We start from the raw sequence: 96,500 nt of genomic DNA, 5'->3' as shown, positions 1-96,500 counted from the left end.
TCCGGAACCACCTGACTCCATCCCGAACTCAGAAGTGAAACGGTCCAGCGCCGATGGTAGTGTGGGGTCTCCCCATGTGAGAGTAGGTCATCGCCAAGCGCCTTATCCTGAGAAACCCCCGGCACACTGTGCCGGGGGTTTTTCGTTTTCAACGCGTAAGATTTTAAGTGTCTGGTTTTTATATCTATTTTGGCTTGCCGAAAAAAGAGGTGGCACTTTATTATTCTTTTGCTTAATTAGCACTGTCATCTTTCTCTGCTAGAGTTATCCGAACCCGATACCTGATGCCTTGCTACCGGGTTCAGTGAACATGGAGGTCCACTTTGAATGCTGTAATGTCGCCGAAGGCTCGGCCCGTTTCCCCTGTCCTGCAAAAAAGCACTCCCGAAAACCCCAATACAGAGATTGCCCTCACGCTCTTGGCATTGGCCATCACTTTGACGGCGTGTATCGGTGCCACTTTCGAGATCGCTCCACTGCTGATGGCGGAATTAGCCCGTGGGCAGTGGTTGTCGCTGGCCCGCGACGGCAGCTTTGCCGTCATAGTCGGTGCGCTGGTGTACGGTGGGCTGGTCTATCAGCTTGCCCGCCTCTCCTACTTAAAGCGGGCCAAACGTCACCGCCGCGCCAGCCGAGCGAATCTCGAGGCAGTTTTTGACCAGCCTGATGCGCCCCCGCTGGCGATCCTTGTGCCCAGTTACAAAGAGGAACCGCGGGTGGTGCTTGCCACGTTGTTGTCAGCCGTCTTGCAGGAGTACCCCAACCGGCGGGTGACCTTGCTGATCGATGATCCGCCCACCGCGCACACGTCGCACGACGCTGCGCTGCTCGAGGAAGCCCGCAGTTTGCCCATGCGCATCTGTCAGATGCTGGCAGAGCCGGCCGCGCAATTCAGCGCGGCGCTTGACGGGTTTGAGCAACGCCGGGCAGCCGGTGACGTGGACGTCTGCGAAGAGCGGCAACGGCTGGTCGGCCTTTATCGACGGGCGAGCCTGTGGTTTGGGGCTACCCGTGAGCAATGGCACTGTGAAGACCATGCCGACCAGCTGTTCTGCTCGCAGGTGCTGGCGCGTCAGGCCTTGGCTTTAGCAAGCCGAGCCGCAGAGCTCTCACGTGAAGCGCCGAGTGATGCCCGGTTCGACGTCAATCAAGTCGCCCGGGAGTATCGTCGGCTCGCCTCGCTTTTTAACGTCAAAATCGACAGCTTTGAACGCAAGCACTTTGCGAACCTCTCTCATGAGCCTAACAAGGCGATGAACCTGAACAGTTATATCGGCATCATGGGCAGCCATCTGCGCTACGTCGAGAGCCCCCAGGGTACCTTGCTGGAGGCGTGCCCGGCTGAAGAGGCGGATCTCAGCGTCGCTGACGCTGAGTTTCTGATTACCCTGGATGCCGACAGTATCATCGTGCCCGACTACGGGCTGCGCCTTATTCACGAAATGCAAAAGCCAGCCAATACGCGCTTGGCCGTGGTTCAGACGCCCTACAGCGCGGTTCCCGGTGCGCCCGGCGTTCTGGAGCGGGTGGCCGGCGCCACCACCGACATTCAGTACATTATCCACCAGGGTTTCACGGGCTGGGGCTCAACGTTCTGGGTTGGCGCTAACGCACTGCTACGCAAAGAGGCGCTGGAAGCGATTGCCGAGGAGTATGACGAGCGAGGCTTTACCGTGCGCCGTTATATTCAGGACCGGACTGTCATCGAGGACACCGAGTCCAGCATCGACCTGATCGATCGCGGCTGGCAACTGCACAACTATCCCGAGCGCCTCGCCTTCAGCGCCACGCCGCCGGACTTCGGCTCGCTGCTTATTCAACGGCGTCGCTGGGCCAACGGTGGCCTGATCATCCTGCCCAAGTTACTGGCCTTTCTTGGCCGCGGCCCGGGCCGGCTGCGAAAGCTGCCCCAGGCCTTCATGCGTATCCATTACCTGGCCTCAATCGCGCTGGTCAATACAGGGCTGTTGATCGTCCTCGCGCTGCCGCTGACGGATAATATCCAGAGCCTGTGGCTGCCGCTGACGGCGCTGCCTTACTTCGCCCTGTACAGCCGGGACCTGATCCAACTGGGGTATCGTGCCAGCGATATGGTGCGTGTCTACGCCCTTAACCTGGTGCTGATCCCCGTTAACTTGGGCGGGGTACTGAAATCTGTGCAGCAGTTCTGGACCAAGGAGAAGATTCCCTTTGGTCGAACGCCAAAAGTCCAGGGCAGAACGGCCGCGGCTCCACTTTATGTCGTGGCCCTCTACCTGATTCTGTTCCAGTGGATCATATCGGCCGGCCTAGACGTAACGGCCGAACGCTGGCTCCATGCAGGGTTTGCCGGATTCAACGCGGCGCTGCTTCTTTATGGCATCCTGGCCTTCGTCGGGTTGCGGGAAAGCTTTGAAGACCTTAGGCAGAATGGCGATGAACTGCCCTCGGTTCAGTCCACGCCCTCCGCCGCAGGCGGCTAGAAGGGCGTTCATCAAGCGCGCGACAGTCGCCGTCATACCTTGTCCGGGCGTCTCACCCGGCGTGGTTCCGGACGCGATGAGCCTGTGGATAGGTTCGCGCCCGCTTTAGATTAGGCAGGGGGTGGTCGTCGCTCCTCGTCCTTGGGGGCTGGGCTTGGCGTTGATTCAGTCAGCGTTGCTCGGGCTGGCGGCTGATGGATAATCACCGGTTTTAGCTCTTTCTCCTTGCGCTCGCGTTTTTGGGTCTGGGGTTGGCGGCACGGTAGGTGCTCGCCAACGTCCGGCCAAGAACGTCTGCCCCATCCGTTCATGCCGCATGCGATCTGGTGTTGGTCAGTTGTAGCCACTGGCTGCTCCGGCTGGGGCAGGGAATCCAGGTTCGTTGGGCGTCACCTATAATCTGGCGTACACCAGGGATAGGCCTAGCGTCGACCAAGGCGCGGGTATATATAAACAAGGAGTAGCTAATGCCGGCTCGATTATTTAAAGCTCTCACATTTTTCACCCTGTTGCTTTCAGTAGTCAGCGCGCGGGCCGACTTTGAACAGGCGGTGGAAAACTACAACGCGGGCGATTTCAGTGCGGCGTTCAGTGAGTTTAAAAAATTGTCTCAAGATGGCGACCCTCGAAGCATTTACAACCTGGCCAATATGTATCGTAAGGGCGAAGGTGTTGAGGCCGATGCCGAGCAGGCCGTGCGGCTGTATCGGGCGGCGGCAGAACGGGGACACGCGCTGGCCCAGAACGCGCTGGGTGTGATGTACGCTATGGGGAAAGGCGTTGAGCCCAATGATATTGAGGCATACGCCTGGTTCACCGTATCGGCGCTACAAGGCAATCCGGAAGCGAAGGAGAACGCTGACCGGGCGCGGGAACTGCTCTCGAATCAACGCCGTGCTTCGGCGGAGCTGATCGCCAGGCAATATTTTGAAAACTACGTAGGCCGGCTAGAGGCGCCGGAGTAGCGGGCGAGCTTCCGTGCGAACAACATCAAATCGAGGACAGCCTCTCCCTTATTTTTGCCTTAATAAATTAAGTAAAAAATAAGTTTGATTTAATCCCTATTTAATATCCTGTCGGTTCATTTAGCTCGAGGCCGAGTTAGTCTCTATCGATATCCCGATTATAATTACCGTTGTTTTTCCGGGTTGAGATAGCGCCTATGGCTTCGCTGAATGCCGCTCAAGCTTACGCCCCATCACCCCGATTGGGCGAAATTCTGGTTGATGAAGGCGCACTCGCCGAGCCCGACCTCGAGCGCGCCCTGCGGGTCCAGGTTCAGCAATCCGGCGCCGAGCGCCTGGGCGGGATTCTCGTCAAGCTCGGCCTCGTGTCCGAGCGTCAGGTGGTGGGCTGTCTCGCCGGTCAGTTGCACGTCCCGTTGGCCTCTTCTGAGCAGTTTCCCGACCAGTTATTTTTGGAAGACCAGGTCTCTTCCAAGTTTCTCAAAGACAGCCGGGCCCTGATCGTTGGCGTCGACGAGCGGACGCTGAATGTCGTGATGGAGAACCCAGGGGACCGGTTTGTTATTGAGTCTCTGCGGATGATCTCGGGGAAGGAGGTGCAGGTTAGTATCGGCCTGCCGTCTGAAATCGAGCGGATCCAGAAGGCGCTGTTTGAGGCGGCCGAGGAGGAGGCCAAAGGGGGCGCAGAGGCCCAGTTCAGCCACGATATCGAACACCTCAAAGAGCTGGCCAGCGAAGCGCCGGTGATCAAACAGCTCAACCAGATCCTGCAGCGCGCCGCGGAGCAGGGGGCATCCGATATCCATATCGAGCCATTTACCAATCAGCTGCGGGTTCGCTACCGCATCGACGGTGTGCTCAGAGAGAGTGATACCCTCACCGCCGAGTATGGCCCGGCGGTCATCTCCCGGGTCAAGATCATGGCCAACCTGGATATCGCCGAGCGCCGACTGCCACAGGACGGGCGCTTTCACATTCGTCAAAACGGCAGGGACCTGGACCTGCGGGTCTCCACCGTGCCCTCCATGGTGGGCGAGAGCCTGGTGATGCGGATCCTCGACCGGGCGCACGTGCGGCTGGAGTTTGGGGTGCTGGGCTTCAGCGAGGATACGCAAGCGCGGTTGCTGGCCCTGCTTCGCCGGCCGCACGGTATTTTGCTGGTGACCGGGCCGACCGGTAGCGGGAAAACCACCAGCCTCTATACGGCGTTGCAGTATCTCAACACCCCCGAGCGCAAGATACTGAGCGTTGAGGACCCGGTGGAGTACCAGCTAGAAGGGATCAACCAGATACAGGTCAACAGCAGCATCGGACTGACCTTCGCCAACACCCTCCGGTCGTTGCTGCGCCAGGACCCGGATATTCTGATGATTGGTGAAATGCGTGACCAGGAAACCGCACAGATTGCCGTCCAGTCCGCCCTGACCGGCCACCTGGTGCTCTCGACCCTGCATACCAATGATGCGGTGAGCAGCATCACCCGGATGCTGGACATGCGGGTTGAAGATTACCTGATCACCTCCTCGGTCATCGGCATACTGGCGCAGCGGCTGGTACGCAACCTCTGCCAGCAGTGTCGTGAGCCCTATGCCGCGCCCGCGGAGCTGGTTCGTAAATGGTCACTCGAGCAAATCGCCGGCCCCGGCGAGATAACCCTGTATCGCGCCCGGGGCTGCGGCCACTGCCACCATACCGGTTACGTGGGGCGCAGCTGTATTGCCGAGCTGCTGGAGATGACCGACGAGTTGAAGCAGTCGATTCTGGCGTCGAAAAACAGCGTCGAGCTGGTGCAGCAGGCCAAGCGGCAAGGCATGTCGACCCTGTTTGAGAGCGGCCTGGCCAAAGTGGTGGCGGGAATAACCTCCATTGAAGAGGTCCTTCGCGTCACCATGGAAAAATGAGTATGCCGAGCTTCCATTACCGGGCCACCAGCTATAAAGGAGAGGTTGTGCAGGGAACCCTGACCGGGGTTTCCGTCGACGATGTGGCAGAACAGTTGCAGGCTCAGAAGCTGATCCCCTTGCAGATCGGTGACGGCAGCAAGCGTGCGGGGCTGGCCCTGGGATGGCGTTCGCAAAAGGCGAGTCTCAGCGAGATCAACACCTTTACCCAGGAATTCGCCACCATGCTGCAGGCCGGGCTGCCCCTGGAGAAAACCCTGCGCCTGCTGGCAACCGTCAACGAGAGCGGCCAGGTGCGCGCGGCCCTGGAGGATACGGTCGAGCGTATCCGTTCAGGCAGCACCCTGGGGGATGCGTTCGCCGCACAAAAGGGGATTTTCAGCCCCTTCTACATCAGCCTGATCCGCTCGGGGGAGGCCAGTGGCGCGCTCAACACGGTGCTGACCCATCTTGCCGCCTATCTGGAGCGCAGCAAGTGGCTGCGGGACACCCTGATCTCCGCGCTCATCTATCCTGTGATTCTGGCCAGCGTCGCGCTGGCCTCGGTATTGCTTCTGCTTACCTTCGTGGTTCCCCAGTTCGAGCAGTTGTTCGAGGGCATGGAGCAGCTGTTGCCCCTGTCCACCCGCATCACCATTGCCGCCGGTGACTGGGTCAGGGATTACGGCTGGATTGCGGCCCTCGCCGCCGCCGCCGGGGTAGTGCTCGGGTGGCATGCGTTGAAGGTTTCGGCTTCGTTTCGTTATCACTGTCATCGCCTGGTCGCCAGGCTGCCGATGATCGGCCCGCTGACGGTAAAGGTGGAGACGGCGCGTTTTTGTCGCATGTTGAGCATCTTGCTGAGCAATGGGGTGGCGCTGCTCAAAGCCCTGCAGATCGCCAGGGATACCCAGCGCTCGGAGGTGATGAGAGCGGGGCTGGCCCAGGTCAGCACCGACGTTTCCCAGGGCAGGCGGCTGGCGGAGGCGATTTCGGATCAGGCGCTGTTTCCGCCCCTGGCCGAGCAGATGATCGCGGTGGGAGAAGAGTCGGGGGAACTGGAAAACATGCTGGAGAAGGTGGCGAACTGGTACGACAGCGACATCCAGTCGCACCTCAAGCGGGCGCTTTCAATGCTCGAGCCTCTCCTGATTCTGGTGCTGGGGGCGGTCATTGCCTGGGTGGTCATTTCCATCCTCCTGGCGATGCTCAGCGTGAACGAGCTGGCATTCTGAACGGACAGGCTGCCGGGCGCGGCCATGATGGAAAAGGGAAGATCCAATGATGAAACCGACGAAACGTTTTTGTGACAGAAACGGCTTTACCCTGATCGAACTGCTGGTGGTGCTGGTTATTCTCGGCCTGTTGGCCGGCATTACCGGGCCGCAGGTGCTCAAGTACCTTAAGAAGGCGAAGACCGACACCGCTCAGTTGCAGATCGAGGAGCTGGCCGGCGGTGTCGATCTGTTCAACCTGGAGGTCGGCCGCTATCCCACCACCGAAGAAGGGTTGCAGGCCCTGGTGGTTGAACCCGACGGCCTGAGCAGCTGGAACGGCCCTTACCTGAAGAAAAAGCAGGTGCCCAAAGACCCCTGGGGCCGCGACTACCACTACAAGTCGCCCGGCAGCAATGGCGATTACGACATCTACACCCTGGGGTACGACAATGCTGTCGGCGGCGATAAAGAGAATCAGGACGTGGGCAACTGGTAGCCGGTCATGGCGCGCGTGATGCCCGGCGGCGGGCTTGCAGCGGGTTTTACCCTGATCGAACTGCTGGTGGTGCTGACGATCGCCTCGCTGTTGATCGTGCTGGTGCCCATGTCATTTTCCAAGGGGATGCACCAACTGCAGGGGCAAGCCGAGGTGAGGGACCTGGTGACCACCCTGGCCAGGGCTCGCAGCCAGGCGATCAACCGCCAGCAGGTCGCCAAAGTGGCGATAGAACCCACGGCCTACTGGCAGGTAGAAACGGACAAACACCACCTGGCCACGGGCTGGCAGATAGAGACGCCCGACAGACCGGCTGATCCCGCCGATCCGACTCAGACCCGCTGGCTCCGTTTTTATCCAGACGGCACCGCCGAGGGCATCGTCCTGGCGCTGACCGACGGGCGTAAGCGTTACCCCATGAAGGTTGAGTGGCTAACCGGTAGGGTTCAGGTCGATGAGCCGACGGTCGTTGCGCCTTAACCGGGCCGCGCGGGGTTTTACCCTGATCGAGCTGCTGGTGGCCTTCGTGATCCTGACCCTCTCCATGTCAGTCGTCTACGCCATCTTCTCCAACGGCCTGCGCAGTCTCGCCCTCTCCCAGGATTTCAGCCGGGCAGCGTTGCTGGGGGAATCCCACCTGGCCACCGTCGGAGTGGTGGAGCCCATCGAAGAGGCCGAACGGGAAGGGCGCTTTGACGACAAATACGGCTGGCAACTGCAGGTCCTGCCGGTGTCGAAACCCTCCTCTCCGGTCACCCGGATTGGTGAAGCGCCGCCGCTGGTTCTGTACCGGCTGGCGCTGACCGTCAGCTGGCAGCGTGCCGGAAAGCCCAGGGCGTTGCAGCTCGATACCCTGCGGGTGGCCCAGGCTGACGGCGAATGGGTCCGACGATGAAAACGCAGCCCCGGTCCGGCTTTACCCTGGTGGAGCTGCTGGTGGCCGTCAGCCTGATGTCGCTGGTGGTGCTGCTGGGTTACTCCGGGTTGCACCTCGGGATGAAGCAGTGGCGGGCGGGCCAGACGGTGGTGCAGGCGCTGGCGGAGGAGCGCGCCCTGCGGGATTTTTTGCGCCGTCAGGTGGGCCTGGTCAGCAGCCGTAAGACCGCGTTCCAGGACAGCCTTCGGGATACCTTTGAAGGCGATGTCGATGGCCTTCGATTCATCGCCCCACTGGCGGCATGGGCCAGCGAAGGGGGCTTTTACGAGGTCTGGATCGAACTCGAGGGTCAGCCCTTTGCCGAGGACGGGCGCCAGCTGGTGATGCGCTTCCAGCCCCTGGACCCGGACCGGGAGCCATTCCAGGCCCGTGACCCCGAGCGCATCGTGCTGGTGGAGGGGGTTAAATCGCTGCAACTGGCCTATTACGGCACGCTGCCGCCGGGGAAGCAGGCCCAATGGCGGCGGCTGTGGCGGCACGAGCGGCAGCTGCCGCGCCTGATACGGGTGGGGCTCGAGTTCACGGGGGAGGCGGCCTGGCCCGAATTTTACCTGCCGATCCATATGCAAGCGCCACCGGAGCCCACATGAGCCGCCCGCGGCGACGGCAAACCGGTTTGCTCCCGACCCGCACCCAGCAGGGGGTTGCGCTTTTGACCGTGCTCTGGCTGGTTGGCCTGGTCACCCTGCTGGCGGGCAGTTTCAGTTACATGGTGCGAACCGAAACCCAGTTGGCCAAACACCAGTTGCAGGCCGTCCGTTCCCGGCTGTTGGCCGAGGCCGGAACCGCCCGGGCGATCTTTGAGGTGGCCCAGCCCGCGGAGGCGCGGGACTGGCGGCTGGATGGCGCAGAAAACCGGCTGCAGATGGAGGCAGGGCACGCCGCGGTGCGGATACAGAACGCCAGTGGTTTTATCGACTTGAACCGGGCGGGGCGGCCGCTGCTGTCGCGCCTGTTCCAGCACCTGGCGTTGCCGCTGGAGCAGCGCGATGCCCTGATCGATACCTTACAGGACTGGCGGGACAGCAACGACCTGGTGCGCCTGAACGGGGCTGAAGACCGGGCCTACCTGATGGCGGGGCGCGACTACGGCGCCAAGGACGCCGATTTTGAACGCGAGGACGAGCTGCTGAAACTGCTGGGCGTCACGCCCGCCCTTTACCGCAGAATCCGTCCCTACGTTACCGTGCATTCGGGCATGGCGGCGGTCAACCCGGCTGCGGCCGATAGCCAGATGTTGTTGTTGCTGGCAGAGGGGAATGCTAGGGTCGTTAAAGACCTGCTGGCCGCGCGCGAGCAGGCGGATCCGGGCTACGGCGCCTTCCTGGCCGAAACCCGGGGCCTGACCCAGACCGCTGACAGCCCCGCCTTCGTGGTGCGGGCCGAAGCGGTGGCCACGGGAGGCGGGCGGGTTTATCGGGAGATCGCCGTCAACTACGACGGACGGACGGGGCATTATCGCATCCTGTCCTGGGAGGAAGGGTCAAGGATCATGACCGGAGATCAGGGATAAGATGGTTGGACTTCGGGAGGTCGGCGGGCGCCTGCGCCGGTTCGGTGTCTGGTGGCGCAACGAGCTGATCGGCCTGATGCCCGACTGGATGCGCCTCGGCGCGCCTTTCGGCCAGTCCAGCGCCTGGCTGGTGCTGGACGAGCGGGATATCCGGCTCGTTCAGCTGGGGACCAAGCCCTGCCCGCAGGCGCCTTCGCTCACCCATCCCGACGGGGACAAGGCCCGCCAGCAGGTCACCCCCCTCAAGCGGGTTTTGCTGCTGCCGCCGGAGCGGGTCTTGCGCCGGCGTGTGGCGCTGCCCCTCGCGGTGGAGAACAACCTGCCGGACGTGATCCGCTACGAACTCGACCGCCTCACCCCCTACCGAGAAGATCAGGTCTATTACGCCTACCGGGTCATGGAGCGGGATGTCGTCGGCCAACAGATTCATCTTGAGCTGTTGCTCTGTCCCCGCGCCGACCTTGATCCCTGGCTGGAAGAACTCAACAGCCACGGCCTCGGGCCGGCCCAGATCACCCTGCGTGAGGCGGACGGCGATGCCATCCTGGACGTTAACCTGTTGCCCAAGGCGCAGCGCCCCCGCGCCTGGCGGATTCCCCAGCTGATCAACTCCGCCTTGCTGGTGGTGGCCCTGGTGCTGCTGGGGCTCTGGCTGCTGCTGCCTCTCTACCAGCTCAACGCGCAGGTCAAGGCGCTGGAGCCCCAGCTGGAGGCCGCCCATGCAGAGGCGAAAGAGGCGCAGGCCCTGCGCAAGAAGCTGGAACAGCTGGGGGATGACATCTCCTACCTGGCGCAAAAGCATCGCGGCGAGGTGAAAAAGCTCGATATTCTTCACGAGCTGACCCTGATCCTGCCGGACGATACCTGGATCCAGCAGCTGCAGATCCAGGGTAAGGAGGTGCTCCTGCAGGGCGAGTCCAGCGCCGCGGCGACAGTGGTGCAGCTGCTCGAAGGTTCGCCCCTGTTGCACCGGGTCCGCTTCCGCTCGCCCGTGGTCCGTGTTGCCGGCACCGATGCCGATACCGATACCGAGCGCTTTCACCTGTCGGCGGAATTAAGGCAGGAGTCCGAGGGATGAGAAACGCCCCGTCTATGCCGTCGCACTCTCGCCTGATCGCCGTCGGCCTGCTGGTCGCTCTGCTGGTGCTGCTCGTGGCCGCCGTGGCGCTGCCGCTGTCCGCTGCCAAGGGGGCGGCCCAGGAGCAACTTGACGACATGGTGCACCGGCTCGACAAGTACCGCGGCATTGCCGCCGGCAAGCCCGGGCTGGAGCAGCAGTATACGCAGCTGCAGGCACAGTACTCCGTGGATGATGCCTACCTCAACCAGGAGACCACGGCTCTGGCCATCGCGGCCCTGCAGGGTATCGCCAAACGCAGAATCGCGGCGGCGGGCGGCGTGGTGAGCAGCATGCAGGCCAACCCGGTGCGGGAGGAGGACGGTTTTATCCGGGTCAGCATCAGCGTCAAGATGCGCGCCCCCCAGCAGAGCCTGGTGAAGTGCCTCCATGCCCTGGAAAACGGGCGTCCGTCCCTGTTCCTGGGCGGGCTGATGCTGCGTCGGCTCACCAGCGGGGCGGCGTTTCGCAGCAACCCCAACCTGCAGATGGACGTGCGCTTTGACCTGGCCGGTTACATGAAGGCGGAGGGGGTATGAGAACGCCCCTGACCGATCGCCTGACCTGGGTCCTGCTGGCGGTCTGCGCGTTGCTGGCGCTGGCACTGGTGAATTCGCTCAGAGAGCCGGGGCCCGCGCTGGAAGCCCGGGAGTACGCGCACAAGCCGGTGGCGCTGGAGGGGGTGGTGAAAATCGAGCCGCCGCCGCCCTTGAGCGCCTACCAGGAAATCACCGCGCGCCCCCTGTTTGTGGAAGGGCGCAGGCCGCCGGTCACCGAGGCGCAGGCCGTGGCCGGCGCCAGCTTACCCTTTCTTCTGGAAGGGATCGTGATCACCTCCGGCGAAAAGGCGATCCTGGTGAGAAAAAACAGCGGGGACAAGCTGCAGCAGTTGCGCGAAGGGGAGGGGTTGTCAGGCTGGACGCTGGAGGAGATTACCGCCAACGAGGCGAGTTTCAGCAGCGGCAGCCGGGAGCAGCGGCTGGTGCTGAAAACGGCGCCTGCGGCGAAACCATGAACGGCAACTCGGGCGTCGCTGGCCGAAAAAATGCGCGGATATGCCGCCATTTTTCGAAATATTTCCCTTCTGATTTGACCATTTGGGTCTTGGTGTTAGGTTTACCTTTAAGTCTACAGGGAGACGTGATGTGCTGATGATGGCGTGCCGGGATCGAATTTTCGTTGCTGCCCTGACACTCTTATTAGGCGCCTGTGAGTCTTTGCACGAACGTTCCTGGAGCACAGAGCCCGACGCCATTTATGACACCTACGGCTCCCAGGCGTCCTCCGCGTTACCCTCCCGACCGGCGTCGCAGTCCCCCCCGGAAGCGCCGCGCTGCGAGATCTGCAACGCCTATGACGGCTCGGAACCGTCCATCTCGGCTGCCCCGCTCAAAGGGGGCGTCATTCAAAAAGGCACCGATCACTTCGTTGGTGCAGCCGGGCGCGCCAAGGCCGAACCCGAGAGCGGCGAAAAGGTGACCTTGAACTTTGAAAAGGCCGATCTTCACGACGTCGCCGGGTTTATCCTGGGTGAGCTGCTGAAGCAGAACTACGTCATCGATCCGCGGGTCCAGGGCAAGGTCACCCTCAACACCAGTGAACCGGTCGCCACCGACAAACTGCTGGCGGTGCTTGAAACCCTGTTGCAGGTTAACTCCGCGGTCCTGGTTAACGCCGATGGCCTCTACAAGGTGGTGCCCGCCGGCAGCGCCATGCTTTCCGGGGCCGCCACGAAACTCGGCCAGCAGCCCCGGGCCGAAGCCGGATACAGCATCCAGGTGGTCCCGCTGCACTACATGACGGCGGCGGAAATGGTGGCCGTGCTCAAGCCGGTGACTCCCCCGGGGGTGATCATCGAGGGCAGCAACAGCCGCAACCTGCTGATCATCTCCGCACCCCGGCAGAACATGGTCCAGTTGCTGGAGATGGTCCGCATGTTCGACGTGGACTGGATTCGCGGCCTCTCGGTGGGGCTCTATCCCTTGAAGCACGCCGCCGCCTCCTCGGTTATCAATGAGCTGGAAAAAATCTTTTATCGCACCCCGGGCCGGGGCGACGGGATGGTGAATTTCGAGCCCATCGAGCGGCTTAACGCCGTGTTGGTACTCAGTAAACAATACCGCTACCTGGAGCGCGCCCAGGCTCTGATCGAGCAGCTGGACCAGGGAAGTTATGCCCAGGGCCGGCACCTTCGTATCTACCCGGTGCGAAACGGCAAGGCGGAGTATTTTGCCGGCCTGCTCCAGCAGCTGTTTCCCGATGTCGAGGAGCCGGGTACGGCGTCGGTGGCGGCAGGGTTGCTGCCCGAGGAGGCGCCGCGGCTGGAGGCCGGGGCAGAGCCTGCTTTGATGAACGGCGCAGCGCCGATGTCGGCCTTCGATGGCGGAGCGCTGGCGCTGCCGGCCGTGGCGGCCGCGTCCCAGATCGGGGAGAACCGTGACACCGTCACCATTATTCCCGACCAAGCCAACAACAACCTGCTGGTGATGGCGACCGGGGCGGACCACCGCACCATCGAGGCCGCCCTGGAAAAGATGGAGATTCGTCCCCGCCAGGTGCTGATCGAGGCGACCATCGCCGAGGTCTCCCTGACCGACAGCCTGGCCTACGGCCTGCAGTGGTTTATCAAGCACAACCTCGGCAGCTACGACGGTCGCTCCTCCTTTGGCGACTTCAGCAGCCTGGGGGGCGGTTTCACCACCGTGTTCAGCAAGGGCGGGGACATCCGCCTGCTGTTCGACGCCCTGGCCAGCAGCTCCAAGCTGAAGATTCTCTCCTCGCCGCAGATCCTGGTGATCGACAACCAGGCCGGCAATATCCGGGTGGGGGACTCCATCCCCATCGTCAGCCGCCAATCCCAGGGGGTGCAGGATATCAACGCGCCCATCACCCAGGAGATCGAATACCGCGACACCGGGGTGCTGCTGCAGGTGGTTCCCCATATCCATGCCTCCGGGCTGGTGCGGCTCGAGGTCAGCCTGGAGATCAGCCAGCCGGGGCCGGACACCTTTGCCGGCGGTAATGTCTCCTTCATTCAGCGCACCATCGACAGCGCCGTGGTGGTGCAGAGCGGCGAAACCATTGTGCTGGGCGGCCTGATCCTGGAAAACGGCACCTACGGCAACTCCGGCGTCCCCTGGCTGCGGCGGGTGCCCCTTGTCGGCCCCCTCTTCAGCCGTACCGCAGACGAGGGCCGTCGCACGGAGCTGATGATTACCCTGACGCCCCAGGTGGTGGAGACCCAGGCGGATGCAGAAGCGGTCACCGAAGAGCTGCGCCACCGCCTCAAAGGGTTATATGAAATAAACGTTCCTTATCAAACCGCCACTGGCGACGACCGCTCATAATCCCCGTCACGGCGGGCTTTTTGCCCGCTCCCCCGCTTCCTTCCCCGCGCTCATTTCTTGCAAATGTTCCCCTGCAGGCGACAGCCGGCGCCGGGTAGGCTTCCTTGTTAGATGGCGATCGCTGTGATATATATCACTTGTATTAAATGCTCTCAGGAAAAAAGACCTTTCTCAAAAATGGGATAAAATTTCCCGGGATTGGTAAAATAAGCGCAGGGCTTTGTGCGCCACGTTGGTCCCACGTTGGTCTAAGTGGCGAACAAAAAACGGGCTTTTTTTTTTCCAGGTTGCGCCGGCGGCAAAGGGGTCGGCTGGTGCATAAATTGCAGTTCCTTAAGATCAGGAACGGTGACCCGATTGACCCGCAGTTTAACCACTAAACTTGCTTCGGATAGGGTGACCTTGCGCTTAAGGAAGTAGTGGCGCCCCAGGGGCGGCCTAAGGATGTAGCCAAGAAGAAGTAAGAGAGCGCAGGGACAACGAAGCAAGGAAGCAGGCCCATGAATGTATTACTGGTCGTGAAAGACTCCGCTCTCGAATCGATGCTGGGCCGCTTTGCCAAGGCGCACCACTGGTCGCTGAAGACGGCGCCAAACGGGGAGGCGGCCCAGATCCTTTGCCGCAACTTCAGACCCCACGTCATTCTCCAGGACAGCGACAGCCTGTATACCGCCAGCGGTCATCTGGTGCGCCAGATCAGCGACGAAAACGACATTCCCTCCCTCCTGCTGGTGCCGCCGGACAAGGTCAGGCAGTTTACCGGCTACGTGCTGAACGATTTCGACGAGTTCCTGATCAAGCCCTTTGATGTCGACGAGATGAACGCCCGCATTCGGCTCGCCATGGTGAAGCACCGCGAGCCGGCGATGCAGCCGATCCCGGTTGCCTCCGAGCCGGCGAGCGAAGAGCAGGAGCTGGAGTTCGGCCCCTTCTGCTTCGATCCCGATCAGAAGCGCATCTTTGCCTTTGACACGCCCCTCAAACTGACCCCCAAGCAATACCTGCTGCTCTACACCCTGCTGGAAAGCCACGGGCGTCTGCTCTCCTGTAAGGAGATCATCGAACACCTCTGGCCCGATTCGCAGCGGGCCGCCGCCAACGATGTACAGCAGTACATCCACCAGCTGCGCCGTAAGCTCGGCGCCGCTGGCCTGTCTGACCAGTGTATCCGCAACGAGAAAGGCTTTGGCTACGGGCTTGCCTGCCCCAGTTGTGACAAAACCAACTGCTCGAAAGGTGAGCAGGCCTGAGCCGCCGCTTCTCTCCGCCGCGATCAGTTCTCATCCGCGAGCGGGTCTCGGACCAAGGGCCCGCCACGTGCGCTTCCTAACGATTTGTTTTTAGACCATTGGTTCCGACCCTTGGCCACTTTAATGTTTTTTTAATCCAATCTTAAGCACCGGCCTCGGGCACTTCTCATAAGCTTTCAATACACGAAACCGCGGAGGTCCATCTGCCGTTTTCGTACGTTGGTGGCGTCTGGAAGCCAAGAAGGATTCGGGCACCGAAGCAAAGGAAGTTCACAAGCAAAGGTGAACGCACATGAGAAAAGGAAACAAACATTCTCCGCCACGAAACTTCTTGTTAACCGGCTTGGCGCTGCTGGGTTCGGCCTTTGGTCTGGGCCAGAGCGGCGTCGCGCAAGCGGCCGAGTGTACCGCCGCGAACACGGTGACAGCGAATGTGGTGGCTTTCGATACCCTCATGATCCACAACCGCCTGGGGGCGCAGAATCCGAACTGGATGATGTATGCGCTGCGTCGGGACGTGGTCGAGGGTGTAGGCAATCAAAACCCAGTCTTAGGAGGAGCGCCCAGTCCAACCGCCGGTTTGCCGGAGGCGGCGGGCGGCGTCTTGTCGCCGGGCAACGTCTCACTGCGGCCTGACAAGCGGCCCCGCCCCATCGCCCTGCGCGTCGCGGTCGGCCAGTGTCTTAAAGTCAACTTTCAGAACCTGCTCGCCCAGAATGCGAACCCGTTCAACGCCTTCCAGGATGCCCTGCTGATCAACGATCAGGTCAAGACCCGCTTTGTCGGGGTGCACGTTGCCGGTATGTCCCTGGCAGACAACATCGCCAGCGATGCCAGCTTTGTAGGCCAGAACGCCAACAGCGCGGTCGCCCCGGGCGGCACCGCCACCTACACCTATTACGCTGAAAAAGAAGGCTCATTTGTGCTCTCCAACCCCAGCGCCGCCATCGGTGGCGAGGCCACGGGGGGCAACAACTCCATCGGCCTGTTCGGTGTCGTGACCGTGCAGCCGCCTGAAGCGAGCTTCTACCGCAGCCAGGTCTACGAGGAGGAGATGCGCTTAGCGGCGGATGCCGACCTGGACGGTCTGGTCGATGCGACCACCGCCCAGGGGCACCCGGTCATTGACTACGAGGCGCTCTATCCCAACCAGGAGCCCTGGATCAGCGAGGGTAAGGCCAACCTGCCCATTCTCAACATGCAGTGCAACCAGGCGGCCGCGGCCACCGGGGCCTGTGTGCTGAATGAGCTGGTGCATTCGGAGATCAACGCCATCATTGTCGGCCCCAACGCCGACGGCAGCTTCCCCGATTCCACCTACCCGCTGGAAAGCGTCGGGTTGCGCAACCCCACGGTGCCGAACCGGCTGGAACCCTTCCGCGAGTTCGCTTCCATCTGGCACGATGAAGGGGCCGCGGCCCAGGCGTTCGAAGGCTTCTTCAAGCACCCGGTGGTGGGTCACACCCTGCACGGCGTGCGTGACTCCTTCATGATCAACTACGGCTCCGGCGGTATCGGCGCTGAGATCATTGCCAATCGCCTGGGTGTCGGCCCGATGTACGACTGCCTCGGTTGCGCCTACGAGGAGTTCTTCCTCTCCGCGTTCACCGTTGGTGACGTGGCGGTGCTGGTAGACACCCCGGCCAACGTGGGTCTGGAGCAGGTCACCCCCGAGCAGGTGGCGGCACAGGATCCGGCGCTTCTGCCCTTTATCGGGCCCAAGGCGACCACGGCCCTGTACCAGGACGACCCGGCCAACGTGCACAACAGTTACACCGGGGACTTTATCAAGTTCCGTAACGTGCACGCCGGTCCCAAGGAGCAGCACGTCTTCCACCTGCACAACCACCAGTGGCTGTTCAACGCCAACGACGACCGTTCCAACTACCTGGACGCCCAGGGCATCGGCCCCGGCTCCACGTATACCTACGAGATCGCGTTCGGCGGATCGGGCAACCGCAACAAGACCGCAGGGGATGCCATCTTCCACTGCCACTTCTACCCGCACTTTGCCCAGGGGATGTGGTACATGTGGCGGATCCACGACGTGACCGAGACCGGAACCGTTCTGGCGGCTTCCGTCGCCGGTGGCGCCCGGTATCACACCGCGCCCTTCGCGCTCGGCTCAAGCCAGCCCGCGCTGCAGGCGGACGTCAACGCGGCCGGTTTGCAAAACGTCAGCCTGACCGGACTGGACCCGCTCTCCACCCGCACCCGTGCCCATCCCGACGGGGAGATCCTGGCCGGTGTTCCGATCACCGCCACCGTTCCGATGCCCGGCAAGCCCATGGCACCCATGCCCGAGGCGGATGTCGTGGTCATCACCAAGAACGTGGACCCGGGTAAGGACAACGACCCGCTCACCCTGGGCATTCAGGACCTGCCGGACTCCAGCCAGAGCCACGTGCTCCGTCCCACCGACGGCAGCCCCGTGGGCAACCCGGGTTACCCGTTCTGGGTGGCCGGTGTTGAGTGTAACGGCGATCCCGTCAACTGCGACGCCGGTGTTGTCGGACAGCGGGCGCCCACGCCGCCCCTGGACATGCTCACCCAGGCCGAGGCGAACGACCTGCTGACGAACGATCCGTTCTACCAGGGCCTGGCGGCAGCCGACCCCTTGTTCAGCACCGCGTTTGTCAACGCAGCCGGTGGCTATAACGGCGGTCTGCCGCGGCACTCCATCGACGGCTGTAAGGCGGCCGCCTCGGCGGATCCCGCTGCCGCGGTGTTCAGCTGCACCGCCGCCCCGGCCCTGCACGATGTGGGCAATCTGTTCGTCTCGGCCGAGACCCGGATTGACTTCCACAAGGAGGTGCTCAAGGCCAAGGGCGTGATCTACCCGGAAGAGGGTACCGACCTCGAGAAAGCCGCCATGGGCTTCCACGCCCAGCGCAACCATGCGACCACCGCGCTAAATCTCGACGGGACCCAGGCAGCCGGCACCTTCGTGCTCAACGGTCTGCCCCCGGTACCGGGCGCGCCCTTCCAGGACCCCTGTGTCTCGGACTCCGGGCAAGCCCTGGTGGGTGGCCAGCCGGCCGACTTCTACGATGCCCAGGGTTTCTTCCCGGGACCCATTCCCGCGGGCCGGGCATGGGATGAGCCGTTCGTCTACGCGGCGGCCAACATCCAGATCGACGCCGTGTTCAACAAGGCCGGTTATCACTACCCGCAGCAGCGGATCATCGCTCTCTGGGGTGACGTGATGCCCACCATCAACAAAGAGAAGGCTCCCGAGCCTTTCGTCATGCGTCTGAACTCCTTCAACTGCGCCAAGTTCCAGCATTCCAACCTGGTGCCCAAGGAGTTTGAAGTGGACGATTACCAGGTGCGTACGCCGACCGATATCATCGGCCAGCACATTCACCTGCCCAAGTGGGACCTCACCACCGCCGATGGCGCTGGTAACGGCTGGAACTACGAGGACGGCACCCTCTCCCCGGGGATGGTGCGCGAGCGTATCGAGGCCATCAACCACTTCAATGACGAAGCCGCACCGGGTACGCCCCACCTTGTCGCTGGCCCGCACCCCGCGCTGGGCGCCGGTGTCGGTGGCGAGTGGAACGGTGGCCGGGTGACCCTGCAGCGCTGGTTCGCCGACCCCATCGTCGACCGCGACGCCAACGACCGTGGCCTGGGTATCGTATTCACCCACGACCACTACGGTCCCTCGACCCACCAGCAGGTGGGCCTCTACGCCACCCTGTTGGCAGAGCCCGCCGACTCCACCTGGTTGCATAACGAAACCGGGGAAGTACTGGGTGCACGGCAGGCCAATTGCGGCGAGCCGAGCCTGGCGTGTGACGGTGGTCCGACCTCCTGGCAGGCGGTGATTATTCCGGACGGCTTCTCGGCCGCCCAGGGTGAAGTCGCACACCGCGAGTTCTACATGGAGTTCAGTGACTTCCAGCATGCCTATGAAGCGGGCGTCTATGTGGGCGCAGGCCCTGACGGCCGACCCTTCACCGGTGGCGCTGGTGCACCCAGTCACGATGCCCTTGGCGTCAACGTCGCCTTCCCGGTGACCGCGGACTCCTTCCGCAACGCCATCAACCCGTCCTTCCGTCAGGCCACCGGGTCCATCTTCCCGGATCTGGTCCGCTACCCGCCGGTCTGTCCGGGCGGTGCACCGCGGCCCTGTCCGGAAGCGATCTCGGCTGACGACGTCGGTATGCTGGTCACCAACTACCGTAACGAACCGGTCGCGCTGCGGGTCTACGACCCCGACAAGATCGGCCCGGACGGTAATTCGGGCGCCCAAGCCGATGGTCTGGGCGGGGATCTGGCGTTCGCGCTGCAAAGCCGCGAAGACCGGGCTTGCGCGCAGATGAACCGCCAGCCCCAGGCCGGCGAGGTGGCGCAACCCTGTACCGCGATCTTCCCGACCGGTACGCTGCTCGACACCACCTTCCCGCCGCCCATCAACGATCCGGCGGCGCTGAAACCGGGCGACCCCTTCACCCCGATGATGCGCGCCTTTGACGGTGACGTCGTGAAGGTGAAGATCCAGACCGGTGGTCACGAGCACGAGCACAGCGCCACCATCCACGGCGTGAAGTGGGTCCAGGGCAACTCGGGCTTTGGTCCGGACCGCCTCGCCTCCGGCTGGCGTAATGCCCAGACAGCGGGGATTTCGGAGCAGTACACCTTCTTCGCACCGCTGTCCGCCGAAACCACCCAGCGTCGTAACATCGCCGACTACGCCTACAGCGTTGACGCGAGTCAGGATGGCTGGTGGAGCGGCATGTGGGGCGTGATGCGCAGCTACCGGGTGCGCGGTGCCAACCAGCAGGTTCCGGGTGATGAGCAGGCAACCGTTCTGACGGCTTTGCCCAACAATGACCCCAACGAGAACCCGCTGATCGCCAACCGCGGTACCTTTACCGGTGTCTGTCCCAACGACGCACCCGTACGGGTCTACGACATCACCGCCGTACTGGCCAACGATGTGCTGGGCAACGCCCTGGGCGCCACCATTACCGGCGGCCTGCCCGACGGCGCGGACCAGTTCCACGTCGGCGGCCCGCTGGATGCCGATGGCGGTACCCTGGTCTACAACCCGCGCAACACGGTGATTCCGGCCGGTCAGAGCGCAGGTGGGGTGATCCTGCCCCAGCGGGAAGGGCCGCTGCATGATCCGACCGCGATCATGTACGTCCATACCGATGACCTGGTGCCCCTGAGAGGTCCCGACAGGCCCACCCGTCGGCGCGAGACCAATATTCCGGTCCGGCTGCGTGACGGTGCGCCGGTCGAGCCGGTGGTCATCCGCGCCAACGCCGGTGACTGTCTGGAAGTCACCCTGCGCAACCGCCTGCGGGAGGTCATGCCGGATCTGGCCGGTTACAACACCCTGCTGCAGATGGTGGTGCGTGACCGGGCCCGGCTTGACCAGGGCGTGCTGAACCAGGTGACCTTCAATAACAACCTGGTACGTCCCTCCGGCTATGCTGGCCTGCACGCGCAGATGGTCGAGTACGATGTGCTTATCGCTGACGGCCAGCCGGTCGGTGCGAACGAGCACAATCAGGCCGCGCAGTTGGCGGCGCCTGGCGAGTCCATCACCTACCAGTGGTACGCCGGTGACATTCAGGATGTTCCTCTGGATGGCAATAACGCCCGTCGGGTTAACCGTGTGTTCACCCCCGTGGAGTTCGGCGCCAGCAACCTGATCCCGGCCGACAAGGTCAAGCAGGGCCAGAAAGGGATGATCGGTGCGCTGATCGTCGAGCCCCAGGGCGCGGTCTGGGATGACAGCCTGTCCTCCCTGCAGCAGGTGCCCAACCGCCAGTCCGGCGGCGTGGCCACCAACACCGAGCTGGCCAACCGCGGTACCCGTGCCGACCTGACCGTCAACGGACCCGAGGGGACCTTCGAGGACCTGGTGACCATGGTGCACAAGGGCATCAACCATCGCTTCAAGAGCGGTGAAGCCGTGCCCAACATCGCCGGTGAAGGTGTCGGTATCCCCGAGGACTCTCACGACTCCGCCCAGAAAGGGATCAACTACGGCAGCGAGCCTGCCTGGTTCCGCTTCGGCATCCATCCCACCCAAGGGTTTGGCAATGCGGGGGCGCCCAATACCCTGGGTAGCGTCGATGCGGAGCTGATGTTCAGCAACGCCCTGACCGCGGGTGCCGATCCCTGGACACCGGTGTTCGACGTGGCGGCCGGAACCGAAGCGCGGGTACGCCTGCTCGATCCTACCGGGGTGGGCCGCGGTACCGTCTATGACCTGCACGGTCATGTCTGGGCCCGCGATCCCTACCTGCCCGAAGGCGGTGCGGGCTGTCTGCTCAGCGCCGGTGGCCTGGGCGACGGTCGTACTCCGCTGGCAGGCGGTGGCACCGGTTGCGGTCTATCCTCGGTCAAGATCGGGGCGAACCCGCTGTCCATCTTCCTCGGTGGTCAGGAGAGCGTGGTCCCTTCCGGGCACTACGACATCGTGCTGCCCTCGGCCGGTGGCGTGAACGCGGTCTCCGGTGACTATCTGTACCGGGATCACGGCTCCTTCGGTGTCACCGATGGTATCTGGGGTATCCTCAGAGTGGATCCACAACCGCAGTGATTGCTAAACGTGCAATTTGAAAACCGCAACGCAGTAAAGGGGGGAAGGCTTCGGCCTTCCCCTGATCAACGGGTGAGCGCGGGCAAGGAGGTGCCTGCCGCTTACCCTCGCTTTTTTTCGGCCCTTGCCATGGCAGCGCCCTCTGTAACCGGCGCTTTCATGGCAAGGGCCGCTGCGTGCTGATGCCGCCCATCCCCAGTGGCCGCTGCGCGCTCTTTGCCGATGTCGAAAGGGGTTCATGGAGGAATATCTGTGGCTAATCAATCTAAATCCCAACTGCGCCGCCTGACGTATATGCTGGCGCCCCTGGCCTTGTTGCTGATGGGCGGCGGCGGCAGCGCGCTGGCTGCCAACGAAATGCCGATCGAGCCGGCCCGGATCCAGAACGAGGCGGTGCGCAGCGCGGCCACGTCTGGCGGGGAGACCGAATCGGACGCTGGGCAGGCCGGCAGGAACGTGACCCAGCAAATGACCCGCGAAGGGCTCAATATCCAGTTTGACGTGGTGCCGGTGGCCAGTCAGCTGGCCACCGGTCAGCTCACCGAGGCCGATACCGCGGAGGTGCGCTTTACCATCACCGACGCCCAGAGCGGCGAGCCGGTGTCGGGGCTTTACCCGACGGCCTGGATGGACGTCGCCGAATCCTTTGACCAGCTGCACGGCAAGGGCGGCCAGACCATGAGCTGCCGCGACCGGGTCGGCATCTACCTGCAGGGGATCGTGGGGGTACGGCCCCTGATCGACCTCAACAGTTACTTCGTGATGGTGCTCAACCAGGATCCCTCCATCACCGTGATTGATCCCATTCTCGGGGTCCAGGGCCGCACCAACATGTACGCCCAGGTGGTCCTCAAGCGCGCCGGCGCCGACTGGGCCAAGGAAGACGACGAAAAGCGCATGTTCGTGAGCATGCCGGCGGCCGACATGGTCGCGGTGGTCGACCTGGGCAAGTTCGTGGTGAGCCACAATATCGAGGCGGGCGATAACCCCCAGCGGGTGGTCCTGCAGCACGACGAGCAGTACCTCTGGGTCGGCAACGACTCCAAGAAAGAGGGCCGAAGCGGTGTCACCGTAATCGACGCCAAGAGCCTGGAGCCGGTGAAATTCATTCCCACCGGCGAGGGGCACCACGAGATCAGCCTCTCCAGCGACGACAGCCACGCCTTTATCAGCAACCGCGACAGCGGCACGGTCACCGTGGTGGATGTCGCCACCCTGGAGAAGGTGAAGGAGATTGAGGTCGGCACCCCCATCGCCCTGGGTTACAACGCACTGAGCGAGGCGCTTTATATCGCCGACAGCGACAGCGGCGAAATCCGGGTGGTGGACGGCAAGAGCCTGGAGACCCGCACCCGCATCGAGACCGCCCCGGGCCTGGGGCCGATGCGCTTCTCCACCGACGGGCGCTGGGTGTTTGCGGTCAACCCCCATACCGACCAGGTGTTCGTCATCGATTCGTCCACCAACACCGTCGAGTACAGCGTGCCCGTCGAGGGCCGCCCCTTCAGCCTCACCGTCAGCGACGCCTTCGTCTACGTTCGCTCGCTGGAGGACGAGTACGTGCGGATGATCAACGTCAAGGAGCTCGGCCGGCGCGATACCCCGCTGGTGACCAAGTTCGCCGCCGGCAAGGCCGCCCCGGGCAGGGCCCGCGATCTGCCCATTGCCGACCTGATGATGCCGGCGCCGGGCGAGGCCTCGATGCTGGTGGCCAGCCCCGCCGACCTGACGGTGTACTACTACATGGAGGGCATGAACTCCCCCATGGGTAACTTCCGCAACTACGGGCACCTGCCCCGGGCGGTGAACGTGGTGGACCGCACCCTGAGAGAGCGTAACCCCGGCGAGTACTCCGCCAAGGTGAAAATTCCTGCGGCGGGCAACTACGACGTGGTGTTCCTGCTGGATTCCCCCCGCATGCTGCACTGCTTCGAGGCCACCGCCGCGGTCAACCCCAGCCTGAAGAAGTACTATCCGCCGCTGGCGATCGAGTACCTGACCGAGGAGCGCAAGGTGGCCCAGGGGAGCGCCAACAAAGTGCGCTTCAAGCTGATCGAACCCAAGACCCAGCAGCCGCCCGCCGACCTCGAGGATGTGAATGTGCTGTACTACAACACCTCGGGCCGCCAGCGCGACACGGTGCTGGCCAAGTCCATGGGGGATGGCATCTACGAGGCGGAGGTCACCCCCCGTTATCCCGGCGCCTATTACCTGTGGGTATCGGCCCCGTCGATGGGGGTGGGCGCCAAGCAGCTGGATTACTTCTCGCTGATGAGCGTGCCGGACCGCGACGCTTCGCCGACCCCCGTTGGGGATGAAAAGGAGAGCGATGGCTGAGGCCACCGCATTCGTTGGAGAAGGTGGCCGGCGTCAAGCGCACCGGCCACCGGTGATTTAAACAGGGAGGTAAGGCCATGGGAATGAATCCAAGAGGTGTGTTGCTGGGTTTTTCCGCACTCCTGGCCGTATCGCTGGCCGGCACCAGCCAGGCCCACCAGGCCCATGAGGGCCCCGGTGACAGCGGCAATGCCCGAAGCGAGCAGAGCATGTCAGCCCCTGAAGCGGGCGATGGTGACCATGCCCGGCACGGCAAGGCGGGGGCAGATCACTCCGCGCATCAGGGTGTCTTCGACAAGCCCGCGGTGCAGGCCCGGCCGATCACGGTCGATCTGGTGGACATCGATCTGGTGGACCAGGAGGGTCGGGCCCTGAGCTTTGCCCGTGAGGCGGTCGGCGACAAGCTGATCGCGCTGAATATCTTCTATTCCACCTGCACCACCGTTTGTCCTGTCACCTCGGCGATTTTTGCCGAGCTGCAGGATCGGCTGGGGGCGCGGCTGGGAGAGGAGGTTCACCTGATCTCCGTCACCGTGGACCCCACCACGGACACGCCCGCGCGGCTCAAGGCCTATGCCGGCAAGCACGGGGCGAAACCAGGCTGGCTCTGGCTGACCGGCCAAAAACGTGCCGTCGAGCAGGTGCTGGAAGGGCTGGGGCTGTACACCGACGTGTACACCGACCACCCGTCGGCGGTGTTGGTGGGGGATCCGCTCACCGACGAGTGGCACCGCTTCTGGGGCTTTCCCGGCCCCGAACAGATCGACGCGCAGCTGCATCGCCTCGAGGCGGCTCGCGCCAACCCGCAAGGCCATCACCATGGCCAGGATTTTGCTGCAGGGGATAAACCATGATGGACCGTGACGTTATTGCCAAGGAACGCATTGCCGAGGGTTTTGCCCGGCGCCTGATGATGGCGGCGGGCATGCTGTTTGCGATCACCGCCACCCCCTCCTGGGGGCACGATGGCAAGGATCACAGCGCGCCTGTTGACCAGGCCGCCCAGGCTGAGGTTGAGAACGCCGACATTCGGGTGCGGGCATTGCCGTCCGAAGACGGTATCTCCGAGGAGGAGCGGGCCCGCAACTATTTTACCGACCTGCCGCTGGTCACCCAGAACGGGGAGACCGTGCGCTTTTACAGCGACGTGCTCCGGGACCGGGTGGTGCTGATCAACTTTATCTACACCAACTGCGACCAGTCCTGCCCCGTGGTGACCCAGCAGCTGATCCAGGTCCGCAATATGCTGGGCGAACGCTTCGGCAAGGAGATCTTCTTCGTCTCGATCAGCAACGACCCGGAGCGGGATACGCCCGAGGACATGCGCGAGTTCGCCCAGGGGCAGGGTGCCGACGAGGAGGGGTGGTACTTCCTGACCGGTAAGACGGACTACGTGAATCAGATCATTACCAAGTTCGGCCAGTACAGCCCGGTACCGGAGGAGCACTCCAGCCTGCTGCTGGCCGGCAACGTCCAGACCCGGCACTGGCTGAAGCTGCGTCCCAACGAGCCGATGAAATCCCTGCTCTATAAGCTCAACAGCCTGGCCGATGAAAGCACCGCCACGGCCCAGGTGCAATAACCGCTTGGAGTGGAGGATGGTTACCGAGACCGCTGACCGGCGCTGGTTGCTCAAGGCCCTGTCCGCATTGCTGTTGGTGCTGTTACCGGGGCTGGCCTGGTCTGAGCTGACGGAGCAGCAGGCGCGGGGGCAGAAGCTCTACCTGAGCGGCATTTCGGCCCGGGGCAACCCGGTTGAAGCCTACGTGGGGGGGCAGTCCGTGCGGCTGCCGGGCAGCGTGGTGCCCTGCGCCAGCTGCCACGGAGAGGATGGCAGGGGGCGGCCGGAAGGGGGCGTGATTCCCTCTGACATCACCTGGCCGCGGCTGACCAAAGCCTACGGGGTGACCTCCACCTCCAACCGTCGGCACCCGCCTTACGACGAGACGGCGCTGTCGGTGGCGATTGTCGAGGGGGGCGACCCGGCCGGCAACCGCCTGGACTCGGCGATGCCCCGCTACGCCATGGCGACCGAGGACATGGCCGATCTGGTGGCCTACCTGAAGGTGGTGGGGCAGACGATCGACCCGGGCATGTCGGCGGACAGCATCCAACTGGGCTTGTTGATCCCGGCTCCGGCGGCCCCGGATAGCCTGGGCGGCGTCATCAAGGCGGTGTACGAAGCCTATTTCGCCGATATCAACGGGGCCGGTGGAATCTACAACCGCAAGCTGCAGCTGGTCACCGAATCGGCCGCCGCCGAAGGCGAGGTGGTCGCAGCGGCTGAAAGGCTGGCCCGACGGCCGGTGTTCGCCCTGCTGGGCGCGGTGACCGGGGGACAGGGGGCGGCGGTCGGCGCCTTGATGGAGAGCCTCAAGGTGCCCTCCATCGGCCCGCTGGGAGATTACGCAGGGGAGGCCGACAGCCTCGACCGCTACAGCTTTTACCTGCTGGCGGGCACGGGGGTGCAGCAGCGCTCCCTGGTCGATTACGCCGCCGCGACGGCCAAGCGCGCCGATGCGGCGGCCGCGATTCTGCACCCGCGGACCGCGGCCGGTGAGAAGCTGGCCGCGCTGATGGCGTCCCAGGCGGCGTTGCACCACTGGACGGCTATCGAGCGGATCGGCTATGACCCCCGGGACAGCGATCCCCGCATGCTGGTCAAGGCGCTGCGGGATAAAAACGTCGAGACCCTGTTCTTTATCGAGCCTGCCGAGCGCGCCCCGGAACTGGCCTGGACCGGGCTGGCGGCGGCGGCCCGCGAGCAGGGATGGGCGCCGGCGATGTTCCTCTCCGGCCCCCTCGCCGGGCATGGCATTCCCGACCGGCCCAGCGGGTTCGGAGGCGAGCTGTTCTTCGCCTACCCCACCTTGCCCCGCGACCTGAGCCCCGAGGGGCTGCGGGAGTTTCAGCAGTTCCATCGCCGCCACGGGCTCAGTGGTCGTCATCTGCAGCTGCAGATCAGTGCCTATGCGACGGCCAAGTTACTGGCCCGGGCGCTCAAGACGTCCGGTCGCAACCTCAGCCGGGAAAAACTGGTGGCCGTGCTGGAGGATGTCTACCAGTATCAGAACGGTTTGACGCCGCCCCTGACGTTTGGCCCCAACCGGCGCCTGGGGGCTGACGGCGCCTACGTGGTGGGCGTCGATACCGACTCGGGACGGTTTAGTTCGGCCAATTGGGTCGCGCCGCTACGCTAGCGCCGCCTCGCGCCGGGGGGAAAACGGTTCGACGAAAACGCATCAATTCTGAAAGGCTCTATCTCGGAAGGTTCTATCTTGGAAAGGATGACAACATGAAACGCTCCAATACACTCACGACGCTCTGCTATTCCCTTGCCGTATCCGGACTATTACTGGCCGGCGGCAGCCAGGCCGAAACCCAGGCTGAAACCCAGGGTGAGACCATCATTGCCGGGGGCATCGGCAACGCCGGCGGCAAGAAGACGGTGATGGTGAACCGCGTCAATCTCTCCACCGCCATTGCCCGGGTCAACGGCGTCGATATTCACAACAGGCAGGTGGACAGGGCGGTGAAGGCCTATCTGCAGCAGCGCCAGATCGATCCTGGGCAGGCCGTGCAGGGCTCCCCCTTTTACAAGGGCGTCCGCCAGAGCGTCTTGAACGAGCTGATCGGTCAGGAGCTGCTCTGGCAGGAGGCCCAACGAACCAACCGGGTCACCAGCGAGGAGGAGGTGGCGCGGGTGCTGGCCTCCTACACGGAACGCTTTCCCGATCACGAAGCCTTCGTGGCCAGCCTGGAGGCCAACGGGTTTTCCGAGCCCGGCTTTACCGAAAACCTCAGACAGCGGCTCTCGGTTGAGACCCTGATCGAGGAGGCCATCGCCAGCAAGGTGGTGGTGGGCGAGGATGAGGCGAAGGCCTTTTATGCCGAAAACCAGGCCCGCTTTGAGCGCCCGGAGCAGTTTCACGTGCGCCACATCCTGATTCAGCCCGACCCCGATGCTGAAGACGAGGACAGCGCCAAAGCCGAGGCACTGTCGAGCCTTGAGGCCATTCAGGCCGAGCTTGAGGGGGGCGCGGATTTTGCCAAGCTGGCCGAGGAGCACTCCCAGGGGCCTTCAAAATCCAGCGGCGGCGACCTGGGATTCGTTGCCCGGGGGCAACTGGTGCCCGCCTTTGAAGAGGCCGCCCTTGCCCTCGCGCCCGGCGAGGTGTCGGATCCCGTTGAGACCCGGTTTGGCTACCACCTGATCAAGCTGGAAGAGCACCTGCCCGCCGGCCAGCTCGAAGAGGAGCAGGCGCTGGACATGATCAAGCAGCAACTCTTTTCCTCCAAGGTGAGCGAAGCGGTGCAGAAGCGCATGCTGGAGCTCTGGACCGTGGGGACCGTGGAGTTGATGGGGCCGGTATAACCGGCCTCGCTTAAGCGGCCTGGAGCGGGCCTTCCGTTAAGAGCGGGAGGCCCTCTCTTCTCTCAAAAGCGGGCGAGCGGCGGTGTGCCGCCCAACGCCGATCAAAGGCAACCCTACTCACGATTCACCTTTCCGAGACGTACCTGCCCAAGACACCCCTGCCAGCCCTGGCCCTGGCGGCTCATTCCGGGACCCTGGACCTGGGGGAAAGTCTATTTGTCACACAAATAGATAAATACGCTTTGTGGTATAGTGCAGCGGCTTTTGCACACCGCTATTCTTCTCTCAAAGCTCACGAGGATCGCCGTTTTATGGCCATCGACTACCAACCGTTGCAGGCCCAGAGCCTGGCCAAGCAGATTGCCGACCAGTTGCGCGAGGCGATTCTCGACGGGCGCCTGAAGGTGGACGAGCGGCTGCCAACGGAGGAGGAGCTGGCCAGCCGCTTCGACGTGTCCCGGCCCACCATCCGCGAGGCCCTCAAGCGGCTGGCGGCGCAGAACCTGGTGCGGTCCCGCCGGGGACCGGCCGGGGGAACCTTTATCAAGCACCCCTCGGCCGATGAGCTGAAGGCGGCCCTCAGCAATGCCGCCACCCTGATGGTGACCCTGGGGGAGTTTGACCTGGCGGCGGTGACCGAAGCGCGCCGGGCCATGGAGAAGCTCTGCCTGGGGCTGGCGGTTAAAAGGCGCACCGAGGAGGATATCGCCCGTATGCAGGCGCAGCTTGAGCGGCAGCAGGAACCGATCACCGACGAGGCCTTCTGCGCCTCGGACGTGGCCTTTCACCGGGCCCTGGTGGACGCCTCCGCTAACCCGGTGCTGCAGTTCAACATGGTGACGGTGATCGAGGCGCTGCAGCCGCTGATGAACATGATCGCCAACCGCACCCGGGAGCGGCAGGTGATCGTCGATCACCATCGTGAACTGCTGCAGGCGCTCGAGGCGCGGGACCTGGCCCGGGGCGAAGCGGCGCTGGATGCCCTGCTGGACTATCTAGGCGGGCAATTCAGGACGGCCCAGGAGCGTAACGGGGAGGCGCACCGCTAGTGGCACGCCCGTTTCGCCCTTGGTTTACAATGGATGCCGATCCAAGGTATTCGTCAGGGATGTGCGCATGAGTCAGACCGTAACCCTTGCCCGCCGTTATCCGCTGCCCAACCCCTTGAAGCTGGGGCGCTTTCTGAAGGCGCCGGAGCTGGGACCGCGGCCCCTGTTCTTCAGTGGCGGCAGCGCCCTCAACGCCACCAGCCGGGTGCTGAAGCGCTACACCCATAACTCCATTCACTTTGTCACCCCCTACGACTCCGGCGGCAGCTCGGCGGTCCTGCGGCGGGCTTTTGACATGCCCGCCATCGGCGATCTGCGCAGCCGCCTGATGGCCCTGGCGGACGAGGCCCTGGGGGGGCATCCCGAGGTGTTCCGCCTCTTTACCCACCGCTTTCCCAAGGGCGGGCAGCCCGGGCGTCTGGACCAGGAGCTGGCGGCGATGATCGCCGGCGATCACCCCTTGCTGCTCTCCATCCAGGACCCGATGCGACGGCTCATTCGTCACCAGCTGGAGTTCTTCTACCAGGCCCGTCCGGAGGGCTTTGACCTGCGCGGCGCCAGCATCGGCAACCTGATCCTGGCGGGGGGCTACCTGAACAACCATGAGCAGCTCGACCCCATCGTGTTCCTGTTCTCCAAGCTGGTGAACGTGCGCGGTGAGGTGCACACCATCGTCAATGACAACTACCACCTGGCGTGCCGCCTCGCCGACGGTCGCCAGGTGATCGGCCAGCACCTGATGACCGGTAAGGAGGTGGCGCCGCTGACCTCCCCCATCGTGGAGCTGGAACTGAGCGCCCGGGCCGATGAATGGGTGCCGGTCAACTCGGTGCTGCATGCCCGCAAGCGCCAGCTGATTGAGTCGGCGGACCTGATCTGCTTCCCCCCGGGAAGCTTTCATTCCAGCCTTCTGGCCAACCTCCTGCCCCAGGGCGTGGGCCGTGCGGTGGCCGCGGCCGGGGTGCCCAAGGTCTATATTCCAAACCTGGGGCGGGACCCGGAGCAGGTGGGGTTGGGGCTGGTCGCCCGGGTGGAGCGGCTGCTGGCCATGCTCAGGCGCGATGCCGGCGCCCAGACCCCGGTCAGCGACCTGCTGAACCTGGTGATCGTGGACACCGAGCACGGTGATTACGGCGAGACGGTCGACGTGGCGGCGCTCGAGGCGCTGGGGGTGCAGGTGGCGCAGGTGCCGCTGGTTACCCCCGCTTCGGCCCCCCTGATCGACCCCAAACGGCTGGTGGAGGCCGTGCTTTCACTGACCTGAGGCCGGGCGCTCTTGGGCGCTGCACGGAGTTGGTGGCGGCTGCCAAGACAAAGCTGCCGCTGATGGTCCATCAGCCGGGGATCTAACTCACCAATCTAAGTTCCCGTATGCGGACGCTGGCCCGTGAGGAAAGTTAGCCAGTGGCGTGCCCGAAGCCGTCACTTCGCAGTCGTGTCAAGATATCTAAAATGGGCACAGCGTAGATATATGAATATCGGTTAAGGCCAGGAGCAGCCCTAGCGATCACCGGATTTGTTAGATTGTTCGTAAATTGCGAAAGGTCTTCGCGATAAAGCGAAACATCCGCCCTCCCCAATAACTTAGTATCGAGCTAGGTTATTGACGGAGGAAGCACAATGTTTGCCATCCATGATCGACAGGGTCTTAAGCACCGCGGAACGTTGGAACAACTCAGACAGAAGAAACAACCGGTACCCCGACAGCCCCGCACGCGCCGCAGTTTCTGGGATGAGCCCGACGCCTCGTCACCCTTGCTGGCGTTCACCCAAACAGATGACGGTGCCACCCGTTTCAGCCAGGCTGAGACGCTGTATCGGCGGATGTTGAACCTGCGTATCAATGAACCGATCGTCCACGTGCACCAAGTGATGTCCGAGTATGTCTACACCCTGTCGCTTGGCGAGACGTTGGCCGATGCGCGGCGACGGATGTGTGAGTACCGGGTCGAGCAGATGCCGGTAGTTTGTCCTGAATACGGCGTGGTCTCGCTGATCACGCGGCGAGATATCGAAGCGCTGCTGATTGACGAAAGGCTGACTCTGGAAGCGTTAACGCGCCGAAGCGTCGATACACGGATGCCGGAAGAGGTGATCACAACCGAGCCGGTGGCGTCGATTCGACGGGTGGCCCAAGTGATGTCCGACTACCAGCAATCGGCGATGCCTGTGGTCGATGACCGTAACAAACTGGTCGGTATTATCACACGTGGCGATATTTTGCGGGTATTGGCCAAACAACCCAAGTTGAGCCTCTGGACCTGAGCCAAAAGGACTCGCTAGCTTTCCAGCCAGTGACGAGCGCTTTGTGTTATCACACTCACAGCAGGGTGTTTTATTCGTTTTTCGGCTGAAATGACATAAAAACGCTCGACCAGGTCATCGGTGCGACCGATGACTTCGACCCCATACTTGTCCAGTACGTCCTTTTCAACCGCTGTGGGGGAGCTGAACACACCTGCGCCGCGCTCACCAAAGGCTTTCATCAACGCACGGTCGTCGAACTCGGCTGCGATGACCGGCTTTAGACTGCGTTTTTCCAACCAGCTGTCAAGATCACGCCTGAGATTACTGCCGTTACTCGGCATCAGCATCGGGGTCCCGTCCAGTGAGGCGGGAAAGTCCGCTTTAAGCTCTTGCGTGAGCTTTGGGGTAGCAAAGAAGCTGATGGTCGACTCCCCCAGTAAGTGATTGTATGCCTTGACGTTGAAGGTCGGGTTGAGTTGGCTGTCGGCGATCACGATATCCAGTTTGTGGACCGCAAGCTCCGCCAGCAGATCAACCAGCGGCGCTTCATGGCAAAGCAGTTGTACCGGTGGCTTCAGCTGCAGCACCGGTTCCAGTACCCGGTACGCGAGTAGTTTTGGCACCACCATTGCTATCCCAACCCGAAGGCTCTGGGTGGTGCCACTGCTGCCGGCCAGCAGGTCCTGTAGCTCCAGTCCGATGGCGAACATTTCGTCGGCGTAACTGAATACGGTCTGACCAATATCGGTCAGCGCCAGGTTGCGGCCGTCCTTGCGAAACAGCTTGCTGCCGATCTGCAGTTCCAGCTCCCGCACCTGGCCGCTGATCGTTTGCGGGGTAAGGCACAGGGTTTCTGATGCCCGGGTAATGGAACCGGCACTGGCTACTGTCCAGAAATACCGCAGATGTTTCAGGTTGATGCGTAGGTTGTTCATCCGTCCCTGCCCCGACGGTTTGCGCTCCGTGGCGTGTCGATGCGCGTTGACGTCGATGCGCTTTAGCATAGCTGCTTTGATCCTTTGCTTTCGGGCTTAGTGGGGCGTGACCGGTGACACGAAGCCGCTGGGTTTGACTGCCAGTACCGAACAGCCGCTGCGTTGTAGTACTTCCTCGGCGGTGTTGCCGATTATGAAACCGGGAATGCCGGTACGGCCGACGGTTCCCATGACTACGAGGTCTGCGCCAATTTTCTCTTTGATCCGGCTAATTACCTCGGTGGGGTTGCCCTTGGCGATGTGGATATCTGCCTCGGGGGGGGCTAGCGAATGCCGCTGCAATAACTGGGCGACAGCCTGACTGTGCTCGATCCGCGTCTCCTCCAATAGCTCCTCCAGTTCGACATTGCCCATGTTGAATCCGCCGTCACGCAGCATCGATTCGCCGTAGAGCTCCCAGGCGTGCACTACAGCCAGGCGTGCGCTATGACCGCGGGCGATTCTGGCCGCCATGTCGATTACTTTGTCAGCGCAATCGTCATTGCCACTGATGGGGTCGACTGCTGCTAGCACCGTGCGGTAGGGGACCGCGTCGCTGCTACGGTCGATCCAGACCGGACAGGGACACTTGCGCAGCACGTGCATGTCGTTGCTGCTAAGGGGCCGGTGACAGCCATGGCGAGCGGGCTTGATCAGCAGGTCATGCTGCTGCTCGACGACTGCGCGTATTGCTTCGATGAACCCCCAGCCTATTCTGACGTCGATGCGAACCGGGTAGGTCAGCGGCGGCAGATCGGTGAGCAGCGCTTGCAGCTCCTGTTCCTGATACCGCTTGACGATTTCGTTCATCCCGAGGCCCAGGCGAATCCTGATCGCGGCGGGCGAGGGCTGATTACTGATTACATCCATCACCGTCAGTCGCCCCTCGCTGCTGCGGGCCAGGCTGATCGCGCGCTCCAGCGCCGGGTTCATGGTCAGGTCGCCGTCAGCGAAGTAGAGAATGTTGCGGATTGGTTTCATGGCGTCCTCCTAGAAGGTCAGGGTATATCGAGCAGCAGGGTTGCCAGCAGCAGAAGCACTGCCAGCGGAAGAACCGCAGTGACGCTGCGATCGCCACTTAATAACGGCCAGCCAAATTGCAGCGCCCGCAGCCGGTTTAGTCCGCGAGTGCCGACATCCGGAAACCGCTGCCACCGGGTGAATACCGCGCGGTGGCGCACGGATGGCAACAGCTCGATCAGATCACCCGGGGGAACCCTGCCAACCAGGCGGGTTAGCGGCGGCAGCGGATAGGTTATCAGCAGCAACGCGCTGACGACGCCGGCTAGCCACCAGCCTGCCGAACCGGCGGACAGTTCATCGAAAAACAGCAACGGCACCAGGGTTGCGACAGGCAGCAGAACTAGCCAGGGCGCGATGCCGGCATCGATGGCACCGGTGCCGCGATGGGTATTGGCACAGTGCAGAAAGCGCAGCATCAGCCACGGCGTGGTGAAGGCCATCAGGGTCAGCAGCAACAGCAAGGTGTCGGCTGCGCGGCTGTCGGTGAACAGCAGTTCGGTCAGCGCGGTTTTTGCAGCGGCGCCGGCGCCGTAGGGGGCACCACTGATGACCGCAGCCGGCAGCGCCAACAGCAACAGCAGCCAGTGTTCGGCGTAGCGTTTGGTGATGCCGACACCTATAAACAGCGCGCCCTTGTTGAACCCGTGGAATACGGCGTAGGCCGCTACCACCATGATCAGTTCAGGGGCGGAACCGGGCTCAATCAGCGCGACACCAAGCACCGCGCTCAGCAGGCTCATCTTGCTGATGCTCGAATAGGCCAGCACCACCTTAGGATCGGTCTGGGTCAGACCAATAACGGTGGCAACCAGTGCACCGGCTGCGCCAACGCCGATAAAGAGCCAGCCCCATAGGGGCAGGGCCTCTGTACCCATTGGTAAAAAGGTGATCCAGCCGAGAAGGGCGGTCTTGATCATTGCACCGCTCAACATCGCGCTGGCGCCCTCTGGGGCGGCTGGGTGGGCCAGTGGCAGCCAGACATGGAAGCCTAGTAATCCGGCCTTGGTGGCGAAGGCGGCAAACAGTAGCCCGATCTCCAGCGCCGACCCGCCTCTCAGCTGTTCCGGCGAGGGAGCCAGAGTACCAGTGCGCTGATGGAGCAGCAGAAGCGCCACCAAGAGGATAAATTCAGCCATCAAGGTCATCACCAGATAAACCCTGCCGGCCCGCCGGGCCGAGCTGCTGCCGCTGTGAACCACCAGTCCATAGCTTGCCAGCCCCATGGTGGAGAACCCCAGATAGAAGCTGATCATGTCGGCACTGACTATCAGGCCGATGTTGCCTGCCATGGCGAGTGCCATAAACAGGCGCAAGCGTGCTGAGTGCGGGTGCTCGTGGTCGTTCATCACCGTGTGCAGGCTGGCGATAGACCACAGCGCGGCGGCAGCGATCAGAAACAGCTGGCGGGCCGCATCTAGCTTCATCTCCGTACCCAGCAGTAGCCAAGGGAGGCTCAGCACGCTGTCCAGCGGTAGCGTCAACCCTGCCAGCAGCGCCGGCAGCGGCGCCAAAACCAGCAGCCAGCGACCGCTCCGGGGCAGCAGCACAAGCGGCGCCAGCAGCAGCGGTATCGACCAGGCAAAAAGCAGCAGAAGCGTCACTATCGGTACTCCCTGGTCGCGATCAATTCAACCCACTCCAGCGGGCTGAATGGCGCGGCGGCAAAGGTACCGACCAGCACCGCCAGCGCGGCGGTCACCATCGGCGGCCATTGCAGTGAGGGGCGGGTTTCGCCGCGGTGATGGGTGTGGTTCTCCAGCGGCCAGGGACCGGCGGGAAGAAACCAGGCGCGGTAGAGAATGGGTAGGAAGTAGGCTGCATTCAGAGCGCTGCTTGCCAGCAACACCGGAATTACCCAGGCACCGGCCCCGGCTTCCAGTGCACCCAGACCCAGGTACCACTTGCTGAAAAAACCGGCTACCGGCGGCAGACCGATCATGCCTAGAGCGGCCACGGTAAAGGCGGCAGTGGTCACAGGCATACGTCGGCCTACTCCGTTCATCTCGCTGACACGGTGGACGCCGAGGGTCTCGGCATAGTTGCCTGCGGCGAAAAACAGGGTGATTTTCATGACACCTTGGTGCACTAGGTGCACCAGCCCGCCGATGGTTGCCAGCGGCCCGAGAATGGTGGCCCCCAGCGCGATGTAGGAAACCTGGCTGACGGTGGAGTAGGCCAGACGTTTCTTTAGGTGATCCTGGGACAGCGCGCGGACCGAACCGTAGATGATGGTAAAGGCGGCCAGCGCCCCGAGGGGCATCAGCACGCCCAGTTCGCCAGAGAATTCGACACCGTACACGTCATAAACCACCCTTACGATGCCAAACGCGCCGGCCTTCACCACCGCGACGGCATGCAGCAGCGCACTGACCGGTGCCGGTGCCACCATCGCCCTAGGTAGCCATCCGTGCAGAGGAAACAGCGCGGCTTTGACCCCCAGCCCGGCTACCAGCAGCAGGAATATCCATCGCAGCGCATCCGGGTCCAGACCCGGGATATCACCCAGAATTCCGCCCTGGGCAAAGTCCAGCGGGCCGGCCAGGGTGCGCAGCCAGACGGCGCCAGTCAGTAGCAGGACACCGCCTGCCAGGGTGTAGCCCAAGTAGATCCGCGCCCCGCGGATCGCTTCCGGCGTGCCTTTATGGGCTACCAGGGGATAGGTCGCCAGCGTCAGCGCTTCGTAGAAGATCACGAAGGTAAACAGGTTGCCCGCCATCGCCAGCCCTACCGTGGCGGTGACGCACAGACTGAAGAACCCGAAAAAGCGACTGCGGTCCGGGGAGTGCTCCAGATAGCCGATGGCGTAGATGGTTGTTACCAGCCAGAGCAGGGTGGACAGGCTGACGAACAGCACCGACAGGGCATCAGCGTGCAGCACGAAGTCCAGGCCCGGCGCCAGTGTCCAGCGGAACTCGAACAGCAGCTCCCTGTAAACCCCCCAGATCAGACCGGCCACCAGTAGCAGCTTGGTGATCGCGCCGATCAGATTCAGCGCGGTGCGAAGTCGCTGGCGGCTTTCGTCCAGGCTGAAGATGATCAGCCCCGGTACCAGGGAGCTCCAGAGGATCAACAGCGGCAACCAAGCATTGGTGCTCATCGCTGCACCTCCGGGGGGGATAAGGACAGCGTGTCCCATACCGGCGAGGCCGCAAAACCCAGTCCAAAGGTGGCCAGTACGGCGAGTAACAGCGCCGGTTGTTGCAACGCCAGCCTGCATGTCGGCAGGGCTGGTTCGGCCGCTGCAGTGGGCGCAAAGGCGGCGCCCAACACCCGCACCAGATAGGCAGCGGCCAGCAGGGTGCCGACCAGTGTCACCAGCATCCACCACCATTGACCGCTGACCAGGCTGCTACTGATCAGCGCCCATTTGGCCAGAAAGGCACCGCTCGGAGGCAAGCCAACCAATGCCACACCAGCCAGGCTGATGGCGAACAGTGTGACCGGCAGTTTGCGGGCACTGCCGCCCAGGCGGTCAATCTCGTCATGTCCCAAATGTTGTTGCAGCGACCCGATGCCCATGAAGAGGGCCGCTTTGGCGATGCCGTGGCTGACAGCGAGCAGCAGCAGTGCGCCGTAGGCAAACTGGCGGGTATCACCCTCGGGCAGCGCCATCACGATCGGTACGAACATGAACAGGTAACCCATCTGTGACAGGGTGGAGTAGGCGGCCAGCAGCTTCAGTCGGGTGGCGCGAAACGCCTGCCAGGAACCCCAGATCACCGCAATAGCGCCCAGCAGACCAATCAGCGTGGCAAAAGCGCTGGTGACGACGGGCGTGAACAGTTCGAACCATAATCTCAGCAGCAGGTAGAAGGCGACTTTTACCACCAGTGCTGACAGTACCGCGCTGACCGGTGCCGGTGCGCTGCTGTGGGCGGCGGGCAACCAGAAGTGCAGCGGCACCAGGGCACACTTAATCATCAAACCGCTGCTCAGCAGAACCAGCGACGCGAGGCTGGCCGGGCTGCTCGAAATCAGTGTGCGAAGCGCAGACACGTCCAGCGTGCCATATTCGGCGTAGACAAGGGCCACCCCGGCCAGGTACAGCAGAGAACCTATCAGACCCAGCAGCAGGTAGCGCAGCGCCGCTTCCAGTGCCTCGGCTTTGGCGGCGCCAACGGTGCACAGTGCGGCAGCCGACAGTCCCAGCAGCTCCAGCGTGACGTACAGGTTGAACAGGTCACCCGAAAGCAGCAGTGCATAGAGGGCGCTAGCGAGCAGCCACCAGAGCGGCCAGAGTCGGTAGCGGGCCTGTGAGTCACAGAAGTAGAACCGGGCGTACAGGGTGGTGGCAAACTGCACCAGGGCGCAGAGCAGTACCAGCCAGCCGGCGAGCGGATCGGCCCCCAACGCTATCCCCAGCCCCGGAGCCCAGCCGCCCAGCGCGTGGCTGAGCGAACTGCGGGAGGGCAGTTCTGTAACCAGGAGTACGCTGGCAACCAGTTGAATCATGCTGGCGACCAGGGACAGCTGATCACCGCCGCGTGGGTGCAGCAGACAGGCGAGGGCCGTCATCAGCGGCAGGGTGGCGATCAGTACCAGCAGCGAGCTCATGAAGAATCCCCTTCGCGCCGATGGCTGCTATTTCGCAACTCGTCGAGTTTGCGGCCGATGGCGATGGCGAGGCCCGAGGCCGCTACCGCGACCACGATGCCGGTCAATACCAGCGCATGGGGAATCGGGTCCGCCGCCTGACACAGTCCGCGATAGGCCAAGGCAACCAAGAGCAGAAATAGCCCGACACCGCTGATATTGATGGCGATGATTCGTCCCAGCAAACTGTCGTCGCGCAATCCGGCGACCAGACCGAACACGAATATCAGTGCGCCTGTGGCGGCAAACATCAGCTGTGCCTGTTCCATCTAGATCTCCCTGTCCCGGGAGTCACCGGCAACCGGCCAATCCCTGAGGGGATGGCCGCCGAGATAGACCAGTGACAGCATGGTGGCGATCGACAGCGTGGCTCCGGTCTCGATCAGCAGGATCAGCGAACCGGCCCAGGCCAAAGGGTACTGCAACAGGGCTTGTCCAAACGCCAGCTGCACCAGCCCCACCGACAGAAACAGCAGCAGGCCCAGCGCCAGCAAGCCGCGTAGCTGCGCAAGGCTGAAGGGGGGCAGGCGCACCCCGCCACCAAGATGCAGCACCACCGTTGCGGCTGCCAAAACGGCACCGGCCTGAAACGCCCCGCCCGGCGCAAAGGCGCCGTTCCAGAGCAGATAACCCGCGGTCAGGATCAGTAGCGGCAGCAGTATGCGGATCAAAGTGTCGGCCAGCGCTCCCGCATGGCGGGGCGCTTTTCGAGCGGGCGCAAGGTTGAGCACGCCGATCGTGGCGCATAGCAGCACGGCAAGCTCCAGCAGGGTGTCCCAGGCACGGAAATTGAGTAGCACGGCCGTGACCGGGTGGCTGACGCCGGCATCGCTCAATCGAGCGGTCACCGCCAGACTCGGGTCTCCATCGACGACCGGCAGCAGCGTCGTCAGTACTGCGATCAGCACGACAGCCAGCAGCGCAGCCAGCAGCAGTGACACCCACTCGATGAGGCGGTCGGCATCGCGCTTATGTTCGGTCGGCTGTGCGGTCGGCAGGGCGGCCAGCAGCAGCGCACCGGTTAACCCCGCGCCGATGGCGGCTTCTGCCAGAGCCAGATCGGGCGCCTGCAGGCGTGCCCACACAATGGCGGTCAACAAACCGAAAGCGATAAAGAAGATTACTCGGCGACGCAGAGTGGCGGCAAACAGGGAGCCTGCTGCCAACGCTATCATCAGAGCACAGAGGGTCAGATCGACCACCCACCAGAGCATCATCGACGTGACTCCCAAACGCAGTGGTGGGCTATCAGGTAGCCGTTGGTGGTGCTGGAGCACAGAATCAGCGTCCAGATCGCCAACAGTTTCAAGCCGTCGATCCAGGTCGGCTGGATTAGCGCCAGCCCAGCGGCGAGCAGGCCAAACCCTAGGTTGTCGATTTTGGTCAGCGCATGGAGGCGACAGAGCGGATCTGGCAGGCGCAGCAGCGCCAGGGTGCCTGCGGCAAAAACCACTATCGCGCTTAGCAGCAGCAGTGCCGTGATCAGCTCGCCTGGACTAAACATCGCCACGCTCCCGCCGGGTAACGGACAGCACCGTGACCGCCGCCAGCAGTGCCAGCAGCAGTGCCACATCGATCAGCGCAGGCTGTTCAACCAGCGTAGCCAGCAGCAGCAGCGTGCCGGTACCGCCCGTTCCCAGTAACTGAATGCAGAGGATGCTGTCGACTTGGCTGCGACACAGCGCGAGCCGCAACAGCGCAATGGCGATGATGCCGATCAACAAAAGCAGCAGTCCCGGCAGTAACCACGCCATCAGCGGGCTCATGAGGCTGCCCCCGCGTTTCTATCCATCCAGAGCTGTTCGATCAGATGGCCAAGCCGGTCGAGTTGCGGCTTATGATCTCTTCCCAGGTCAACCACATGCATAGAAAATTGGTTGCCGTGAGCGGAGACCGCCAGTGTGCCAGGCAACAAATTGACGCAGCTGATAAACAAGGTTCTGGCAGAGCGGTGGGGGAACTGGCGGCTATAGTCGATGAAACCGGGCGTTACGCGAACGTGGGGGCCGCAGGTGCGGCTCGCAATGTCCCAGGCGCCGCGGAGGGTTTGCTCGGTGAAATAGCCGGCAAGGCGAAGCAGCCCGATGACCGACAAGCGCCACTGCCCGGGGCGGCTGAGATAACCGACAAGCCATGATGCGGCGCCGATACAGGGCAACCCTATCAGTAAGCTGGACAGATCAAAGTCGGCCAGCAATAACCAGATTAAGGTTAGCGCCAGCATCGTGACCGCCTGGCTACGCCGGCTGTAGCGCTGTGTCGATGAACGGCTGCGGTTTACCATTGTTGACCTGCCTGCAACTGATAATCAGATACACGACAGTTATACGGACAATTAAGGATCGTAAAAAACGATTTTTAACTGCTTATAATTCGTTTTTTTCGATCTTTTGCAGTGGTGGGGGAGAAGGCATGGAGGCGATTGTTCTCCTGCTTCACCTGACTCGTCTCTGGTAATGGGAGCCTCAAGTGAAACTTTGTCGCAAGTTCTCCACCCTGATCAGAGAAACTATCGTTCGCTTCCATGTCGTTGGTTAATAGGGGCTATTGAATTTCCCGCAGGGCCTAAGGGGCCATTTTGGGGAGCGGGTCATGGAAGCTGTCGCGGGTCATCGCCACATTGAGACGGCACTCCAAACTCAAGAAGGGCGGAAAGGCGCTGCTTGCGTTCTAGCTTTCAGGCTCACCGCGGGGTGTCGCCGGGACCATTTGATGAGGGCAGAGCGGCTCACGGGGCCAAAAAAAACCGGGCCACTGGCCCGGTTTTTTAATGCGGTTTCTCGGCTTAGATATCCTCGGGCACCATCTCGATCGACCCGCAGGGGCACTCGGCGACGCAGATGCCGCAGCCCTTGCAGTAGTCGTACTTGAACGCGAACCCTTCGCCGGGCCCCAGCTTGGTGATGGCGTTGTCGGGGCAGACACCGTAGCAGTTGTCGCACTCGAAGCAGTTGCCGCAGCTCATGCAGCGGCGGGCCTCGTACTGGGCGGTCTCCTCGTCCAGGTTACCGACCACCTCGGCAAAACCGGACTGGCGACGGGCCACGTCCAGTACCGGGCGCACGGAGCGCGGGGCGTCGGAGTAGTACCAGGTGTTCAGCTCGCCGAAACCGGCGTCGTCGTGCTTGGCCGGGGCGACGAAGATCTCGCCGCGCAGGAAGGCGTCGATATTCTTTGCCGCTTTCTTGCCGTGGCCGATGGCGACGGTGACGGTGCGCTCGGAGGGGATCATGTCGCCGCCGGCGAAGACGCCCTTGGCGCCGGTCTGCATGTCCTTGCCCACGAGCACCACGCCGCCCTTCACCTCGACGCCGTCGAGGCCGTTCAGCGGGCCCAGGTCGACGGACTGACCGACCGCCTGCACCAGCACGGTGGCCGGTACGGTCTCGGTCTGGCCGGTGCCGACGGGGCGGTTGTCCTCGCCGGTGACCATGACTTCAAGCTCCAGCTCGCCGTTCTTGACCGCCTTGATGGTGCGCAGGCAGGCCAGTTGCACGCCTTCTTCCAGCGCCTCGTGAATCTCCAGCTCGTGGGCGGGCATCATGTTGCGGTCGCGACGGTAGACCACGGTCACGGAGAGGGCACCCATGCGGGTCGCGGAGCGGGCCACGTCCATGGCGGTGTTGCCGCCGCCGTAGACCACCACGTGGCCGTTGAGATCGGGCAGCTGCTCGTTCTCCAGGTCCTTGAGCACGGTGGCCGCGTCAAACATCGGTACGCTGCCGTCGGTGGGCAACTCCACCTTGCCGCCCACCTGGGCGCCGACGCTCAGGAAGCAGGCGTCAAAACCGCCTTCCTTCATGGTGTCGGCAACGCTGGTCACCGGGCTTGCGGTCTTGATCTCAACCCCCAGCTTCTCGATGCGGCTGATCTCGCCGGCCAGCTTTTCCCGGGGCAGACGGTACTTGGGAATGCCGTAGCGCAGCATGCCGCCGGCCTTGGGGGCGGCCTCGAAGACGGTCACGCTGTGGCCCAGGCGGCGCAGGTGGTAAGCCGCGGACAGCCCGCCGGGGCCGGCGCCGATCACCATCACTTTCTTGCCGGTGTCGGGGGCGCACTCCACGGTCCAGCCGTGGCGCAGGGCCTCGTCGCCGATGAAGCGCTCGACCGCGTTGATGCCGACGGCCTCGTCGACGTCCTTGCGGTTACAGGCGCTTTCGCAGGTGTGGTAGCAGACCCGTCCCATGATGGTGGGGAAGGGGTTGTCCTGCATGATGGTCTTGAACGCCTGCTCGTAGTTGCCTTCCTCGGCGTGGAACAGCCACTGCTGAATGTTCTCGCCGGCCGGGCAGGTCTTGTTGCACGGCGGAATACGGTCTACGTAGCGGGGGCGTTCGGTGCGCCAGCTGCCGGTGTGGTTGACCAGGCTGGTGCCGACGTCGAGGGTAATTGCAAACGGCTTGTTCATTCTTCGTCTCCCTTCTCTTCCAGCAGGTCGAATTTGACGATGTTCTTGTCGGCCAGGGCCTGCATGCCTTCCAATTGGGCTTCGTTACCGGGCTTGAACATGTGGGCGAAGCGGCGCTGCAGCTTCAGGTAGCCGTCCACCTTGGCCGGCTTGCGCAGCTTGGTGGAGTCGGTGATCTCGCCGTGCTCGGCCTCGAACAGCGGCCAGAGTCCGCACTCGGCGGCCATGCGGGCCAGCTTGATGGAGTCGCAGGGCTTGGAGCCCCAGCCCAGGGGACAGGGGACGAAGATCTGGATGTAACGGGCGCCGCGCATGCTCATCGCTTTGGTTACCTTGCGCTCCAGGTCGTGCAAATCGTGCACGGAAGCGGTGGCGACGTAGGGGATGCCGTGGGCCATGGCCACCAGGGGCACATTCTTGCCCTGGCCGAACTCGTTACCCGGGTTGGGGCCGACCGGCATGGTGGTGGCGGTGCGGGCCGCCGGCGGGGTGGCGGAGGAACGCTGCACGCCGGTGTTCATGTAGGCCTGGTTGTCGTAACAGATGTAGAGCACATCGTCGTTACGGTCGAACATGCCGGACAGGCAGCCGAAGCCGATGTCGGTGGTGCCGCCGTCGCCGCCCTGGGCGATCACGCGGACCTCTTTCTTGCCCTTGACCCGCTGGGCGGCGGCGACGCCGGTGGCCACGGCCGCGGCGTTGCCGAACAGCGAGTGGATCCAGGGCATCTGCCAGGCGGTCTCGGGGTAGGGGGTGGTGAACACCTCGAGGCAGCCGGTGGCGTTACAGGCGATCAGCTGGTTGTCGGTGGCGCGCATGGCGGCATCGATGGCGAAACGGGCGCCCAGGGCCTCACCGCAGCCCTGGCAGGCGCGGTGACCCGAATCCAGGGCGTTGGAACGGTCCAGGCTGGCCTGGACGGTGCGCTGCTCCTGGTCCAGCAGGCGGTTGCCGACGGTGTAGGTGCCGGTCTGGTAGTACTTAACCTGTTGAGTCATTGATCTTTCCTCCTTACACCTTGCTGGCGGCAACGGCGCCGATATCACGCAGGATGTTCTCGGCGACGGAGCCGGAACACTCGTCGAGGCGCTGGCGCTCAAGCTCGCGCTCCACCACTTCCTGGTTCAGGTCGAGGAAGTGCAGGCCTTCCAGCTTGTCGGCCGCGGCCTCGTTGAACAGGTTGTGCAGGGACGTCTGGGTGATGGGGCGACCACCGAGGCCGGCGATCACGTTGTAGACCGGGACCGGCTGAGTGGAGAGCGCCATGCGCACGTTGGAGGCGACCATGCCGCCCATGCCGACGGCGAAGCACTTCTCCAGCACCACGATGCGCTTGGCATTGGCGCAGGCCTTGCGGATCTCGGCGATGGGGAAGGGGCGGAAAGAACGGATGGCTACACAGCCGATCTTCTCACCCTCTTCGCGGCGCTGGTCGATGACGTCCTTGATGGTGCCGATCACGGAGCCCAGGGAGATGACCAGGGTCTCGGCGTCTTCGGCCTTGTAGGTGCTGATCAGGCCGCCGGAGTCACGACCGACGATTTCGGCGTACTCCTGGGCCACCTGGGGAATCAGCTCCAGGGCGTCCATCTGGCGGCGGTGGGCCAGGTAGCGCACCTCGGTGAAGGCCTCGGGGCCGACCATGGCGCCCATGGAGACCGGGTTGGCCGGGTCCAGCACCTGACGGGGATTAAAGGGGGGCAGGAACTGGTCGATCTGCGCCTGCTCGGGCATGTCGATGCGCTCGTAGGCGTGGGTCAGGATGAAACCGTCCATACAGACCATGACGGGCACGGAGAGCTTTTCGGCGATCTTGAACGCCTGAATGTGGACGTCCACCGCTTCCTGGTTGGTCTCGCAGAAGAGCTGGATCCAACCGGCGTCGCGCATCGACATGGAGTCGGTCTGGTCGTTCCAGATATTGATCGGCGCGCCGATGGCGCGGTTGCCCACGGTCATGACGATGGGCAGGCCCATGCCGGAGGCGTTATAAACCGCTTCGGCCATAAACAGGATGCCCTGGCTGGCGGTGGCGGTGTAGGTGCGGGCGCCGGCGGCGGAGGAGCCGATGCCCACGGAGAGGGCGGCGAACTCGGACTCGACGTTGATGTACTCGCAGTTCTCCAGCTGGCCGGATTTCACCATCTCGCCCAGTCCTTCCACGATGTGGGTCTGGGGGGTGATGGGGTAGGCGCAGATCACTTCGGGGCGGGCCAGGGCAACAGCCTCGGCGACTGCCATGGAACCTTCCATTTGCTTCAACATGGTCGCTCCTCCTTCTTACTTGAACGCTTTGGCGTTATCAAAGGCTGCCTGGGCGGCAACCACGTTGGCTTCACCGACCTTGCCGGGGAACTTCTTGCGGATCGCGGCGGTGACCGAGTCCAGCTCGATGGTGCCGCAGGCCCGGGCCAGGGCGGCGATCATGCAGGCGTTGGGTGAGGGCCGGCCCACGTGCTGGATGGCCAGCTCGGTGGCGGCGATGGTCCAGACATGCCCCTCGGGAAGCTGGCGGGCGGCGTCTTCGATGCCCAGCTCCGCAAGGCTCTTGGCGGTGTTGATGATCAGGTAACCGTCGGCCTTGAGGCCGGCGAACACGTCAACCGAGTTAAACAGAGAAGGGTCCTGGACCAGCAGGGCGTCGGGCTCGAGCACCGGTTCGCGCAGGCGGATCTCCTTGTTGTCTATGCGGCAGAAGGCGACCACGGGGGCCCCCATGCGCTCGGAGCCGAAGCTGGGAAAAGCCTGAGCGTGTTTATCTTCCAGAAAAGCGGCGACCGAGAGCATTTCAGCTCCGGAAACGGCTCCCTGTCCACCTCGCCCATGGATGCGTACCTGGAACATCGGGACTGTCCTCCTAAGTGTATGTACGTTGTCCGGGGGCTGGCGCTTGAGCCTGCTCGGTGGCGGCCATGTTGATTCATCGGCGCTAGCGACCACCCGGTGCGCCAGTGTCACTGGCATGCGTGTTCTGCGTTGACGGCAGCAAGGGAGGGCGGGCCTCCACGACGAACCTTCCTGTTCGTGACCGCGCTTGCTGCACCAGGCCCTTCGATAAAGAAGGGGGAAGGAGTTACTTAATCCGCAGACTAAGTAGGGGTAGGAGTGTACTTAAAAAAAATAGGTGTTTGTAGTTTTGCTACATTAAAGTTATTTATGGTTTGGATAAGGTGCGACTTTTGGCGAGTAAGTCCGTTGGTTCTGGTGCTTTTTTGAACGTGTTTTGAAAAAAAACTACATGGTTTTCCGCGCTATCCCGTATGCGTTGAAAGGCTAGAGGCCAGCGGGCGGCTCGTTTATCCTGTGCGTTTCGAAAACGCGGGGGCAGAATGTTAGTTATTTCCAACCAGGTGAGCCTGGCGGAGCGGGAGATCGAGATCGAGGCGATCCGCGCCCAGGGGGCCGGCGGGCAAAACGTCAACAAGGTGGCCAGCGCCATTCACCTGCGCTTCGATATCCACGCCTCCTCGCTGCCTGACTTTTACAAGGAGCGGTTGCTGGCCCTCAGGGACCAGCGCATCAGTAAGGAGGGGGTGCTGGTGATCAAGGCCCAGCGCTTTCGAACCCAGGAGAAAAACCGCGAGGACGCCCTGGAGCGTCTGCGCGAGCTTATTTGCAGCGTTGCCCGGGTGCAAAAGAAGCGAGTTGCCACCCGGCCCACCCGGGGATCGCAGACCCGGCGCATGGACAAGAAGAGCCAGCGGGGCCAGGTGAAGGCGCTGCGCGGGCGGGTCCGGGACTGATTTCGGCACGGCCAATACCGAGGAACACCCAAATGAAAAGCCTGAAAGATCAACTCAAAGCGACGGGACTGGTCTACTCCACCGAACACGGTCGCATGTGCCCTGGCTGCGGCGAACCGAAAGACGCCTGCATCTGCGGGCAGGAAGAGCGCCTTCCCGAGGGGGACGGCATCGTGCGGGTCAGCCGAGAGACCAAGGGGCGCAAGGGCAAGGGCGTGACGCTGGTGCGCGGGGTGCCGCTGACGGCCAGCGACCTCAAGCAGCTGGCCCGGGAGTTGAAGCAACGTTGCGGGACCGGCGGCTCGGTAAAGGACGGGGTGATCGAAATCCAGGGGGATCAGCGCGACTTGCTGGTGTCGGAGCTGGAGGGGCGCGGCTTCAAGGTGAAGCGGGCCGGTGGCTAGCGCTCTTCGGGCGCGGCTCCGGGGACCAGCTGCAGCAGGCGCTGGCGGCACTGGCGGGCATGGGCGCCCAGTGCCGCCAGGTCCTGCTTGAGCGGCTCCGGCCAGTCGTTGGCGGCCTCGACCGCATCAATTTCGTGCAGCCACTCGGCATCGGCCGTCAGCAGTCGATGCACCACCGATTCGGCACCGGCAAGGCTCTTGTACCAGCGGTCCACCAGGGTTTCCAGCCATTCCCGCTCCGGGTTGCCGGCCTTGGGCAGGCCCCCTTCTTGCAGCACGGTTTCGCGGAAGTGCTCCATCAGGTTTTCCCGCTCGCGGGCGACCTCCCCCAGCGCGTGTTGCAGTGAATCCGGAAGGTGGTCCAGTGCCGCTCCGTCATGGTAGCGCTCGGCGAGTTCAAAGCCGCGACTGCTGATGCCGTACAGGCGCACATTGTGTTCGTGATCGATCATGGGGCTCCTCGTCTTGGAGTAAGGGTAGCCGATGAGCGCGGGCAGAGGACCCTGAGCGCCCCCGGCTCCACGTAGCAGAGGTGGGGAACGTGGGGCAGAGCCTCGCCGTCGGCGCTGACGGCCAGGTGTCTTCTCTGGGTCTTGATCTCCACCTGTTCCACCTGTTCCACCCGCAGCAATTTGGGGCTGGTCGACAGCCCCAGCCGGGCCGGAAACACCGCCAGTGCCAGCTGCCGCAGGGGGCGCTCGCGCAGGGCCACCAGGGTCAGTTTGCCGTTGCGCAGGTCCGCCTGCTCGATACGGTGGCCGCCGCCGAAACAGGGGCCGTTGGCGATGGCGATCTCCAGCCAGCGGCCATAGAGGCTGCTGCCGTCGAAGCGGAGCTTGCCCTTGAAACCGCGCCGCTTCACCAGTCGTCGCAGCAGTTCGCGCAGGTAGCTCCAGGGCCCCCAGCGGCGCTTTTCCTGCCCCGTCAGGTAGAGCGAGACCTCGGCGCCGAGGCCGATATGGGTCACATTGAGAAACAGCAGCCCGTCCAGGCGGCCGACATCCACCCGGCTCTCCTCGCCTTCTGCCAGCAGGGCGACGGCGCTGGCGGCGACGATCCCCAGGCTGCGGGCAAAGTCGTTGGCGGTGCCGGCGGGTAGAATCGCCAGCAGGGCGCCGCTGCTGACGCAATGACGGGCAACGGCGCTGACCGTGCCATCGCCGCCCAGGGCGAGCAGGCAGTCCGCAGGCTCCAGCTGTGCTTGCCACTCGCACTGATCCAGGTGGTAGGGCCCTTCGAAGTGAATGCCGGCGGCCCGCAGTTGCTCGAGCCAGGGGGCCAGGCGCGCGAGGTCGTTGCACAGACCGGGGTTGGTGATCAGGTAGCGCGTCATTGCGAGGGTTTCTCCAGCCCCGAAGCGATGGGATCAGGCCTTCACTTTAGTGTATCCGCAAAGCTGGAGGCCACCGGGGCCGGGCGTCGTTATCACTGGCTATTGCCGCACGGGGCGCCATTGCGCGTAACCGGCCGCGTTAGCGGATGAACTATGCTGAAATTTGGCGTGGGGCCGTTGGCGTCCCCCCGGTCAGACGTGTGAAATCATGCCCAAGACGATCGACCTCAGTACCCCGGCGTTATACATCGACAAGGAGTTGAGCTGGCTCGCGTTCAACGAGCGGGTCCTGCAGGAGGCTCAGGATAAGCGTGTGCCGGTAATCGAGCGGATGCGCTTTCTGGGGATCTATTCCAATAACCTGGACGAGTTTTTCCGGGTGCGGGTGGCCGACGTCAAGCGTCGCAGCCTGCTGCACAAGGCCCACGGCGGGGATGCCGGCGCCGAGCGGTTGCTGGCGGATATCGAGGCCAAGGTGCTGCACCTGAACGACCAGTTCGACCGGATTCACAAGGAGATTCTCGGTGCGCTGCGCAAGCGCAGTATTTACCTGATCGACGAGAACGGCATCGCCGACCACCAACGCGACTGGGTCGAGACCTATTTTCGCAACAAGGTGATGGCGCATATCGCGCCGATCATCATGACCCCCAAGGTGGACCTGGTAGCCTGCCTGGGGGATTACTTCACCTACATGGTGGTGGATATCGAGAAGGGGGATGAGCACCAATATGCCCTGATCGAGGTACCCACCGAGGACTGCCCCCGCTTTGTGCAGTTGCCGGAGCGGAGCAAAAAGCGCAAAACCCTGATTTTGCTGGACGACATCATCCGCCACTGCCTGCCGCTGCTGTTTGGGGGCTTTTTTGAGTTCGACCGTCTGGCCGCCTACTCCATCAAGCAGACCCGGGATGCCGAGTATGACCTGAACGACGAGATCGATCAGAGCCTGATCGACAAGATGTCCGAGGTGATGAAAAACCGCACCAAGGCCGATCCGGTGCGGATCGTGTTCGACAAGGAGATGCCGGCCAAAATGCAGAAGTTTTTGAAAAAGAAGCTCCAGCTCTCCAGCTATGAAAGCCTGCTAGCCGGCAACCGCTACCGCAACTTCAAGGACTTTATCGGCTTTCCCAACGTGGGGCGGGATTATCTTGAGAACAGGGAGCTGCCGGCCCTGGTGAGCAAGGCGCTGGCCACGCGCAAGAACGCCTTTGAGGCGATCCGCGAGCAGGACATTCTTCTCTACTACCCCTACCACCGCTTCAACAACTTTACCGAAGTATTGCGCCAGGCGGCCTTCGACCCCCAGGTGGAGCAGATCAAGCTCAATATGTACCGGGTGGCGAAAAAATCGCGGATCATCGGTTACCTGGTGGACGCGGTGCGTAACGGTAAGAAAGTGACCGTGGTGGTGGAGCTGCGGGCCCGTTTCGACGAGGCGGCGAACATGGACTGGGCACAGCGCATGACCGAGGCGGGGATCCGGGTGGTGGTGGGTATCCCCAGCCTGAAAATCCACTCCAAGCTCTGTCTCATCGGGCGCCGTGAAGCGGGGGCGCTCAAGCGCTATGCGCACCTGGGGACCGGTAACTTTCACGAGGGCACGGCGCGGATCTACACCGACTTTTCGCTGCTCACCTGCCACGATGAAATCACCGAGGAGGTGGAGAACGTCTTTGCGTTTATCGAGTTCAGCTACCGCCGCTTTCATTTCAAGCACCTGATGGTGGCGCCCATCAATACCCGCCGCCAGCTGTTCAAACTGATCAACCAGGAGCTGAGGAACGCCCGCGAGGGGCGCAAGGGGGAGATCACCGTCAAGGTCAACAACCTGGAGGATCCGGACTTGGTGCGCATGCTCTACCGGGCCAGCCAGGCGGGAGTGCGCATACGGATGATCATACGGGGCATGTGCAGTCTGGTGCCGGGGATCAAGGGGGTGAGCGAGAACATCGAGATCATCAGCATCGTGGACCGCTTTCTCGAACATGCCCGGGCCGCGGTATTTCACAATAATGGCGATCCGCTGGTGTATATCGGCTCGGGCGACTGGATGCAGCGCAACATCGACCGGCGCATCGAAGTCTCGGTGCCGGTCTACGACCCGGTGCTGAAACAGCGGATCATCGATATTCTCGAGCTGCAATTTCGTGATACGGTCAAGGCGCGCCTCGTCGACGCCCGCCAGAGCAACCGGTATGTGCCGCGGGGCAACCGTAAGAAGATCCGTTCCCAGGTCGCCATCTACGACTACCTCAAGGCCGTGGAAGGCTGAGCCGGGAGCCGGGTTGACCGCCGCGGGCATTGTTTTTAGTCTGGGACTGGCGCAACAGGGGGGCCTCATGGCGTGGGTGGAGCTGGTTCCGCTGGGAGCGATTCTGCTACTGGCGGCCTGGATTTTTCTGCGGCCCTTTCCCGGGCGGCAAAGCGGCGCAGACCCCGGTGGAGCGTCTGAATCGGCCGATGGTTCTGCGGCAGAGAAAGGCGATCAGCATCAGGAAGAGGATAAGTAAGTGGCGTTGACCAGCCATTTTTTCGCCTACATCAACAAGATCCGCTGGGTTGCCCGCTGGGGGCTGAAGCGTAACACCATTCCCGAGAACGTGATGGAGCACAGCTGGGATGTGGCAACCATCTGTCACGCCCTGGCCCTGATCCGCAACCGTTTCTACGGCGGCGATATCGATCCCTACTACCTCGCCACCGCGGCTCTCTATCATGATGTCAGTGAAGTCATCACCGGCGATATGCCGACGCCGATCAAATACCACTCACCGGCGATCCGTGACGCCTACAAATCCATCGAGCGGGCTGCGGGTGAGGAGCTGGTCAGCCTGCTGCCCGAGGGGCTGCAGGAGGACTTTGCCCGGGTGATGATCGAGGAGCGCCTGGCGCCGGAGTACCGGGAGCTGATCAAGGCTGCCGACAGCCTGGCGGCGCTGCTCAAGTGCCGTGCCGAGCTCAAGGCCGGCAACGGGGAGTTTGCCCAGGCCTCCCAGTACGTGGAGGGCCGGCTTAAGGAGAGCAAACTGCCGGAGGTGCACTACTTCATGGAGGTCTTTGCCCCAAGCTACCAGCTGACCCTGGATGAACTGATGCACCACGGTGATAAGGGCAAGGGTGGGAGCTTTGTCGCCGGCTGAACCGGTGCTGCAGGCGAAAAAAAAACCGGGGATGAGCCCCGGTTTTTTTTGGCTAGGTCTGTTTAGCGTTTTTTGCCGCGGTTGATGACGGTGATGTTGTCCACCCCGAAGAGGCCGCTGTTGCAAGCCGATACCGGCTGGTCCTTGAGGGTTGCGCTCAGCTCCACGGGGATCACCTCGCCGTCGAGCAGGGGGCGTCCGAGCTGGGCTTCCAGAGCGGCGACCACTGCTTCGGTTTTGAACTTCAGGGTCATGTCCTCAACCCCGTCGCCGCCGTTGACGGCACATTCAAAGTTGCCGACCTGGCCTTGCATCGGAGCGCTCACGTCCTCGAAGTCGTAGCGTAGCGCCGGTACGCCGGCCAAAGTGATCGAGGCCGGGTCGATCTGCTTCAGGTCAAAGCCTTCATGGCCCAGAATGGCCACCGGCAGCACGCCTTTCTGGCCGGCATTCAACGGGTTCGGGCAGGCGCCGGGCTTGACGTCGATCGGCAGGGCCGCGCCGCCGGCAGCGACACCCGCGCCGACCTCGGTTTCGACCGCTACATCGTAGAAGCCGTGACCGAAGTTGCGTGAGCCGAATACAAAGGTGTATTTGGAGCCGCGTTTTTCCTTCTCTTCATAGTGCTTGGCAAAAGAATCGGCGAAGAGGAAGCCCTTGGCGTCCACCACTTCGCCCTCGTCAACCACCACCTGGTGGTTGGCGTTGTAGCGCCAGGTGGCGTCGCGCAGTACCTGGTAGGCGGTGATGTTGAAGCTTCCGCTTCCTTCCAGCGCCCCTTCCACTTTCAGAGTCAGGGGGTCGGTCTCTGCGACGCAGCTGTCCGTTTCCAGACTGGCGCAGACGTTGTTGTAACATTCTTTGATGGTTTCAGCGTTCAGGGTGGTGCTGAGTCCCAGGGTTGCGAGCGCCAGAACGAGCCCGTTGCGTGAAAGTCGTTGCATAATACTATCCCCCTCTCGGTCCCCTGCTGGAGACCGCAAGTCAGCTGGAAAATTGCAAAGCGACAGGTCGACGTGTCATTGGCCGCATCATATCTAAACACCCGTTTTAAAACCCTGACTTAAGTCAGGGTCGAGGTGATTGTCGGATCATTGGTGCCGATCGGGCAGGGCGTCGGCAACGGCTTGCAGGTGGGGATCCTGGATGCCGAGGGCCTGCAGGTGACGCAGGGTGTTGAAGAGGTAGTCCCGGCTGCTGCCGCTCAGCCCCTCAGCCCCGGCGACATGGTTGGCCGCCTGCGCCGGGCTGATGCGGCCCGCGTATTGTGGGTGGCCGTGGTCGACGATAAAAGTGAGCGCACGAATCCGGCGCCCATCGGCCAGGCGCATCGGGTGCAGCCGGGCCCGGTAGACGGGGGTCGGCATTTCCCGGGCGTAGAGGTAATCGGCCGCCGCCTGGCGATCCTTGGAGGCCACCCGGTAGGCCCGGCCGCGACAGGAGCCGCCCCGGTCCAGCCCCAGGACCATTCCCGGGGCTTCGGCCGTGCCCCGGTGCACGTGGGACCAGACGCAGAGTGCCCGGTGATAACCGAAGAGATGGGCCTCCTGGTGCTCCAGGTAATCAAAGCCCGGGTTCCAGAGCAGGGAGCCGTAGGCAAAAACCCAGAGGTCGCCCTCCGGCAGAGGGGGGCGGACAGCGTCGCGGTGGACGCTGAGCCGGGGGTGAATCGAAGTCATAACGCAAACCGTTTGGCCCGAGAGGCCACAGAATAACAGCCTCCGACGGGATTGAAACAGGCCGGGCCGGCACCGGGTGGGGGTGGGGACAGGCGGCAATGGCCTCTGGTAGACTGAAAAACCCACTGAAAGCCTCAATTAATGGAGTCACCCATGCGCTTTGAAGGGACCGACAGTTACGTCGCCACCGAGGATCTGAGTACGGCCGTGAACGCCGCCATCACCCTGCAGCGGCCGCTGCTGGTCAAGGGGGAGCCGGGCACCGGAAAAACCATGTTGGCCGAGGAGATCGCCCGCGCGCTGAATACCCCCCTGCTGCGCTGGCACATCAAATCCACCACCAAGGCGCAGCAGGGGCTTTACGAATACGATGCCGTCTCCCGGCTGAGGGACTCCCAGCTGGGGGATGACCGGGTTCACGACATCGCCAACTACATCCGCAAGGGGATGCTCTGGCAGGCCTTTACCAGCGACACCCCGGTGGTACTGTTGATCGATGAAATCGACAAGGCCGATATCGAGTTTCCCAACGACCTGCTGGTGGAGCTCGACAAGATGGAGTTCCACGTTTACGAGACCGGCGAGCAGGTGGTGGCGCGCCAGCGCCCCATCGTGGTGATCACCTCCAACAACGAGAAGGAGCTGCCCGATGCCTTTCTGCGGCGCTGCTTCTTCCATTACATCCAGTTCCCGGACAAGGCCACCATGGAGGCGATCATTCGGGTCCACTTTCCCGATATCCAGGCCAAGCTGGTGAACCAGGCGCTGGAGGTGTTCTTCCAGGTGCGGGAGGTCAGCGGGCTGAAAAAGCGCCCCTCCACCTCGGAGCTGATCGACTGGCTCAAGCTGTTGATGGCGGACCAGGTGTCAGCCGAGGTGCTGCATAGCCGTGATCCCGCCAAGGCGATCCCGCCCCTGTGCGGGGCCCTGCTGAAGAACGAACAGGACGTCCACATGCTGGAGCGGCTGGCGTTTATGGCCCGTCGTGAGAGCCGGGCCTGAGCTGTGCTGATCGATTTTTTCGGCGCCCTGCGCCGGGCCGGGGTGCCGGTCTCCATCAAGGAGCTGCTGACCCTGATCGAGGGGCTGCAGCGGGGGCTGGTGTTTGCCGACAGCGGGCAGTTCTACCTGCTGGCCCGCACCTGCCTGGTCAAGGACGAGAAGTACTATGACCGCTTCGACCGGGCCTTCGGTGCCTATTTCAAGGGGCTGGAAGCGCTGGACGGCTTTATGGAGGCGCTGATCCCGGAAGACTGGCTGCGCCAGGAGTACCAGCGGCTGTTCAGCGACGCGGAAAAAGCCGAGATCGAAGCCCTGGGCGGGCTGGAGAAACTGCTGGAGACCCTGCGCGAGCGTCTGGCCGAGCAGGAGGGGCGCCATGCCGGCGGTAACAAGTGGATCGGCACCGGCGGCACGTCGCCTTTCGGCCACGGGGGCTACAACCCCGAAGGGGTGCGGATCGGCGGCGAGAGCCGCCATCGCCGCGCGGTCAAGGTGTGGGAAAAGCGCCAGTTCCGTGATCTGGACGACGAGGTGGAACTGGGCACCCGCAACATCAAGGTGGCCCTGCGTAAACTGCGTCGGTTTGCCCGCACCGGCGCCGCCGAAGAGCTGGACCTGGACGATACCATTCGCTCCACCGCCGCCAATGCCGGTTACCTCGATCTGAAGATGGTGCCCGAGCGTCACAACGCCATGAAGGTGCTGCTTTTTTTTGATGTCGGCGGCTCCATGGACCCCTACGTGCGCCAGTGCGAGCAGCTTTTTTCCGCCGCCCGCAGCGAGTTCAAGCACCTGGAGTATTTTTACTTCCACAACTGTCTCTACGAACGGGTCTGGCGTGATAATCGGCGCCGCTTCGAGGAGACCACCTCCACCCTGGACGTGCTCCACACCTACGGACCCGACTACCGTGTGATCGTGGTAGGGGATGCCGCCATGTCGCCCTACGAGTTGCTCTATCCCCAGGGGAGCGTCGAGCATTACAACGAGGAGCCGGGGCAGCGCTGGCTGCAGCGGCTGATCGACACCTGGGAGCGGCTGGTGTGGCTCAACCCGACGCCGCCAGCCTACTGGGGCTATACCCAGACGACCCAGATGATCCGCCAGCAGGTGGGTGGGCGTATGTTCCCCCTGACCCTTGAAGGGCTCGAGCAGGCGATTCGCACCCTGTCCCGCTAGGGCGCAGCGATTCGGGTTCTGCTTAAGAAGGCTTGTGGGTCTTTGCGGCTAAAAAATGACCTATGTCAAATGAGAGTCATTTGCATTTGGGTGAAGGCTTCGATATACTGCGGCGGTTTTTCGACTTGGCGGGAGGGACCATGAAGAGAGCAGGCATGAAGCGCGGAACCCTGATGCGGACAGCGCTGATTTTGTTGCTGGCGCCCGTCACCGCGGCCCTGGCCGTGGCCACCGCGGAGTCTCGGGTGGTGGAGGTGGACGCCGCTCCCAGGGCGCAACCGCAGGTACAGCTCGCCCACCCGCCGGTGCTGCCTTTCTGTGATCAGCTCTGCAGCTCGCAAGGAGCCGCCCGATGAGCCGGGGCTGGTTGGCGCTGGCTCTCATCGCGGCCCTCTTTTCGGGGCCTGCCTCCAGCCTGCCCGCGCAGACTGCCGATGCCTCCGGCAGCGCCCAGCGCTGCTACGACTATCGTTACGGAGGTGACGGCCTGCTTACCGACTACCGGCAGAGCCTGAAACACTGCCGACAGGCCGCCGAACAGGGGAGCGCCAATGCCCAGACCCTGCTCGCCGAACTTTATTTTCTGGGCCTGGGCAGCGCCCAGGATCTGGCCGGGGCACTGCACTGGTACACCCAGGCCGCGCTCCAGGGCCACGCCCACGCTCAGCTGATGCTTCACGAGATGTACCGCCTCGGACTGGGCACTGTCCGTAATCCCCAAGCCGCCCGTTACTGGCTGCACAAGGCTGCAGTAAACGGTCACCCCCAGGCGCTGGCGTTCACCGCGACGGCCCCCTGAGCCCCTTCATTACAAGACGATCGTCGCTTCGGCTTGATCCACGACCGCGTTTGATGCGATGCTCGCGGCGTTAAGCGCCCACGTGCTAAATGTCACCCGCCAGTATTCAGAATCATGCCGCTTTTTGAACGTAAGAACAGTGTTGAAAAACGCTTGCTGATCGAGGACCGCGGCGCCAGCCGCATCAACCGATTGACCCAGGCGGCGATCAGCAAGTCCACCACCCAGCAGGTGGTGGAGTTGGCCTGGACTGCGGGTCCTGTGACCCTGATCGCCTCTGTCGGCGGCTATTACCTCGGTCACGGCAAGCAGTTGCCCACCGAGACCCTGGTCTTCTTTATCGCCTATACCGTGATCGCCGGTGTGATCGGTCTGATCTCCAACGTGCTGGGCCGACTGGGCCGCGGGCGCAAGAGGGAGGAGGCAGCGGAACAGATCACCCGGGTGATGGGCAAGCTGCCGGACCTGGTGCTGGATCTGCGGGATCTGCAGCTTGAAAGCCTGGAGCCGCACCAGCGCAAGCTGGAGGCGGCCCGGATCCTGCTTCAGGAGGTGGACCTGGGGCCCCGTTGGCTGGGTAGCGCCATCCGCAGTATCGGTGGCTCCGCTGAGCTGGCCGAAGCGGTGGAGGAGATCGACATGTTCCGTCGCGCCGGGATGAACTGCCGGGCCCGGGATATCTACCAGGAGCACCTGGAGGCGCTGCAGGCCCTCGCCGCCGAGGTGCGTCAGCAGCTACCGCCCCTGGCTGACAGCCTGGAAGCCCGTTTTGCCGGTGACGGTTACGACCCCAGCGCCGGCGTGCCGCGCGGGCGTTATTTCATCGAGCGGATCTTCGCCGCCATTGATGATGAAGACGATACCCTGATGACCCTGGAAGACGTGGAGGAGATTTACACGCTGCTCTACGAACTGCTTTGTGGGCGCCGAATCCCCATGCTCTCCTTCAGCTTCGCCGGCGCTTCACGCTTGGCCAAGGCGACGGAAGGGCTGGAGGAGCGGCGTTTCCGGTTTCGTATCGTCCGGGCCCGGGCCTACAGCCGCTTGCTGGCGCTGGCCACCTACCTCAGCGACCACCTGGATGACGCCGCCCTGGCCAGTCGCGCGGAGCTGACCGGCAAGGAACTGCTGGAGTTTTGCCAGACCCACATCGAAACCCTGGTGGAGCGGATCAGCCGCGGTCGCAACTGGGAGCGCCAGCGCCTGCGGCCGATTCTGGAGCAGGCATTGGAGCTCTACCACCGGGCCTATATCGCCAATCGCAAAACCGAGCGTGAGTACCGTGATTTCCAGGCCGCGGTCGAGCGCTGGAAGGTGCTGATGGACGATGAGCAGGACCAGGACGTGGTGTTCACGCAGAAAAGCGGCGGGGGGCACGGGCTGCAGATTGTCGAGGACAGCATTGCCCTGGATGACGAGGATAAGGTCCAGGTCGTGCAGTCGGTTTTCCGTTATTTCCTCTACCATCGCCGGGTCCATGGCGACTATGCCCGTCGCGCCCGGGCGGCCAAGCAGCTGGCGGTGCGTATCGCCCTGGCTCTCGACGAGGTGATCGAGGTGCGTCGGCCCGAGGTGCAGCGCGCCATCTACTCCGCCAATACGCTGAACATGGGGTTGTTCGAGCGGGACATGAGCACCAAGGCAAAAGTGGGGCTGGGCGAGGCCCTGGCCCGGGAGATCGGCAAGGATATGAGCCGGGCTGCCCGCGGCCTGGTGGCGGCGATCTACCGCTTCTATGGCCTTAAGCTGGATCCGGCGGCCAGCCAGCAACTGGCGGAGCGCTACGGTTCGACGGTGGAAGAGCTTGAGCAGGTCTACGGGGAGACGGAAGGGGGCTTTGGCGGTCACGGCCAGTTGCCGGTGCGGCCCTTTACTGTGCCGCGCGCACCCTTGGAGTGGCGCCTCGCGTTGACCCGGCCCGGCGTTTCGGCGAAGGTTCCGCCGCCTAAGGCTGGCTCCATTTAGGTCGAATTGGTTAAAATCCGGCTCCGGCCCAAAAGGCTGCTGTGGGTCAACGCGGCGGCCGGCCCTTTTCCGTAGGCTTTGCATTTTCGCTGATTCGAGGTTGTATCCATGGCGCGTTTAATTCCCTTCCTGATGTTGCTGTTCCTCTGGGGATGCCAGGAGGGCGATCACCCTGCTCAGGGGCGCTGGCATGGGACGCTGATCAAGGATGGCCTGCAGGTGGACCTGGGCATCGTGCAGATCGGCGCGGACCGGATCGATATGCCCCAGGTGGACGAAAGTTACCGTAACCTTGCGTTTACTCCTGAAGGAAAAGAGGTGCGTTTCTTCCGCAAGACCGGTGGCAGCTTCCAGGGTGAAGTCGACGCAGGGGGTAACCATACCCGGGGTGTCATTCGGATGGACGGCTCCGGACGGGCCGAGATGACCATCAATCGGATAAGTGGGCTGGTCAAGCTAAACCGTTAACCGGGCAACCTGAGCCGAGGCGTCCGCTGTTTGACGGGGCGCCGGAGGGCCAAGGTGGGCCGCCCACCTGAAGCCGGAGGCGGTGCTTACCCTATTCACGCTTTCCGCTTACCTCTTATCTTTTGCCATTCAGTGCCTTTGGGGGCGTTGTCGCGGACTGACCTAATAGTCGCTTTTGACCGGGCCGTCACGACCGACGCAGTGAACCTGGTCGTTGTCCGCTTTGTTCAGGCGCACGCAGTGGTAGAGGCGCCCGGCGTCGGTCAATGCCCAGACCCCTTCTTCACCGTCGGCGCTGATGGTGACGATGCGTTCCAGGCTGCCGTTGAGCACCGCCTGGGCGCGGCTGGCGGCGGAAGCCGGGGCGTCCTGCGCCTGCAGCGGGGCTAGCGGAAAGGCGAGCAGGGAGAGCAAGGTCAGGGACAGGGGAAAAATGCGCATGGAGTTACCTCGGCGGGGAATTTCGCTGCAAGCATAGCTCATCTCAGGCTGGGCTATGCTTGCCTTTACGCTGAAGGGAGATGGGGATGAGAAGACGATTCTGGATACTTTGGGCCTGTCTGCTGGTACTGCACGGTTGTGCCGGGATAACGCCGATGATGGATCCCCCCCAGGTTTCCGTTATCGGGCTGCGGGCCCTGCCCGGCGAAGGGCTGGCGCCGCGCTTTGAGATCGCCCTGCGGATCAGCAACCCCAACAGTCAGGCCCTGGAACTCGAGGGACTGGCCTACAGCATTACCTTGGCGGAGCGAAAGCTGCTCAGCGGGGTCAGCAACGAGTTGCCGCGGATCGAGGGCTACACCACCGCCGAGGTGAAGCTGGAGGCCAGCGTGGACCTGCTGCAGGGGGTGCGACTGCTGAGCGATCTGATGGCCGAACCACGGGACCGGTTTGACTACCTGCTGGAGCTGCGGTTGGATCCCGGTGCGCTGAGCCCCGATATACGGGTGACTGACCGGGGCTCGTTGTCGCTGCGGCCGAAATAGAACAGGCTTGTCCGGCTGGGGGTGTTGGGAGGTGGCCGGGGACATATTGCGGAGTGCGTGTCGTTGCCGGGAAAAGGCACCCGGTGAAAAAAAGCCCGGCGTGTGCCGGGCTTTTTGTTGAACCGCTGCCGACGGGAAGGTCGGTTTAGCGATAGGCGTCGGGGGACGGGCAGCTACAGATCAGGTTGCGGTCGCCGTAGACGTTGTCAATCCGGTTCACCGTAGGCCAGAACTTGGCGTCCTTGAGGGCGGCCACCGGGAACACGGCCTGCTCGCGGGAGTAGGGGTGTTGCCAGTTTTCAGCAATGATATCGGCCTGGGTGTGGGGGGCGTTTTTCAGCGGGTTGTCCTCGGCATCCAGCTCGCCGCGCTCCACCTGGGCGATCTCTTCGCGAATCTTCACCATGGCCTCGATAAAGCGGTCCAGTTCGGCCTTGGATTCGGATTCGGTGGGCTCGATCATCAGGGTTCCCGGCACCGGGAAGCTCATGGTGGGGGCGTGGAAACCGTAATCCATCAGGCGCTTGGCGATATCCTCTTCACTGATACCGCTGCTCTCCTTGAGGGGGCGGATGTCCACGATGCACTCGTGGGCCACCCGGTTGTTGCGGCCCCGGTAGAGGATCGGGTAGTGGGGCGCGAGCTTCTCCGCCAGGTAGTTGGCGCTGAGGATCGCCACCTGGGTGGCGCGCTTGAGCCCGTCCCGTCCCAGCAGGGCGCAGTAGGCCCAGGAGATCGGCAGGATGGAAGCGCTGCCGAAGGGCGTGGCTGACACGGCGCCCATCTCGGCCTTGGGTCCTTCGATGGGGCTGACCGGGTGGTTGGGCAGGAAGGGGGCCAGGTGTGCCTTGACCCCGATGGGGCCCATGCCGGGGCCGCCGCCGCCGTGGGGGATGGCGAAGGTCTTGTGCAGGTTGAGGTGGGAAACATCCGCGCCGATCTGGCCGGGTTTTGAGAGCCCCACCTGAGCGTTCATGTTGGCCCCGTCCATGTATACCTGGCCGCCGTGCTGGTGGATCAGTTCACAGATCTCCCGGATCCCTTCTTCGAACACCCCGTGGGTCGAGGGATAGGTGATCATCAGGCAGGAGAGGCTGTCGCTGTGGGCCTCGGCCTTGGCCTTGAGGTCGGCGATATCCACGTTGCCATCGCGGTCGCAGTCCACCACCACCACCTTCATCGCCGCCATGGCGGCCGAGGCAGGGTTGGTACCGTGGGCGGAGCTGGGGATCAGGCAGATGTCGCGATGGCCTTCGCCGATGCTCTCCTGGTATTTGCGGATTGCCAGCAGGCCGGCGTATTCGCCCTGGGCGCCGGAGTTGGGCTGCAAGGAGATCCGATCGTAGCCGGTGATGGTGACCAGCATCTGCTCCAGCTCTTCGAACAGCGCCAGATAGCCGCCCACCTGGTCCCGGGGGGCGAAGGGGTGGATATTGGCGAACTCCGGCCAGGTCACCGGAATCATCTCGGCGCTGGCGTTGAGCTTCATGGTGCACGAGCCCAGCGGGATCATGCCATGGGCGAGACTGAAGTCCTTGTTTTCCAGGCGCTTGAGGTAGCGCAGCATCTCGGTTTCGCAGTGGTAGCTGTTGAATACCGGATGGGTGAGGAAGTCGGAGGTGCGGCGCAGCGACTCGGGAATGCGGGCATCGGCCGCCAGCGCGCCATCGATTGCCTCCACGCTGAGGCCGTGGTCGCGGTTATCAGTGAAGATCTGCCACAGCTGCTCGAGGTCGGCGCGGGTGGTGGTTTCGTCCAGGCTCAGGGCGATGCGGTCGGACTCCACGGTGCGCAGGTTGACGCCCATGCTCAGGGCCCGCGCCACGATGCTCGCCTGCTGGTCGCCTACCTCGACGCAGAGGGTGTCGAAGAAGTCGGGATGACGCAAGCTGAAACCGCTCTGCTCCAGGCCTGCGGCCAGGATGGCGGCGTAGCGCTGGACCCGGCCGGCGATTTTCTTGAGCCCTTTGGGACCGTGATAGACCGCGTAGAAGCTGGCCATGTTGGCGAGCAGCGCCTGCGCGGTACAGATATTGGAGGTGGCCTTTTCCCGGCGAATGTGCTGTTCCCGGGTCTGCATGGCCATGCGCAGGGCCGGTCCGCCGCGGGTGTCGACGGAGACTCCGATGATGCGTCCCGGTGCCTGGCGCTTGTGCTTGTCCTGGGTGGCGAAGAAGGCGGCGTGGGGGCCGCCGAAGCCCATGGGGACCCCGAAGCGCTGGGCACTGCCGAGGACCACGTCGGCGCCCATCTCCCCCGGTGACTTCAGGCACACGAGGCTGAGCAGGTCGGTGGCCACCGCTACCAGGGCTTTCTGGTCGTGCGCGCGGGCGATCAGGGGCTCGATATCGCGGACCTGGCCGTCGCGACCGGGGTACTGGAGCAGCACGCCGAACAGGTCGTACTGGTCGAGTTCCGTGGCGGGGTCGCCCACCACTACTTCGAAGCCGAAGTATTCGGCGCGGGTCTGGATCACGTTCAAGGTCTGGGGCAGAACGTCGTCGGCGACGAAAAAGCAGTTGCTCTTTTTACGGTTGGCCCGCTTACACAGGGTCATCGCCTCGGCCGCGGCGGTGGCTTCGTCAAGCAGCGAGGCGTTGGCCAGCCCCATGCCGGTCAGGTCGGTCACCATCTGCTGGAAGTTGAGCAGCGCCTCCAGGCGGCCCTGGGCGATTTCCGGCTGGTAGGGGGTATAGGCGGTATACCAGCCGGGGTTTTCCAGCACGTTGCGCAGAATGACGTTGGGCACCAGGGTGTCGTAGTAGCCCAGTCCCAGGTAAGACTTGTGCACGCGGTTACCGGCGGCGAGGGTTTTGAGCCGCTGCAGAATCTCGTGCTCGCTGTGGGCCGGGGGCAGGTCCAGGGGCGCGTTTTCCAGGATCGATCCGGGGAGGGTGGAGTGGATGAGCGCATCTAGGCTTTCCAGGCCCAGCGTATTCAGCATGGCCTGAATCTGGCTTTGGTCGGGACCGATGTGTCGTTCGATAAAGTCGTCGTGTTGCTCAAGTGCGTAGAGCGAAGCCGTGGTGCTCATCTCCAACCCCATAGTCGTTTTAATAGTCGGTTTAACTGGCAGGTGGTTCGGCGGAACCGAAGTTTAAAGGAGGGTATTTTAGCCTGTTTGAAGGGTGGGCTGTAGTCGGGAATTTCTGAAAAGCTACAAAAGTTTCATAAAGTGGCTTTTTGGTCGCTTTGCGCCGGCAAGGTTCCGGCTGAGTGGTGCCGGTTTGGCTGCTGATTGGCGGAGGCCCGGTCGGAAGGCGTCGTTCGGGATAACAGGTTAACAGGTGGGGCTTCAGGTGAAGTAGTTGCGCTGGCGTTTCTTGCGCAGCAGCCTGATCAGAATAAGCGCCAGCAGCACGAACAGGATCAGTCCCTGTTGAGGCAGGCCAAGCCCCAGCAGTTGTCCGTGGGTCGCGGTACAGGCATCGGCGCGGGCCAGCACCGGCTGCAGGGCATTCTCCACCAAGCTAAGCGCCTGCAGCTGCGCGCCGCTGGGAAAGCAGGCGGAGTCCCCGGCGCCTGGCAGCAGTTGCAGCCAGATATGCCGCCCGCTCAGGGCCAGCCCGCAGCCGGCGATCACTAACCCCAGCAGCGCGTAGGCGCGCTGTCCCAACTGGCGGGGGTTGTGCACCCAGGCCAGCAGGAAAAGCAGGCCCTGAATGACGAGGATCAGCCGGGTCGCGAGACAGAGAGTGCAGGGGGAAAGCCCGAGTTGGCCCTCCAGGTAGCCAATCAGGTAAAGCAGGGCGCTTCCGCAAAGGACCAGGCCGGTGACGTTGAGGGGGCGATAGGACGGCGCCGAAAGGTCGGCAAAATAGCTCACTGCGCACTCCTTCTCTGCTGGGGTGATCAGGCCTTTAGCAGGACAACCGGGGCGGCCAGAACGCTGGCGATAACGGGCTGATTTGCTTTTTATAAATGCCCGCCAGGCGCGAGTCATAATAACCCAGTCGAATTTTTTTGCCAGGGGTGGGTCGGTGTTCGCTTTCCGGGAAATTCCGTACAATGTCAGGCTGCTGGAGGGCAGTGTGGTGCTCGCGGTTTAATTCATTGCTATACAGGAGTGTTATCTTGGATCCCACGGTCGTGTTTGGTCTTGCCGGTGCCTTTTCCATGAGTGCCGCCATTGCCGCCAGTAAATTGCTGAAGCTGCCTGCCGAGGAGCAGCCGGCCTGGGCCCGCGGCACCCGCGGCAACAAGCGGGTTCTGATCGCCGGCAACCTGTGCGCGCTGGTGCTGGTTGCCGCCATGGTATTCGGGGTGACTCACCTGGCGTGGTGGATCCCGGTATTGTGCCTGTTTATTACCTTTCCGGTGGTGCACGTCATCATTCTCGAGCCGCTGCTTGGCCTGGCCCGGGCGCTGATAGTGGGGGCGCTCGGGGCGCTGATGGGCGCCGTGCTGATCGGCCTTTTCTGGTAGTCCGGTGATGCCCGCGCTGCAGCAGTTGGGGCCTTGGCCGCTGGCGGTGGCGACCGTTCTGGTGGCCTTGCTACTGCACGCCTTGGCACGACGACAGTGGCGCCAAGAGCGGGAGCGTCTTGGCGCTGAACTGGCCGCACAGAGGGAGTCCTGCACCGAACTGCAGGTGGCGCTGAGTGGCGCCCGTGAGCGGATCAGCCTCCTGGACAGTCTTAAACGGGACCTGGTTGAGCGCGATCAGTTACTGGACAGTCTCAGGGCCGAGCAGACCGATCTGACGGCCCAGCTGCGCGAGCAGCGGGTGCGCCTGCAGAGCGAGCGCCAGGCCCAGGCTGAGAAACTGCAGCTGTTGGAGCAGGCCAGAAGCCAGATGCAGGAGGAGTTTCAGCAGCTGGCGCGGCGAGTGCTGGAGGAGAACAGCCAGCGCTTCGGCCACGTGCAGCAGGAGAAGCTGGATCACCTGTTGAGCCCCTTGCGCCAACAACTGGGTGACTTCCGTCGCCGCGTCGATGATGTCTACGACCGGGAGAATCGCGACCGTGCAGGGCTCAAGGAGCAAATTCACCAGCTCAAGCAGCTGAACCTGCAGATGAGCCGGGACGCGGTCAACCTGACTCAGGCCCTCAAGGGCGACAGCAAGGTCCAGGGGAACTGGGGCGAGGTGGTGCTGGAGCGGATTCTTGAGGAGTCCGGCTTGCGGCGCGGTTACGAGTACGAGTTGCAGGTACACCAGCGTGACGAGGCGGGACGGCGTTACCTGCCCGATGTCATTGTCCACCTGCCCGAAGACAAGGATGTGATCATCGACGCCAAGGTTTCCCTGGTGGCTTACGAGCGCTATTGCAGCGCCGAGGATGCAGCGCTCGCCGCTGAGGCCCGCAAGGCTCATCTGCTCTCCCTGCGCCGGCACATCAAGGGGCTGAGTGAAAAGGCTTACCAGCAGCTTCCCGGGATCCGCTCGCTGGACTTCGTGTTGCTGTTTATCCCCCTGGAGCCGGCGTTCACCCTTGCCCTGGAGGAGGACCCCGCGCTGTTCGGGGATGCCTTTGAACGCAATATCCTCCTGGTCAGTCCCTCGAGCCTGCTGGTGACGCTGCGCACCATCAACCACATCTGGCGCTATGAAAAGCAGAACAGCAACGCCCAGGAGATCGCCCGTCGCGGCGCAGAGCTGCACGACAAGTTCGTCGGTTTCGTGGAAGCGCTGGATGATGTCGGGCGTCACCTCGGCCAGACCCAGCAGGCCTTTGACGCCGCCTATAAACGGCTGAGCCGCGGCCGGGGCAACCTGGTCAGCCGGGTCACCGCCCTGCAGCAGCTGGGAGTGGCCGGCAAGAAGCAGCTCTCCAAGCGCCTCACCGAGCAGGCCCGGGAGAGTGCCGAGGCCCCGGGCGACGCCTAGGCGCTGGACTTCTCTGAGAAGTACTCCTTCAGGAATTCGATGAACAGCCGCATCTTCGCCGGCAGGAACTGCCGGTGGGGGTAGACCAGGTAGACGTTGTGGGTGGGGATTTCGTAGTCGGCGAAGAGTTCTACCAGTTCACCGCGGGCCAGGGCGTCCTCCACCATGAAGTTGGGCTTGAGAATAATCCCCACCCCCTGCCTGGCGGCGGCGACCATGGCGCGGCCGTTATTGGAGTTGAGCCGACCGCTTACCTTTACCGCGTGCCGCTCCTTGTCCCGGTAGAACAGCCATTCGTTGTTGGTGGATGAGTAGGTGTAGGTCAGGCAGTTGTGATCTCGCAGGTCCTGAGGTGTCTGGGGCCGTCCATGTTGCTGCAGGTAGGCGGGGGAAGCGCAGCAGATCAGGCGTCCGTTAAGCAGGCGCTGCGCCACGAGGGTGGAGTCCGACAGGGCGCCGATGCGCAGGGCCAGGTCAAACCCCTCTTCAATCAGGTTTACCTTGCGGTCCTGGTAGTTGATGTCGATCTCGACTTCCGGGTAGCGGGACAGAAAAGCGGCGATTGCCGGGGCCAGGCAGAGCACGCCGAAGTCGATGGGGGCGGTCAGTCGCAGCAGGCCGCTGGGTTTGGTGCCCAGCTCGTTGAGGGAGGCTTCGGCTTCTTCGATGTCGTTCAACAGTCCGGTACAGAGGTGGTAATAGCGCTCTCCCGCCTCGGTGGTGTTGACCCGGCGGGTGGTGCGGTTCAGCAGGCGGATGCCCAGCTGTTCCTCCAGCGCCGCCACATGTTTGGTAACCATGGCCGGCGAGATCCTCAGGTCGCGGGCCGCCTGCGAAAAGTTCTCCCGTGCCACCACACGGCAGAAAACTTTCATACTGGTCAGCTTGTCCATCTAATCACCTGGGGAAATAATGTTTTTTCCAAGTGTAGTGTTAATTTTTTTAAAGTAAATAGTTACGCTGGCAAAGCAGCGATTGAACACCCCTCAGACAAAATATAGCGGCTTAACGGCGAAAGGCCCTGTTCAAAGGCCGGTTATTCAGGTGGGAGTTTTCTATGTATGGCGAGTCGGGCACTGATGCCACTCTGATTATGCTCGCGCAGACCCTGTTAGCCCCCATTGGGATCATGCTGCTGGCGCTGGGGCTGTGGGCTTTGCTGGCGCGACAACGGGCGGGAACGACCGCTTTCTGGACGCTGGGTCTGGCGTTGGCCTTCTGGGTCAGTGGCAGCTGGATTGGCGGCCGGATCGGTCTGCCCCCGCAACGGGCCACCGATATTCTGGTGCTGATGGGCGCGGGGGGGCTGATTCTGGAGTGGCTCCACGGCCGTACGGCGCACGTGGAGCGGTGGTGGCGCCTGCCGGTGGTGCTGGCCGTGACCCTGACTCTGCTGGGCTGGCAACTCTGGTCGGTGTTGGGACGGATGGAAGGCTCCACGCAGGTGCTTCATTTCCTGGCGCTGGGGCTCTTGTTCCTGGCCCTCTACGGGGTGGGCACGAGGCCCAGGGTGGAGCCGGTGCGCGATGCTCTCTGGATGCTGATCGCCGCCGGGGCCGCTCCGGTGATCGCCCTGGACGGCACCCTGGTGCTGGGGCAACTGGCGGGGGCACTGGCTGCGGGGTGCGGTGTGATCTGGCTCGCAGGCCTGGTCTTTGGGCCGCGGGTGACAGGGCTCGGGGTGGCGCCGCCGTTGCTGCTGGTAGCGCTCCTGTCGGCCGCTTATCTGCTGGCCGGGGTCAACCCGCTGGCGCTGCTGCTGGTCGCCGTCGGGCCGTTGCTGATTGCCTTGCTGCGGGGCTTGCATCCGCTGGATGCACGGGGCTTGGATAACCTGCGTACGCTGGTGGCGGGAGTGGCGCCGCTGGGGTTGGCGCTCTGGACAGTTTGGCCTGACGGCTCCGGCTACTGACGGGGTGTCTGGCAACGGGGGACGCTAAACGATGATGGTCAACGGAAAATGGACAGGGCGCTACCAGCCGGTCCAGGGGGTGGATGAACAGGGTGGCTTTGTCCGCGAGCGTTCGCAGTTTCGTCACTGGGTGGGCGAGGACGAAGCCTTTCCGCTCGCTTCGGGACGCTATCACCTCTATGTCGCCATGATCTGCCCGTGGGCCTGCCGGACCCTGATGGTTCGTGGGCTGCTGGGGCTGGAGGACGTGATCAGCGTCTCCCGGGTCAAGCCGGCACTGAGCGAGCAGGGCTGGGCTTTTGGTGACACGCCTCCCTTTATCGACCCCTACCTTGGCGCCCGCCACCTCCACCAGCTCTACAGCCATTCCGATGCTGCCTACACGGGCCGCGCCACGGTGCCCGTGCTCTGGGACAAGGAGCGACGTTGTATCGTTAATAACGAGTCGGCGGATATCGTTCGAGTGCTTAATGGAGTCTTCCGTCCCCTGGGTACGGAGAAGTTTGATCTCTACCCGGAGTTCCTGCGTGGGGAGATCGACTGTCTTAACGAACGTTACTACCACACCCTGAACAACGGCGTCTACCGGGCGGGTTTCGCCACGACCCAGGTCGCTTACGAGGAAGCCTATCGGGATGTTTTCGAAGCCCTGGACGAGTTGGAGGCGCGGTTGAGCACGCAGCCCTACGTGCTGGGCGAGCAGGTGACCGAGACCGACGTTCGCCTGTTCGTGACCCTGGTGCGTTTTGACCTGGCCTATTACAGCCTCTTTAAGTGTAACCTTCGGCGCATCGCCGATTACCCCGCGCTCAGTGCCTACCTGCGCAGGCTTTACGCGCTGCCTGGGGTGGCGGACACCGTGGAGCCCGAGGCGATCAAAGCCGGCTACTACTCCATCGAGAGCCTGAACCCCACCGGTATCGTGCCGCTGGGACCCGAGACGTTGCCGTTCCTCGGATAAAACATCGGGTTTCGAGTAAAAAGCTTCCGGGTCGTTCCGAGGAGTTCATGGCGGGAGCTAGTTTGGCTCGGCCTGGATGCCGCGCTGTCCGGACTCCGGCGCCGGCAGTTGGACGATGGCAATAGTGCCGTCTCCGGCATCGGACTTGAGGGAGAGGGTGCCGCCGTGGGCGCGGACGATTGTGTGGCAGACCGCGAGCCCCAGCCCCGTACCCTGACCCACCGGTTTGGTGGTGTAGAAAGCGTCGGTGGCCCGGGCGAGCACCTCCGGGGTCATGCCACAGCCGTTGTCTAGAACCTTGAGGCCCACCTGCTCGCCGCTCATGAACGTCTGTACCTGGATCACGCCTCCCGGTTCACTGCCGTAGCGCACCTGCAGGGCGTCGGCCGCGTTGGAGAGCAGGTGCATCAGTACCTGGACCATCTGGCTGCCGGCCACCCGCAATGCCGGTAACCGGGGTTCGAGCTGCAGCCGCACCTGCGTATCCTGGAGACGACGATCGTAGCGCATCAGCCGGCAGGTGCGGGCCACCAGGTTGTTGAAGTCCAGCCACTCCGGGGATTCGGATTGCGGATTGGCGAATTCCGATACGTCGCGATTGATGTCAGCCAATCGTTGGCCCTGCTGGCGCGCCAGCTCAAGGTCAGTGTGCAGGTCTTCGGGCCAGTGGCGCGCCCTTTCGTCGGCATCGAGGCTCTCCAGCAGTCCCAGGAGACTGGCGATGGGGTTGCCGATTTCATGGACGATGCCCGCCGCCAGCGACCCGATAGCGGCCATTTTCTCCTGCTGAATGACCTGTTGTTCCATCCGTTCGCGCTCTTCGATCTCCTTGGCCAGCTGAAGGTTGCGCTGGGCCAGGTCCTGGGTGCGCTGCGCCACCCGTTGCTCCAGCTCATCACGGGCCTTTTGTAGGGCGTCCACGGAATCCTGCAACCGGTTGCTCTGAGCCTGGATGACCCGGTCTGCATGACGCACCAGGAGCAGGAGCGCTGCATAGAGCAGGGCCAGCGTCACCAGGGTGCCGGCCATGACCGACCACTGGGTGTGACGAATTTTTCGCAACAACGGGGTGTAGTCGCTGTAGACCTCAAAAATGCCCGCCACCTGCTCGGTGTCGGGCAGGTAAAGCGGTATGTAGGTCTGCAACAGGTCCAGTGCCTCGACCTGGCGATCGAATTCATTGTAGTGGTCGCGCTCCACGAAGGAGTTGGAAACCTGGCCGCGCAGGGCAAGGGGAATCGCGGGGTTGGTGCTCTGGTCTGCGCCGATCTCTTCGTTCGTGGTGGAGAATACGGTGAGGCCCGCGGGGGAATAGAGTTTTACCTTGATGACCGCCAGTCCCTGTATGCGGGAAAGGATGCTTTGGTGCAGGCGCTGTGCCGCAGCGTGATCCTGGGCCTCTCGGGAGGATTCCAGCAGCGGCTGGATCTGAGGCCAGAGGCTGTTGGCCAGTACCCGGGTGATGGCGATGTTTCTGTTTTCGCCTTCATCCAGCAAGACGTCGATGGCCAGCATCCGATAGAACAGGCCCAGGGCCACAGCGGTGAGCAGCAGGGTTGCGAGGCTGGTCAGGGAAAAGAAGCGTTGCAGCCTGAACATTCCACCGTCCCTCAGGTTAGGGATGGTGCGCTCGGTGCGGTTGCTCAGTAGAGCCCTGAAGACACTTGACGCTGGCCATCCGTGGTCCGTGCGTTGGGGCGCAAAAATAAGGTGTATCTATTAACAAAGTGTAGCGGTTCAGCCCGCATGGTGCGCCTTGCCAGAGCACCTTTGGGTGAAAAGAGGGAGGGGACAGAAAGGGGGTTAGTTGCGCAGCGCATCGGGTAGGCGCAGCAGGTCGTTTCGTTGAATGGATAGAACTCTGCTATTCCTTTTAAGGGCTTAGCGGCTTGACGGCTTGGCCGCGTAACGTCGGCTGAGTCCGGTTAACACCGGGAAGCGCAGTTGCTTAGAGCGGGTCCACGCTGAGCGTGAGCCGTGCAGTGCTCCTTACCAAGGAAATGGTCTTGGCGAAGAGGGCGGCTTTTGGGAAGTTCCGTTAACTAAAGGCTTCATCCCACAAAAGCTTCATTCTATAAAAGCTTCGTCCTGTGGCAGATAAAAATAATCAAGGAGATTGTATGAGACTCACGCACCTGATGATTGGCACCATGGCTGCCAGCCTGGCCCTGACCACCACCGCTTTGGCGGCTGCTCCCGACGATGCCATCAAGGCGCGCAAGGGATTAATGCGGCTTTATGCATTCAACGTGGGGTTGGTCGGCGACATGGCCAAGGGTAAGAGTGATTATGATGCCCAGGTGGCGGCGACCGCCGCGGACAATCTGCTGATCCTGAGCCGTCTCGATACCGGCGCCTTGTGGCCGCCCGGCTCTCACGAAAGAAACAGCGAACTGGAAGAAAAAACACGGGCGCTTCCGGCATTCTGGGAGGACCCTGAAGGCGTTCGAAAGGCCGGCGAGGAGCTGGGAAAAGCGCTCAAGGGATTGTCCGAGGCGGCCGGAAACGGGCTGCCGAGCCTGCGCCAGGCCATGAAGCCGGTTGGGGAAGGGTGTAAAGGCTGCCACAAAGAATTTCGCGCAGAGAAGAAGAAGTGAGAGTTAGCCGCGCGACCAGCGTTTAAACAGCGGGTCAATGGGTATGGGGTATTGGCTGAAGACAGTGAGGGGCGCATCGCTGGTCCTGCTGGCAGCGCTTTGGCTGCTGAGTCGTCCGCAAACTGACGTCGTCCCCGCGAACCTGGCCGAAGTTCAGGGCAGCCGTGAACGTGGCGAACGGATTTTCCTTATCGGCGGCTGTGCTTCCTGCCACCGTCCCCCTGACGCCGACGCGACCTCAGCCCTGGATCTCAGCGGCGGAAGGCGCTTTGAAACGGCGTTTGGAACCTTCGTTGCGCCTAATATTACGCCTCACGAAGCTACCGGTATCGGTAGCTGGAGTAACGCCGACTTCGTCACTGCCATGCTCACAGGGGTCTCGCCTCAGGGGGAGCACTACTACCCGGTGTTCCCCTATACCTCATACGCGCGTATGCGCTTGCAGGATGTGGTCGATCTCAAAACATTTTTGGATACGCTACCGGCGGTTGATCGAGAGAACCCGGCCCACGAGGTGGCGTTTCCATTCAATCTGCGGCGTGGGCTCGGACTTTGGAAGCGGGTCTATGGGCGGCGCGGGCCGGTGACGGACCTGGATTCGCCGACGCCGCAGCAGCGGCTGGGGCAGTATCTGGTGGAGGGGCCGGGGCACTGCGGCGAGTGCCACACGCCAAGAACCTTCGGGGGAGGGCTTGATTACGCCCGCTGGCTCGCCGGCGCCCCCAGCCCCGACGGCGACGGGGTGATACCGAACATCACCCCCCACCCTCAAGGCCTGGGTGAGTGGCAGGCGGTGGATATCGCCGGCTACCTGGCCAGCGGCTTTACTCCGGATTACGACGTCGTTGGCGGCGCCATGGCTGAAGTGGTGGATAACCTGGCGCAGGTGTCGGAGGCTGACCGGGAAGCCATCGCTGCCTATTTGCGAAGAGTGGAGCCTTCAGCGACCGCTTATGATAGCGAGTAGGGTGCCAAGGCGTGGTTAGGGCCGCTGCGCAGGAGATGGACCGGCAAGCGGACTCGTCTTGCAAACCGGGTCGCCGGGCTGGTTTCATCGCCTACGGGCCGTTAAGCTGCGGGTCTTTAATTCTGGAGTTTCGATCATGGAGCACCTTGACCCCAACCTGTTGCTGAGACTTGCCCGCACGCCGATGCCGTTCGGCAAATACCAGGGGCGGCTGCTGGTGGACCTGCCAGAACCCTATGTGGTCTGGTTTGCCCAGAAAGGCTTTCCCGAGGGATCGCTGGGGGAGCTGCTGCGCTGTCTGCACGAAATCAAGGTGAACGGGCTTGAATATCTGCTGGATCCACTGCGCCTGACTGATCGCGGCGCACGCTGATATTTAGAGAGGGGTGCGCGAGGGAAGGTTTCGGACAAGCCGGACTCAGGGGCCGAGGTGGCTTGTTTCCCGATTCAGGCTGAGGTTTGTTTCAGCCCTTTGCCGGGGCGGATGTTTTGATCGCTGCAAGGCGAAGGCGTGGGTAAGGTGCGCCTTTTCTTGCATCGATGTATAATGGCGCCCGGTTGTGTCCCGTTATCCCGGTCTCAGGATTTCTGGATTTGGCTGGATCGCGCAACGCGTGCCAAAATGATAAAAATCACGTCGGAGCAGAAAGGTGGGTGAATGAGTATTGATGTGGGGGCTAGATTAAAAGAAGTTCGCCTTCAGAAAAGTTTATCCCAGCGCGAGCTTGCCAAAAGAGCCGGTGTGACCAACAGCACCATTTCCTTGATTGAACAGAACCGGGTGAGCCCATCCGTCAGCTCCCTCAAAAAGGTGCTTGACGGTATTCCGATGCAGTTGCAAGAGTTCTTTTCTCTCAACGTACCGGAAAAAAAGCAGGTTTTTTATCCAGCCGATGAACTGCCGGATCTTGGCCACGGTGAAATCAGTCTGCACCTGGTGGGGCACAATTACCCGAACAGAACGCTCTCCTTGCTGCGAGAAACCTACCCGCCAGGGTCTGATACAGGTTCCGAGATGCTGACGCATGAGGGACAGGAAGCAGGCGTTGTTATTCGCGGCAGTATCGAATTAACGGTGGACGGCGAGAGCCGCTTGCTGGGGCCTGGGGATGCCTATTTTTTCGACAGTAGCCTTGCCCACCGTTTTAAAAATAGCGGTGACGAAACCTGTGAAATAGTCAGCGCCAACAACCCGCCTTCGATTTAAATAGTCGTTTGAAAAATCGGTCAGGCATAAAGCACGCTCCGGCGTGCTTTTGTTTTTAACCGGGGCGGCAAAAAAATAGCCGCTCAACTGTTAAGAACGGCAAAACCTTGCCGATAGGGGTAGTTAATTATTCTGGTTTATCTGTTTAATCGCTTGTTGTGGTTGCCGCTATTGAAAGTAACGGTGTGCATCAATAAATGGACCGCATCTTGCAAGAATGCTTTGCTAGACCTGCCGTCTTTGTGTCGGGGTATGAATCGCCCATTGTGCGCCTGCAATTCTGTAGCGGTGGCTGAAACGTGGATTGTGCTGTGAAACGTGTCGAAAACAGTGAAAACCTCAACAATATGATCGTCGGGCTCGACATCGGCACCTCCAAGGTGGTGGCGCTGGTGGGCGAGGTGGGGCCCGATGGCACCATCGAAGTGGTGGGCATGGGTGCGCACCCTTCCCGCGGCCTCAAGCGCGGGGTGGTGGTTAACATCGAATCCACGGTGAGCTCTATTCAGCGCGCGGTGGAAGAGGCCGAGCTGATGGCCGGCTGCAAGATTCACTCGGTGACCGCCGGCATCGCCGGTAGCCACATCAGCTCCATGAACTCCCACGGCATCGTCGCCATTCGGGACCGCGAGGTGCTGGAGCAGGATCTGGACCGGGTGATCGACGCCGCCCGGGCGGTGGCCATTCCCGCCGACCAGAAGATTCTGCATATCCTGCCCCAGGAGTACGTGATCGATAACCAGGAGGGGATCAAGGAGCCTCTGGGGATGTCCGGGGTGCGGCTGGAGGCCAAGGTACACCTGGTCACCGGGGCGCTGAACGCGGCCCAGAACATCGAGAAGTGCATCCGCCGCTGCGGTCTGGAAGTGGACGGGGTGGTGCTGGAGCAGCTGGCCTCAAGCTACGCGGTGCTCACCGAGGACGAGAAGGAGCTGGGAGTGTGCATGGTGGATATCGGCGGTGGCACCACCGATATCGCCATCTTCACCGGCGGCGCTATCCGCCACACGGCGGTGATTCCCATCGCCGGGGACCAGGTCACCAACGACATCGCCATGGCCCTGCGCACGCCCACGCCCCATGCCGAGGAGATCAAGGTCAAGTACGCCTGCGCCCTGGCCCAGCTGGCCAGCAGCGAGGAGACCATCAAGGTACCGAGCGTCGGTGACCGTCCTCCGCGGGACTTGAGCTGCCAAGCCCTGGCCGAGGTGGTGGAGCCCCGCTACGACGAGCTCTTCACCCTGGTTCAGGCGGAATTGCGCCGCTCCGGGTTCGAGGACCTGGTGGCGGCCGGCATCGTGCTGACCGGGGGCACCGCGAAGATGGAAGGGGCGGTGGAGCTGGCCGAGGAGATTTTTCATATGCCGGTGCGCCTGGCTAAGCCCAGTGGCGTCAGCGGCCTGAACGAGATTTTGCACAGCCCGATTTATGCCACTGGCGTGGGGCTGCTGCTGTATGCGTCGAAGAACCTTGGGGTACATCGGGACGAAGAGCTGGCCGAGCCCGGGCCCGGCCTTCTTACGCGCATGCGGCGCTGGTTTCAGGATAATTTCTGAAATCTTAATAGATTTAAACAATTGACATATAAGCAGTAGGCAACAACTGCCAGAAGCACAAAACGTTTTTAAGCGAGGGGAGAGAGACATGTTTGAACTGGTCGACAACGTACCTCAGAGTGCGGTGATCAAAGTGATCGGTGTCGGCGGTGGCGGCGGCAACGCCGTTCAGCACATGCTCACCAGCGAGATCGATGGGGTCGATTTCATCTGTGCCAACACGGATGCCCAGGCGCTGCACAATCTGGGAGAAGCGGCTGTCTTGCAGCTGGGTGGCGAGTTGACCAAGGGGCTCGGTGCCGGTGCCAACCCGGATATCGGTCGGCAGGCGGCACTGGAGGACCGTGAGCGTATCGCCGACATGCTTAGCGGCTCTGACATGGTGTTTATAACCGCCGGCATGGGCGGTGGCACCGGTACTGGCGCCGCGCCCATTGTCGCCGAGGTGGCCCGCGAGCTGGGGATTCTCACCGTGGCGGTGGTAACCAAGCCTTTCCCGTTTGAAGGACGGCGCCGGCTCAAGGTGGCCGAGGAGGGGATCAAGGGGCTGCAGGAGCACGTGGACTCGCTGATTACCATTCCCAACGAGAAGCTGCTGCAGGTGATGGGCAAAAATGCTTCTCTGCTGGATGCCTTCAAGGAGGCGAACAGCGTACTCCAGGGGGCGGTGCAGGGAATCGCGGACCTGATTATCCGTCCGGGTATGATCAATGTCGACTTTGCCGACGTGAAGACGGTGATGTCTGAAATGGGCATGGCGATGATGGGCACTGGAGTCAGTCGGGGCGAGAACCGAGCCCGCGAAGCGGCCGAGATGGCGATCCGCTGTCCGCTGCTGGAAGACATCGACCTGCAGGGCGCGCGCGGTATCCTGGTCAATATCACTGCGGGGCTGGACCTGAGTCTGGGCGAGTTCTCCGAGGTGGGGGATACCGTCGAGGAGTTTGCCTCCGACAATGCCACCGTGGTGGTGGGTACGGTGATCGATCCTGAAATGAGCGACGAGCTGAAGGTCACGGTGGTGGCCACCGGCCTGGGTGCCCGCGAGGCACCGGCGGTCAAGCTGGCCACCCGTAATGACAGTCAGCGCAAGAGTGATGGCACCCTGGATTTCGACCAGCTGGAGCTGCCTACCGTCGTGCGGCAGAAGAATGAGCGGGCGGCCAAGAGCAGTGGCCGCAGCGCGGTCAGGCAGGAGCCGGTTCAGGAGCAAATCGAGCTGGGTCGAACCGGCACCGACGACGAGATGGAATACCTGGATATTCCTGCATTCCTGCGCCGTCAGGCCGATTAAACGCAATCGCCTGCGGGGCTGGCGGGCGCAGGCCCCGTAAAATAGCTTCGCCTCGAAAACGGCTCCCCTTGGGGAGCCGTTTTTTTATGCCCTGGCGTTGTTCAGGACGCCAGCTTGCGCCGGCTGGCGCGTAACCGTTGCCGATCGTAGCGAGCCCGGTCTTCCTGTCGCAGGGGCAGTCCGTGGCTGCGCAGGCGGGAGAGCCGCTGCTGAAAAGCATGCCGCCGTCCGGGGTCGGCTTCCGGGGGGCGGTACTTTGCCAGCTGAGCTTGGCGGTTCCTCAACATGGGAGTGGGGGCTTTCTCGCTTGTTTCCCGTTGGCGCAAAAAGGGAAGCAGGGCGGTTAGCAAACGCATGGGTCAATCCTCTCAACGATTCAAAAGCTTATAGGCAAAAAGAGTGCCAGTGGCAGCCCTGCACCAATAGCGGCCTGGCGGCCTGCGGGACGAGGAAAACGGTAAGGTTTTGCCGATTGTAGCGGCAGTCCAGCGCCGTTTTTGAATTCCTCCCAAAAGGGTTTGCCATTCATGTGATTATGGTTTAAATTACGCGCTCCTCGAAACGGGGCCGCCGCTAAACGCGGAATCGGGCCCGGTTTTGAGCTGGCGACATCGCGTCGCAACATTCGGTGAGGTGTCCGAGTGGCCGAAGGAGCACGCCTGGAAAGTGTGTATGTCGAAAGGCATCGAGGGTTCGAATCCCTCCCTCACCGCCACTCTATGATGAGTCTGGGAACTCCAGAGTCACATAGAGATTTCTTGAACTGCGACACGGCAGTCAGAAGTTTTAGCTTTCCCCCTCTTATGCACAAAGAGCCTGGTCCAACGCGAATATCTGTCAAGATTGCTTGAAGGTAGGCTTTTGTTGCCTCTGGGTTATCGCCTAAAAGCGCTTCTTTTACAGCTTTTATAAACTGTCCGATCTGCTTTTTGCCGAACCGCTTGACTGGGAGGCTGTGCTTCGCTTTAAGCGCCGACAGGGCTTTGTTGTGAGATTGGCGTTGAGCTCGCAGGTTATTTAGATGTAGTGTCAGGGTGTCTTCCAGCTCAAGCTTATTGGACGCGATATCGTCGTACAATTTTGCCAGCTTGGAGTCGATTGCTGCGATCTTGCGGCCAAGTTTGATAATCTCGCCGTGATCGCTGTCTTTGACCCTCTTTAGTTCATCACGAAGCTCATCCCATACGGCCGAAATTCTCTCATCGGTCAATATCTCTGAGGCAATAGTGGATAGCACCTCTTTTTCGAGTAATCCCCTGGGAATGATTGGGCAGTTGCAGATGGCGATATCGCATTTTATGCGGTTTCTACACTTGTAGTACTCGTATCTGCCTCCCTTCCCTTTCTGAATCACTAGGTTGCAGCCGCAACGGGCGCACTTTAGTAATCCGGTGAGGATGGCGGGGGATCTTAGGCCTTTGGTTTCGGTTTTCTTGGGGCTGCGAGATGACAAGCCAGATTTGACTGCTTCGTACGCTTCTCTGGTTACGATGGCTGGCACTTTGACAACGATGGGAGGGGGACCATCCTTTCTGATGCGCTTTTTTCCAAAAAGGTGTTCACCATAGTACGTGGTGTCTCGTAATATTTTGTGGACACTGTCCGCAGTCCATAATGTTCCTTTTCTTAGCCGCCCTGACTGATTCAGCTTTGTCGCGATAGCCTTTACACCCCATGCTATTCCAGACTCGCCTTTTAGGGCCAGTTTGTATATGAGCCGAACGATATCAGCCTCTTCGCTATCTATGACCAAAACCTTTTTGGTCGCGGATCCTTCTTCGGTTGTGGTCTCTTGGGATTTGTAGCCGTATGGTGGAGGGCCTCCGGTATGGAAGCCTTTTCTTGCTGTATCGTTCAAACGGTCGGCCACTATGCGTGAGTTTTGGCGGCTTTGGTGTTCGTTGACGGAGCCGATGATGTTTTTGAAAAGGTTCGCAGTATCTGCGTCTTCTGGCAGGGTTTCTGTAGCGGAGAATATTTTTACATTTGCATGTTCGAGTTTGGCTTCTGCCGTGTGGCGGGTCAGTTCGTTCCGAGAAAAGCGAGAGAATGAGTAAACTACGATACCATCGAATTCTGCGTCCTCTGCTATAGCGTCCTCAATCATCTTGTTAAAAATTGGTCGTGACCCTGAGTATCCGGAAGCCCCGGGCTCTTCATATATTTTAACTATGCTGTTTCCTGATTCTTTTGCCCAGCTTTTTATGTGTTTTAATTGTGCTGGGAGCGAATCATTTGTAATGGCTTGTCGCTCTGTCGAAACTCTGATGTAGGCTGCTAGTTTCATTTTTGTTACTCGTTTTCTTATGATTTTTTAGTGGCGCCTGCCTTGTTATTTGTAGAAGGTATGCCAAGTCTTATTGCTACCACATCGAGGTTTTGGCTCAAAACTTCCAGTTCCTTTGCGTTGAGTTTTCGTTCGCTGAATGGCTTCGTTGTGTACTTGACCTCAACCTCTACGCCTCTGAAGGTAAGGCTTCGCCTGATTGTTGTGCCTCCGCGATCGGAGGGGGCATCGCTCCGATATGAGGCTGGTAACTGGGCTGTGCTCTTTTCTGTCATGGCTTTGTTGTGATGGTGTCAATGAGTCGTAATGCCGTGGTTGTGATAATTATCTTAGCCTTGTTGTTTCCGCTTTTTCTATTGTCTGTTTCGATGTTTTTTTTGTTTTTGATGCGCTTTATGAGATTTTTTTGATATTGGTTTTTTGTGTTTTTATTCCAAGTTCTATTTTTTAAATTCATCCGTTTCTTAATGATGCAATTTTTTCTTTCTTTTCCTGTTGTTTTTGTTTGTTCTGTGTGGGGTAGTTCTTGTTTGTTCTTATTTGTTTTATTTTTCTGTTAGGATTGTTTATGCAAGTAAGTTTTGGTTTTTGTAATAGTTTTGTTTGTTTTGGTCGCTGGCTCAGCGAATTAGCGAACCATGGAATCGGCGAATAATCGAGTCAGCTTGTCGATAAATAAGCTGGTTGTTGATATGAAGATATTTCATTTTGCGGCTGTTTTTTGTGCATGTATCGAGAGACTTTGTTGAGTGAATAAGGTAAGTTTTCTTACAAATCAGTAAGGAGCTTGGTCGGTGCTTAGAAAACGGATCTTACTTACCTGGGTGGGTCGTCACGATATCGACGCTGATACCAAAGGAGAGAGCGGGCCTATAGGCTCCATTCTCTTAGAGTCAGATGCACCCTTCGACGAAGTCCGGCTTCTGGCCAACGACTGGTTCGATGAAACTGATCGGTATCAGTACTGGCTCCGCAAACTCTACAGTAAGCGCAATCGTGATGTGCGAATCACGCTGCGTAAAACCAAACTCGAAAGCCCGATTCATTATCCCAGCATCTACGCTGTCGCTGAGGAGGAGTTACAGCTTCTGGATGACAGTAACGGGCTGGTTACGCTGAATCTTTCCTCTGGCACGCCAGCCATGGCTGCCATCTGGTTGCTGCTGGGAAAGGGGGTCTACAACACTAAACTGGTGCAATCGTCACTGCAAAGCGGCCTCTCTGAGGTCGAGCTGCCGGTCAATATCATACTAGAGGGCCTCAAACGGCAGGACAATGTGTTGGGCTCTCTCGCTGCGGCGTCTCCCGCGGTGGACAGCCACTTCGAACATATCCAAAGCCATTCCACCGCGATGCGTGAGGCAGTCGAACTGGCCAAGAAGCTGGCACCGCGCAATTTGCCGGTGATCATTCAGGGTGATTCTGGTACTGGCAAGGAAGTGATCGCTGAAACGATCCATAAAGCATCACCGCGTGCGGATAAGGCGTTTATTCCTGTTAATTGCGGAGCCATCCCCGAGAGTCTCGTCGACTCACAGTTGTTCGGCCATAAGAAAGGGGCTTTCACCGGAGCGAACAGCAACCGTAAGGGCTTCTTCGATGAATCTGACGGCGGCACGCTGTTTCTGGATGAGGTGGGCGAGCTGCCTCTTGATGCTCAGGCAAAGCTGTTGCGCGCCCTGCAGCAGAAAGAGATCAATCCGGTGGGCGCCAGCAAACCCCATGCGGTCGATGTACGCGTGATCGCGGCCACCCATCGCGACTTGCTAGCGATGATCGACGAAGGGACCTTTAGGGAAGACTTGTTCTACCGCCTGGCGGTCGGCGTGGTGCAGCTGCCGCCACTGAGGGAGCGTGCCGCTGATATTCCCGAGCTGCTGGATGCCCTGATGGATAAGCTCAACGACGATGCCAAGGCGCAACCGGGCTATCAGAGTAAGAAACTTTCCAAAGGCGCAATAGAATTTATCAAATCCCAGTCCTGGCCGGGTAATATCCGCGAGCTGTGGAACACTCTGCTGCGGGCTTCCATCTGGTCCGAGGGCGAGGTGCTAGACGTTGAGCACCTGCAACGCGCCATGATCCAGCGCCACACGAAAAACCAATCCAGCACGATGGATATTGATGTGGCTGGTGGTATTGATGTTGAAGAAATTGTCAGTAATACAAAGCGTTACTGCGTCGAAGAGGCGCTCAGAATTACCGCCGGCCAGAAAGGCAAGGCAGCGAAACTGTTGGGTCTGAACAACCACCAGACGCTCAACAACTGGATGAAGCAACTCGGGATCGAAGCGTCTTGATGCGCAGGCTTGGCAAAGCTGGCACGATACCTGAAGCACAGGAAGTCATTACGGGCAGAACGACATGAAGTCCATGAATTTTGAACATCTCAGACAGCAGTGGCCAGCGTTGGCGGATCTTGGTGGATTCGCCGAGACCTACGCCTACCTCGACCCGCAAAGCGCGCTGGTGAAGCTGCGTTGCTTTGTTGAAAAACTGGTGGGTGAGGTGTACCGCGAACTCAAGCTACCGGCCGAGCCGAATGCCAACTTTATGGACCGGCTCACCAACGCCAGCTTTATGGCGGTGGCCCCCAAGGTGATTCTCGACAAGCTGCACCTGATCCGTATGCACGGCAACAAGGCAGCGCATGAAGGTGATATCAACGCCAGTACCTCGGTGGAGCTGGTCAAGGACGCCTACCACCTCGGTTGCTGGTTTTTTATGTCGCAAGGTGGCAGCCGAGAGCAGTGTCCGGAGTTTCAGCCGCCGCAGCTGCCTCAGGCATCCAGCGCCAAGGCCGAGTTCAAAAAGAAGAACAAAGCGCTGCAAGAAAAGCTGGCCTCCCAATCCTCTCAACTTGAAAGCGCGCTTAAGGAGCTGGAAGCAGCCCAGCAGGCAGAACTAGCCGCCCAGAGAGAAGCAGAGAAACTCAAGAAAGAAGTCGAAAGAGCGGCGTTTGCTGCCAGTCAGCGTGCGTTGGATAGTTCTAATGAGCCGCTGTTTGAAATGTGCGAAAGCCGCTCGGTCGAAGCTTTCGTATTGAATGAGTCAACATCAAAGCTAAGTCTAGAATCGGAGGCTTCCGATCCGATCATGGCCTTCAAGGCGGGTAGTGATCGAGCAACCAACACCCTCGACCTCAATGAGGCCGAGACCCGCCGCCGCCTGATCGACAGCGAACTGCGCATCGCCGGCTGGGATGTGGGTCTCGATGGCGCCAATACCGATCAGGTCACCCTCGAGCATGAGGTGGATGGCCAGCCCACCCAGACAGGCGTCGGCTACTGCGATTACGTGCTCTGGGACGACAACGGCAAACCGCTGGCGGTGGTGGAAGCCAAGCGTTCGCGCGAGAACCCGGAGAAAGGCCGTCAGCAGGCCAAGCTCTACGCCGATGCGCTGGAGAAAAAGCACGGACAGCGCCCGGTGATCTTCTACACCAACGGTTACGACATCTGGATCTGGGATGACGTGCTCGACACCGTGCCGCGCAAGCTCTACGGCTACTACGGAAAAGACAGCCTGCAGTACCTGATCAACCAGCGGCAGCAGCGCAAAGACCTCAACACCACCGAGATCGACACCCACATCGCTGGCCGTCTCTATCAGATGGAATCGATCACCCGTGTCAGCGAGCGCTTCAGCGACGGCTACCGCAAGGCGCTGGTGGTGCAAGCCACCGGTACCGGCAAGACCCGTGTTTCCATTGCCCTGAGCAAGCGGCTGCTGGATGCCGGCTGGGCCAAGCGGGTGCTGTTTCTCTGCGACCGCAAGGAGCTGCGCAAGCAGGCCAAGAACGCCTACAGCGAGTTCATCAAGGAACCGCTCTACGTGGTTGGCCGCAGCAAGAAGCAGGACCAGCACAACGCTCGCATCTACATCGCCACCTATCCGGGCATGATGCGCATTTACGAGCAGTTCGATGTCGGCTACTTCGATCTGATCATCGCCGACGAATCGCACCGCTCGGTCTACAACGTCTACGGCGACCTGTTTAAGTACTTCGACGCCCGTCAGGTCGGCCTTACCGCCACTCCTGTGGAGATGGTCAGCCGCTCCACCTGTCGTCTGTTCGGCTGCGATTACAAACTGCCCACCGCCAGCTACCCGCTGGAGCAGGCGGTGGAAGACGGCAACCTGGTGCCGTTCCGCGTGGTCACCCATACCACCCAGTTCCTGCGCGAAGGGATCAACGAAAAATCCCTCAGCGACGAGCAGATCGCCGAGCTGGAGGACCAGGGCTTCGACCCTAACGAGATGGACTTCAACGCCGCTGATATCGACAAAGCGGTCTACAACAAGGACACCAACCGCGCCATCCTTCGTAACCTGATGGAAAAGGGTGTGCGCGATGTCGATGGCCAGTTGCCCGGCAAGACCATCATCTTTGCCCGCTCCATCCAGCATGCCGAGCTATTGGCGGAGCTGTTCGGCGAGATGTACCCCCAGCACGGCGGTAACTTCTGCCGCGTGATCCATTCCAAGTACGAGCGCGCCGACGAGCTGATCGACGACTTCAAGAAGACCGACGGCTCCAAGGATCAGATCACCATCGCCGTGTCGGTGGATATGCTCGATACCGGCATCGACGTGCCCGAGGTGGTCAACCTGGTGTTCGCCAAGCCGGTCAAATCCAAGGTCAAGTTCTGGCAGATGGTTGGGCGCGGTACTCGCCTGTGCGAAGGGCTCTACGGCCCCGGCCACCCCAAGACCCACTTCCTGATCTTCGACCACTGGGGCAACTTCGACTACTTCGAGATGGACCCGCCCGAGGATGAAGGCCGCCCGAGCAAATCCCTGTGTGAGAAGCTGTTCGAAGCCCGCCTCAATCTGGCCGAAACCGCGCTGAAGAAGGCGGAGATGGAACTGTTCCAGCAGACCATCACCCTGATCAAGACCGATATCGACGCCCTCGATGACCGCTGCATTGCCGTGCGCGACAACTGGCAGCTCAAGGCGCAGCTGAGCGACGAGAAACGCCTCAATACCTTCGCCCCTGACACCCGCCAGCTGCTGCGCACCGAACTGGCGCCGCTGATGCAGTGGCGCGATATCAAAGGCCAGTCCGAAGCGCTGCGTTGGGATCTGCAGCTGACCGAGCTGCAGTTTATCCAGCTCACCAACCCGTCCGAGATGGACGTGGCCAAGCAGCCGGTGCTGGCCAAGGTTGGCCTGCTCTCCATGCATATCAACTCGGTGCGGGCCAAGGCCGAGGCGATCAAGGCCATTCAGCAGGATGCCTTCTGGCAGGCTCTGACTTTCGACGCGCTGGAACAGAAGCGCACCGAGCTACGTGGCATCATTCATCTCCGTGATAAACCCGTCGTTCCACCACCGCCGCTGACGCCAGTGTTCGACATCAAAGAAGATGAAGCCGAATATCGAACCGCCGACCGTCCGACCCGTATCGTCACCGTCGAATACCAGATCTTCCGCCAGGCGGTGGAGCAGACTCTCGCGCCGCTGTTCGCGACCGATCCGGTGTTGGCCAAGATCCGCAACGGCGAGCCGGTCAGCGCCGAGGAGCTGGCCCAGCTCAACGCGCTGGTACACATCCAGAACCCCAACCTCGATCTGGATACCCTCAAGGAGTTCTTCCCCGATTCAGGTGCCAGCCTCGATCAACTGCTGCGTACCCTGATCGGCCTGGATGAAAAGGGGGTCGAGGCGGCCTTTACCGCCTTCGTGCAGCAGCATCACATCAACCTCAACAGCCGCCAGCAGCGCTTTATCGCCCTGCTGAAAAACCACCTCTGTAAGTTCGGCACCATCAACGTGGCGCAGCTCTACGATCAACCCTTTACCGGCGTCCACAGTGACGGCCTCGACGGCGTCTTTACCGAACCCCGTCAGGCCGATGCCCTGGTGGCGTTGGTGGAACAGTTCGGCATCGAGCTGGGTGCGCGCCGTGATGCCGCCCGACGCACGTTGACTACCTGAATGCTGAACACCTAACCCCATTTATTGAAGTAACGAGACACCAAGAGAAACCACATGATTACTGGCGAACTGAAAAACAAGATCGACAAGCTCTGGGAAGAGTTCTGGACCGGCGGCATCGCCAACCCGCTGACCGTGATCGAGCAGATCACCTTCCTGATGTACGCCCGCCTGCTGGATATGAATGAGCGCCGCGACGAGAAGCGCGCCGAACGTACCGGCAAGCCATTCAAGCGACGCTTTACCGATCTGGAGCAGGAGGTGCGCTGGGAGCATTTCCGCCACCTGCCCGCCGAGCAGATGTACAAGGTGGTCAAGGACGAGGTATTCCCCCACTTCAAGGATCTGGCCGGTGAGGGCACTCTGTTCGCCGAATTCATGAAAGACGCCCAGCTGATGATCCAGAAGCCGAGCCTGCTGGTGAAAGCGGTCAACATGATCAATGAGCTGCCACTCGACAGCAGCGACACCAAGGGCGACCTCTACGAATACCTGCTCTCCAAGCTCACCACCGCTGGCATCAATGGTCAGTTCCGTACCCCGCGCCATATTATCCGCGCCATGGTGGAGATGCTCGACCCCGAGGCCACCCACCGCATCGCCGACCCGGCCTGCGGCACCGCCGGATTCCTCGCCAGCAGCTACGAATACCTGCTGGAGAAGTACAGCTCGCCCGAGGGCGTGATCCGCGAGACCGTCACCAACGAAAAGGGCGAGGCGGTGGAGCAGACCATCTACCTCGGCGACCTGCTGCACGAGCATCGCGCCCACGTCGACCGCGACATGTTCCACGGCTTCGACTTCGACGCCACCATGCTGCGCATCGCCGCCATGAACCTGGTGATGCACGGGGTTGCCGAACCCGATATCCACTATCAGGACACCCTCAGCCAGCGCTTCAGCGAGCGCCACCCCGGTGCCGCTAACGAAGGCTTTGACCTGATCCTCGCCAACCCGCCATTCAAGGGTAGCCTCGACGAAGAGGACGTCGACCCCAACCTGCTGCGGGTGGTGAAAACCAAGAAGACCGAGCTGCTGTTTGTCGCCTTGATCATGCGCATGCTCAAACTCGGTGGACGCAGCGCCACCATCGTCCCCGACGGCGTGCTGTTCGGCTCCAGCAAGGCGCATCAGCAACTGCGCCAGCACCTGGTGGACGACAACCAGCTCGAAGCGGTGATCAGCCTGCCCAGCGGCGTGTTCAAACCCTACGCCGGCGTCTCCACCGCCATCCTGATCTTCACCAAGGGCGGCGAGACCGATAACGTCTGGTTCTACGATGTGCAGGCCGATGGCTTCTCGCTGGACGACAAACGCCAGAAGATCGAGGCGAACGACCTGCCGGATCTGGTCAATCAGTTCAAGGCAAGGGACAGAGCGGTGGCTGACACCGAAGCCAACGACCTTACCGCCAAGGCGTTCTGGGTTGCGCGGGATGAGATCGCATCCAATAAGTACGACCTGTCGCTCAACCGGTACAAGGAGCAGAACTACCAAGCGGAGCAGTATGACCCGCCCAGGGAGATACTGGCGCGGCTGAAGGCGCTGGAGGCGGAGATTCAGCGGGATCTGGATGCGCTGGAGGGGATGCTGTGAGTTGGCCCATTGTTAAGCTGGGTGATGTGTTCACGATTGCGCGCGGAGGCTCTCCTCGGCCTATTGATGATTACATCACCGATGACCTCGCCGGCGTAAATTGGATCATGATCGGCGATACCAAAGGCGGATCTAAGTACATTGAGGAAACCGGTAAGAAGATACGGCCTGAAGGTGTTAAGAAGTCTCGCATGGTTTACCCCGGCGATTTTCTTCTAACCAATTCGATGAGTTTCGGACGCCCTTATATTCTGAAAACTGAGGGCTGTATTCACGATGGCTGGCTCGTACTGAGTCCCAAAAGTGATCAGATACACACTGACTATTTCTACCACTATTTGGGCTCTTCCGAGGTCAAGAATCGTCTATCCGCTAAAGCTGCCGGGGCGGTAGTAAAGAACTTAAATTCAGACATAGTGCGGCAGCTAGAAATCCCCCTCCCACCCCTGGCCGAGCAACAGCGTATCGCCGCCATCCTAGACCAAGCCGAAGCCCTGCGCCGCAAACGCCAGCATGCCATCGACCTCGCCGACCAGTTCCTCCGCAGCGTGTTTCTGGAGATGTTCGGCGACCCAGTCACCAATCCGAAGGGGATAGCTACATCGAGGGTTGATCAGTTGTGCAAAATTGTCAGAGGAAGCTCTCCAAGGCCTAAGGCCGATCCTAGGTATTATGGAGGGCCTGTACCTCGACTAATGGTCGGTGACCTGACGCGTGATGGGTTTTATGTAACACCAAAGATTGATTCGTTGACGGAAGAAGGGGCAAAGAAAAGTAGGCCGATTAAGTCAGGCACAGTGGTAATGGCCGTAAGTGGAAACGTTGGATTGACGGCAATATTGCAAGTGGATGCATGCATCCACGACGGATTCATTGCCTTCAATGAACTTAACAGCCGGAAGATTCTGCCGGAGTTTCTCCTTCATGCGATGATGTTGCTGAAAACAACTCATGCGTCTCGAGAAGCAGGCGCGATTTTTAAGAACCTAACAACATCTCAAATAAAGGAGATGGAAATACCTCTGCCGCCTCTGAATTCACAAGAAAAATTTGTTCAGGCTGCATCAAATTACCTTAAATCAAAAGAACGATTGCACTGTGCAGCAGTTGAGACTGAAGGGTTGTTTGGTGCTTTAAGCCAACAAGCCTTCCGAGGTGAACTTTGAACCGCCAACGAGCGTTGACTCGCGCATCCCTGCGCTCGGGGCTCGGCCCCAGCCTGCGGCTGCCGGTTCTTTATCGGAGCCGCAGCGCCGATCCCGTCAAATTTGTTAGCGAACAGCTATGAAGCACCAGCCAGCCGCCACCCAATCCTAAAGGAACCACCCATCAACACGGACGTTGCCATGCCAGACAGCACAGCCACCCCAGCCAACCCGCCAGCGATCCCCCCGCGTCTCAAAACTCCCCGCTTCAGCGAGGGTGAATGGCTATGCGCCGCCGACCGGCTGGGGCGTCACTGTCCCGAGCTGTCGGTAACTTCCTTTGTTCAACCCAGTTACTGTTAAGTCACCACGGATACTTCTATGCGAATTACATCCTTGTCACTCACGAACTTCCGATCATTTCGGTCCACCGAAACGATCCCGTTTGCGCCGGTAACGCTGCTGTTTGGGCCTAACAGCGTAGGCAAAAGTACGGTTTTGATGGCGCTGTTTTATATCCAGCAGATTCTGGGAAAAGGGCACTGCGACCCGGTGCGTATTGATGCACTAGGGGATCGTGATATCGGTGGTTTTGGTTCGCTGGTCAACGGTAAGGATCTTAAAAAGAGCATCGTCCTCAAGGTTGAGTTTGAAGTGGGTAGGTCTATCGGCATTGAATACGAGACCTTCGCCGATTGGGATGTGGGATCACTGAAGCTGCTGATGCCGGATGTGGCGGATGATACAAGGAAGATTGGGGTTGAGCTGGAAGTCGGTTGGTCATCCGTGCTGAACAAGGCCTACGTAAAACGCTATTCCGTTTGGCTGAATGGCGAATTTGCGGGACAGGTGGAATCTGATGATGGCCTTAAGCAGACCGCCATTACAGCGATCAATTTTGGGCATCCGCTGCTCAAGCCCACGGATCATGATGATTGGGTTGAACGAAGTTTTGAAGGAGGGTTACCCATTCATCCAAGCCAACTTTCCCAAGAGCAGCGGGAAGAAGACGACTACGAAGACGATGAGGATGGCTACTACACCGAGTTTCACAGCGAGTTGAGCGGAATGAGTGCCGGATTGCACAAGGCGCCAGTTGCTGTGAACGCTGAATATGCCTGTAAACCAATCGGTGTCGGAACCTTCGCCGGCGCTGTTCCTTATCTTGGTCAGTTACTGTTTACGAATATCGATGAGCCGGGGCAATCCATTACAGAGGACGACTATCTCAACTACTTGATCGTTCATCGCGTTCTGACTCAGACCTTCGTTTCGCCGCTGGACAAGTTGCTCACACTACTCGAGAAAAGCGTCTGTATCGGGCCCTTGAGGACGATCCCGAGTGCCAACTTTGTTCCGAACCCTCACCCGGAACAAGCGGGCTGGATCGACGGTACCGCTGCATGGGATCTGCTTCATCAATGCGATAGCAAACTGAACGATCCTGTAAACCACTGGCTATCAGCTAAGGATTGTTTCGATAGCGGTTACGGTTTGGCTTCAGTCGTCGGCAAGACCTACCTGGAAACGAAATCGGGCAAGTCCAATGATCTGGACAGAATGAGAACGCAGCTCACCGAGATGATTCGTCGCGCTGAGAGCGACAAGGAATTTGATGATGTGCGGTATCAACAAGGCATCGTGCTTTATGACCTGAAGAACCACATCACTCTCGCGCCGAATCAAGTTGGCTCCGGTATTTCGCAGATTGTTCCCGTCGTCACAGCAGCCCACCACGTGACTAACGGTATTGTTGCGGTGGAGCAGCCGGAGCTTCACATTCACCCGAAGTTTCAGGTTGAAGTGGGCGATCTATTCACACAGCTTGATGTCAGTCCAAGTCGCCGGCCGACCTTTCTGATCGAGACGCACAGCGAGCACTTGGTACTGCGCCTTTTGCGACGAATCAGAAACACCTATTCAGGAGAGGCTGAAGGGGACTTCAAGCCTGTTCGTGTAGAAGATGTGTCCGTGCTCTACCTCAGTAACGAGGAAGGTGAGGTTAAAGTCCATCGCTGCCCGATATCAACTGATGGGGACTTTGAGTACGACTGGCCAAACGGGTTCTTTGTTGAGCGGGAAGAGGAGATCTTCTCGTGATCAGAGAATATGCGCTTAATCCAGATGTGGTCGTCAGTGACATCAATATTCTTCAGCGCTTTTTTGCTGAGTTTGGGGCCGATAAGGGAAGGGTTCTGGTCGATGTGCCGCAGAAGTGGACCGATTCAGTGCGACAAGGGGTTCAACGACTGGGCTTGAAGCCCGTAGCAAGAAGCAAATGCATATTACTCTTAGAAAGAATCAAAAAGCAGGGAGTGAGCCCCAAGTCTTCCGTCCCGATGAACGCTGGGGATGTGTGGCTGGCTAAGGTGCTAGCGTCACCTGCAGTTGCAGATCTGCATGCCATATTGGATCAGCAGGCCGAAGATGACCCGAAGGTTTTCAGCTATCTGAATATGCTCGGTGAGGCCCCAGAAGATTGGGATCTTGGACAGACGGAAAGCGTAGAGCGCCGGGCCGAAACTATGGCTGCTGCTGTTTCTACCAGCCTTCGTCTTGCACGAACATTGCACTTGGTTGATCCCTACTTCGATCCTACCGATGACCGCTATCGCATCCCCCTTCTCAAGTTTATTGAAGAGATTGGTAAAGGGCGTGTGGGACTGAAAAAGCTGGTTGTTCATACCGTAGAGCAGGCAAGAGACCGAGCTGCTCCGAAGAATAGAGCGGAGATAGAACGGGGGTTGGTAGAGCACGTACAGCCCTGTCTTCCGGCTGGATTTCAGGTCGATGTCTGGATTCGTACTCCGAATGCAATGCATGACCGCTTCCTGCTGACCGATATGGTGGGTTACTCATTCGGACATGGTCTAAATGAAGTGGCCTATCAAGCAAGCTTAAAAGTGAACATTAATCGTCTTTCTGAGGATGGCAGGAGCGAACAATGGAAGATTTTCGCGAACCCGCAGGGGCGGATTTACGAGCCTTTGACGGTTGTGGGCGGCTAAAGAGCAAGGATTAGCGATGACAAAATCGGAAATTGTCGGCTGGCGCCTGGATTTGGTCAGGAACCGTTTGCAGTGGCGTGGCGGTGCATACCTTGCGGCTAAGAAGGAATTATTTGCACTAATTGCTAAGGCTCGTTATGCGGACATACCGGTCCAAGTCTGTCTATACACAGACCTTGCTACCTGGGAAAGGCATTACCAAGTTTGGCTGCTTGATGAGGGCATTGTTCTTGAGAAACTGGGCGAAGCTTTTCAAGTCCAGATCATAGAGTCGTGTCTTTCTGTGGGCAGGCTCGCTGATCCCTGCTCAGCAGGCAGCGGCTATTTGAAGCAGTGGTTAGCACTGGCTGAAGAAACGATAGATAAAGTCTATGACGCACACCCGGAGTTTTATCCGGATTGGCAACCTGATTGGGTTGATCGGCACCAGTTAAGCCCCTACGACGGGATCGTAGCGATTTGGTCGGATAAGGTGGCTGCGGAGGTCGTTTCTGTCAGCTAAGCATTCGTATGATTATTTTCAAATAGGTAATTTAATTTACCTGTCTGCGGATGCGGACCGGCAGAAAGCTTTATTTATTTACGTAAATACAATAGGTTAAGAGACGGCCTCATTGTGGCATGGTTGCTGTAACACAAGGATTGTAACCACCATCGTTGAAGGAATACGGACCCATGGCCAACAAAATCATCCTCGACCCCCAAGAACAGATTACCTGCCCCCACTGCGAGCAGCAGTTCGCGCTACGCGATGCCATCACCCATCAGTTGATCGATCGTTACGAAGACGAATACGAGGCGATGCTGGCCACGGAGCGTGAGGCTCTGGAGAAACGCATCGCGAAAGAGTTGGCGCGCAAACAGGCGCGAGAGTTTGAATCCAAAATTTCTGAGCTGAAGGAGAAGCTCGAAGACAGTCAGGCTCAAGAGATCAAGTCCAAGAAACAACTCGAAGCAGCAAAAATAAAAGCGGCAGAGTCTGCTCGCGCTGAGGCGCTAGAGGAAGCGAAGGCACTGCAGGATGAGCTGGCTGAGAAGGATAAGAAGCTGGCCGAATTCCGTGACAACGAGCTTGCACTGCGTAAAGAGAAAAAGGCACTGGAGGAGAAACAGGCCGAGTTGGGGTTGGAGATAGAGCGCAAAGTCGCTGCTGAGCGTGGGCAAATCGAAAGCAAAGTACGTGAGGGTTTTGCGCTGCGCGAGGCCGAACTGAAAAAGAAGATTGCCGACGCTCAGAAATCCAACGAAGAGCTGACTCGCAAGCTTGAACAGGGCTCCCAGCAACTTCGTGGCGAAGTGCTGGAGCTGGAACTCGAAGAGATGCTACGCCAGACCTACCCGTTTGATGAAATCAACGAAGTGAAGAAAGGGGTGCGGGGAGCGGACGTGGTTCAAAGCGTCCATCTACGTTCTGGTACCGGATGCGGCACCATCATCTGGGAAACCAAGCGGGCTGAGAACTGGTCGGGCAGCTGGATCAGCAAGCTCAAGGAGGACCAGCAGGCGGCAGGCGCGGATATTGCGGTACTGGTGAGTACTGTGTTCCCTGCCGGTATCAACGAACCGATGCTGATTCACGAAGGAGTTTGGCTCGTGAAACCCGAGTTCACTAAAGGACTTTCCGAAGCGTTGCGTACAGTGCTGATCGAAACCCAGCGCCAGCGCACTGTGACTGCCGGTAAGGGGGAGCAGATGGAAGCGCTGTTCGACTACATCTGTAGCAATCAGTTCGCCCAGCGAGTGCGCTCTGTGGTCGAGGGTTATGGAGAGATGCAGGACGATTTGGAGAGGGAAAAGCGCGCCATGCAGAGGCTGTGGAAAAAGCGCGAAGGTCAGATCGGTCGCATCAGCAACCAGATGATTAGCTTGTGTGGCGAGCTGCAAGGCATCTCCGCAAGTTCACTACCACACCTCGAAGCTATTGCCTGCTTAGACGAGCTGGGAGCATAGGAGCAAGCCGAATGAGTACCTTCGATTACGTTAATTCCGACCAATTTGAGCGCGATTGGAAGCACGCCAAGGCTGAAGTGCAGCGAGTCATCAAACCGCTGCTGACGGACGCCGATGATCGGCTCCGCTTCAGCGCTACCATCAACAAGAAAAGCCAGATCGCCTGGATCGAGATCCGCGAGCCGCATCCCGCGCTACGCCTAATCGCGGTGACGCTGCCCCGTAATGTCGAACCCTTAACCCTGCGGATCACGGCCTGGTTTTATGAGGAGGCAACAGAACCCTATCAGCGCTGGTGCGAGACAGCGCTGCCTGGCTCCATGCCCCTCACTCCAGTCAACACGACTAGGAACCCTTCCGGTTCCTGGAAAAACTCCCCGGCACTTAAGGACAACGACATCAGCGTGATTGGCGTCGAACACGCCTGTCGCAAGGTGTCGTTTACTGATGAAGTATCACTCACTGAGTTTCTCGTCCCACTGCTGAAGCCGTACATCAAGCAGCTCCTGTCTGTGCTTAATGGTGCCGCCAAAACTTACCGCCTCCTCGGCCCTGATGGCGAATTCTACCAAAGCCCCCTTAAAGGCACATTGGGCGGCAACAGCAAAGAGAAACGCTACGGCGAACTGGAGTGTTCGGCAGCCAACCGCGCATTGGATAAAGGCTATGCCGGCCATCGGGTATTTTTCGCCAACGAAAGCGAAGCCATCGCCGCAGGCTACAAACCCTGCGGCGCCTGTATGAGGAAAGAGTACGCAAAATGGAAAGCAGGTGGTGTACCGGATACCAGCTCTTACCCTTGGAAGGTGCTGCCTAAGTAACTTGACCCGATCAACTTAAACCAATGCAACGGACGCGACTGTTGCGTGATGTGTCGGCCGAAAAGGCCTTTTGAATGAAGGAATTCAAGGAATGAACCAACAAATGACCGTTACCTACGACCTAAAAGCTCGACTGAATAAGCTGATCGACGTCATGCAGAGTGGTCTGCTGGAGCGTGAGCACCAGGTCAAGCTGGTGCTGCTGGCAGCGTTGGCTGGGGAGCATGTGTTGCTGCTCGGTCCGCCGGGCACTGCCAAGAGTGAGCTGGCCAAGCGGCTCAAGGACGTGTTCTCCGGTGCTAACTACTTTGAGCGCCTACTTACCCGTTTCTCGGTGCCCGAAGAGCTGTTTGGCCCGCTATCGATCAAGGCCCTTGAAGAGGACCGCTACCACCGTTTGACGGACGGTTACCTGCCATCGGCATCGGTGGCTTTTATCGACGAGATCTTCAAGGCCAACAGCGCCATCCTCAACAGTCTGCTGACGGTGCTGAACGAGCGTAAGTTTGATAACGGGATCAATCGTAACGAGATCGACCTGATCTCGGTGGTAGCTGCCAGTAATGAGCTGCCAGAAGGCGAAGAACTGGCTGCGCTCTATGACCGCTTTATGCTGCGTTCCTATGTAAACCCGGTTAGTGACGATTCCTTCGAGCAACTGTTGCACTTGGAGGACAGTGAAACGTCGGTTGACGAGTCTATTCGCCTCCAATTAGACGAGCTGAAAACGATCCAGCAGGAAGCCAAGCAGATTCCACTCAGCACCGATGTGATCGCTCTCTGCACAGCGTTCCGTAACTACCTGGCAGCGGAAAAGATTGAGGTGTCCGACCGTCGTTGGCGCAAGCTTATCAAGCTACTGAGAGTTTCCGCCTATACCAGCCAACAGCAGGAAGTGAGTATTTATGATGCTTGGCTGCTACCCCATTGCCTATGGGATAAGCCGGAGCAGTTAGAAGGGTTGGTTGATGTCTATAAGCGCAGTGTGGCGGTGGATAGCCAAGACGGTGCCGATGATTTGGTCGAATACATCAATATTTGGGAAGGCGTGCTGAAAAGAGATCAGCAGAATAAGGTGCAGGGCGAACAGAATGGTAAACCACTATTTTTGAACGAGAGCGGGAAGGTCGTGCAAGCTGCTTCTCGTAAGATCCAGGCTAAGGATGCAAAAGGTAACCCTCTGTTTGTGGATCAGCATGGCCAAGAGACTACCAGACACAGCTACCAGACCAATCCCAAAATGATCATGGAGCCGAACGAGCCCTACCTCATCACAGTCAAGTACTCGCAGGGCCATATCGAAGATCGCGTTCGCCAAGTTAGCGATCTCTCAAACCGCTTGCAGCGGTTTGCGGAGTTGCTTGAACAGCGTAAAACCTCCGTTGAATCGACGCTTCAAGGACATCTGTGGATTGATGGTTCACTGCTACCAGATATGACAAAGACGCTACAGAGTGCCTTGAATCACACCGAATCATTACGGAAGCGAGTCGACAAGCTGATCTCAGGCTTCCAGTCCTTACCCCTCGAAGAGCAGCCGCAAGTACCGCCAAAAGCCGCAACCAAAAGTGGTGAGGCCTTACAAGGTGAGTATGTGCCCGCTGCAGGTGAAGAGTGATTAGCCGTTATTTGGTTTGGGAATTGATGCATGGATAGCATGTTGAACGAAACGAAAGCGCTAGCGTCCCTCGGCGGTTTTACTGAGCTCGCGAGTCCGTTCGCAGGTCTACGTGATCTGCCTCCGGCACTAGCTGAACCGGTTATCGTCAATTCAATCGGAACCTTCGAGCAGCGGTGCAAAGAGGTCACGGCCTGGCGGTCGGAGTTGCTTCAGGGCAAGGCTCCCTCGGTTATAGGTGAGTGGCTACCGGGTACCAATGCTAGGCAATTGTTTGAGCCCATCGAGAAGATGGGGTTGTTACGCTACTGCCGTGACAATGAGGAGTTGACGGATGGGTTGGTAATCGATCTGTTGCGTTTTATCGAGCAGGGATACACCTCCTTTCAATCTAGATTTCAGGCGCTGCTTGACCAGCTGCACACCAGTGAGCTGGAGCGGCTGCGTGCGCTCAACGCAAGCGCCAAGTCGAAACGCAAAAAGCGAAGCAATACGGGCAATCAGCAGTGTTTAACCGCAGCACAGTTACGTTCATTAGCTGAGCAAGCTGAAGCGGTAGCTTGGGGGGAGATGACTGCTGGTTTAGGCGATTTTTTGGACCAGCAGTGGCGAGAGCGCATTGCCGTGTGGCAGCAGCTCGAGCAGGTGCTGGGTGATCTGCAGCTTGTACTGGGCCTCGGTTTCGACTTTTCTCGCGGTGTACTGCAAAGCCATGGCTGGATGAACATGGTGGCTCTGCGCAAGCTGTTGAAAAAGTTGCCACAGCTCCAAGGTGTGATTCAGTCATTGGGTCGGATGCGAGAGGCCGAAGGCGCCCCCATCGTTGAAACTATCTTTGAGCCCCTTCGTCGGACCTATCAACGACAGCGTGATGTGCGTACACCGCTGGCGCCGATGGAAACGCGCGGTATCACCCGCACCGACAATATCAGCCGCATGCTGCCTCAAGAAGCTGCACTGCTGGGCCATCCACTGCTTAAGAGGCTTTGGCACGCAAAACGCGCCGAGCATGCGCTGGTGAGTTATGCCGTTGAAGGTGTGATGCAGGAAACCTTTGAAGAAGAGGCCGAGGAGCTGCAAGAGGTGAAGCGAGCTGGTCGCCAGCGTAACGAAGAGCGAGGGCCAATTATCATCTGCTTGGATACATCAGGATCGATGCGCGGTCGCCCGGAAGATATCGCTAAGGCGGTGGTGCTCGAGACCTTGATAAAAGCTGGTCAGGATCGCCGTGGTTGCTATGTCTACCTGTTCGGAAGCCGGGGCGAAGTCAGCGAGCTGGAACTCTCTGCCAACGAGAATGGTATCGATCGACTAATCAGCTTTCTCTGCATGTCTTTTGGCGGTGGCACCGATGTCAACGGCCCTCTGCAACAGGCGCTGGATAAGTGTAAGGAAACCCAGTGGCAAGATGCCGATATTCTGGTGGTGTCTGACGGCGAGTTTGGTTACCCCGATACACTGATCGATCGTATCAAGCGCCGACGCAATACGCATGCTCTTAAAGTTCATGGGGTGCTCATCGGCTCGGCTAGCCCAGCTATGAGCCGGCTCTGTGATCCACTGCACCATTTCTCCAAATGGACTGATCTGTCACCTGATTGGGAATAACGTACATGTCGAATGCCAAAGAAACTTTTTTAGTTTCGATCCAGGACGCAGAGGAACTACTGCAATACTACGACCAACTCAATGCTGGTCGAGAAGGCGCAGGGCGTGATCCTGAGGTGCTGAAGAGAGCGGCTCTGATCATGACGCTGACAGCGTGGGAGACCTACGTTGAGGATCGTATTGAGGAGGAAATGAAAGCGCGACTGAAATCGCTGGATGGAAGTCATGTGGCCAAATTCATTCAGGAAAAACTCGAGAAAGAGCTGAAGTTCTTCCACAACCCGAACTCCCAGAAAACCAAACAGCTATTCGAGACCTACCTCGGCACTGATGTGACCGAGCACTGGCAATGGCTCAATTTTGATGTGGAACGATCAAGAGAGACGCTGAACAGTTGGATCAAAAAGCGCGGTGAAGCCGTTCATCGCTCGGTCACCGACAAGCAGTCCAGCCACTTGGTCAGAAAGAATGACATGAAAAAGTGCATTGGCTTTTTCAGGGAGTTGGTGTGTGCAACGGATCGAGCTCTAGAAGCGTGACCAAGGCGATAATTCATATCGAGCTGCAGAGGTCAGTAGTGCTCTGTGGCGCTGTTAGATTTAGGGAGCATGCGATTAAGTCCCTTGGCATGAGACAATCCGCGCTCTGATGTGCTGAGGGCTATCCATGGATCACCAACTCTCCTTCGCTGACAGCGAGTTCACCAGCAAGAGTCGCCAGACACGCAAAGAGAAGTTTCTC

82 protein-coding genes, 1 tRNA gene and 1 rRNA gene are annotated in these 96,500 nt (G+C 60.9%); 59 read left to right on the top strand and 25 right to left on the bottom strand.

The features are described from left to right. The 24 genes from rrf to JGZ97_RS14885 form a co-directional block, all read left to right on the top strand. Positions 1-99: ribosomal RNA gene (gene rrf, locus JGZ97_RS15000) — 5S ribosomal RNA — on the top strand; the annotation flags it as partial. Positions 100-482: 383 nt separating this feature from the next. Beyond that, the gene (locus JGZ97_RS14995) at positions 483-2,462 is read left to right on the top strand and encodes a glycosyltransferase family 2 protein (protein ID WP_207063488.1); all 1,980 of its coding nucleotides are present in this window, start codon (positions 483-485) and stop codon (positions 2,460-2,462) included. 467 nt (positions 2,463-2,929) lie between these two features. Continuing rightward, positions 2,930-3,427: a tetratricopeptide repeat protein gene (locus tag JGZ97_RS14990; protein WP_207063486.1), complete on the top strand. Its 498-nt coding sequence runs from the start codon at positions 2,930-2,932 to the stop codon at positions 3,425-3,427. Between the two features lie 197 nt (positions 3,428-3,624). After that, entirely contained in the window at positions 3,625-5,328 is a 1,704-nt protein-coding gene (locus tag JGZ97_RS14985) for a GspE/PulE family protein (protein WP_207063485.1), read from the top strand. A gap of 2 nt (positions 5,329-5,330) precedes the next feature. Further along, complete coding sequence (locus JGZ97_RS14980) at positions 5,331-6,542, top strand: type II secretion system F family protein (RefSeq protein WP_207063483.1); 1,212 nt, start codon at positions 5,331-5,333, stop codon at positions 6,540-6,542. 49 nt (positions 6,543-6,591) lie between these two features. Then, entirely contained in the window at positions 6,592-7,020 is a 429-nt protein-coding gene (gspG, locus tag JGZ97_RS14975; RefSeq protein ID WP_242521809.1) for a type II secretion system major pseudopilin GspG, read from the top strand. Positions 7,021-7,026: 6 nt separating this feature from the next. Further along, positions 7,027-7,500 carry a GspH/FimT family pseudopilin gene (locus tag JGZ97_RS14970; RefSeq protein WP_207063493.1) on the top strand — a complete coding sequence of 158 codons (474 nt, stop codon included), beginning with the start codon at positions 7,027-7,029 and terminating at the stop codon, positions 7,498-7,500. Next, positions 7,475-7,915, top strand: a complete 441-nt coding sequence (locus JGZ97_RS14965) for a prepilin-type N-terminal cleavage/methylation domain-containing protein (protein ID WP_207063480.1) — start codon at positions 7,475-7,477, stop codon at positions 7,913-7,915. Before JGZ97_RS14970 ends, JGZ97_RS14965 begins: the two co-directional genes overlap by 26 nt. Next, complete coding sequence (locus JGZ97_RS14960; RefSeq protein ID WP_207063479.1) at positions 7,912-8,547, top strand: prepilin-type N-terminal cleavage/methylation domain-containing protein; 636 nt, start codon at positions 7,912-7,914, stop codon at positions 8,545-8,547. Before JGZ97_RS14965 ends, JGZ97_RS14960 begins: the two co-directional genes overlap by 4 nt. After that, the gene (locus tag JGZ97_RS14955) at positions 8,544-9,470 is read left to right on the top strand and encodes a general secretion pathway protein GspK (RefSeq protein ID WP_207063478.1); all 927 of its coding nucleotides are present in this window, start codon (positions 8,544-8,546) and stop codon (positions 9,468-9,470) included. The genes JGZ97_RS14960 and JGZ97_RS14955 overlap by 4 nt, the downstream gene beginning before the upstream one ends. Position 9,471: 1 nt before the next feature. Next, the gene (locus JGZ97_RS14950) at positions 9,472-10,548 is read left to right on the top strand and encodes a PilN domain-containing protein (RefSeq protein ID WP_207063477.1); all 1,077 of its coding nucleotides are present in this window, start codon (positions 9,472-9,474) and stop codon (positions 10,546-10,548) included. After that, positions 10,545-11,126 carry a type II secretion system protein GspM gene (gspM, locus tag JGZ97_RS14945; RefSeq protein ID WP_207063476.1) on the top strand — a complete coding sequence of 194 codons (582 nt, stop codon included), beginning with the start codon at positions 10,545-10,547 and terminating at the stop codon, positions 11,124-11,126. Before JGZ97_RS14950 ends, gspM begins: the two co-directional genes overlap by 4 nt. After that, a complete protein-coding gene (locus tag JGZ97_RS14940; protein ID WP_207063475.1) occupies positions 11,123-11,602 on the top strand; it encodes a hypothetical protein in 480 nt (159 codons plus the stop codon). The genes gspM and JGZ97_RS14940 overlap by 4 nt, the downstream gene beginning before the upstream one ends. A gap of 202 nt (positions 11,603-11,804) precedes the next feature. Beyond that, positions 11,805-13,934 (top strand): type II secretion system secretin GspD, encoded by a 2,130-nt coding sequence (gspD, locus tag JGZ97_RS14935; protein WP_207063474.1) that lies wholly within the window; start codon positions 11,805-11,807, stop codon positions 13,932-13,934. Between the two features lie 500 nt (positions 13,935-14,434). Further along, the gene (locus tag JGZ97_RS14930; RefSeq protein WP_207063472.1) at positions 14,435-15,184 is read left to right on the top strand and encodes a response regulator transcription factor; all 750 of its coding nucleotides are present in this window, start codon (positions 14,435-14,437) and stop codon (positions 15,182-15,184) included. Positions 15,185-15,515: 331 nt separating this feature from the next. Beyond that, the gene (locus JGZ97_RS14925) at positions 15,516-21,752 is read left to right on the top strand and encodes a hypothetical protein (RefSeq protein WP_242521808.1); all 6,237 of its coding nucleotides are present in this window, start codon (positions 15,516-15,518) and stop codon (positions 21,750-21,752) included. A gap of 252 nt (positions 21,753-22,004) precedes the next feature. Then, the gene (locus JGZ97_RS18550; RefSeq protein ID WP_207063470.1) at positions 22,005-24,089 is read left to right on the top strand and encodes a YncE family protein; all 2,085 of its coding nucleotides are present in this window, start codon (positions 22,005-22,007) and stop codon (positions 24,087-24,089) included. Between the two features lie 77 nt (positions 24,090-24,166). Then, entirely contained in the window at positions 24,167-24,943 is a 777-nt protein-coding gene (locus JGZ97_RS14915) for an SCO family protein (RefSeq protein ID WP_207063469.1), read from the top strand. Further along, positions 24,940-25,671 carry an SCO family protein gene (locus JGZ97_RS14910; protein WP_207063468.1) on the top strand — a complete coding sequence of 244 codons (732 nt, stop codon included), beginning with the start codon at positions 24,940-24,942 and terminating at the stop codon, positions 25,669-25,671. Before JGZ97_RS14915 ends, JGZ97_RS14910 begins: the two co-directional genes overlap by 4 nt. A gap of 16 nt (positions 25,672-25,687) precedes the next feature. Further along, positions 25,688-27,289, top strand: coding sequence for an ABC transporter substrate-binding protein (locus JGZ97_RS14905; RefSeq protein WP_207063467.1), 1,602 nt, complete (start codon positions 25,688-25,690; stop codon positions 27,287-27,289). A gap of 95 nt (positions 27,290-27,384) precedes the next feature. Beyond that, positions 27,385-28,464 (top strand): peptidylprolyl isomerase, encoded by a 1,080-nt coding sequence (locus JGZ97_RS14900; protein WP_207063466.1) that lies wholly within the window; start codon positions 27,385-27,387, stop codon positions 28,462-28,464. 311 nt (positions 28,465-28,775) lie between these two features. Then, positions 28,776-29,513 (top strand): FadR/GntR family transcriptional regulator, encoded by a 738-nt coding sequence (locus tag JGZ97_RS14895; protein ID WP_207063465.1) that lies wholly within the window; start codon positions 28,776-28,778, stop codon positions 29,511-29,513. A gap of 67 nt (positions 29,514-29,580) precedes the next feature. Beyond that, positions 29,581-30,777 (top strand): GAK system CofD-like protein, encoded by a 1,197-nt coding sequence (locus JGZ97_RS14890; protein ID WP_207063463.1) that lies wholly within the window; start codon positions 29,581-29,583, stop codon positions 30,775-30,777. Positions 30,778-31,178: 401 nt separating this feature from the next. Beyond that, positions 31,179-31,778 (top strand): HPP family protein, encoded by a 600-nt coding sequence (locus tag JGZ97_RS14885; RefSeq protein ID WP_207063462.1) that lies wholly within the window; start codon positions 31,179-31,181, stop codon positions 31,776-31,778. A 14-nt stretch (positions 31,779-31,792) separates the two neighbouring features. Here the strand turns inward: JGZ97_RS14885 and nhaR are convergent, their stop codons facing one another. From nhaR to JGZ97_RS14815, 14 genes are all read right to left on the bottom strand, one after another. Further along, positions 31,793-32,764, bottom strand: coding sequence for a transcriptional activator NhaR (gene nhaR / locus JGZ97_RS14880; protein ID WP_242521807.1), 972 nt, complete (start codon positions 32,762-32,764; stop codon positions 31,793-31,795). 27 nt (positions 32,765-32,791) lie between these two features. Continuing rightward, positions 32,792-33,715, bottom strand: a complete 924-nt coding sequence (locus tag JGZ97_RS14875) for a universal stress protein (RefSeq protein WP_207063461.1) — start codon at positions 33,713-33,715, stop codon at positions 32,792-32,794. 17 nt (positions 33,716-33,732) lie between these two features. Then, positions 33,733-35,358 carry a proton-conducting transporter membrane subunit gene (locus JGZ97_RS14870; protein ID WP_207063460.1) on the bottom strand — a complete coding sequence of 542 codons (1,626 nt, stop codon included), beginning with the start codon at positions 35,356-35,358 and terminating at the stop codon, positions 33,733-33,735. After that, positions 35,358-36,854: a complex I subunit 5 family protein gene (locus JGZ97_RS14865; RefSeq protein ID WP_207063459.1), complete on the bottom strand. Its 1,497-nt coding sequence runs from the start codon at positions 36,852-36,854 to the stop codon at positions 35,358-35,360. The genes JGZ97_RS14870 and JGZ97_RS14865 overlap by 1 nt, the downstream gene beginning before the upstream one ends. Beyond that, on the bottom strand, positions 36,851-38,311 hold the full coding sequence (locus JGZ97_RS14860; RefSeq protein ID WP_207063458.1) for a complex I subunit 5 family protein: 1,461 nt from the start codon (positions 38,309-38,311) through the stop codon (positions 36,851-36,853). Before JGZ97_RS14860 ends, JGZ97_RS14865 begins: the two co-directional genes overlap by 4 nt. Continuing rightward, on the bottom strand, positions 38,308-38,619 hold the full coding sequence (locus JGZ97_RS14855) for an NADH-quinone oxidoreductase subunit K (RefSeq protein WP_207063457.1): 312 nt from the start codon (positions 38,617-38,619) through the stop codon (positions 38,308-38,310). The genes JGZ97_RS14860 and JGZ97_RS14855 overlap by 4 nt, the downstream gene beginning before the upstream one ends. Then, positions 38,620-39,567 (bottom strand): MnhB domain-containing protein, encoded by a 948-nt coding sequence (locus tag JGZ97_RS14850; protein ID WP_207063456.1) that lies wholly within the window; start codon positions 39,565-39,567, stop codon positions 38,620-38,622. It abuts the gene before it with no gap. Further along, positions 39,564-39,854 carry a monovalent cation/H(+) antiporter subunit G gene (locus tag JGZ97_RS14845; RefSeq protein WP_207063454.1) on the bottom strand — a complete coding sequence of 97 codons (291 nt, stop codon included), beginning with the start codon at positions 39,852-39,854 and terminating at the stop codon, positions 39,564-39,566. The genes JGZ97_RS14850 and JGZ97_RS14845 overlap by 4 nt, the downstream gene beginning before the upstream one ends. Then, on the bottom strand, positions 39,847-40,104 hold the full coding sequence (locus tag JGZ97_RS14840; protein WP_207063453.1) for a monovalent cation/H+ antiporter complex subunit F: 258 nt from the start codon (positions 40,102-40,104) through the stop codon (positions 39,847-39,849). Before JGZ97_RS14840 ends, JGZ97_RS14845 begins: the two co-directional genes overlap by 8 nt. A gap of 8 nt (positions 40,105-40,112) precedes the next feature. Continuing rightward, complete coding sequence (locus tag JGZ97_RS14835) at positions 40,113-40,574, bottom strand: Na+/H+ antiporter subunit E (RefSeq protein WP_207063452.1); 462 nt, start codon at positions 40,572-40,574, stop codon at positions 40,113-40,115. A 561-nt stretch (positions 40,575-41,135) separates the two neighbouring features. After that, on the bottom strand, positions 41,136-42,758 hold the full coding sequence (locus JGZ97_RS14830; RefSeq protein WP_207063451.1) for an NAD(P)-binding protein: 1,623 nt from the start codon (positions 42,756-42,758) through the stop codon (positions 41,136-41,138). Next, positions 42,755-43,756 carry a thiamine pyrophosphate-dependent enzyme gene (locus tag JGZ97_RS14825; RefSeq protein WP_207063450.1) on the bottom strand — a complete coding sequence of 334 codons (1,002 nt, stop codon included), beginning with the start codon at positions 43,754-43,756 and terminating at the stop codon, positions 42,755-42,757. The genes JGZ97_RS14830 and JGZ97_RS14825 overlap by 4 nt, the downstream gene beginning before the upstream one ends. A gap of 13 nt (positions 43,757-43,769) precedes the next feature. Next, positions 43,770-45,023, bottom strand: a complete 1,254-nt coding sequence (locus JGZ97_RS14820; RefSeq protein WP_207063449.1) for a transketolase C-terminal domain-containing protein — start codon at positions 45,021-45,023, stop codon at positions 43,770-43,772. Between the two features lie 15 nt (positions 45,024-45,038). Further along, a complete protein-coding gene (locus JGZ97_RS14815) occupies positions 45,039-45,602 on the bottom strand; it encodes a 2-oxoacid:acceptor oxidoreductase family protein (RefSeq protein ID WP_207063448.1) in 564 nt (187 codons plus the stop codon). Positions 45,603-46,087: 485 nt separating this feature from the next. Between JGZ97_RS14815 and arfB the strand changes: the two genes are divergently transcribed. Together arfB and JGZ97_RS14805 are read left to right on the top strand one after the other, a co-directional pair. Further along, positions 46,088-46,501 carry an alternative ribosome rescue aminoacyl-tRNA hydrolase ArfB gene (gene arfB / locus JGZ97_RS14810; protein WP_207063447.1) on the top strand — a complete coding sequence of 138 codons (414 nt, stop codon included), beginning with the start codon at positions 46,088-46,090 and terminating at the stop codon, positions 46,499-46,501. A gap of 32 nt (positions 46,502-46,533) precedes the next feature. Continuing rightward, complete coding sequence (locus JGZ97_RS14805) at positions 46,534-46,905, top strand: translation initiation factor Sui1 (RefSeq protein WP_207063446.1); 372 nt, start codon at positions 46,534-46,536, stop codon at positions 46,903-46,905. Here JGZ97_RS14805 and JGZ97_RS14800 read toward each other — a convergent pair. Together JGZ97_RS14800 and JGZ97_RS14795 are read right to left on the bottom strand one after the other, a co-directional pair. After that, positions 46,902-47,357: a hypothetical protein gene (locus JGZ97_RS14800; RefSeq protein WP_207063445.1), complete on the bottom strand. Its 456-nt coding sequence runs from the start codon at positions 47,355-47,357 to the stop codon at positions 46,902-46,904. The two genes, JGZ97_RS14805 and JGZ97_RS14800, sit on opposite strands and share 4 nt — an antisense overlap. Then, positions 47,354-48,238 carry a diacylglycerol kinase family protein gene (locus tag JGZ97_RS14795; RefSeq protein WP_207063444.1) on the bottom strand — a complete coding sequence of 295 codons (885 nt, stop codon included), beginning with the start codon at positions 48,236-48,238 and terminating at the stop codon, positions 47,354-47,356. Before JGZ97_RS14795 ends, JGZ97_RS14800 begins: the two co-directional genes overlap by 4 nt. 208 nt (positions 48,239-48,446) lie before the next feature. On the opposite strand from JGZ97_RS14795, the gene ppk1 reads away from it, so the two are divergent. The 3 genes from ppk1 to yfbR all read left to right on the top strand — a co-directional run bounded on the left by ppk1 (position 48,447) and on the right by yfbR (position 51,384). Next, entirely contained in the window at positions 48,447-50,516 is a 2,070-nt protein-coding gene (gene ppk1, locus JGZ97_RS14790) for a polyphosphate kinase 1 (RefSeq protein WP_207063443.1), read from the top strand. Positions 50,517-50,583: 67 nt separating this feature from the next. After that, a complete protein-coding gene (locus JGZ97_RS14785; RefSeq protein WP_207063442.1) occupies positions 50,584-50,754 on the top strand; it encodes a hypothetical protein in 171 nt (56 codons plus the stop codon). Further along, positions 50,755-51,384 carry a 5'-deoxynucleotidase gene (gene yfbR, locus JGZ97_RS14780; RefSeq protein WP_370584076.1) on the top strand — a complete coding sequence of 210 codons (630 nt, stop codon included), beginning with the start codon at positions 50,755-50,757 and terminating at the stop codon, positions 51,382-51,384. It abuts the gene before it with no gap. 62 nt (positions 51,385-51,446) lie between these two features. Here yfbR and JGZ97_RS14775 read toward each other — a convergent pair whose 3' ends face one another. After that, the gene (locus JGZ97_RS14775; protein WP_207063441.1) at positions 51,447-52,328 is read right to left on the bottom strand and encodes a hypothetical protein; all 882 of its coding nucleotides are present in this window, start codon (positions 52,326-52,328) and stop codon (positions 51,447-51,449) included. A gap of 147 nt (positions 52,329-52,475) precedes the next feature. Further along, positions 52,476-53,063, bottom strand: coding sequence for a gamma-glutamylcyclotransferase (locus tag JGZ97_RS14770; RefSeq protein WP_207063440.1), 588 nt, complete (start codon positions 53,061-53,063; stop codon positions 52,476-52,478). A 153-nt stretch (positions 53,064-53,216) separates the two neighbouring features. Between JGZ97_RS14770 and JGZ97_RS14765 the strand changes: the two genes are divergently transcribed. From JGZ97_RS14765 to JGZ97_RS14740, 6 genes are all read left to right on the top strand, one after another. Then, positions 53,217-54,065, top strand: coding sequence for a MoxR family ATPase (locus JGZ97_RS14765; RefSeq protein WP_207063439.1), 849 nt, complete (start codon positions 53,217-53,219; stop codon positions 54,063-54,065). 3 nt (positions 54,066-54,068) lie between these two features. Beyond that, entirely contained in the window at positions 54,069-55,244 is a 1,176-nt protein-coding gene (locus JGZ97_RS14760) for a VWA domain-containing protein (protein WP_207063438.1), read from the top strand. 155 nt (positions 55,245-55,399) lie between these two features. Continuing rightward, on the top strand, positions 55,400-55,600 hold the full coding sequence (locus JGZ97_RS14755; RefSeq protein ID WP_207063436.1) for a hypothetical protein: 201 nt from the start codon (positions 55,400-55,402) through the stop codon (positions 55,598-55,600). Next, positions 55,597-56,043: a tetratricopeptide repeat protein gene (locus JGZ97_RS14750; protein ID WP_207063435.1), complete on the top strand. Its 447-nt coding sequence runs from the start codon at positions 55,597-55,599 to the stop codon at positions 56,041-56,043. The genes JGZ97_RS14755 and JGZ97_RS14750 overlap by 4 nt, the downstream gene beginning before the upstream one ends. A 114-nt stretch (positions 56,044-56,157) precedes the next feature. Further along, positions 56,158-58,008, top strand: coding sequence for a hypothetical protein (locus tag JGZ97_RS14745; RefSeq protein WP_207063434.1), 1,851 nt, complete (start codon positions 56,158-56,160; stop codon positions 58,006-58,008). 108 nt (positions 58,009-58,116) lie between these two features. Next, a complete protein-coding gene (locus JGZ97_RS14740) occupies positions 58,117-58,476 on the top strand; it encodes a hypothetical protein (protein ID WP_207063433.1) in 360 nt (119 codons plus the stop codon). Between the two features lie 162 nt (positions 58,477-58,638). Here JGZ97_RS14740 and JGZ97_RS14735 read toward each other — a convergent pair whose 3' ends face one another. After that, positions 58,639-58,917, bottom strand: coding sequence for a hypothetical protein (locus tag JGZ97_RS14735; RefSeq protein ID WP_207063432.1), 279 nt, complete (start codon positions 58,915-58,917; stop codon positions 58,639-58,641). 86 nt (positions 58,918-59,003) lie between these two features. On the opposite strand from JGZ97_RS14735, the gene JGZ97_RS14730 reads away from it, so the two are divergent. Beyond that, on the top strand, positions 59,004-59,462 hold the full coding sequence (locus tag JGZ97_RS14730) for an LEA type 2 family protein (protein WP_207063431.1): 459 nt from the start codon (positions 59,004-59,006) through the stop codon (positions 59,460-59,462). 145 nt (positions 59,463-59,607) lie between these two features. Here the strand turns inward: JGZ97_RS14730 and gcvP are convergent, their stop codons facing one another. Both gcvP and JGZ97_RS14720 read right to left on the bottom strand, forming a co-directional pair. Continuing rightward, entirely contained in the window at positions 59,608-62,496 is a 2,889-nt protein-coding gene (gcvP, locus tag JGZ97_RS14725) for an aminomethyl-transferring glycine dehydrogenase (protein ID WP_242521806.1), read from the bottom strand. A gap of 261 nt (positions 62,497-62,757) precedes the next feature. Then, positions 62,758-63,288, bottom strand: coding sequence for a disulfide bond formation protein B (locus JGZ97_RS14720; protein ID WP_207063428.1), 531 nt, complete (start codon positions 63,286-63,288; stop codon positions 62,758-62,760). 248 nt (positions 63,289-63,536) lie between these two features. Here JGZ97_RS14720 and JGZ97_RS14715 point away from each other — a divergent pair, with 248 nt between their 5' ends. Next, complete coding sequence (locus tag JGZ97_RS14715; RefSeq protein ID WP_207063427.1) at positions 63,537-63,887, top strand: hypothetical protein; 351 nt, start codon at positions 63,537-63,539, stop codon at positions 63,885-63,887. A 7-nt stretch (positions 63,888-63,894) separates the two neighbouring features. Further along, entirely contained in the window at positions 63,895-65,289 is a 1,395-nt protein-coding gene (gene rmuC / locus JGZ97_RS14710; protein WP_207063425.1) for a DNA recombination protein RmuC, read from the top strand. Here the strand turns inward: rmuC and JGZ97_RS14705 are convergent. Continuing rightward, positions 65,286-66,182 (bottom strand): LysR family transcriptional regulator, encoded by an 897-nt coding sequence (locus JGZ97_RS14705; RefSeq protein WP_207063423.1) that lies wholly within the window; start codon positions 66,180-66,182, stop codon positions 65,286-65,288. The two genes, rmuC and JGZ97_RS14705, sit on opposite strands and share 4 nt — an antisense overlap. A gap of 164 nt (positions 66,183-66,346) precedes the next feature. Between JGZ97_RS14705 and JGZ97_RS14700 the strand changes: the two genes are divergently transcribed. Together JGZ97_RS14700 and JGZ97_RS14695 are read left to right on the top strand one after the other, a co-directional pair. Beyond that, positions 66,347-67,201 (top strand): hypothetical protein, encoded by an 855-nt coding sequence (locus JGZ97_RS14700; RefSeq protein WP_207063421.1) that lies wholly within the window; start codon positions 66,347-66,349, stop codon positions 67,199-67,201. A 31-nt stretch (positions 67,202-67,232) separates the two neighbouring features. After that, positions 67,233-68,162: a glutathione S-transferase family protein gene (locus tag JGZ97_RS14695; RefSeq protein ID WP_207063420.1), complete on the top strand. Its 930-nt coding sequence runs from the start codon at positions 67,233-67,235 to the stop codon at positions 68,160-68,162. A 57-nt stretch (positions 68,163-68,219) separates the two neighbouring features. Here JGZ97_RS14695 and JGZ97_RS14690 read toward each other — a convergent pair whose 3' ends face one another. Continuing rightward, a complete protein-coding gene (locus tag JGZ97_RS14690; RefSeq protein WP_207063419.1) occupies positions 68,220-69,761 on the bottom strand; it encodes a sensor histidine kinase in 1,542 nt (513 codons plus the stop codon). Between the two features lie 521 nt (positions 69,762-70,282). On the opposite strand from JGZ97_RS14690, the gene JGZ97_RS14685 reads away from it, so the two are divergent. From JGZ97_RS14685 to ftsZ, 6 genes are all read left to right on the top strand, one after another. After that, positions 70,283-70,759 carry a cytochrome c gene (locus JGZ97_RS14685; RefSeq protein ID WP_207063418.1) on the top strand — a complete coding sequence of 159 codons (477 nt, stop codon included), beginning with the start codon at positions 70,283-70,285 and terminating at the stop codon, positions 70,757-70,759. A gap of 43 nt (positions 70,760-70,802) precedes the next feature. After that, positions 70,803-71,726 (top strand): cytochrome c, encoded by a 924-nt coding sequence (locus JGZ97_RS14680; RefSeq protein WP_207063417.1) that lies wholly within the window; start codon positions 70,803-70,805, stop codon positions 71,724-71,726. 136 nt (positions 71,727-71,862) lie between these two features. Then, positions 71,863-72,099, top strand: coding sequence for a DUF3820 family protein (locus tag JGZ97_RS14675; RefSeq protein WP_207063416.1), 237 nt, complete (start codon positions 71,863-71,865; stop codon positions 72,097-72,099). A 285-nt stretch (positions 72,100-72,384) separates the two neighbouring features. Further along, complete coding sequence (locus JGZ97_RS14670) at positions 72,385-72,933, top strand: cupin domain-containing protein (protein WP_207063415.1); 549 nt, start codon at positions 72,385-72,387, stop codon at positions 72,931-72,933. A 347-nt stretch (positions 72,934-73,280) separates the two neighbouring features. Further along, complete coding sequence (gene ftsA, locus JGZ97_RS14665; protein WP_207063490.1) at positions 73,281-74,489, top strand: cell division protein FtsA; 1,209 nt, start codon at positions 73,281-73,283, stop codon at positions 74,487-74,489. 88 nt (positions 74,490-74,577) lie between these two features. Continuing rightward, positions 74,578-75,783 carry a cell division protein FtsZ gene (gene ftsZ, locus JGZ97_RS14660; RefSeq protein ID WP_207063414.1) on the top strand — a complete coding sequence of 402 codons (1,206 nt, stop codon included), beginning with the start codon at positions 74,578-74,580 and terminating at the stop codon, positions 75,781-75,783. 101 nt (positions 75,784-75,884) lie between these two features. On the opposite strand, the gene JGZ97_RS14655 is transcribed toward ftsZ, so the two are convergent. After that, positions 75,885-76,139, bottom strand: coding sequence for a hypothetical protein (locus JGZ97_RS14655; protein WP_207063412.1), 255 nt, complete (start codon positions 76,137-76,139; stop codon positions 75,885-75,887). A 271-nt stretch (positions 76,140-76,410) separates the two neighbouring features. On the opposite strand from JGZ97_RS14655, the gene JGZ97_RS14650 reads away from it, so the two are divergent. Next, positions 76,411-76,498 (top strand) — tRNA-Ser (locus tag JGZ97_RS14650). Here the strand turns inward: JGZ97_RS14650 and JGZ97_RS14645 are convergent. Next, positions 76,490-78,070, bottom strand: coding sequence for a recombinase family protein (locus tag JGZ97_RS14645; protein ID WP_207063410.1), 1,581 nt, complete (start codon positions 78,068-78,070; stop codon positions 76,490-76,492). The two genes, JGZ97_RS14650 and JGZ97_RS14645, sit on opposite strands and share 9 nt — an antisense overlap. A gap of 794 nt (positions 78,071-78,864) precedes the next feature. Between JGZ97_RS14645 and JGZ97_RS18250 the strand changes: the two genes are divergently transcribed. From JGZ97_RS18250 to JGZ97_RS14585, 12 genes are all read left to right on the top strand, one after another. Beyond that, complete coding sequence (locus JGZ97_RS18250) at positions 78,865-80,370, top strand: sigma-54 dependent transcriptional regulator (protein ID WP_207063408.1); 1,506 nt, start codon at positions 78,865-78,867, stop codon at positions 80,368-80,370. A gap of 73 nt (positions 80,371-80,443) precedes the next feature. After that, positions 80,444-84,013 carry a DEAD/DEAH box helicase family protein gene (locus tag JGZ97_RS14635; RefSeq protein WP_242521804.1) on the top strand — a complete coding sequence of 1,190 codons (3,570 nt, stop codon included), beginning with the start codon at positions 80,444-80,446 and terminating at the stop codon, positions 84,011-84,013. 54 nt (positions 84,014-84,067) lie between these two features. After that, the gene (locus JGZ97_RS14630; RefSeq protein ID WP_207063404.1) at positions 84,068-85,609 is read left to right on the top strand and encodes a class I SAM-dependent DNA methyltransferase; all 1,542 of its coding nucleotides are present in this window, start codon (positions 84,068-84,070) and stop codon (positions 85,607-85,609) included. Continuing rightward, entirely contained in the window at positions 85,606-86,775 is a 1,170-nt protein-coding gene (locus tag JGZ97_RS18545) for a restriction endonuclease subunit S (RefSeq protein WP_207063403.1), read from the top strand. Before JGZ97_RS14630 ends, JGZ97_RS18545 begins: the two co-directional genes overlap by 4 nt. Before the next feature lie 360 nt (positions 86,776-87,135). Beyond that, the gene (locus JGZ97_RS14620) at positions 87,136-88,854 is read left to right on the top strand and encodes an AAA family ATPase (RefSeq protein WP_207063402.1); all 1,719 of its coding nucleotides are present in this window, start codon (positions 87,136-87,138) and stop codon (positions 88,852-88,854) included. Beyond that, the gene (locus JGZ97_RS14615) at positions 88,851-89,762 is read left to right on the top strand and encodes a hypothetical protein (RefSeq protein WP_207063401.1); all 912 of its coding nucleotides are present in this window, start codon (positions 88,851-88,853) and stop codon (positions 89,760-89,762) included. The genes JGZ97_RS14620 and JGZ97_RS14615 overlap by 4 nt, the downstream gene beginning before the upstream one ends. A 16-nt stretch (positions 89,763-89,778) precedes the next feature. After that, complete coding sequence (locus tag JGZ97_RS14610; RefSeq protein ID WP_207063400.1) at positions 89,779-90,264, top strand: hypothetical protein; 486 nt, start codon at positions 89,779-89,781, stop codon at positions 90,262-90,264. A gap of 173 nt (positions 90,265-90,437) precedes the next feature. Continuing rightward, positions 90,438-91,712 (top strand): DUF2130 domain-containing protein, encoded by a 1,275-nt coding sequence (locus JGZ97_RS14605; protein ID WP_207063399.1) that lies wholly within the window; start codon positions 90,438-90,440, stop codon positions 91,710-91,712. Positions 91,713-91,723: 11 nt separating this feature from the next. Next, positions 91,724-92,533, top strand: coding sequence for a hypothetical protein (locus tag JGZ97_RS18245; RefSeq protein ID WP_242521803.1), 810 nt, complete (start codon positions 91,724-91,726; stop codon positions 92,531-92,533). 91 nt (positions 92,534-92,624) lie between these two features. Beyond that, positions 92,625-94,151 carry an AAA family ATPase gene (locus JGZ97_RS14595; protein ID WP_207063398.1) on the top strand — a complete coding sequence of 509 codons (1,527 nt, stop codon included), beginning with the start codon at positions 92,625-92,627 and terminating at the stop codon, positions 94,149-94,151. A 30-nt stretch (positions 94,152-94,181) separates the two neighbouring features. Continuing rightward, entirely contained in the window at positions 94,182-95,759 is a 1,578-nt protein-coding gene (locus tag JGZ97_RS14590) for a VWA domain-containing protein (protein WP_207063396.1), read from the top strand. Positions 95,760-95,764: 5 nt separating this feature from the next. Further along, complete coding sequence (locus JGZ97_RS14585; RefSeq protein ID WP_207063395.1) at positions 95,765-96,298, top strand: HEPN domain-containing protein; 534 nt, start codon at positions 95,765-95,767, stop codon at positions 96,296-96,298. Positions 96,299-96,500: the final 202 nt, after the last annotated feature.

The organism is Motiliproteus sp. SC1-56, from assembly GCF_017309075.1.
Lineage (GTDB): Bacteria > Pseudomonadota > Gammaproteobacteria > Pseudomonadales > Balneatricaceae > Motiliproteus.
The sequence above is the reverse complement of the archived record's forward strand: the minus strand, read 5'-3'. Positions and strand labels throughout refer to the sequence as shown.

What these genes read in the sequence shown, in the direction of transcription:
- JGZ97_RS14610 (WP_207063400.1), top strand. Translation starts at nt 89,779, where the DNA reads ATGACAAAATCGGAAATTGTCGGCTGGCGCCTGGATTTGGTCAGGAAC.
- JGZ97_RS14645 (WP_207063410.1), bottom strand. Translation starts at nt 78,070, where the DNA reads ATGAAACTAGCAGCCTACATCAGAGTTTCGACAGAGCGACAAGCCATT.
- JGZ97_RS14930 (WP_207063472.1), top strand. Translation starts at nt 14,435, where the DNA reads ATGAATGTATTACTGGTCGTGAAAGACTCCGCTCTCGAATCGATGCTG.
- JGZ97_RS14585 (WP_207063395.1), top strand. Translation starts at nt 95,765, where the DNA reads ATGTCGAATGCCAAAGAAACTTTTTTAGTTTCGATCCAGGACGCAGAG.
- JGZ97_RS14655 (WP_207063412.1), bottom strand. Translation starts at nt 76,139, where the DNA reads ATGCGTTTGCTAACCGCCCTGCTTCCCTTTTTGCGCCAACGGGAAACA.
- JGZ97_RS14985 (WP_207063485.1), top strand. Translation starts at nt 3,625, where the DNA reads ATGGCTTCGCTGAATGCCGCTCAAGCTTACGCCCCATCACCCCGATTG.
- JGZ97_RS14590 (WP_207063396.1), top strand. Translation starts at nt 94,182, where the DNA reads ATGGATAGCATGTTGAACGAAACGAAAGCGCTAGCGTCCCTCGGCGGT.
- gspG (WP_242521809.1), top strand. Translation starts at nt 6,592, where the DNA reads ATGAAACCGACGAAACGTTTTTGTGACAGAAACGGCTTTACCCTGATC.
- JGZ97_RS14670 (WP_207063415.1), top strand. Translation starts at nt 72,385, where the DNA reads ATGAGTATTGATGTGGGGGCTAGATTAAAAGAAGTTCGCCTTCAGAAA.
- JGZ97_RS14890 (WP_207063463.1), top strand. Translation starts at nt 29,581, where the DNA reads ATGAGTCAGACCGTAACCCTTGCCCGCCGTTATCCGCTGCCCAACCCC.
- JGZ97_RS14770 (WP_207063440.1), bottom strand. Translation starts at nt 53,063, where the DNA reads ATGACTTCGATTCACCCCCGGCTCAGCGTCCACCGCGACGCTGTCCGC.
- JGZ97_RS14965 (WP_207063480.1), top strand. Translation starts at nt 7,475, where the DNA reads ATGAGCCGACGGTCGTTGCGCCTTAACCGGGCCGCGCGGGGTTTTACC.
- JGZ97_RS14685 (WP_207063418.1), top strand. Translation starts at nt 70,283, where the DNA reads ATGAGACTCACGCACCTGATGATTGGCACCATGGCTGCCAGCCTGGCC.
- JGZ97_RS14960 (WP_207063479.1), top strand. Translation starts at nt 7,912, where the DNA reads ATGAAAACGCAGCCCCGGTCCGGCTTTACCCTGGTGGAGCTGCTGGTG.
- JGZ97_RS14950 (WP_207063477.1), top strand. Translation starts at nt 9,472, where the DNA reads ATGGTTGGACTTCGGGAGGTCGGCGGGCGCCTGCGCCGGTTCGGTGTC.
- JGZ97_RS14620 (WP_207063402.1), top strand. Translation starts at nt 87,136, where the DNA reads ATGCGAATTACATCCTTGTCACTCACGAACTTCCGATCATTTCGGTCC.
- nhaR (WP_242521807.1), bottom strand. Translation starts at nt 32,764, where the DNA reads ATGCTAAAGCGCATCGACGTCAACGCGCATCGACACGCCACGGAGCGC.
- JGZ97_RS14825 (WP_207063450.1), bottom strand. Translation starts at nt 43,756, where the DNA reads ATGACTCAACAGGTTAAGTACTACCAGACCGGCACCTACACCGTCGGC.
- JGZ97_RS14800 (WP_207063445.1), bottom strand. Translation starts at nt 47,357, where the DNA reads ATGATCGATCACGAACACAATGTGCGCCTGTACGGCATCAGCAGTCGC.
- JGZ97_RS14785 (WP_207063442.1), top strand. Translation starts at nt 50,584, where the DNA reads ATGGCGTGGGTGGAGCTGGTTCCGCTGGGAGCGATTCTGCTACTGGCG.
- JGZ97_RS14595 (WP_207063398.1), top strand. Translation starts at nt 92,625, where the DNA reads ATGAACCAACAAATGACCGTTACCTACGACCTAAAAGCTCGACTGAAT.
- JGZ97_RS14750 (WP_207063435.1), top strand. Translation starts at nt 55,597, where the DNA reads ATGAGCCGGGGCTGGTTGGCGCTGGCTCTCATCGCGGCCCTCTTTTCG.
- JGZ97_RS14735 (WP_207063432.1), bottom strand. Translation starts at nt 58,917, where the DNA reads ATGCGCATTTTTCCCCTGTCCCTGACCTTGCTCTCCCTGCTCGCCTTT.
- JGZ97_RS14635 (WP_242521804.1), top strand. Translation starts at nt 80,444, where the DNA reads ATGAATTTTGAACATCTCAGACAGCAGTGGCCAGCGTTGGCGGATCTT.
- JGZ97_RS14805 (WP_207063446.1), top strand. Translation starts at nt 46,534, where the DNA reads ATGAAAAGCCTGAAAGATCAACTCAAAGCGACGGGACTGGTCTACTCC.
- JGZ97_RS14855 (WP_207063457.1), bottom strand. Translation starts at nt 38,619, where the DNA reads ATGGAACAGGCACAGCTGATGTTTGCCGCCACAGGCGCACTGATATTC.
- JGZ97_RS14900 (WP_207063466.1), top strand. Translation starts at nt 27,385, where the DNA reads ATGAAACGCTCCAATACACTCACGACGCTCTGCTATTCCCTTGCCGTA.
- JGZ97_RS14835 (WP_207063452.1), bottom strand. Translation starts at nt 40,574, where the DNA reads ATGCTGGCGCTAACCTTAATCTGGTTATTGCTGGCCGACTTTGATCTG.
- gcvP (WP_242521806.1), bottom strand. Translation starts at nt 62,496, where the DNA reads ATGAGCACCACGGCTTCGCTCTACGCACTTGAGCAACACGACGACTTT.
- JGZ97_RS14895 (WP_207063465.1), top strand. Translation starts at nt 28,776, where the DNA reads ATGGCCATCGACTACCAACCGTTGCAGGCCCAGAGCCTGGCCAAGCAG.
- JGZ97_RS14865 (WP_207063459.1), bottom strand. Translation starts at nt 36,854, where the DNA reads ATGAGCACCAATGCTTGGTTGCCGCTGTTGATCCTCTGGAGCTCCCTG.
- JGZ97_RS14970 (WP_207063493.1), top strand. Translation starts at nt 7,027, where the DNA reads ATGGCGCGCGTGATGCCCGGCGGCGGGCTTGCAGCGGGTTTTACCCTG.
- JGZ97_RS14845 (WP_207063454.1), bottom strand. Translation starts at nt 39,854, where the DNA reads ATGTTTAGTCCAGGCGAGCTGATCACGGCACTGCTGCTGCTAAGCGCG.
- JGZ97_RS14700 (WP_207063421.1), top strand. Translation starts at nt 66,347, where the DNA reads ATGTATGGCGAGTCGGGCACTGATGCCACTCTGATTATGCTCGCGCAG.
- JGZ97_RS14630 (WP_207063404.1), top strand. Translation starts at nt 84,068, where the DNA reads ATGATTACTGGCGAACTGAAAAACAAGATCGACAAGCTCTGGGAAGAG.
- JGZ97_RS14680 (WP_207063417.1), top strand. Translation starts at nt 70,803, where the DNA reads ATGGGGTATTGGCTGAAGACAGTGAGGGGCGCATCGCTGGTCCTGCTG.
- JGZ97_RS14915 (WP_207063469.1), top strand. Translation starts at nt 24,167, where the DNA reads ATGGGAATGAATCCAAGAGGTGTGTTGCTGGGTTTTTCCGCACTCCTG.
- JGZ97_RS14705 (WP_207063423.1), bottom strand. Translation starts at nt 66,182, where the DNA reads ATGGACAAGCTGACCAGTATGAAAGTTTTCTGCCGTGTGGTGGCACGG.
- JGZ97_RS14830 (WP_207063451.1), bottom strand. Translation starts at nt 42,758, where the DNA reads ATGAACAAGCCGTTTGCAATTACCCTCGACGTCGGCACCAGCCTGGTC.
- JGZ97_RS14820 (WP_207063449.1), bottom strand. Translation starts at nt 45,023, where the DNA reads ATGTTGAAGCAAATGGAAGGTTCCATGGCAGTCGCCGAGGCTGTTGCC.
- JGZ97_RS14905 (WP_207063467.1), top strand. Translation starts at nt 25,688, where the DNA reads ATGGTTACCGAGACCGCTGACCGGCGCTGGTTGCTCAAGGCCCTGTCC.
- rmuC (WP_207063425.1), top strand. Translation starts at nt 63,895, where the DNA reads ATGCCCGCGCTGCAGCAGTTGGGGCCTTGGCCGCTGGCGGTGGCGACC.
- JGZ97_RS14875 (WP_207063461.1), bottom strand. Translation starts at nt 33,715, where the DNA reads ATGAAACCAATCCGCAACATTCTCTACTTCGCTGACGGCGACCTGACC.
- JGZ97_RS14755 (WP_207063436.1), top strand. Translation starts at nt 55,400, where the DNA reads ATGAAGCGCGGAACCCTGATGCGGACAGCGCTGATTTTGTTGCTGGCG.
- JGZ97_RS14605 (WP_207063399.1), top strand. Translation starts at nt 90,438, where the DNA reads ATGGCCAACAAAATCATCCTCGACCCCCAAGAACAGATTACCTGCCCC.
- JGZ97_RS14675 (WP_207063416.1), top strand. Translation starts at nt 71,863, where the DNA reads ATGGAGCACCTTGACCCCAACCTGTTGCTGAGACTTGCCCGCACGCCG.
- JGZ97_RS14995 (WP_207063488.1), top strand. Translation starts at nt 483, where the DNA reads ATGGCGGAATTAGCCCGTGGGCAGTGGTTGTCGCTGGCCCGCGACGGC.
- ftsA (WP_207063490.1), top strand. Translation starts at nt 73,281, where the DNA reads ATGATCGTCGGGCTCGACATCGGCACCTCCAAGGTGGTGGCGCTGGTG.
- JGZ97_RS14795 (WP_207063444.1), bottom strand. Translation starts at nt 48,238, where the DNA reads ATGACGCGCTACCTGATCACCAACCCCGGTCTGTGCAACGACCTCGCG.
- ppk1 (WP_207063443.1), top strand. Translation starts at nt 48,447, where the DNA reads ATGCCCAAGACGATCGACCTCAGTACCCCGGCGTTATACATCGACAAG.
- JGZ97_RS14955 (WP_207063478.1), top strand. Translation starts at nt 8,544, where the DNA reads ATGAGCCGCCCGCGGCGACGGCAAACCGGTTTGCTCCCGACCCGCACC.
- JGZ97_RS14740 (WP_207063433.1), top strand. Translation starts at nt 58,117, where the DNA reads ATGGCGCGTTTAATTCCCTTCCTGATGTTGCTGTTCCTCTGGGGATGC.
- gspM (WP_207063476.1), top strand. Translation starts at nt 10,545, where the DNA reads ATGAGAAACGCCCCGTCTATGCCGTCGCACTCTCGCCTGATCGCCGTC.
- arfB (WP_207063447.1), top strand. Translation starts at nt 46,088, where the DNA reads ATGTTAGTTATTTCCAACCAGGTGAGCCTGGCGGAGCGGGAGATCGAG.
- JGZ97_RS14690 (WP_207063419.1), bottom strand. Translation starts at nt 69,761, where the DNA reads ATGTTCAGGCTGCAACGCTTCTTTTCCCTGACCAGCCTCGCAACCCTG.
- JGZ97_RS14745 (WP_207063434.1), top strand. Translation starts at nt 56,158, where the DNA reads ATGCCGCTTTTTGAACGTAAGAACAGTGTTGAAAAACGCTTGCTGATC.
- JGZ97_RS14980 (WP_207063483.1), top strand. Translation starts at nt 5,331, where the DNA reads ATGCCGAGCTTCCATTACCGGGCCACCAGCTATAAAGGAGAGGTTGTG.
- JGZ97_RS18245 (WP_242521803.1), top strand. Translation starts at nt 91,724, where the DNA reads ATGAGTACCTTCGATTACGTTAATTCCGACCAATTTGAGCGCGATTGG.
- ftsZ (WP_207063414.1), top strand. Translation starts at nt 74,578, where the DNA reads ATGTTTGAACTGGTCGACAACGTACCTCAGAGTGCGGTGATCAAAGTG.
- JGZ97_RS14840 (WP_207063453.1), bottom strand. Translation starts at nt 40,104, where the DNA reads ATGGCGTGGTTACTGCCGGGACTGCTGCTTTTGTTGATCGGCATCATC.
- JGZ97_RS14695 (WP_207063420.1), top strand. Translation starts at nt 67,233, where the DNA reads ATGATGGTCAACGGAAAATGGACAGGGCGCTACCAGCCGGTCCAGGGG.
- JGZ97_RS14910 (WP_207063468.1), top strand. Translation starts at nt 24,940, where the DNA reads ATGATGGACCGTGACGTTATTGCCAAGGAACGCATTGCCGAGGGTTTT.
- JGZ97_RS14775 (WP_207063441.1), bottom strand. Translation starts at nt 52,328, where the DNA reads ATGCAACGACTTTCACGCAACGGGCTCGTTCTGGCGCTCGCAACCCTG.
- JGZ97_RS14940 (WP_207063475.1), top strand. Translation starts at nt 11,123, where the DNA reads ATGAGAACGCCCCTGACCGATCGCCTGACCTGGGTCCTGCTGGCGGTC.
- JGZ97_RS14815 (WP_207063448.1), bottom strand. Translation starts at nt 45,602, where the DNA reads ATGTTCCAGGTACGCATCCATGGGCGAGGTGGACAGGGAGCCGTTTCC.
- JGZ97_RS14730 (WP_207063431.1), top strand. Translation starts at nt 59,004, where the DNA reads ATGAGAAGACGATTCTGGATACTTTGGGCCTGTCTGCTGGTACTGCAC.
- JGZ97_RS14860 (WP_207063458.1), bottom strand. Translation starts at nt 38,311, where the DNA reads ATGAGCTCGCTGCTGGTACTGATCGCCACCCTGCCGCTGATGACGGCC.
- JGZ97_RS14765 (WP_207063439.1), top strand. Translation starts at nt 53,217, where the DNA reads ATGCGCTTTGAAGGGACCGACAGTTACGTCGCCACCGAGGATCTGAGT.
- JGZ97_RS14850 (WP_207063456.1), bottom strand. Translation starts at nt 39,567, where the DNA reads ATGATGCTCTGGTGGGTGGTCGATCTGACCCTCTGTGCTCTGATGATA.
- JGZ97_RS14990 (WP_207063486.1), top strand. Translation starts at nt 2,930, where the DNA reads ATGCCGGCTCGATTATTTAAAGCTCTCACATTTTTCACCCTGTTGCTT.